Origin of the sequence: Pseudomonas citri (assembly GCF_025336485.1) — a bacterium.
Classification (GTDB): Bacteria; Pseudomonadota; Gammaproteobacteria; order Pseudomonadales; family Pseudomonadaceae; genus Aquipseudomonas; species Aquipseudomonas citri.
This window is the reverse complement of sequence record NZ_JAODAB010000009.1, coordinates 56,445-171,787: the sequence shown is the minus strand read 5'-3', so window position 1 is coordinate 171,787 and position 115,343 is coordinate 56,445. Positions and strand designations below refer to the sequence as shown.

Here is a 115,343-nt window from a genome sequence, read left to right as displayed (position 1 = left end):
AAGAAGCACTCGACGCAACTTGGGCAATGCCTACGAACAACGCCCAAGGACGCGGAAAAAATTCATCAGGGCCCGTTTCTGGGGCCTCGTCAGCGGCGAAGTTCGCTTGAACAAACTGCACGAGGAAACCGATTGGCTCGACGTCAAGAACCCACTCACAGACAAGATCATCGCCACGTTCCATCGCAAGGAAACCGGCGAATGGGTGCCCCATGCGAACGCTGAGATTTCCCTGGCCATTCCGACCCTGGCCACCAGCGTCACGAAGGGTCGGGCCCTGGTCAACGGCCTGGCCGCGTTCAAGACACAGCTCGAACAATACATGAACAATCCGAACCGATCGCCCGCCGGCATCGGGATCATCCTCAACGCCCATGCAGCCAGGATGGAGAAGGTCGGCGCTGCGATCAAAAAGGCGCTGGACAATCTTTCAAATGAAACGGTGAGCGTTCCCTTAGCCGAACAGCGTCTGGCCGAATCCACCCGCCTGGAACTCAAGAAGGCTTCCAAAGCCCTCTACGAAGAAGGGTTCGAAACGGTACTGAAAGTCATCAAGCAACGTCCTCCGACCATGAGCGGCGTTATCTGGCTTAAAAGCCGAAACCTGATTTCCATCACCCGGCAGAAACAACGGCAACGTATCAAGCGCCCGATCCACGCCTACCTGGACCGATACGAGATCAGAGACCGGATAGAGAACAAGACACTCTGGTTTGCCGATTTTCAGTACTCCACCGATTGGGTCCCCGCCCATGCCTATCTGTCCGCACGCTTGAAAACACCGGAGCAGGCCAACACGATCACGGCCAATAACTCCCTGCAGGAGCTCAGTGAGCTACAACTGATCAACTATTACCGCAGCGAAATTGCCATGGACCAGGCCAAGGAAGTGTTCTTCACAAAACGCTCTTCGTGAGGACGCTTGCCCGGGCATCACCTGATATCGAGCGTCATATCGTCATCCTTGCCAGGCCTTCACCAGCTTCACCAGCGCGGCGCCAATCGCCGCTGGCGGGACGGCTGCGAACCCCAGCACCAACCCGGCGCGCACTTGCGCCGGGTGGGTGCCGGGCAACGAATAGTCACTCAAGCCATTGATTTCGACACCGGCAGCGGTCGCTTGGGCGATCAATTCACGCTCACGTTCAAGGCTGTCCACCGGCACCGTGACATGTAGCCCGGCCACAACCGCAGGCATCGCGCCAACCCCCGCGACTGCCTTCGGCCAGCCCGCGAGCAATGCGTCACGCCGCACCAGTGCAGCCCGGCGCATACGGCGAATGTGCCGCTGGAAATGCCCGACGGCCATGAACTCGGCCATCACCGCCTGGCTACTGGCTTCCGAATGGCGAACATCCACCGCGCGGCGTCGGGCGAAGGCGTCCACCAGACCGGGCGGCAGCACCAGATAACCCAGGCGCAAGGCCGGGAACGCAACCTTGCCGAACGTCCCGACGTAAAGCACGCGCCCCTGGCGATCCAGTGCAGCCAACGGCGCCAGCGGCGCGCCGCTGTAGCGATATTCGCCGTCATAGTCGTCCTCGACGATCCAACCGTCGTTGCGCTCGGCCCAGGCCAGCAGTTCCAGCCGTCGCGCAAGGCTCATGACCACGCCCATGGGGTATTGATGGGAGGGCGTCACATAGGCCAGTCGACAGTTGTCCAACGCCCCGAGGGCCGCACAATCCAGGCCATCGCCGTCCACCGCTACACCGCGCACATCGGCACCGGCGACGGCAAACGCGTGGCCGGCGGCACGATAACCGGGGTTTTCCACCGCGACGATATCACCCGGATCCACCAGTAGCTGTGCACAAAGGCTGATGCCTTGCTGGGCGCCGCTGGTGATCACAATTTGTTCAGCCGTGCACTGCAGGCCGCGAGAACTGCGCAGATACGCCGCAATCAGGCCGCGCAAGCGTGCGTCACCTTGAGCATCGCCATAGCACAGTTGCTGCAAATCCGGCTTGCGCCAGAAAGCCGCATTCAGCTTGGCCCAGACGTCGAAGGGAAACAGATCGAACGCCGGAATACCCACCCGAAACGCCTTGGGCGGGCCGCTGGGCGGCTGGGCCAAATGGTGTTTTTTGACTCGTTCCAAGGCGCCGCTGTGGATAACTTTACTGGACGAAACCACAGGTACATCTAGCCAATCTGTGGATAAACCTGGGGATAAGCTTGTTGAAAACCCTGTGGATAGATTTGTGGATATGTTTTTGAGCGGCAATGCCGACGAAGACAGTTTGGCCACGTAGGTGCCGTCGCCCACCCGTCCTTCAATGAAACCCTCGGCGTAGAGCTGGTCGTAGGCGCGTACCACGCTGTTGCGGGAAATCGACAACGCCGCGGCGAGGTCACGCGTAGCCGGCAGGCGCGTGCCGCTGGCGAGCCGCCCATCCAGCACCCGGGCACGCAAGGCTTGGTAAAGCTGGCGACTGAGGCCCTGACGGCGATCCAGCTCGATTCCGGCGGGGTTGAACGACAGCGGTGGCAGGACGTTGTTCATGGCAGCGCTCGCAAATGGACCTATCAAATTGATCGCAAGTGGCTCTTACAACAGACCAATAGCCTGCCTAGGATGCTCGCATTCGCCAAGGAAAATCGCCATGTACAACCCGAAAGCCTTTGCCGCCTACGACCTTCCTCAACTCCAGCAGATGATGAATGACTGCCGCCTGGCCGTGTTGATCACCCAGGGTGAGCGCGGCTTGCAGGCCAGCCACCTGCCGCTGCTGCTGGACACCCAGCAAGGCCCCAATGGCAGCCTTTACGGGCACATGGCCCGAAGCAATCCTCAATGGCAGGACCTGGAAGCCGGTGCCGAAGCATTGGTGGTGTTCGCCGGGGCCGACGCCTACATCAGCCCGGACTTCTACCCGAGCAAGGCCGAGCACGGCAAAGTCGTGCCGACCTGGAACTACTTGGCCGTGCACGCTTACGGCAGCGCCGAAGTCTTCAGCGATGCCCATCGCCTGCGCAACCTGGTGAGCGCTCTCACCGATCGCCACGAAGCCGGCCGCGCCCAGCCCTGGAAAGTCGACGACGCACCGCCTGAGTACATCGACAGCATGCTCAAGGCCATCGTCGGTTTCGCCCTGCCGATCCGACGCCTGGAAGGCAAACGCAAGCTCAGCCAGAACCGCAGCCCCGCCGACGTCGCCGGGGTACGCAGCGGACTGGCCGCCAGCCTCGATCCGCAAGATCAACGCCTGGCGCGCCTGATGCCTGCCCCATCGAGCCCTGCCCCATCCAACAAGGAGTGAACATGAAACCTGTAGCGATCCGTCTTGTCAGCGCCGACGACCACGCCGCCTGGCTGCCGCTGTGGCAAGCCTACCTGCGGTTCTACAACACACAATTGCCGGACACGGTGAGTCATAGCACCTGGCAGCGCTTGCTCGACGACCGCGAGCCGACCCACGGTGCACTCGCCTGGGACGGCGACATTGCGGTAGGCCTGGTGCATTTCATCTATCACCGTTCGAACTGGAGCATCGAGAACTCCTGCTACCTGCAAGACCTGCTGGTGGCCGAACAGACCCGTGGCACAGGCGTGGGTCGCCAGTTGATCGAGTTCGTCTATACCACCGCCAAGGCCGATGGTTGCTGCAAGGTGCACTGGCTGACCCACGAAACCAACGCGACCGCCATCCGGCTCTATGAGCGCATTGCAGAACGTCCAGGTTTCATCCAATTTCGCAAAGCCCTGTAAGGAGCGCAGCATGTCCACCTCACTCGCCGATTGGAAAGGTGTCCCGGCGCCTTCTGCCCAGTTGATCGAAGGACGTTTCATTCGCCTGGAAAAACTCGACCCGGCGCGTCACGCCGACGGCCTGTGGCAAGCACTCGAAGGCCCCGGCGCAGACCCGAAACTCTGGGATTACTTACCCTATGGGCCGTTCACGGATCGCGGCGCGTTCGATGCCTGGCTGAACAATCACGCAGCCAACGCCGACCCGTATTTCTTCAGCGTGATCGACCGCGCCAGCGGCGACGTACAAGGCATCCTCAGCCTGATGTCCATCGTGCCGGCCCAGGGTCGCATCGAGATCGGCCACGTGACCTTCGGCGCACCGATGCAGCGTTCGCCGAAAAGCACCGAGGCGGTCTACCTCCTGGCAAAGGAAGCTTTCGCCTTGGGCTATCGGCGCCTGGAATGGAAGTGCAACAACGGCAACGCCCGTTCCAAATATGCCGCCGAACGGCTGGGGTTCACCTTCGAAGGGGTGTTCCGCCAGCACATGGTGGTCAAGGGGCAGAACCGCGACACCGCGTGGTACTCGATGATCGACTCCGAATGGCCGGCGATCCGGGCGGGATTCGAGCGGTGGTTGAGCGAGGACAACCAACGCGAGGGTGGGCAGGTGCGAGGGCTGGTGGAGTGTCGGTCATAGATGACAGAGGCCGACGGTCCGCCATCGCGAACTTGCTCGCGATGGCGGCGGCACAGTCGACATCACCCGGCGGCCATCACTCCGGTCTGGGCTTCACCTCACCAATCTTCTTGAGCGATTGCGGGGTGACGCCACGCCTGGCGTACTGCCAGGCCCAGTCCGGAATGCTCAAGTGGCTTTCCACGTACAGGGCAAAATCCAGCCGGCGATGGCCCAGGCGATCGGTCGGGAAATCAAAGTTGTAGAGGTATTGTTGAGCCCGCCGCTGACCGATGGAAAGCAGGCGCTGTATGGTCAGGTTCGCGCGAAGCTCCTCTGGTGCAAGGCTGTTTCTCAAGGCGAGGGCAAGGTGCATCTCCGAACTCAACGCCCCTGGCCAGGCAAGTGCCTGTCGGATCGTAGCGTCGCTGAAATACGGTCCGATCAGGTCGGCCCAGACCTGGTCGGCATACTCCTTTCGAAGCTTGCGTAGGGCCGTCCACAGATTCGGCGTATTGAATAACACCGCGACCCTGCTGTTGGACGGAAGCTGCCCCGGAGCGCTGAACAACTTCGCGACAGCCGGTATGTCGTTGTCCATGATGTTTCCCCACGCCCCTCCCAGGAACTCCAGGAAGTCGCCCAACGCTTCTTGATGCAGGACGATATTTCGCAGGTTCCGATCGTCAAACACCTGCATCCAATCGATATCGATGTTTCGCGTGCGCTGCAATTCGCTATGACGGGTGCTGGCATACTCGGCAACGATCTGGAATCGCACGTCGGACAATGCGGGGTTACGAATCCATCTGGCCACTTCACTCACGCGCAACAGGCCGCCCAGGTTATGAGCAATGATCGGCGACCTGAGAAGCAGATTCGCCCGCCTCAGCAGGTCGGGAAAACGCCTGAGCGCAGTCCTGAACAGGTCGACGGTTCTTTCGGCCGTGTCTGTGTAAATGAAATGATCGAACAGCTCCGACGTATCATCGACGTACCTGCCGGCATCGCTCACCAATAGATCCTTGGCATCGTCCAGGTCGTCGCTGTTGACCAGATAGGCGCCATCGAGCAGCGCTTCCATCTGGTCCTCGTCCAGATGACCGTGCAGCGCTTCGTCATACAGGACATACGCTGAACTGTTGTGGGGATGGTGGTCGAGCAGTTGCCTTGCCGTGACCCCATATTCGAGCAGGATATGGACCACGTCGTTGGAAACCAGGAGGAACTGGTTGTCGAGCAAATCCTCGACCAGCTCGTTCTCGACGGGGCCCACCAGGAGGTCTTCGAACATCTGCTTCATGGATTGCCTCTGCTCCCCCGAAAACGGCGCGTTGACGCTGGGCGTCAATCTGGCCGGGGGTCGCGGTGACAACAAGCGTCCGACGTGCTGGAGAATTTCTGGCGGCAATCGCGAGGATGGACCGGCAGTGATCGCCATTCGCACAGTGCTGTTTGCATGCAGGTCCAGATAGCGCAAGGTCGGCTGGAACAGGCGATTCGGGTTGGGCGCGCCATAAACGATGCGGGTCAGATCGAGCACTGCCGCCTGGCCCAACAGGTTGTGCAGCGAAGACGCATTCTCGAAGAGCGCCTGTTGTGTCCGGGTTGGAAGCGGTGCCACGTACTGCCCGAGCTGCGGATGCTGGTCGATGTAATTCGCCACTTCGTTTCTCCAGCCTTGCATCGAGAGCGCTTGCTCGGCTTGCCCCTCGTTCAGCCCGCGATTGACGGCCTCGAAGAAACAATCGCCGCCACCCGGTATTTCCACGACTTCCCCCCCAAGCTCCACGCTGTAATGGTCCTGGGCCAGGCGAATCAGAACGACGTCTGTGTCGGCCCTACCCGGATGGATTTCCATCGGATAGATGGTTTGCTCCTGCCCCGGGGTGAAGCGCACTGACCAGACGTGTTCAGGAGCCTGTCGATCAATGATCAGCAGGCTCCGGTTTTGCGGCCAATTGGCCAGGCGCGTCATGATTGATGGGACCAGGTCCATCCGCACGGAAAGGGCGGATGCCGCAGTGGCCACCGTCTTGGGTTTCGAAGGCCCTGGCTGCGGATCCGGATTCCCTGGCCGCTTTCCGCCTCCACGGCCAAAGCCCACGGCACGCCACTCCCCGTCGGGCATCCGCGCCACGGTGCTGCGCATCACCCCACTGGCGCGGATGCCCAGCCCCGTCATCGGGTTGACCAGGGTGGCTTCGGTGGCATCGAGCTTCGTATGGTCATGGACACGGAACACCGTGCCGTCGGGTTGGCGCACGTACACGGGGCGATCCATCACACGGCCGGTGGCCGCATGGCTGATCGTGGCGCGATAGAAGCCGCGTGTGTCTGCGCTCAGCCCACGGATCACCGAGGCATCCGTGACGGCATAGGGACCATAGATCGCCATGTCCAACGGCAGCCCGGTCATGGCTTCATCCCGGCCCTGACGAGCCGTCACCGCCCGGAAAAACGATTGGCCCCGGGTGGACACTGCCGCGCTTCGGGTAAGACGCCATCCGCCATGGTTCGCCACGGCGTGCACAAAGGCCAGGGTCTTCAGATTCAGTGGGATAGCGCCCGTCCGGTACACCAGCAAGCCGGTCTTGATGGCGCTCTTGAGCATCTGGAAACCTGGGGCCAGGAACAGACCGGCCAACTCCATGACGATCTCGATCATCATCTGCCCGAGCCTGCCATAGGTCTGGTGACGGACATTGCGGTTGCTGTTGGAGCGGTGATCGGCATGGGCGCTGTGAAAATTGACGTGGGCCCGATGGAGGGCTTCAAGCAGATCGCCGGTGATCAACGCTCCTCGGATCAACGGGCGACCGCCCTGCTGCCCCAGGGTGCGTTTTATCTGCGACGGGTCGTTGGTGGAAATGCGTGAACGGAAATATTCCTGCCAGTCTTCCCGTGGCAACAGCTCGGCAACACCATCGCTCAAATCGGCAAACTCATGAAAATCCTCGCCCTGGGGACTATCAGGAAAATAGACCCCCACGGTGCCCTTGATCTGCGGCCCCTCCTGGTCGGAGAACACCAGCGCACCGTTGATGCTGATCGCATTGCCCATGTGGCCGTGCGGGTCTGTGGCAGCCATGCTTCCGCCCAGTACCAAAGCGTAGACATGCACCCGGCGCCCCATGACCGGTGTGCGCTGCTCTGCCGATGACGAGCGCAGGACAGCGTCCAGCCAAAGGGTGAGCTTCTTTGTCGGCTTCGGTGGGTTGAAAGCCTTGTCGACAAGCGTGGCCTTGAACGCCGCGTCGCCCTTGAGCGAGGCCTCATACCCCTTGAATTTCAGATTGGCCCGATACGCGGTCTGCCAGGCCTGCTTGTAGGCCGGTTTGTTCATTTGCTCCCTGAGCATGGCTTCATAACTGCCACCGGCATCGATGCTCGTCACCATCCGGGCCAGTTCGCGCCCGGTCAGCGTGACGAAATAACCGTTGGCCGGGTTGCGGACACGCTCGCCGTCCGGGTCGACGAGGTAGGCGCTCAGCACTTCCCTCATGGCGTTCGGGTGCTGGGATGGTCGCAGATTATCCAGGAGCAACTGGGTCAGGCTGGTAACGCGGGACTGCCTCGGGTTGGCCTTTTCCCCATAGAAAAACGTGACCTGGGTCTGGTCCGGATCGGGGTCGATGTCCGGGTGTACGGTTTCTTGCAGGTATTGCTTGATCTTCTGCCGAGTGAACTGCAACAACGTCTTGATATCGCTGCCCGCCAAGGCATAGGCGGCGTCCAATACCGAAAGCTCCAGATTGCAGTAATGGGACTTCTGCGCAGAGGTCGCCGTCTTGAAGAAATCGGGGCGATTGTCTTCAACCAGGGCGTGTTGGCGGACCGCCAACGGCCCGGCGAGGGACAACATGGGCAGATCAAGCGCGTCGTCGACACCCAGGGCAAAGGCCGGCAAGGCGAGCGTCTCGTTTGCCGGCGCATCCAGAAACGCTTGCAGCGCAGCGCTTTGGAACTGCAACAGGTCATCCGCGGCGGTTTCAAAGACATGCCCGGTCAGTTCAGTGGAAATATCCCGGATCGTGCGTTTTTGCCCCGCGTAGACAGGGCTGGCGGTATTAACCAGGTCCTGGAAGGAACGGAATTTCTGTATCCCGCCTTCCAGCGAATACAGGAACAACGCCGGCTGGTCGGCGCGTTTGATGACCATTGCCGCGGGCCATTTGCGCGGCGCTGCGCTACCCATGTCGAGCATCACGGCATAGACATGGGGAATGGGCGCCCGCAACAGGCGGTTTCTGTCCGCCAGGCGAGGATGGCTGGTGATGAGGTCCAGCAGGCGGTCCTCATCGTGTTGCTGGGCTCGTTCACTCGGGGTCAATTGCGAGGCCGGATCCCGATCCACCTTGTACAGATCCAACAGCGACATGAAACGTCGGGCCAGCAGATGAGCCAGCGCCGCTTCTGCTGTGCCCGGGTTTGGCGCATCGAGCGCAGCCCCTACGCTTTTGCTCTGGCGAAACGTGACAAGGTCCTCAAGGAACTGACCCTTGAGGCTTTCGTTGGTCACCGGTTGAGCGATGTAGAAAACCGATTCCAGGGTGGCGACAGTCTTGCGATCCAGTGGGCTGGCAAACAGGCTGTCCGCCTCTTGCACCGTATCCGGACGGGTGAAGAACCCCACCCCATCGGTCGTGTAGGTGGGCGGCGTATCCGTTGCCAGACTGCTCGACATGACGTCGGTAAAACGCTGCGAAGACGTCAACGAGCGCTTGCCCAACGCATCGACGGTGAAGTGGTTCACGTAGCAGTGATCCGGGTCCATGTGCTCAGGAACCAATGCACGGAATTTCCCTGCGGAAATCCTGGCCTTGAGCCGGCTGACCAGCAGGCTCTTGAGCACCGTGTCGAACGTCGGAAGCGCGGCGAACAGGCGGGCCAGCTTCACCTGATTGGCGTCCAGGAGGTCCAATTGCTTCAGTTGCTCTTTTTCACGGGCGCCGAGCAGATTGCCCTGGGCATCCACCTCGGTAATGACGGGTTGTCCGACGCCCTGATAGCCGGGCGCAATGCCCGCCTGCAGTTGCCGCAGGACATCGGGCGAGAGGGCCTTGCCGTGGGCCCGCAGTGAGGAGAAGTCCAGGGACAGGTGGCTTCGGTGGGGGTATACCCAACCCTCGCGCGGGGACAAAGCCGAGGAGGAAGCCCTGCTTTGATGAGCGGCCAGGAAGCCTTGGGTGACGGCGGCGCGCAAGGGAACCGATGCGGTCTTGCGTTCAGCGGCCGAGTCGACCGTCACGACCTCTTGGTAAGTGGCCTGGACCTGCGCGTCACCGGTCAGGCCCCATTGACCGAGCCATTGATCGGCGAATTCATGCGGTTGAAAGCGAATACCGTTGGGTAACAAGCTGATGGGTTTCAAGGATAGGTCCCGGTTGTTGTTGTTAAGGAACCGGGAACCTATCGCCTCATCCGATCAGCGATGACATACATATGTATGGCGGGGGCGGGAATGTGTAAGCCGTCATGTCGGCTTCAAGGGGCTCAGGCCAGTTTCTGCGCCAACACCGCAATGTGCTCCGGCCCGATGCCGCAGCAACCACCCAGGTGGCTGGCGCCGCGCTGGCGCCAGTCGGCGGCCCACTGAAGGTAACCGGGCGGATCGAGGTCTTCGCGCAACGGGTCCAGCCCGTCGTTGGCGGTCGCTTCCTTCGGTTGCGGCGGGAAGGCGTTGGCGTAGGCACCGATGTGGATCTTCACGCCCAGGCGTTCAAACGTCTCCCGCGCCGCGTCGATGGCCGCACCGATCACTTCCGGCTGGCTGCAGTTGAACAGCAGCGTCTCGACACCCAGCTCGGCGGCGACCGCCGCGGCGTCCGCCACCGGTTCACCGGAGCGCAGGCGCGGCACTTCATCGGTGTCTTCGTCTTTCAAGGTAAACGACAGCCAGAACGGCTTGCCGTCCTTCGGCAGCCCGGCGTGGATCGCTCGTGCCTCGATCGTCGAGCTTTGGGTTTCGGCCAGCCACAAGTCGACATGAGGCGCCAGGCCGGTCACCAACGGCGCGAGCAATTCGCTGGCGCGGGAGGCGTCGAACAGGTCGGGGCGATAGGAACCGAACAAGGGCGGCAGCGACCCGGCAACCTTCACCGATTTACCCGACGCCTGCACCGCCCGCCGCGCCAGCTCCCCCGCCAGCGCCGCCAGTGCCTGGCCCTCTTCGGCAAAGCGCTGCTCGCCAATGTGAAACGGCACCACCGCGTAGCTGTTGCTGGTGATTACGCTGGCACCGCTGGCGATGTAAGCTGCGTGCACATCCACCACCGCCTGGGGCGCTTCGCTCAACGCCAGCGCCGACCACTCGGGCTGTCGGAACGGCGCGCCACGGCGTTGCAGTTCGCGGCCCATGCCGCCATCGAGAATGACTGTCGTTGCTGCGTCCATATGCGATTCACTCATAAGCTTATGAAAATAACTCACTACCGGAGTTGTTCTTATAACTATTTAATACGCACTCTTCGGTTAACCACAACCTGTATTTTCAGCCAGGGCCTTATATGAAACTTCAACCATTGATGGCCTTGGGCCTGACTCTGTTGGCCGCCTCTTCGCAAGCATTCGCTGGCGCCACGCTGGAGCGCATCGAGCAGAAAAAAGAGCTGGTGGGCGTGCTGATGGAAAGCTATCCACCCTTCTCGTTCCTCAATGAACAGAACCAGCTCGACGGTTTCGACGTGGACGTGGCCAAGGCCGTCGCCGAAAAACTCGGCGTGAAGCTGCGCCTGGAAACCCCTTCCTGGGACGTGATCGCGGCCGGTCATTGGAGCGGTCGCTATGACATCTGCATCTGCTCGATGACCCCGAGCAAGGCCCGCGCCGAGGTGTTCGATTTCCCCGTGCAGTACTATGCCTCGCCGGCGGTGATCGTGGTCAACGCCAAGGACGACAGCATCCACGGCGCCAAGGACCTGAGCGGCAAGAAAGTCGGCCTCACCAGCGCCTCCAGCTATGAAAGCTACCTGAACAAGAACCTGGTGATCGAAGGCGCCGAAGACACCCGCCTGAGCTACCCCTTCGACAATGTACAGATCGCCCCGTACGACACCGACAACGTCGCCTTCCAGGACCTGGGCCTGGGCGCCGGCGTGCGACTGGACGCGGTGCTGACCAACCTGGTGACCGCGCAACCCCGCCTGACCGAGGACAAGCGCTTCAAGCTGGCCGGCCAGCCGCTGTACGCCGAACCGAACTCGGTGGCCATCGAAAAAGGCGACGCACAGTGGGACGCCAAGGTACGTGACGTCTTCGCGCAGTTGAAACAGGACGGCACCTTGAGCAAACTCTCGCAAAAATGGATCGGCGCCGACATCACCCAATGACCTCTTTTCCGTCCCCTTCTCAGCCACCGCAACCGGTGGCTGAGTCGCGTCTGCAAAAAATCTTCGGTTTTCGCACCCGGTTGTACCTGACCTGGGCGGCCATGCTGGTGTTGTTCGCGAGCTTTTTCCTGAGCTTTGACCTGAAGTTCTCCATCATCCTCGACAAACTGCCGAACCTGGTGGGTGTGCACCTGGCGCCCAACGGTTTTCTGCAAGGCGCAGTGCTGACGTTGTTCCTGTGCCTGTGCTCGATCGTTGCATCGTCGGTGCTGGGCTTCGTCACCGCCCTGGCGCGGTTGTCCAAAAGCGCCGTGGCGTTCGGCATCGCCAGTTTCTACGCGTCGTTCTTCCGCGGTACGCCGTTGCTGATCCAGATCCTGCTGATCTACCTGGGTCTGCCGCAACTGGGCGTGGTCCCAGGGGCGGTCACCGCCGGGATCATCGCCTTGTCCTTGAACTACGGCGCCTACCTGAGCGAAATCTTCCGCGCCGGCATCCTCGGCGTCCCTCCCGGCCAACGCGAAGCCTCCCTCGCCCTGGGCCTGAGCGAAACCGTGATGTTCTGGCGCGTCACCCTGCCCCAGGCCATGCGCACCATCATCCCGCCGACCACCAACCAGTTCATCTCCATGCTCAAGGACTCCTCCCTGATCTCGGTGATGGGCGTCTGGGAAGTGATGTTCCTGGCCCAATCCTATGGGCGTTCCAGCTATCGCTACATCGAAATGCTGACGACGGCGGCGATCATTTACTGGCTGATGTCCATTGCGCTGGAGCTGATCCAGGCGCGGATGGAGGGGCATTATGGGAAGGCGTATCGGAACAATCGTTGAGCGCGCTTCCATCCGTGCCTCGATCAACGCAGATGAAACGCCGGCCCCGGCACCACTTCGCTGAACTGCAGGTGATGGTCTGCCCCCCGCCAATGATTACGCGCATCGCGCTTGAAGACGTCGCTGAGGAAACTGCTCATCTTTTCCCGGCTGTCCGCCTGGACCACGCCAAACAGCGGGTCGAAGAAGTGCAGGTGGTTGTTTCTGTCCTGATGCAGGGCCATGGCGTGGCTTTCGCTCAATAACAGGAAGGTCTGGTCCGTACCGGGTTTCAGTACGCCCTTCAGCTGTTGATCGATAGCCTCGGGCTTCAACCGATAGTGAGCATCCTGTGCGCCGTCCGGTGTCTTGCCCAGCATCATGCCCAGCTTGGGCAGCGTGTCCCGGAGCATCGGGCCGGCGTTTTCGATCTTGTCGGTGTAGGGCTGTTGCTCAAGGTGCTGGAACCCCAGCACGCGCGGCAGCAGCGCGTCTTCGCGGGGGTTCGCCAGTTTGTCGAAGAAGGCCTCGTCCGATTGGCCCTTGGCTCGACTCTGGCACCAGTTGGTCGACAGACCGAAGCAGGCGTGGCCGCTACCTCCTGCGCGACTGTAGTCAGCCGCGAACGCCCTGTCATCGATGGTCTTGTCGAAGAGAAACTTGCTCTGGTGGAACGGCTGGACAAGCTGGCAGCCGTGCTCCTCGGCTATCTGCCGTTTCGCCTCGATATTCGCCGTGCCTCCCATACCGCTGTCGGCCATCTCCTTGACCTTGGTCTTGATGTATTGCGTAGCGTCATCACGCAACGAGGCCAGGGACGTCATCAGCTCCGGCAGCATGGTCCGCAGCGAACGATGCTGGGCCTGGACCTCTTCATGGCTGGGCTGGGTGACGGCGTCGACCGGCGGGAATGACGCGTGCGCGTCGAAGAACACGTCCTCGCCGCTGTCCAGGGGAACCAGCGGCCCGCTCGCGCGAGGCTGAAGATGAGTGAACGTCTCGGGCGAGCCCGGTCGGATTCCGGCGGGTGAAGACGTTTGGCCCGCTTCTGTCCCAGTGACCTCTGCCGCGGCGCTGGAATGCTGGATATGCATGCTGTATCGCTCCTTAATTTGCGCTGAACCGACGCGCTCCCAAATGAAACGCCGGTGATGGCGCAGGCCCTTTCTGCGCGCGGCGGCCAGCGGCTTGCTGGTGTCGATAGCCTTCGATGTAGCGCTTCAGCGACCCGGCCAACGTGCCCAGCTGCGTAATGACACGATCGAGGCCAGGCTCATCCAGACTGCTCATGGGGTGCATGCTGCGCAGCATCAACTGCCTGGAGACTGGGTTGTAGCCCAGGGATCCACCGTGGGTCCGGCTCGGCTCCAGGTTCAGCGCCATGGACAGGGCCAGGATGTCGTTGTCCTGGGGCATAGTCAGTTCCGTGACCACGACGAAGATAAACAGTGTGGTGTCTTGCAGGGGCAGCCAGAGCAGGCAATCCATCCCGTTGGCGGTGCGCACGGCCTGACGCTCACGCTGGCCCTCCAGCGCATCCGCGATGCCTCGTGTGCGCAGCCACTGGCCCAGTTGTTCTCTTGCCTCGATAGGCCGCATGGAAATGTCCTGAGTTTTTTGCGTTGGTTTCTCTCTGTGGCGGCAAACGGGAAAGGGTTCCCTGTCGACAAGCTCCGCGGACGCTGTAGGGCAAGACAGCAGCTCATGAGAGCCACCGGGACAATGTGTCTATCACAACAGAAGCAGCCTACAGATGACGTCGCCGTGTCTCGCTGGAAGCCAGGAGATGGCCGGCATCGCGTTCCAAGTTGAATTTTTAAAGTGCGGGCTCACTCCACGAGAGGCCTCACGCCGATGTCTATCCGATATTTGTATCCACCCCAACGCCTGGCCCTGGCAATTACCCTGGTACTCGGTTGCGCCGATGTTTCGATAGCCCAGCCATCGACCGATGACGCTACAGTTCCCCCCTCCGAAACAACCACCCAGGAGCAAGCCCAACCCAATCATTCGACCAAGGCATCCAGCAGGCCACCCAAGTTCACAACATTGGAGGGCGAATCCTCGCGCACCCTCCGCTTCAATAAAGGCCTGGTAGAAGCGGATGCCCAATTTCGCAATCTCGGCAAGATCGGTGGAGAGGTACACGTTGCCGGCAAATTTCATAACGAGGGGGACGTGGGCAAGTCTGTCTTTGTGAACGAGACAGGCAGTTTCAGCGGCAAGGGCACAATCAACGCGCTGAACGTGAAGGGCTTGTTGGAAGTCGACCCTGCGAACGGGGGCCCTACGATCAAAGGGAATCTTGAATTTTCGCAAAGCGCAACGCTGCTCTATGGCATCTATCCAGACAGCGGCAGTGCCATGATCAAAGTCGGCGGCACCGCGAAGCTAGGCAACGCGACGCTGAAGATTAGCTCGTTGCCAGGCGAGTCCATCGGTGCGGGCAAGCACATCGTGATCGAAGCGAAAAAGATCGATGGGAAATTCGGGGATGTCGTCAACGAGCTCGCCTTAGTGACCGCGACACCTGACTACACCACCGAGACAGAAGTCGGCTTGATTCTCGCGCCCAAAGCGGTTCCGCCCGAGAAAATCACGGCCAATGAGAACGGACAAAATGCTTTACGCAGTATTCAGAAATCAGAACGGGCCAAACCATCGCAATCGGAATCCGTCGTCACTTCACCGATTCCCCCCTCTCCTGTCGTCGAGCCACAAGCCGATCGCCCAGCGTCAAAGCCCACCGAACCAAAAATCGTTGCCAATGCCCAGCCCAACAAGCCAATCCCCAAACCCAACGCCGCCATAAACGCCTTGCTCGGCACCAATATGACTACCGTAGCCGACGCCATCGACCAACTGGGCGGCTACAACACCGCCGACCTGGGCAGCGCCACCCTGAGCACTGTCGCGCCGATCAGCACCGGAATGCTCTCGGCCTTGGACTCGACCCAACCCGCAAACGCACGGGGTGACGGCCAGGTTTGGGTCCAGGCCATCGGCAACAGCGGCAGCCTCGCCAAGTACCTGGGCAATCATGCCCTCAAGCATTCGACAAAAGGCCTGATGCTGGGAACCGACTGGGCTGTCAGCCCCGACTGGCGCCTGGGCATCGTCGGCGGCAAAACCCAGACACAGCTGGACAGTTATCAGTTCGAAGGAGCGCTCGACAGTTGGCTGGTGGGCGCGTACGCCTTGTTTCAGGATGGGCCTTTGGCGCTGCACCTGGGCGCTGTCCATGGTCATCACGATGGCAGCACCAAGCGCCACGTAGCCTTCAACGGATTCAAGGATCATCTGAAAGGCCGTTACGATGCCAACACGCAACAGGTCTTCGGCCAGCTCGGCTACAACCTGGACGTCGGTCATTTCGATATCGAACCCTATGCCCAAGTCGGCTACCAACGCTACCAACGAAATGCCTATACCGAAAAAGGCGGGGACGCCGCGTTGCAGTACCGCAAGCAGACCCAGGACCACTACAGCAGCGACCTCGGCCTGCGCCTCGCCCGCCCCTTCCTGTTTGACCAAGGCATGCGGCTGACGCCGCGGCTGAATGTCGGCTGGAAGCACCTGTACGGTGATGTCAGGGGCCGTTCCCGACAACGCCTGGTGACCGGCGGCCATACGTACACCGTCGAGGGTGTCGAACTGGACCGCGACAGTCTGCTCGTGGAGACCGGACTGGACCTGACCGTTTCACCCCGGCACACCCTCGGTCTGAGCTATCGCGGCGAAACGGGGCAGGACAATCGCAACAATGCGCTGATGGGCCAATGGCGCATGATGTTCTGACAATTTCGCGGACAAAAAAAGGGGAGCACATGCCCCCCCGAGGTTAAAGCGTTGTATCGAGGCTGTTCGATCAGCCTTCGATCTCGATCAGGATTTCACCCGGGTTGACCCGGTCGCCCTTGGCCACATGAATGGCGGTGACCTTGCCGGCGATGGCCGCCTGCACTTCGGTTTCCATCTTCATGGCTTCGGTGATCAGGACTGCCTGGCCGGCCTTGACCACATCGCCCTCCTTGACCAGGACATCGACGATGTTGCCCGGCATGGTGGTGCTGATATGGCCCGGCGCGGTGGCTTGCTTGCGCTTGCTGCCGCCGCCGCCGACAAACTCGTTGAGCGGTTCGAACACGACCTCTTCCGGCATGCCGTCGATGGACAGGTAGAAGTGACGCTTGCCTTCGGCCTTGACGCCCACCCCGGTGATGTCGACGCGGTAGGTTTCGCCGTGGACGTCGATGACGAACTCGGTCGGCACACCTTCGCCGCCCGCAGAGCTCACGCTGCCCGCTTCAGGGATCGGCAGCAGCACTTCCGGGGTCAGGGTGCCGGCTTCACGCTCTTCGAGGAACTTGCGCCCGATGTCCGGGAACATGGCGAAGGTCAGCACGTCCTCTTCGGACTTGGCCAGTGCACCGATTTCGCCGCGCAGCTTGGTCATTTCCGGCTTGAGCAGGTCGGCCGGGCGCACGTCGATCACGTCTTCGCTGCCGATGGCCTGGCGCCGCAGTTTTTCATTCACCTCACCCGGCGCCTTGCCGTAGCCGCCTTGCAGGTAAAGCTTCACTTCGTTGGTGATGGTCTTGTAGCGCTCACCGGCCAACACGTTGAAGAACGCCTGGGTGCCGACGATCTGCGAAGTCGGGGTCACCAGCGGTGGGAAGCCGAGGTCTTCGCGCACTCGCGGGATCTCCGCCAGTACTTCGTTCATGCGGTTCAGCGCGCCCTGCTCTTTCAACTGGTTGGCCAGGTTGGAAATCATCCCGCCCGGTACCTGGTTGACTTGGACACGGGTGTCCACCGCGGTGAATTCGCTTTCGAACTGGTGGTACTTCTTGCGCACGGCGTAGAAGTACAGGCCGATTTCCTGCAACAACTCCAGGTCCAGGCCAGTGTCGAACTCGCTGCCTTTAAGGGCCGCGACCATCGATTCGGTACCCGGGTGGCTGGTGCCCCAGGCGAAGCTGGAGATGGCAGTGTCGATATGGTCGGCACCGTTTTCCACCGCCTTGAGCTGGCACATCGCGGCCAGGCCGGCGGTGTCATGGGAGTGGATGAACACCGGCAACGATTGCTCGGCCTTCAGTGCTTTCACCAATTCGCCAGTGGCGTAGGGGGTCAGCAGACCGGCCATGTCCTTGATCGCCACCGAGTCGCACCCCATGGCTTCCATTTGCTTGGCCTGGGCCACGAAGGCCTCGATGGTGTGCACCGGGCTGGTGGTGTAGGCGATGGTGCCTTGGGCGTGCTTGCCGGCGGCTTTCACCGCTTCGATGGCCACCCGCAGGTTACGCACGTCGTTCATCGCATCGAAAATACGGAACACATCGATGCCGTTGACCGCAGCCTTGGCCACGAACGCCTTGACCACGTCGTCGCTGTAGTGGCGGTAGCCCAGCAGGTTCTGGCCACGCAGCAACATTTGCAGGCGGGTGTTGGGCAATGCGGCGCGCAGCTGGCGCAGGCGCTCCCACGGGTCTTCCTTGAGGAAGCGCACGCAGGCGTCGAAGGTGGCGCCGCCCCAGACTTCCAGCGACCAATAGCCGACTTTGTCGAGCTTGTCGCAGATTGGCAGCATGTCTTCGGTGCGCATGCGGGTGGCAAGCAGCGATTGGTGGGCGTCGCGCAGGATTGTGTCGGTAACGTGGATCTTCTTGGACATTGTCATGATTCCTTACAGGCCTGCGTGGGCGGCAATGGCGGCGGCGATGGCCAGGGCCAGCTCTTCGGGTTTGCGCTTGATCGAGTAGTTGGTCAGTTCAGGGTGGCTTTCAACGAAGCTGGTATTGAACTGGCCGCTACGGAATTCCGGGTTGCGCAGGATTTCCTGGTAATACGCGGCAGTGGTCTTGACCCCCTGCAAGCGCATGTCATCCAGGGCGCGCAGACCACGGTCCATGGCTTCTTCCCAGGTCAACGCCCAGACCACCAGTTTCAGGCACATCGAGTCGTAGAACGGCGGGATGGTGTAGCCGGTGTAGATCGCCGTGTCGGTGCGCACACCCGGTCCGCCGGGGGCGTAGTAACGGGTGATCTTGCCGAAGCTGGGCAGGAAGTTGTTTTTCGGGTCCTCGGCGTTGATGCGGAACTGCAACGCAAAACCACGGTGCTGGATGTCTTCCTGCTTGACCGACAACGGCAACCCAGAGGCGATGCGGATCTGTTCGCGAACGATGTCGATACCGGTGATTTCTTCGGTGATGGTGTGTTCCACCTGCACCCGGGTGTTCATCTCCATGAAGTACACCTCGCCTTCGGCGAGCAGGAACTCCACGGTACCAGCGTTCTCGTAACCCACCGCCTTGGCGGCGCGCACCGACAGGTCGCCGATGTAGGCGCGCTGTTCGGGGGTGAGCTGCGGGCTCGGGGCGATTTCGATCAGTTTCTGGTTGCGGCGCTGGATCGAGCAGTCACGCTCGAACAGGTGCACGACGTTGCCGAAACTGTCGCCCAGGATCTGTGCTTCGATGTGCTTGGGATTGACGATGCATTTTTCCAGGAACACTTCCGCCGAACCGAACGCCTTGGTGGCTTCGGAGATCACCCGCGGGAAAGCCTGTTCGAGCTCTTCGCGGCTGTTGCAACGACGGATGCCGCGGCCACCACCACCGGACGTGGCCTTGAGCATGACCGGGTAACCGATGCGGTCGCCTTCGCTCAGGGCTTCTTCGATCCCCGATACGTTGCCCTCGGTGCCCGGCGTGACCGGCACGCCGGCCTTGATCATGCTGCGGCGCGCTTCGGTCTTGTCGCCCATGCGACGAATGACTTCCGCCGCCGGGCCTATGAATTTGATCCCACGTTCGGCGCAGATGTCCGCCAATTCGGCGTTTTCCGACAAAAAGCCATAACCAGGGTGCAAGGCATCACAGCCGGTTTCCACGGCCAGGTTCACCAGCTTGCGTGGGTTGAGATAGCCGGCCAGCGGATCGGCACCGATGCTGTGGGCCTCATCCGCGCGCTTGACATGCAAGGCATGCCGGTCCGCGTCGGAATAGACCGCGACCGAGCGAATGCCCATCTCGGCGCAAGCGCGCACGATTCGTACGGCAATCTCACCACGGTTGGCGATCAGGATCTTTTTTATCAATTGGAGGTTCCCTTGAGCCGGTGATCCCACGGCCTGGAGTCAGGCCGATACGTGACCGGATGTAACAACCGGTCGCAACTCCACACTAGTCCCACGTGTTGATTAACAAAAATGAATAATTATTGGGATGTGCATAAATAAAAACTTATAGTCATCCTGTCTGTCTCGGCCGAGGATGTACAAAAAATGCGTAAGTCATTGATGCGTATGACATTGCGTCAATTGCAGATTTTCAACGAGGTGTGCGACCTCCGGTCCTACAGTCGTGCAGCCGACGAAATGTCTCTCACACAACCGGCCGTGAGCCTACAGATTCGATCCTTGGAAGAGCTGATCGGCCAGCCGCTGTTCGAGTATGTCGGCAAGAAACTCTACATGACCGAGGCCGCCGAAGCCCTGCAACGGGCCAGCCGGGATATCTTCGGACGCCTGGAAAACCTCGACATGCAGCTCTCGGACATGCAGGGTTCGCTGCAAGGTCAACTGAAACTGGCAGTGGAATCCAGCGCCAAGTATTTCGTGCCACACCTGTTCGCCGCGTTCAAACGCCAGCATCCGGAGGTCAACCTGAGCCTCACGGTGGTCAACCGCAGCCAGGTCATTCGCCGGCTCTCGGACAACCGGGATGACCTGGTGATCATGTCCATGGTGCCCCAGGAGATGGGCCTGGAATTCCTGCCGTTCCTGAACAATCCGATCGTCGCCGTGGCGCCACCGGATCATCCGCTGTGTCACATGGGCCCGTTGCGCTTGCAGGACCTGGAACCCTACACGCTGCTGCTGCGCGAACCGGGCTCGGGTACGCGACTGGCTTGTGAGGAATACTTCAAGGAGAAACGGGTGCATTTCACCCAGACGCTGGAAGTGGCATCGGCGGAGGCTCAGCGCGAGTGCGTGGTCGCCGGATTGGGCGTGGCGCTGTTGACGCGCCACGCCGTGAGCCGGGAATTGTCGTCTGGCGCACTCGTCGAGTTGCCAGTGGAAGAGCTGCCGCTGTACCGCAGTTGGTGCCTGGTGCAAGCCAGGGCGAAACGCTTGTCACCGGTGGCTCACGCCTTCCTGACGTTCGTGCGCGGCGAACGCGCCCAGATCAGTGGCCTGGTTGAGCGTTTCGACGGGAAACCAGTGGCGATACCTGCCAGTAATTGAATTCTGCGGCGTCAGGAAAATCGCTGATTTCGACCATGAGCTGGCGCTGCTCACAACGGTCTTCGATCGCACGACGAAACGCCATGCGGCGCTGATCTTCCTGCTGACGACGGGTTTTGACGGCGCTACGCTCTTCGTAGGACTGGGTCATGTCGAGACTCCCAAGACGTATACGGGAGTTTCACGATGACGGTGCGCGATGACGGTTTGGCGGCGTGTGCATTACAGAACGGTGAATGTTGCTAGGCTCTGTACGAAAAGCCTTGATACTCGTTCATGCTGCGTTGAAAACAGCCTCGCAATGCTCATGTACTCCAGTACACTGCGCTTGCTCGGCTGTTTTCGCCTTGCCTGACCTTCGTCTCAAGACTTTTCGTACAGAGCCTAGCTTCAATCATCCAACGCCTTCACCGACTTGGGCGACAGTCGCAAACTGCGCAGGCTGCGCTTCACGCTCTTGAGGTGGTTGACCAGGCTCGGCCCGCGCGCCATCGCAACCCCCATCGCCAGCACATCGATCACCACCAGATGGGCGATACGCGAGGTCAGCGGGGTGTAGATCTCGGTGTCCTCGTGCACGTCGATGGCCAGGTTCACGGTCGAGAGTTCGGCCAGCGGGGTCTGGCTCGGGCACAAGGTGATCAACGAGGCGCCACTTTCGCGCACCAGGTTGGCAGTGATCAGCAGATCCTTGGAACGTCCTGACTGGGAGATGCAGATCGCCACATCGGTGGGTTTCAGCGTGACCGCCGACATTGCCTGCATATGTGGGTCGGAATAAGCCGCCGCCGTGAGCAGCAAGCGAAAGAACTTATGCTGCGCATCGGCGGCCACCGCGCCCGAGGCACCAAAGCCGTAGAACTCGACCCGCTGCGCCTGGGACATCGCCGTGACAGCTTTTTGCAACGCCACCGGGTCCAGTTTCTCGCGAACTTCCATCAGGGTGTGCAGGGTGGTGTCGAAGATCTTCAGGCTGTAGTCCGCGACCGAGTCGTCCTCATGGATCGCGAACTGGCCGAAACTTGCCCCGGCCGCCAGGCTTTGCGCCAACTTGAGTTTCAGGTCCTGGAAGCCCGAGCAACCGATGGCCCGGCAGAAACGCACGATGGTCGGTTCGCTGATGCCGACGCTGTGGGCAAGATCGGCCATGGAACTGTGCATCACGGCCGCGGGATCAAGCAGGACGTGATCGGCGACTTTCAGCTCCGACTTGCGCAGCAGGTGGCGTGACTGGGCGATGTGTTGCAACAGGTTCAAGGCGCTGGACTCTTGTTATGGGCAGGTGCCGGGATGTAGCAGTCTTGTAGTTATACTACAAGAATTGGCTTTTTGCCTGCCCAATACGTAACTGAATGGACCCGCTACGCCTTGTTTTGGCGGGGAACACGCCATGTAGCCACTTGGGAAGCCATGACGCGAGAGCCGAAACCCATGGTTCCAGGGCACCCGCAACATACCCGCCTCCGTACGGACAGCTCCTACTCATGCAAGGAACATCGATCGTGACGAAATATTTAATCCATGCAAGATCAGCCAGGATTAAAAGTCATCGCGCTTGAAGTGGGCTGCTTTCTATTGCACGAACACTTGTCAAATACAATATGAAGTTGCAGCGCCCCTATTAACCCGACCAAACGAAAAACACACAATCGCTTTCAAATCCCCACACTTGAACCCTTTCCTAAAAAACTTCACCTACTTATATTAGCCACGCAGGACGCAATTCAATTTCAACTACAGGAGTTATCCAACATGACCATCAAGACCAGGGATTGGACCGCACAAATCGACCGGATGCCCGGTGCAGCGTCTTTCCGCACCCACGGAACAGTAGAAGTATCGAACAGCGGCATCACGCCAAAGTTGGTTCTTAGTGCCAAGCAGGACAAATCTTTCGACTTGCGCCTGGATCTCGTTCTCGAACAAAGTGACGAAGTCGCACTGCAAGTTATTACGCAAAAACATGTCGAATACAAAGTACTCGGCGAGTCAAATGTTACAGGCGTCAGCATCTTCTTCGATGATGAGCTTATTCACCATATCGATGAAGTTCTGATTACGCATTAATCCAGACACACCTTGCGTCGGTACCAGAGGGTGTGGCCACCGACGCAAGGCTCATTCCAGGCACTGCCCGCGCAGCAGGCTGGCCAGTCCTTCGGCCTCCAGCGGCCGGCTGATGAGGTAGCCCTGGACTTCGTCGCAATGTTCAACGGTCAGAAACTCAAGCTGCTCCTGGCGCTCGACACCTTCGGCGACCACCTTGAGTGACAACCCATGGGCCATCGCAATGATTGCCCGGGTAATCGCCGCATCCTCACCCCCTTCCTCCAACCCACGTATGAACGCCTGGTCGATCTTCACGTAGTCCACCGGGATACGCTTGAGGTAGCTCAAGGACGAATAACCAGTGCCAAAGTCATCGATCGCCAGTTTCACCCCGAGACCACGCAACTGTTGGAAAGTGACAATGATGTGCTCGACGCTGTCGAGCAACTGACTCTCGGTCAGTTCCAGCTCCAGGTATTGAGGCGCCAGGCCGGTTTCTTCCAACACTTGCCGCACCAGGCTGACCAGCTTGCCCTGGCGCAACTGGTGCACCGACAGGTTGACCGACACCCGGATGGGCGCCAGTCCCCGGCGCTGCCACTCGCAGGCCTGCCAACACGCCTGGCGCAATACGAACTCGCCAATCGACCCGATCAACCCGGTCTCTTCGGCCAGACCGATGAAATCCCCCGGTGGAACCTGGCCCATGACCGGATGATCCCAACGCACCAGCGCCTCGGCGGCGTTCAGACGCCCGGTCGCCAGACACAACTTGGGCTGGTAGAAAACCTTCAGCTGTTGCTCTTCGAGAGCCTTGCGCAGTTGATTCTCCAACTGCAGGCGTTCCAGAGTACTGGCCTGGAGGCTGTCGGTATAAAACTGGAAATTGTTGCCCCCCAGGTGCTTGGCATGTTGCATGGCCATGTTCGCCTGGCTGACCAGTGTGGACACTTCCCGTGTGTTGTCCGGCAACAGGCTGATGCCGATCGAGGCGCTCACCACCAGCTCATGGCCCTCGATGGTCAACGGCACGCGCAGCTTGGCCGCAAGCCGGGTCGCCACCCGTGCCAGGCTCGACAGGTTGCCGTAGGCATCGAACAGCACCCCGAACTCATCGCCGGACAACCGCGCAATGGTGTTGGCCTCGGGCAACGCGTTGATCAGGCGGCGGGCGACCTTTTGCAACAATTGGTCGGCGATGTCATGACCAAGGCTCTCGTTCAGCAGCTTGAAGCGATCCAGGTCGATGTGCAGCAGCGCCAGGCTGCGTCGGCCACCCTGGCGCACCCGCTGGTAGGCCTCGTGCAACCGTTCGCGGAACAACGCGCGGTTCGCCAGCCCGGTCAGTTCGTCGTAATGGGAGAGGTAGCGCATTCGCTCTTCGGATTCACGACGAGCCGAAAGATCGGCGAAGAAGCCCACCACATGGCTGACATTACCTCGCAAATCGCGAACAACGTTCAATTGCAGCCACTGCGGATACAGTTCGCCATTGGCGCGGGCTTCCACCAATTCGCCTTGCCAGGTGCCGTGCTCCTTGAGCGCCTGGCGGATGATCGGGTAATGCCGGCGCGCATCGCGACTGCACGGCAAGTCGACGACGTTGCGCCCCAGCATGTCGTCGATATTGAAACCGGTGATGCGGGTGAAGGCCTGGTTGGCGGCGAGCAACGCGTAGTTGGGGTCGAAAATCACGATCCCTTCGCTGGCCGCCTCGAATACCGTGGCCGCCAACTGTCGTTGCTGCTGGAGTTCTTTACTGGCGCTGATGTCCCGCCGGGTGCCAACCATGCGCAGCACCCGACCGCTGGGACTGCGCTCCACCGCCCGCCCACGGTCCTCGATCCAGACCCAGTGGCCATCACCGTGACGCAAGCGGTACTCGATCTGGTAATCCTCGCTGCGCCCCTTGAGGTGTTCGACGAGGGCACGCTTGAGGGCGGGCAGGTCCTGGGGATGCAGCCGCGGCGTGAGATGGCTGAGCATCGCCGTGACGTACTCGGGCTCCAGGCCGAACAATTCCTTGAGATGCGTGTGGTGGACTTCGTCGGTTTGCAGGTTCCAGTCCCATAAACCCAGCTCGCTGGCCTTGAGGGCCAGGGCCAGGCGCGCTTCGCTTTTGCCCAGGGCCTGACTGGCCGCTTCCAGCTCCAGGTTGCGCTGTGCGACGCGGGCCTCCAGGCCAATCTGGGCGGCGCGCAGTTGCTCCTCGACATGACGACGTTGTTCGACTTCGCGAGCCAACGCCTCGTTGAGTTGCGCACTGTGGGTTTGTGTCCGCTGCAAATGCTCGATCAGCGCCTGGTTCTGGAACCGTCGCAGCAAGCCATTTTGTATCAATCGATTGACCTGCCAGGCCACGACACTCAACGAAACCAACACCACCAGGCCCAGCCAGCCCCACCCGCGCAGTTGTTCATCCCCGCCCCACAGCAAGTACCCAATGGCCGGCAACAGACAGGGCAAGGTAAAGGACAGGAACGCCGGCAGGCTCACGGCATAAGCCACACTGGCCGACAACGTGGCCGCACCGATCAGCCCGAAGACCCAGGCCTGTTGCTCGAAACTGTCGGCCGGCACCAAGGCGATGCCCGCCCCGGCCAGCGTCAGGCCGGTCATGGCCGAGCCGAGCAGAAACATGCGCCGCCAGACAGGATGCGCCTGGCGGCTGGGGATCGCCGAATCGAAGGCGGCCACCTGGATCACTCGCAACGCCACCAGGGACAGCAGCCAAACCAGCCAGACACTGACCACGAAATAGCGCGACGGCCCCCACAGCAGCGCAGCGCAGACCAAGCCGTTGACCAGCATGAAGAGTGTGGGCAGCAGCGAGCCCTGATACAGAAGCCTTGTGCGTTCGACCGCCATTTCCGTGGCGTACTGCTTGTAGATGATCCGTGGCTCCACACAGGGGCCCGCCAGATCGGAATTGATGGTCATAGGCGCTGTTCTTGTTTTTATTCAGGGGGAACATAGAGAACCCGAAACGTGCACGAGCATACACAAGCCGCGAGCCATCCCACACTGTCGTAGCTCATAAAAATGTGGAAAACATCGCTATTTCATTGGGTCACAAGTCCCATAGGCGCCCGTCACCAATGCTTGCAGCCTATGACCCGCCGGTCATCCCGGCCCGGTCTTTTATCGATTGGCGCAAAGCTTGGTTTGCCCGGTGTGGCGCCGCACCCTAGAATGCCCCAATGCGCGATGATCTCTCCCTTCTGCTGAATTCCCTCAACGATGCCCAACGCCAGGCCGTAGCCGCCTCCGTGGGGCGTCAGTTGGTCCTGGCCGGCGCCGGTTCCGGTAAAACCCGAGTGCTTGTGCACCGTATCGCCTGGTTGATCCAGGTCGAGAACGCCTCGCCGCACTCGATCCTGTCGGTGACCTTCACCAACAAGGCCGCTGCAGAGATGCGCCATCGCATCGAACAGCTGATGGGGATCAACCCGGCCGGCATGTGGGTGGGGACATTCCACGGCCTGGCCCACCGTTTATTACGGGCCCACTGGCAGGAAGCCGGCCTGAGCCAGACGTTCCAGATCCTCGACAGCGACGACCAGCAGCGCCTGGTCAAGCGGGTGATCCGCGAGCTGGGCCTGGACGAACAGCGCTGGCCGGCCCGCCAGGCGCAATGGTTCATCAACGGCCAGAAAGACGAAGGCCTGCGCCCGCAGCACATCCAGGCCAGCGGCGATCTGTTCCTGGCGACCATGCGCAGCATCTATGAAGCCTATGAAGCAGCCTGCCAGCGTGCCGGGGTCATCGACTTTTCCGAGCTGTTATTGCGTGCACTGGACCTGTGGCGCGACCACCCCGGCCTGTTGGAGCATTATCAGAGGCGCTTCCGGCACGTGTTGGTAGACGAATTCCAGGACACCAACGCCGTGCAATATGCCTGGCTGCGCCTGCTGGCCAAGGGCGGCGACAGCCTGATGGTGGTGGGCGACGACGACCAGTCGATCTACGGCTGGCGCGGCGCCAAGATCGAGAACATCCATCAGTACTCGGCAGATTTCCCAGACGCCGAGGTCATTCGCCTGGAGCAGAACTATCGCTCCACCGCCGGCATCCTCAAGGCCGCCAACGCCCTGATCGCGCATAACACCGGGCGCCTGGGCAAAGAGCTATGGACTGACGGCAACGAAGGCGAAGCGATCAACCTTTATGCCGCGTTCAACGAACACGACGAAGCCCGCTACGTGGTGGAAACCATCGAGAATGCGCTGAAAACCGGCCTGGCTCGCAGCGACATCGCCATCCTGTACCGCTCCAACGCCCAGTCGCGGGTGTTGGAAGAAGCGTTGCTGCGCGAACGTATCCCCTATCGCATCTATGGCGGCCAGCGCTTCTTCGAACGGGCTGAAATCAAGAACGCCATGGCGTACCTGCGCCTGATTGAAGGACGCGGCAACGATGCCGCCCTGGAGCGGGTGATCAACGTTCCGACGCGGGGCATCGGCGAAAAAACCGTCGAGGCGATTCGCGATCACGCCCGCCACAGCCATGTCTCCATGTGGGAAGCCATGCGTCAGTTGGTCGTCAACAAAGGCGTGACCGGGCGCGCTGGCGGTGCCCTGAAGGCCTTCATGGACCTGATTGAAGACCTGGCGACCAAGTGCGCGGACATGCCGCTGCACTTGATGACCCAAACAGTCATCGAGCAGTCCGGCCTGATCGCCTACCACGAGGCGGAAAAAGGCGAGAAAGGCCAGGCCCGGGTGGAAAACCTCGAGGAACTGGTCAGCGCCGCGCGTAACTTCGAACGCACGGAAGAAGACGCCGAGCTGTCCCCCTTGTCGGCCTTCCTCGGCCACGCCTCCCTGGAAGCCGGCGATACCCAGGCCGACGAACACGAAGACAGCATCCAGCTAATGACGCTCCACAGCGCCAAAGGCCTGGAATTCCCCTATGTGTTCCTCGTTGGCATGGAAGAAGGCCTGTTCCCCCACAAGATGAGCCTGGAAGAGCCGGGGCGTCTGGAAGAAGAACGGCGCCTGGCCTACGTCGGCATCACCCGTGCCATGCAGAACCTGGTGCTGACCTACGCCGAAACCCGACGCCTGTATGGCAGCGAGACCTACAACAAAGTCTCACGCTTCGTACGCGAAGTGCCGAAGGGCCTGATCCAGGAAGTGCGGCTGTCCAACAGCGTCAGCCGCCCCTTCGGTGGTGGCCAGGCGCAGAGCACCAGCAGCCTGTTCGGCGGCAGCGACATCCCGGACACCGGCTTCAGCCTGGGCCAGGCCGTGCGGCATTCGGTATTCGGCGACGGGGTGATCCTCAACTTCGAAGGCGCGGGAGCGCAGGCCAGGGTCCAGGTGAACTTCAGCGAAGGCAGCAAGTGGTTGATGCTGGGGTATGCCAAGCTCGAGGCAATCTAGACATTTCGCAAGCACAGCTTGTTGTGGGAGCATGGCTTGCCCGCGCGACGATGGCACATTCGGCATAGATGCGTCAGACCGATCGCTGTCGCGGGCAAGCCTTGCTCCCACAGGTATCGCTCCCCACCCACACTAGTTTCCGACCGAACTTAATTCCTTTTCCTACAACCCAAGGCGAACAAGCCTCCTTGCGTTGCCAAGCTGAACCTAAGCTGTCGCGCAAAAGCCCGAAACACTCTCACGCTAGCCAGCATCCATTCCGCTGTGCAACATGGCGCGCGTGCTATCCACAAATGGGAATGCCTTTATATGAAACGTTTTCTTAGCATCGCCATGGCCCTGTGCATCGGCCTGACGATGGCCATCGACGCCAATGCCGCCAAGCGCTTTGGCGGTGGTAAAAGCTCGGGCGCAGCCCCGACTCACCAGACCAGCCAGATGGCGCCGTCCTCGGCTGCCGGCTCCACGGCGGCAACCGCGGGCGCAGCCGGCGCTGCTGGCGCCGCCACCAAGGCCAGCGGTGCTTCGCGCTGGCTCGGCCCTCTGGCCGGCATCGCCGCCGGTGGCTTGCTCGCCTCCATGTTCATGGGCGATGGCTTCCAGGGTATGCAGTTCTTCGACATCCTGATCATGGCGGTCATCGCCTTCCTGGCCTTCCGCTTCTTTGCCGCCCGTCGTCGCAAGCAGCAGGAGCAGTTCGCTCCGGCCGGCGCGCCGATGCAACGTGAAGTGTTCAACCAGCAGCCCGCCAGCGGTTCGATCTTCGGTGGCTCGGCAGCGCCTGTGGCGTCCCGTCCGGTCATCAATGCGCCGGCCTGGTTCAACGAGCAACGCTTCATCGAAGCCGCACGCAACCACTTCATGTCCTTGCAGCAACATTGGGACGCGAACGAAATGGACAAGATCGCCGAATTCGTGACCCCGCAATTGCTGGAGTTCCTCAAGCGCGAACGAGCCGACCTGGGTGATGGCTTCCAATCCACCTACATCGACAATCTGCACGTGCAACTGGACGGCGTCGACGATCGTGCCGACAAGACCGTCGCCACCCTGACCTTCAGCGGTGTGTCGAAGGACTCTCGCTTCGACAAGGGCGAAGCGTTCAGCGAAAGCTGGAACATGGAACGCGCCCAGGGCAACGACCAGCCTTGGCTGGTGGCCGGTATCCGTCAGAACGGCTGAACCTTTGCCCGTTTTACAGGTTGAAATAAGAGAACCCCGGCCCCGGCCGGGGTTTTCTATTTTTCGCGGTTGCATCTATGGCGAGCTACTGTATAAACCGCTCCATGTAAAACCGCGCCATCGAGAAAGAGAGGATCCCCGGACGTGGAAGAAATCATCGAACAATTGCGTGAAGCCAACGAACCCGTACCGGTTCCACTGGAATTGCCCGACGAAGATTTGCTGGTAGAGATCGAAGAACAGCTGTTCATCGACATTCCGTTCGTGTTCCGGGAGTTCTTGCTGACCGTCAGCGATGTCGTCTATGGCAGCCTGGAACCGGTGACCGTCACCGATCCGCAGTCTCACACCTACCTGCCGGACGTGGCCGCCAATGCCTGGGATGCCGGTGTCGATCGCAGCCTGATCCCGATCTGCCAGGACGGCGACGATTACTATTGCGTCGAAGAAGACGGCACCGTGGTGCTGTGGCAAGCCGAAGACGAACTGATCGCCGAAGAAACCTGGGAATCCGTCTGGCATTGGGCTCGGGACGTCTGGCTGGAAAGCTGATTCGTTGACGCCGTTGCAGGTCAATGTCCTGAGGATTCCTTGTGGTTGTCCAGGGTTTCGAGCAGGGCCACCTGCATCCGCGTATGCAGGCGGACAAACCAGCGCCAGAGCAACGCCGCGACGGTGGTCGCGACCAGGGCAATCAACACCAACAACTTGTTGGTCGGCAAGATACTGGCCGACAAGGCTGCCAACAGCAGGAAAATCACCAGCAGCGACAAGATCGGGATCACTTCGGCAATGATCCGACGCACGCGCTGAGTGTGCCGGCCCGCCATTTCCGGCTTCACGCCCATCTCCGCCAGCAGCATCGACAGCGCCTTGAGCTTGCGATAGGCGGCAATCAGGAACGGTAGAGACAGCAACAGCGCAGCGCCCCAAATCAACGCTTTCTGCCAGCTCGGGTCGCTGATCCACACCTGCAGGTAAGCCGACATCCGCTCGGCGAAGAAACCGCCCGAGACAAAAATGGCCACGACCAGGGCCAGGTTTACCCCCACCTGCAACAAGATCCGCCTGATCATTGAAGCCAGCAACGCCCCTTCGCCTTGGGGCTGGATGTTGCGCAACCATTCACCATACATCCCCAGCACCCGTGCCAGCCGCTGTGGCATCACAGCCGCCAACTTGACGGACAAGGGGTCGGCGGCCCGAATCAGGTAGGGCGTCAGCAAGGTGGTCAACACCGAGACTGCGACCGCCACCGGATAGAGGAAATCACTGGTGACCTGCAAGGTCATCCCCAACGCCGCGATGATGAAAGAGAATTCGCCAATCTGCGAAAGCCCCATCCCAACGCGTAGCGAGGTGCGTCCGTCATTGCCGGCGATAAAGGCGCCGAGCCCGCAGGACAACATCTTGCCGAGCACGACCGCGGCAGTGATCACGGCAATCGGCCAAGCGTATTGCAGCAATATGGCCGGATCCAGCATCAGGCCGATCGCCACGAAGAAAATCGCGCTGAACAAGTCACGCACCGGCTCCACCAGCCGCTCGATGCGCAGCAGCTGCCGCGACTCAGCCATGATTGCGCCGATCAGGAAGGCCCCCAGGACCATGCTGTATTCCAGCTTCACCACCAACAGGCAAAAACCGAAGCACAGGCCCAGCACGGTAATCAGCAACATCTCGTTGCTTTCGAATTTCGCCACGTAAGCCAGCAACCTCGGCACCAGCAAAATGCCAATGACCAGGGCGACAATCATGAACAGAGACAACTTGCCCACGGTGGAAAAGACTTCGCCGGAGCTCACCGTGCCGCTGACGGCAATGCTCGACAGCAAGGCGATGATGCCGATGCCCAGGATGTCCTCGACGATCAATACACCGAAAATCAGCTGCGCAAAGCGCTCGTTCTTCATCTTCAGGTCATTGAGCGCCTTGACGATGATGGTGGTCGACGAGATGGCCAGGATGGCACCGAGGAAGAGCGAATCCATGGTGCTCCAGTCGAACCAGCGACCGATTTCGTAGCCGATCCAGATCATCAGCACGATTTCGAGGAAAGCCGCGATGAAGGCAGTGGCACCGACCTTGAACAACTTGCGTAGGCTGAACTCCAGGCCCAGGCAGAACATCAGGAAAATCACCCCGAGCTCGGCGAGGGTCTTGATCGTGTCCTCGTCGTGAATGAAACCGAACGGCGGCGTATGCGGGCCGATCAGGAAGCCGGCGACGATATAACCCAGCACCACGGGTTGCTTGAGGCGATGAAAGAGTATGGTCACCAGCCCCGCCGCCATCATGATGATCGCCAGGTCCTGAATGAAACTGATGGCATGCATGAGGAGGCTCCCGTTTCAAAGGACTCATACCGGAGTGGATAAGTCGGTTTTCCTTGTAGGAAATGCCCTCACAGCGGGCCTTTGAAGGGTAACACCGCGACTTCCGACAAAAAGACGGTGCAATATATGGAAACAGATCCAGCGAAGCGTGACGGCAGCCACAGGCGCAGCGTCCCGATATCGGTGGTTTGTAAAACCTTGCCAGCGCCCGCAGAGGCGAACTCCTTCAACCATTGCCTTGAATCGTGAGTACGTTATGGAACCCGGAAACGCCCAGCTGTCGATGACGGTGTTGATGACCCCTGATATGGCCAACTTCTCTGGCAATGTCCATGGCGGCACCCTGCTCAAGTACCTCGACGAAGTCGCCTACGCCTGTGCCAGCCGATATGCAGGGCGCTACGTGGTAACCCTGTCGGTTGACCAGGTGATTTTCCGTGAGCCTGTTCACGTGGGCGAATTGGTGACCTTCCTGGCCTCGGTGAACTACACCGGCAACACGTCGATGGAAGTGGGCATCAAAGTCGTGACCGAAAACATTCGCGAGCGCTCGGTACGCCACACAAACAGCTGCTTTTTCACCATGGTCGCGGTGGACGACCAGCGCAAACCCGCGGCCGTCCCGCCGTTGCAACCGCAGAACAGCGAAGCGAAGCGCCGCTACGAACAAGCCCAGCAGCGTCGGCAGATTCGTCAGGAACTGGAAAAGCGTTACCAGGAAATCAAGGCGGACGGGCCTTGATCAAAAGTTGATCGGCACCGCCTCGAACCGCACCCGCGGATGAGCGATACGGTCTTGGGCGCGAACCAGTTCGAGCTCATAGCTGGCACAGGCCTGGGTTTCCAGCAGCACTTCGTGTACTGCCGAGGCGGTGAATTCCATGGCCGCCACCAGGCTATCCCCCAGCAGTATCCGCGCCAGGAACAAGCCCGACGTGAGGTCACCCACGCCTACCGGCTGACGAGGAAACGCCAGCAGCGGACGGCGCAGGTGCCAGTTGCCATCGGCGGTTACCAACAGCATTTCGAAGCTGTCTTCAGGCTTGCCCGGATACACCAGGTGCTTGACCAGTACCGCCTTCGGCCCGCGAGCCAATAGCCCACGGGCCATCGCCAGGCAGTCGAACAGCGACTGCGCCTTGCGTCCAGCGAAACTGTCCAGTTCCAGCTGGTTCGGGCACAGCAGGTCCGCTACCGCGGCGGCTTCTTCCAGCAGGAAATCGCTCACTTCGGGCGCCACGATGCAGCCCTTTTCCGGATGCCCCATGACCGGGTCACACAAATACAACGCCTTGGGGTTGGCGGCCTTGATCCGCGCCACGCCCGTCAGGATCGCCCGGCCCTGGGCCGCGCTGCCCAGGTAACCGGACAGCACGGCATCGCAGTTACCCAACTCGCCGATCGCCGCGATCCCCTCGACCAAGGCCGGTATCTGCTGCGGCGCGAACACCTCGCCGGCCCATTGGCCATACTGGGTGTGATTGGAATACTGCACGGTATTGAGCGGCCAGACGTTCACCCCGGCCCGCTGCATCGCAAACACGGCGGCGCTGTTGCCAGCATGGCCGAACACCACGTGAGACTGGATGGCAAGCAGATGAGGCGTACGTTTCATGCTGGCAGTTTCCATAAAGCCATTGAAATTCAAGCCACGCAGTATGCGACTAAACACAGCCTGTACGACAGACCGGCGAGGCAGTTAAGCTGGCAGCAACTTGTTGGAGCATTGCGTTCATGCTGACCCTTGGAAATATTTTCGTGCTGATGCTGCTGGCTACTGGCGGCGCCTGGCTGTGGCACAATCATGGCTTGCGCGAACGAGCGCTGGCGAGGGTCATGCAGCATTGCGCCAATCTCAAGATCGAGTTGCTGGATGGCAATGTGGCGCTGAAAAGAATCGGTTTCGTAAGAGACGCCAGTGGACGACGACGTCTGGCACGTATCTACAATTTCGAGTTCACCGTCACGGGGGAGACCCGCCACAGCGGCACCATCACCCAGTTCGGTGCCCACAGCGCACAGATAGAACTGGCGCCCTACCCGATGCCGTTCGAAGAAACGCCACCCACACCGATCGAACCGGTCCCGGGCAGACATCGGGCGGAGGTCATCGAACTGAGCCAATGGCGCCAGGAACACAACAAATGGAAGCCTTGAAACAAGCCTGATCTACACGCACCGGCAACTCATCAGGCCGGTTCGCAAGGCCTCGACATCTTGCGGTTCATCGAAGATCAATTCGATCCGCGAGTCCTGTCGCCATTCGCTGGCCTGCCATTGCAAGGCCTCGCCCTCCAGCGCATTGGCGGACATCCAGCCATCGGCGCCGTGGATAACCATCTTGGCCCGTTTCCAATCGCTACCTCCTAGCCATCGAGCCAACGCCGCCAGTGCGAACTGCTGGCTCGGGTGCCAGCGCCAGCCGATACTCCAGCCACCTTCCAGTTGCTGGTACAGGCAGATTGGCGACGTCGGGTCGGTCCACATGGCCGGTATCTGACCCACCACCGTGGGTTCAAGCAGGTTATCCACAACGCCACGCCCCTGGGCGGCAAAGCCCGGCAATCGCTCGATCGGCAGCGCAGCGCGGTCCGTCCAATACAGCACCGACCCCGGCAGTTGCGCCGCCACCCGTTCCCGATCGGCGGCCGTGAGGTTCTTGGATTTGTTCAATATCAGTAAGCCGGCGTGAGCGAGGGCGAGGCGTTGCGTATCGGGCAATGATTTGCCGCCTGCCAGCGCCTGGGCATCCAACACCATCACGCACGGTTGTACCGTCAATACGCCAAGCCACGGAGCCTCGTTCAACTGCCGCAGTAACTGCACCGGATGGCCCAGGCCGGAAGGCTCGATAAACAGCCGGTCCGGGCGCGCCTTGCGCAACAAACGCCCCAAGCCGATCTGAAAGGGCGCACCGTTGACGCAACACAAACAGCCCCCGGCCACTTCGCCCAGTGCGATACCATCGGCGGCCTGGGTCAATAAGGCGGCATCCAGGCCGATCTGGCCAAACTCGTTGATCAGTACCGCCCAGCGCTCGTTGACTGGACGCTGGGCCAGCAGATGCTTGATCAGGCTGGTCTTGCCGGCGCCCAAAGGACCGGCGATCACATGGGTGGGGATGTCTTGCAACATAGCGACGACTTCGATGGAGGTGAACATGCGGATGATTGGCTGTCTGTTACTGGCGCTGGCTTCGAGCCAGGTATTGGCCCAGGCCTGCGTGGTGCATAGCCAGGCAGAACGGCTCGATGTAAAAGTCTGCCAGCAGAACCGCAACATTCCGCCAAAATTGTTCGCCGACGGCTTCTGCCAACCCAGCCTTGCCGGGCAGAAGGTCGAGGTGCAATACGTTGACCAATGCCCTGGCGGCGCGTTCGGCATTTGCAGTAATGCCCAAGTCGCCAATATGCCTTACCGCCAGGACATTCACTACTACGGCGTGGCGACCGACGCCGCTTACCTGCAACCCTTCTGCGAAGGGCAAAGCCAGGGGACCTGGCTCAAGCCTTAGGGTTTGCACTTTTCGTACAAAGCCTAGGCCAGCCAATCGAGCGTGAGGATCAGTCGACGTTCCCCCGGAGCCAATGCCGGCGAGCGGTGAATCAGGCCGAAACCTTCGTTGCCGTGCCACTTCTCACCCTTGAGCAAGCCCACGTCGGCCTGACGCAACTGCTGGATCATTCGCGGCTCATCGGGCTGCGCCTCGGCACTGGCCAGGCATCGACGGTCCATGGCGCCCTCCTCCAGCCACTCACTGCCGGGGCCCGCATAGGTCGTCAGCAGTCGCACCGGTACATGATCGACATGAAAGCGCGGGCACATTGCCCGGTCCAGCGTGCGCAGGCGCAAGCCGACACGTCGGGCCCCCAGCAGACAGGCAAATGCGCCGACCAGCCAGGCAACATCGGCGACGAAACCTTCGTAACCTTGTAGATCGCCGAAACCCGCGGCAAGCCCTTGCAAGTTCGGCAGCGCATCGTCCGACGGCAGATTCACTACCTGCGATTCGGCAAAAGATTGCTCCATCGAAAGCACCATCGTTGCAAAATCGCTGATGTGTGCAGGCAATTGCCGCTGCCAGACAGCCAGGTTGGTGCCGTCTTCCAGAATCTGCGTGAGCACCTGTGGCGTATCGCCCTGGACCTGGCGAACCGGCACCGCTTGTCCCAGACAAGGCGCCAGCATCACACCGCGACCTCGTGATGCCACGCGCCGAATGGATCAGCCAACCGTCGCCACGCTTCGACACCCAGGGCCATTTCTGCGTCGGTGAGCAGGCACGCATCCAACTCGGCAGCAAGCTTGGCGAAATCCAGGTTCTGGCCGATGAAAACCAGCTCCTGGCGGCAATCGCCCGTGGCGGGCAGCCAGTTCTTCATGATGGCCGCGGTGTCTTGCTCATCCTGCGGCCATTGGTTTTTCGGCACGAAGCGCCACCAGCGGCCGGCATACCCGTGCCTCATCAAGCCGCCGGCCTGGGACCAACTGCCCGCCTCTTCCGGTTTGCTGGCCAGCCAGAAGAAGCCCTTCGAACGCAGGAGCCGACCCTGGCTCCACGGCCGGTCGATGAAATCGAAGAAGCGTTGCGGATGGAAAGGTCGACGTGCCCGATAGGCGGTCGACGCGATGCCATATTCTTCGGTTTCAGGCACGTGTTCGCCGCGCAATTCTTGCAGCCAACCGGGCGCTTGAGCGGCGCGTTCAAAATCAAACAGACCGGTGTCGAGTATTTTCCCCAGCGGCACCTGCCCCATGCTCATGGGGAGGATCTGCGCGCGAGTGTTAAGCCGCCGCACAATCGCAACCAACTCCTCCCGTTCGGCACGACTGATCAGGTCAATCTTGCTGATTAGAATCACGTCGGCGAACTCGATCTGCTCGATCAGCAAGTCGGTGATCGAGCGTTCATCGTCTTCACCCAGGGTTTCACCCCGCGATGCGAGGCTTTCGGCCGCCTGATAATCCACCAGGAAATTCACGCCATCGACCACCGTCACCATCGTGTCGAGTCGTGCAATGTCCGCCAGGCTGCGGCCCTCTTCATCGCGAAACGTGAAGGTTTCCGCCACCGGCAACGGCTCGGAAATGCCGGTGGACTCGATGAGCAGATAGTCGAAGCGGCCTTCCCTGGCGAGCTGGCTGACTTCTTCCAGCAAGTCCTCGCGCAGGGTGCAGCAGATGCATCCGTTGCTCATCTCCACCAACCTTTCTTCTGAACGGCTCAGGCTGACATCTCGCTGGACTTCGCTGCCATCGATGTTGATTTCGCTCATATCGTTGACGATCACGGCGACACGCAGATGATCGCGATTGCGCAAGACGTAATTGAGCAACGTGCTTTTACCGGCACCGAGAAAGCCGGAAAGCACGGTGACAGGAAGACGATTGGGCATGGGGTATATCCTCATCAGACGGCGTAGATGTCCGCGCTTTGGTTCGGGTCAGGGTCAGCGTTTTTTATGTTATAGTATAACAGTTGTATCCAACCAGACCCTTTTTCTCCAAAGGTTTGAGATCCATTCAATGCACCGTCTTTTGAAAGTCCTATTCGCAACCCTGGGGCTGTTAGCGGCAACCGATGTTTCAGCGCAAAACGCGTCCATGGCGAATTGCACTCGCAGCGCCAATTTCCTTGCTTGCACCGACGAACAAGGCAACGCCTACAGCGTCGTGACGGCTGGAAGCGTCATTTACTTGCGAGGATTTGAAGCGGCCCATCGACGCTCCTGGGCACAAACCACCAGTCGCTATGGTCAGCTGACGTTCTTTACCGGCGTGGCTTCCAACGGCGAAGTTTGGGTGGGATACAGCCGCCGAGTCGGCTGGACGACACTCAATCGTTTTTCCAGCTCAGGAGGAAGCGCTGGAAATTTTGTCTGTGGACGCCTGAATGGCTGCCAACTTTCTCGCTGATGTTTCACGTGGAACGAAAGCTGAGAGGATGAAATTCAATTCATGAAACAGATGCGGTCCGTTTTATTGTTATAGTATAACATGTAGACACTTTCCGACGGATCTTGATCATGAATGCGTTAACCCTGCCGGACGTTGCCGCACAAGCAGCTCGGCAAGCCTTGCCTCTCGACTGGGTAGGCATGCACGGAATCGCGATACCGGTATTCATTGATGGCCAACGCCTGACCGCTTTGGCCGATGCCGGCGTCAGTCTCGACGACGGCGAAGCACGCGGTATTCACATGTCACGCTTGTACCTCGCATTGGAGGCGCTGGATAACGTGGCGCTTACGCCGGGATTGTTGCGGTGTGTCCTGGAGCAATTCCTGGAGAGTCATGAAGGTCTGTCTCGTTCGGCTTCCCTGCACATCCATACCGAACTGTTGTTGAAGCGTCCGGCGCTGATCAGTCCATTGGCCGGTTGGAAACGCTATCCAGTGAGCATCAAAGCGAACCTGAACAACACAGTGTTCCACGTGGAACTCCAGATCCAGATTGCTTATTCCTCCACATGTCCTTGTTCAGCGGCCCTCTCCCGGCAGCTAATCCAGCAACAGTTCGTGGACGATTTCGCTAACAAGCCGCTCGAGCACGCCGAAATCCTCGCTTGGCTGGGTTCTTCAAAAGGCATCGTCGCCACGCCCCATAGCCAACGCAGCACTGCCGACCTGAAGGTGCGATTGAACGCCAAGGTCGACGAATTGCCCCTGCTGTCGCTCATCAATGAAGCGGAAGCCGCCCTGGGCACCGCCGTCCAGACCGCGGTCAAACGCGCCGATGAACAAGCGTTCGCCCTCGCCAATGGGCAAAACCTGATGTTCTGTGAAGACGCCGCTCGGCGATTGAACATTGCCTTGAAGCGCTCAGCCGACATCGCCGCTTTTGAGATACACGTGGTTCACGCCGAAAGCCTGCATGCCCACGATGCCGTGGCGCACAGCCGCTGGAACCGGGAGGCATCATGATCAGTTGCCAGGCCCTACGTTGGGGTGCACCCGGACAGCCACTCACTCCGCCCCTGAATATGGAGCGACCAGCAGGCAGCCTGACGGCGATCGTCGGCGCCAACGGCGCGGGCAAAAGCAGTTTGTTGAAGGTGCTCGCCGGGCTGCAAAACCCCTTGTCCGGCAAAGTCGTGCTAGATGTTCCACGTCGTGGCGGCGTCTCATTCCTACCGCAACAGCAACATCTGGATCGGCAATTCCCCATCAACCTGCAAGAGCTGGTGGCAGCCGGCGCTTGGGGCAAGGCCCAAACACCTGCCCAGCGCAGTGCACGACTCCAAGCCGTGCTGGAGGACTGGGCCCTTGGCGGCCTGGAACATCGACCGCTGATGGCTCTCTCCGGTGGCGAACTGCAGCGCGCCTTGCTCGCTCGCCTGAGTCTGGCCCAGGCCCCGCTGTTGTTGCTCGACGAGCCCCACGCGGCCCTCGACGAACAGGGCCAGGCACTGTTGTGGAAACACATTCACACTTGGCATGCCGAAGGCCGGACGCTGGTAGTGGTGTGTCACGACCTGGCCGCGGTGCGCCAACACATTCCCCACACCTTGCTGATTCGTCCTACCGGCTGCGTACTGAACCGCAGTGTCGAGCTGATTACCCAGCAACCTCACGCACAGGTGGCCTGATGCTCACCGCCGCCCATCTCTGGCTGCCTTTTCACGAATTCGCCTTCATGCGTAGGGCCCTGCTCGGTGGCTTGGTGTTGGCGTGCAGTACCGCCCCGCTGGGGGTGTTTCTGATCTTGCGGCGCATGAGCCTGATCGGCGACGCCGTGGCCCATGGCATCCTGCCCGGTGCCGCACTGGGGTTCTGGCTTGCCGGGTTGAGTCTTCCCGCCCTGACTCTCGGCGGCTTGGGCGCAGGCTTGAGCATGGCCGGGTTGGCGGCCTGGATCACCCGGCGCACCGGCCTGCGGGAAGATGCCAGCCTCGCTGCGATCTACCCCATTTCGCTGGCGGCCGGCGTGCTGATCCTGGGCATCGCCGGCAAACGCCTGGACCTGCTGCACTTGTTGTTTGGTTCCGCATTGGCGGTGGACGGCCCGACGCTCATCGGTATGCTCTGGGTCTCAGCCGGCAGCCTGATTGCCTTGGCGTTGATCTACAGGCCACTGCTGCTCGACACCCTGGATCCGCTGTTCCTGCAAACCGTCAGTCGACTGGGGCCGATCGCCCACGGGGTGTTCCTGACCCTGGTGGTATTGAACCTGGTGATCGGCTTTCAAGCCATCGGTGCGCTGATGGTGGTCGGCCTGATGATGCTACCGGCGGCCGCTTCACGATTCTGGAGTCGACGCCTACCGGTTTTGATGGCAGTCGCGGCGCTGTTCGGTTGCGTCTCGGTATGGCTCGGCCTGTTGTTGTCTTTCTATTTCTCAGTGCCCAGCGGGCCGGCCATCGTACTGGTGGCGGGTGCGTTGTACCTGTCGTCCGTGGTGTGCGGTCCAGTGCACGGCTTGCTGCGCCGCCCGCCTTTGCTCACATCCTCTTGAGGTGTTTCCCGATGCGCGTTTTGCTCGTGCTGTTCAGTCTGCTGCTGTCCATGTCCTTGTCCGCGGCCGAGAAGCTCCAGGTGGTGACCAGCTTCAGTATCCTCGCCGACATGACCCGGCAGATCGGCGGCGACCATATTCAGATCACCAACATGGTCGGACCAGACGCCGACGCCCACACCTACGAACCGACGCCGGACGACGCCAAGGCGCTGCTACGGGCGAAACTGATCATCAAGAATGGGTTGGGTTTCGAGCCGTGGCTGGATCGCCTCGTCACCAGCACCGAGACCCACGCCACCGTGATCAGTGCCAGCCATGGCGTGATCCCTCGCTCGCTGGAAGAGGATGGCCAAGCCGTTCCCGATCCACACGCCTGGCACAACCTGGCGAATGCCGAGCTGTATGTCAGCAACATCACCAAGGCCCTGGTGGCCGCCGATCCGGCCAACAAAACCGACTACGAACGTCATAGCCAGGCGTACCTGAAAAAGATCTATGGCTTGCTCGCCGAAGCCAAGGCCAAGTTCAGCGCGTTGCCGGCAGGGAACCGAAAGATCGTGACGTCCCATGATGCGTTCGGTTACCTGGGCCAGGCCTACGGTATCGACTTCATGGCGCCCCAGGGTTTATCCACCGAGCGTGAACCGTCGGCCGCCGAAGTCGCCGCGCTGATTACCCAGATCCGGCAGGAGAAGGTCAAAGCGGTGTTCATGGAGAACATCAAGGACGCGCGCCTGCTCAAGCAGATCGCCGACGAAAGCGGCGCGCGCATTGGCGGTACGTTGTACTCCGACGCCCTCGCCGCCAGTGGACCTGCCAGCACTTTTACCGGCCTGTTCGAGTACAACCTCAACACGCTGTACGAGGCGCTGGGCCGGCCTTGATCGAGCTTACTCGTGATGACGGCGGTTCAGGTCGCTGCCATCGCGAGCAAGCTTTGCTCCCATAACACCCAAGCCACGCCCCCCAAAAGAGGCTCAAGCCCGCGGCTTGACCGTTCCACAATCCTGCCCCAACCACACGGCGCGGGTATCCAGGCTGCCGTTCTGCTGGATACCGGTGGCATTGAACGTGCCGTTGACCTTGGTGGTGAACTCACGATCACTCTGGAAGGTAGCGACGCCATTACCCTGGGCTTTAGGGCAGCTGAAGCGAAACTTCCATTGATTGCCGGTACGCTCGGTGATCTGCTGTTTGCAACCCGATTGCGGGTCTTGCAGCGGGATGTCATTGGTTTGCACCTGCGCAGGGGTCAGGCACACCCGAATACCCTTGCCACCCATGGTGATCCCCTGTTTTTCGAGCATCGCTCGTTGTTCCGGGGTCATCTGGGTTTGCAACTGGCCGAGGATCAGCTGCAGATCCGGCAAGTTCTGGTTGTCGACTTTCATGTTGCTGGTAGTCAACTCCCACAAGCCCGGTTGAAGCATTTGCGCCTGGGCAGCTCCAGAAGCCGACAAACCAACCGCCAAGGCCAAACCCAGCAGACGAACATTCATTGCAAACACTCCAGAGGACAAGTGGCCGTTAGACGCCGCCTGCGGGCTTCGGTTCAGGGCTACGATGAGTGAATTATGTGGCGACATTCGCCATGGAACATGGTCTGTTAAGCATTGAAATTTCAGGAGCAAAAGTGCCCCATGGATTATTTCGGCCCCCATGTCTTCGGTTACCTGATCGCGCTGCTCCACAGTCTCGGTTCAATCGCCGCCATCCACGCGGTGCTGACGGTGCGAACTGCCCAAGGTTCGATCGCCTGGGCCCTGTCGCTGGTGTTCATTCCCTACCTGACCCTGATTCCCTACCTGGTTTTTGGCCGCAGCACCTTTGATGGCTACATCAAGGCACGCCGCGAGGCCAACGAAGAAATGCGCAAGGCCATCTCCGATCTCAACTGGCGCCCCTGGGTCGAAGAGGCTCTCGCGGCCCGCGCCTCACAGGCCTACGCCTCGTTACGGGCCATGCCCAAACTGGGACGTGCGCCGTGCCTGGCGAACAATCAGGTCCGGCTGCTGGTGAATGGCCAGGCCACGTTCGAGGCGATTTTCCAGGCCATCGACCAGGCACGGGACGCGGTGCTGGTCCAGTTTTTCATCATCCACGAAGACCGCATCGGCCAGCGTCTGCAAACACTGTTGCTGAAAAAAGCCGCGCAAGGATTGTCGGTCTATTTACTCTACGACCGCATCGGCAGCCATTCCCTGCCCCACCGCTACGTCCAGGCATTGCGCGACGGTGGCGTCCACGTCAAAGCCTTCGCCACTCGCAGCGGCTGGCTCAACCGCTTCCAGGTCAACTTTCGCAACCATCGCAAGATCGTGGTGGTGGACGGCGTGCTGGGGTTCGTCGGTGGGCACAATGTCGGCGACGAGTACATGGGCGAGCGACCGCCCTTGGCCCCCTGGCGCGACACCCATGTGCAAGTACGCGGGCCTGTGGTGGCGAGCATGCAGGAGTCGTTTGCCGAGGACTGGTTCTGGGCGGCCCGTTCCCTGCCGCCGCTGATCCTGCCCGACCGCTACCCGGACGACGGCGTGCTCTGCCAGTTGCTGGCCAGCGGGCCGGCCGATGCCTACGAGACCTGCTCGTTGTTTTTTGTCGAAGCGATTCACGCCGCCACTGAACGCATCTGGATCACCACGCCGTATTTCATTCCCGACGAAGCGGTATTCGCCGCATTACGCCTGGCGGTGCTGCGCGGTGTGGACGTGCGCATCCTGTTGCCCTCGCGGCCGGATCACAAGGTCGTCTACGCGGCGTCCAGCCTGTATGCGTTCGAGGCGGTGCGGGCCGGTGTGAGGGTGTTTCGTTATGAGCCGGGGTTCTTGCATCAGAAAGTAGTACTGATCGACCGGGAAATCAGCGCCATCGGCAGCGCCAACCTGGACAACCGCTCGTTCCGCCTGAACTTCGAAGTGATGCTGCTGGCCGTGGACATCGCGTTCGCCAGCGAAGTTGAGCAGATGCTGGAGAACGACTTCGACCAGGCCCACGAAATCGCCCAACAGGAAAGCCGGGAAACCCACCGCCTGCAAAAAGTCGGCATGCGGATTGCCCGGCTGATTTCACCGATTCTCTAGTACCGATGCGAGCCTAGGCTTTTCGTACAGAGCCTAAGATACGTAGATATCCTCACGGGTCCAGGGCAACTCATGGCTACCGTCGGCATGGGCCTTCACCGCCAGGATCTGGTGCAAGTTGATCCAGCCCTTGGCGAACGCATAGGCGCAACCGGCCAGGTACAAGCGCCAGATCCGCAGGGCTTGCTCCGGCACTTGCTTGGCGGCCGCCTCGAGGTTGTCCTCCAAGCGCTCGCTCCAATGATCCAAGGTGCGCGCGTAATGCAGGCGCAGGCTTTCGACATCGACAATCTCCAGGCCCGCTTCACTGATGTGCGCGCTGATCATCGACAGGTGCGGTAGTTCACCGTGGGGAAATACATACTTCTCGATGAACTCGCCGGCACCGCGTCCCACCGGGCGACCGTCGGTGTGCTTGGCGGTAATGCCATGGTTCATCACCAACCCACCCGCGCGAACGGCGCCAAACAGGGTTTTGCAGTACTGCGCCAGATTGGCGTGACCCACGTGCTCGAACATGCCAACGCTGACCACCTTGTCGAAACGACCGTCCTGGGGCAGGTCCCTGTAGTCGAGCAATTGCAACTCGATCTGCCCCTCCAGGCCTTGCGCCTTGACGCGTTCGCGCCCCAGCGTCAGTTGCTCCTGGCTCAGGGTAATGCCGAACACCCTGGCACCGAATTCCCGCGCGGCGTAACGCGCCAGGCCGCCCCAGCCACAGCCCACATCCAGCAGATAGTCACCGGGCTGCAGGCGCAGCTTGCGGCACAGATGACGAAACTTGGCTTGTTGGGCCTGTTCAAGGCTTTCGCTACCGGTCTCGAAATAGGCGCAGGAGTAAGCCATGTCGCTGTCGAGCCACAGTTGGTAGAAAGCGTTCGACAGATCGTAGTGATAGGAAATCGCCTTGGCGTCGGTTTCCTTATCGTGGACCGAGCGCACCGGCGAGACATCGTCTTCGTCATTCAGTAGCGCCTGGCTCCATTCGTCGCAGACGCGTATGACTTCGTGGATCGGACCTTCGAGTTCCAGTTTGCCTTCGACGAACGCCGCCCCGAGCGCATCCAGGCTGGGACGGGTGAATTGCGCGACCATTTGTGGGTCCTTGACCACGATCGTAACGCTGGGGTCGGTCCCCAGCATGAATTCATGGCCGTCCCAGAGTCTTAGGCGAAGCGGTAGATGCAGATTCTGTAAGGCCGGTGGAAGTTGCGCGAGCATGGAATACCCCCGTTGTTTCAGACGTCTGAAATGAGGGTAGACCATGGTAGAAAAATAGCCGGCTATCGAATTTACAGCCTTTCTCTATCGCTCTCCCATAACACTCCATGCAACGGGTAAAACTGCGGTGGTAACCCCTCTCCAATAGCAGACTGCAAGTGCGGCGCACAGTTCGCCAGAGCTATCCAGCGGCTTCGGGTCCCTGGATTTTCAGCAGTGGCTCGTGGAAGCGTAGCAATCGTCCGGCATTACCCAATACTAGCAGCGTGCTCAAGTTGTGCAGCAAGGCCGCAATCATCGCCCCCGCCGCGCCGAGCCAGCCGAACGCCGCGAACGCGACGATCGCCAGGGTCCAGCCCAGGCCAATGATCACGTTGAACTGCAACGTACGCCGACACTGGCGACTGAGCCGCACGCAGGTGCCCAGACGCCTCAAGTCGCTGCCGATCAGTACGATGTCCGCCGACGCCAGGGCGATATCCGCGCCTCCCGCGCCCATGGCGACGCCCACTACCCCGGCCTTCAGCGCGAGGGAGTCGTTGATACCGTCGCCGACGACCATTGGCCGGAAGCCATGGTCGATCTCGTTCATGACCCGCTTGAGCTTATCTTCCGGCAGGGCCTGGGCCTGGACGTCGCTGATGCCAACCTCCCGGGCCAACGTGCTGGCCACGCTTTGGCGGTCCCCCGTCAACAGCAACTGCCGCCCCAGACCCAGTTCGCGCAATTGCGCCATGGCCGTCCGCGCTTCCGGCTTGATGCTGTCGGCCAGCAGCAGCCAGGCGAGAAACTGTCCACCCAAGGCCAATCCGGCAATCGGGCCGTCGTGTTCGGGGATCGCCGCCGTGGCGATGCCCAGTTGGACGAACAGCTCTGGCCGACCGAGTGCGGCTTCGCCCTGTTCGGTCATCGCCACGATACCCAGGCCCTGGCGTTCGCGAATGTTCAGCAGCGGCCAGTGTTGCCCTTGCTCCACCAGCCCAGCCAAGGCTCGGCTGACCGGATGACTGCTGGCCGAACCGAGGCTGGCGGCCAGCGGCAGCAAGGAGGAATGATCATCGCGGGCGCTTTCGATGGATTGCAGGCGCAGAGTCCCGAAGGTCAGGGTGCCCGTCTTGTCGACCACCAGGGAAGTCAGATCCGCCAGCTCTTCGAGGAACGCCGAGCTGCGAATCAGGATGCCATGGCGCGCGGCCACGGCGATCCCGGCGATGGCCGTAGCCGGCGCCGACAGCACCAGCGCGCAAGGACACGCCGCCACCAACACCGCCAGCATCGCCTGGGCATCGTGGGTCACAAACCAGGTCACGGCCGCCAGCAGCAACACCAACACCAGGTAGCTACCGGCGTAACGCTCCAACAATCGGGTGATGGGCGGCTTCGAACGCTCTGCGCTTTGCATCAGGGCGATGACCTTGCCCAGTGTCGATTCACCGCCGGTGCGAGTCACTTCCAGGCGCAGCAACCCATCGAGATTGATGGCCCCCCCGAAGACTTCGGTACCCACCACGGTCTCCAGCGGCACCGATTCGCCGGTGATCGGCGCGGTGTCGAGGCTGGCCTGGCCGGACAATACCCGGCCGTCAGCCGGAACCCGGTCACCGGCACGTACCTCCACCACATCGCCCGGCCTGAGCGTACCGTTGTCCACGTCGACGATCGTCCCGTCGGCCTGTACCTTGCGACCTTGACTGCGAGTCAATTGGCCAAGGGCGTGGATCGCCTCCTGGGAGCCGATGACACTGCGCTCCTCCAGCACATGGCCGAAAATCATGATGATCGGCAGCAACGCGGCGGTCAGCAGGTCGCCGGTCGCCCAGGCGCCCAGCATCGCCAGGGCGATCAGTTGGTCGGTGAGCCCGTGCAAGCTCGGGTAACGCAAGCTGTACCAGGCCGAGCGCATCACCGGCACGGCCACCAGCAGCGAAGCGAATCCCAGCAACAGTTGACTCACGCCGGCCTGTTCCGGTGACCAGCCACGCCAGGCCAGGCCCAAGGCGAGCAGGCCGAGCGCGAGCATCGCCAGGGTCAGTTGCCGAGCGGCAGCGCGTTGCTCGGCGCCTGACAGCATGGGGGCGGCGACGGTTTGAGCGGTCATTGCTCAGCTCCTTGGAGAATCAGGCGGGCATCGTCTTTCGGATCGACCGTGGTCACTGAACCGGCCTGGTGAAGGATCGCAGGCATGCGTTCGCGGTAAAGGCGTAGCAACATTTGCGGGTCGCTGCCTTGGGTTTTCGCCAGCCCCAGCACCGTGGCGGTGTCGGTGGAGGCTTTGGCCAGGCGCTCACTGGCCTGGGCATGGGCCACTTGCAGGGCCCGGTCGGCATCCTGGCGCGCGGTCTGGGTCAATTTTTCGGCTTCGGTGCGCGCGTTGGCGATGGCTTTGTCGGCCTGCTGGCTGGCGGTCAGCACCGCATTGAACGCACTCACCGCCGGCCCTGGCAGGCTCGACTGCACATCGACCCGCATCACTTCGATGCCCAACCCCTGCCCTGTCGCCGCCAGTTCGGCCAAGCGGCGGTTGACCCCCTGCACCAGGTCACCGCGCAAGCGTTCGCGGCGTTCCGCGGCCTGGTTGTCGCTGCCCATCAGTTCGGGCCGGGCGACCAGAATGGTGTCCAGATCCCTGGCCGCGGTCAGCGCCAGCGCACTGCGGGTCGCCAAGCGATCCAACGCCGGCAGCACGTGCTCGCCCTGCAAGACATACGCATAAGGTTCGGTGACCTTGTAGAACAGCCGAACATCCAGCTGCACCACGCCCGCATCGCCGGTCAATAAATAACCCGAGCCGGCCAAGGCATCGTTGACCGGCGTGGCGAAACTGGCGACACGGTCAGCCTGCAAGGCGGCATCCGAGCGCAGCAGACTCTCGACCCGCCGCTCCAGTACCCGATCCGCCGCGGGTAACAGAATCACTTGTTCCACCGGTGACGGCCAGGCCAATAACAGGCCGGCATTCTGGATGCGGTCCAGCACACCAAAGTGCAACACCACCGCCCGATCCTGCGGATCGATCTGCCTCACATTGGAAAAAACCCAGGCCAGCGCCGCCAGAACCGTGACGGCGTAAAGCGCCACGAAAGCCAGGCGCCCGGCCTGGACCCATGGACTGGACAACTCGTTTGTTCCACGTGGAACTTCATTCATGGTTGTGTTCCAGCCTTGGGTTCCACGGAAGGCGGACCGTCCACCAAGACGCGAAACGGCGCCGAGTCAGTGCGCAAGACCAGCTTGGTGCTCGGGCTGACAATCGTGCCAAGGGTGTCCAATGAGCGCAGCAGGTTGTAGAGCTGCGGCGAGCCGGCGTAGGCCCGGCCATAGATCTGCGCCGCTTCGACCCGCGATTGCGCTTCGATATCGGCGGCTTTCACCGTGGCGTCAGCTTGCAGGATTCGCGCATCACGCTCGGCGGCGGAACGGATCTGCGCCGCCTCCCGTTTGCCGATGGCGGTGCGCTCGGTGGCGATGGTTTCACGCTCGGCGCGCATGCGGTCAACCGTCGCGGTCAGCGTCACCGAAGGCAAGGTCAGGCGCTCGATGCCGACTTGCAGCACCCGCACACCATAAGTGGTGAGCAGTTGCTGCTCGATCTGCTGGCGCAATTGCGCTTCGAAATCGGCGATGCGCACTTGGCTGGCATCGGTATTGACCAGATTCGCCAGGTCGAAACTGGCCGCAGTGGTTTCCAGCGCCGAGCCGACAAACGTACGGATCTGCCGCGCCGCTTCATCCGGCTGGTTCTGTACCGCCCGCATGAAACGCTGCACGTTGTCCGGGTCACCTTGTACCTGCCAGGCCACGTACGCCTGAACGATAATCCGCAACCCGTCCCGCGTACCGACATCCTGTAGCCCGCTGGAGGTGGTGCGTAATCGCAGGTCCACGGGGATCGCCGCCTCGAACGGCGCCGGCCAACGCCAGCCCAGGCCGGGCTGCAACAATACCCGTACCGGGTTGCCAAACCGGGTGATGACCGTCGCCTCCCCCGAACGTACCTGGACCAGGCTGGCCGCCGCGACAGCAAACGCCACCAGCAACGCCGCCCAACCCATCCGCCGCCAGGGGAACGGGCCGGCTTGTTCTGGCCCGCCGTGATGGTGGTGATGATGCCCATGGTGATGGCCGGCATGGCCGTGATCGTGGCCGGCGTGCTCGTGACCGACGTGGCTATGATCGTGTAACGAAGACTGGCTCAATGGGCAGCTCCTGGCTGGACAGGGTTACGCGGCGACGCGGGGTCTGCCGGCAGCGGGAAGGTCCGCAGGTCGATGGTCGGCGCGTTGCCGCTGCCACCCAACCGATGATCAAGAATCAGCAGCCGGGCATTACCCAGGCCGTGACTCAGTTGACGGAGGTACTGCTCCAACACAAAAGCGTGACCGGCCGTTGCGTAGGCTTTGCGTTCGGCGTTGAAGCGCAAGTCGGCGGCCTCGGCACTCGCATTGATCTCCCGGGCCGAGGCTTGGGCCTGGTCATGGGCGACGCTGGCTTGCAACTGCGCCTGGTTAGTCTGCTCCGCCGCCGCGCCACGCTCGCGGGCGATCAGCGCCTGGGCGCCGATTTGCGCCGCTTGTACGCCGTGGTAGGCATTGGCCGCGCCCGCTGGCGGATGAATCGCTTCGACCACCGTGGCCAGGATCTCCACTCCACTGTCCAATGCCTGCAAATCAGCCTGCACCGCACGGCCGATTTCATCGGCGAGGCTGACACGGTCGGCGCCCAACAAACCGTCCAACGTGCGCGAAGCGAATTCATGTACCAGGATCCGGCTGGCGGTGCTGCGGATCAGCAGCGGCACGTCCGCGCTGTTGTAGGTCGCCGCCAGCGCCGCCGCGTCAGTCAGGCCGATGCGATAGACGAAACGCACATCCATGTTGACGATCTGGAAGCTCTGCTGGTCGGCATGGCGACTGGCGATGACCTGGGATTTATCGTTGACATGGCTGGCGTCCCACAACCGATTGGCGACTGCCGGCGCCGGCCCCTCGGCCGGGTCAGCCTCCAGGGCTGCCGGCTTGTCGCCGACACTGGTGGCCAGTTCATGGACGACGCCGTTCTCGACGTTCAACACCCTGCCCCATGGCCAAGGCATCCCGACGTGCAGGCCTGGGCCGAACACCTGCACCGGCTTACCGAAGCGCTCATAAATCCCGCGCCCTTGCAGCGGTACTTCATGCACGCCGGTCAACAACCAGCCCACCAACGACACCAGCACCAGCACCGGCAGGAACGCACGACGCATGTAGCTAAAGGCCCAGATCTGGCGCAGGTCGATGCCGAAACGGTTATGCAGCTCGTGTTGCAGGGCCTGCAGCGGTTGCGGCGGCCAGCGCAGCAGACCGGCGATCACACTGCGCCCCAGCAGTGTCGGCTCCAACGAGTCCCGGCGCGCGGTGAACAACGACAACACGGCGCGCAGCAACAACTCCACCGCCACCAGCCCCGGCAAGAGGCCCATCAACACCGCCAGGCGCGCCGGCCACTCGGCCCCTTGCCTGGCGAACAGCAAACCCAAGGCACCGAGCACCAGCACGATGATCGCTACCCGCGTCAGTTGCGCCAGCTGCGACGCCTCCGGCCATTGCGCCGGGGTTTGCTGGGCCATCTGACGCTCGAACACCAACAACCCGAACGCCAACAACAACGAGCCCACCGCGCCCACACTGGCCGACACGCCGAGGCTGGCCGCCGGTAAGGTCAGGTCCCAAGTGTGCTGCAAGCTCAGCAGCACCAACAGCGCCCAGCCGGCCAGCCACAAAACCGGCGTACCGATTTGCTCCAGCAGGCCGACCCAACGGGCACCGATACGCTCAAGCAATCGTTCATACCAGCCCAAGTGCTCAACCGGCTCCTCCGCCGCCACAGCGATATCCACGGCCGGCGACAGAATCCTGGTGCGCCATTGGGTGATCCACCAGGCCGATTGCAGGCCCGCGACCAGGACCCACAGTCCGGCACTCTGGCTGACCAGCACGGCCGGCCAAAGCGACTGCGGCGAAAACAATCCGATAAAGAACGCCAGCACCCACCCCAGGCTCGCCACACCGGCCAACGCGCAGGCGATCCAGCGCAGGCGCCGCCCGTGGAACGGCGCCTGTTGAAAGCGTGGCCACTCGGCCAGTTGTGCCCCCTCGACATCACGATCGACTTGCATACCACCCCAGCTTGTGACGAGCAAAATCAGCGCCCGTGGCTAGGACTTTGTACGAAAAGTGCCTGCGCGACGATCATGCTGCGTTGAAAACAGGCTCGGAATGCTCATTGACAACCAGTCAAGTCGGGCGCGACCCCGGCCGTTCCTCGCCTGTTTTCGCCTTGCCTGATCGCCGCTCGGCGACTTTCGTACAAAGCCTAATCGCCACCGCTGCTCAAGTCGTTACCTTATAACGATTTCTGTGAAATTTCTGTTTTGAATTCTTCATGACAGGCCCCATCCCTGCGCCTTGACTTAAGCCTTGACCGAAATCTGCGGGAGCGCTCATATTACGAGCATAATTTTTCGACCCAACGAGGAAACGGTAATGAGTCATTACGATGTGATCATTCTGGGTGGCGGTCCTGGTGGCTATAACGCGGCCATCCGCGCCGGACAACTGGGGTTGAAGGCAGCCTGCGTCGAGGGCCGTGCCACCCTCGGGGGCACGTGCCTGAACGTCGGCTGCATGCCTTCCAAAGCCCTGCTCCATGCCTCGGAACTCTACGAAGCGGCCACCGGCGCGGAGTTTGCCAACCTGGGCATCGACGTCAGCCCCACCCTCAACCTCGCGCAAATGATGAAACAGAAGGACGAAAGCGTCACCGGGCTGACCAAGGGTATCGAGTTTCTGTTTCGCAAGAACAAGGTCGACTGGATCAAAGGCTGGGGCCACATCGACGGACCGGGCAAGGTGACGGTCACCCGCGACGACGGCGACAAGACAGAACTCAGCGCCAAGGACATCGTCATCGCCACCGGCTCGCAGCCCATGCCGCTGCCCGGCGTGGAGATCGATAACCAGCGCATCCTCGATTCCACCGGCGCGTTGTCCTTGAGCGAAGTGCCTCGCCACCTGGTCGTGATCGGCGCGGGCGTCATCGGCCTCGAACTGGGTTCAGTCTGGCGGCGCCTGGGCGCCCGGGTGACGGTGGTGGAATACCTTGATCGCATCTGCCCTGGCGTAGACGCCGAGGCCGGCAAGACCCTGCAACGGGCCTTGGGCAAGCAGGGCATCGAGTTCAAACTCAGCGCCAAGGTCACTGGCGCCGTGTCCTCGGCAAGCGGCGTGCAGTTGCAGGTCGAACCGGCCGCGGGCGGCGAGGCGCAGCAACTGGACGCCGATTACGTGCTGGTCGCCATCGGTCGGCGGCCCTACACCCAAGGGCTGGGGCTGGAGAACGTCGGGCTGAGCCCGGACAAGCGCGGCATGCTCACCAACCAGCAGCACCGCACGCAAGCGCCGGGCGTCTGGGTGATTGGCGATGTCACGTCCGGACCGATGCTGGCCCACAAGGCCGAGGACGAAGCCATGGCCTGTATCGAACAGATCGCCGGCAAAGCGGCCGAGGTCAACTATGCGCTGATCCCCAGCGTCATCTATACCCGCCCGGAACTGGCCAGCGTCGGCAAGACCGAGGAACAGCTCAAAGCCGAAGGTCGTGCCTACAAAGTCGGGAAATTTCCGTTCACGGCCAACAGCCGGGCGAAGATCAACCACGAGACAGAAGGATTCGCCAAGGTCCTGGCGGACGAGCGTACCGATGAGATCCTCGGTGTGCACCTGGTTGGCCCAAGTGTCAGCGAGATGATCGGCGAATACTGCGTGGCCATGGAGTTCAGCGCCTCGGCCGAAGACATCGCCCTGACCTGCCACCCTCATCCGACGCGCTCGGAGGCGTTGCGCCAGGCAGCGATGGACGTGGAGGGGATGGCGACGCAGATGTAGGCGCCTGCCCCCTTTGTGGGGGCGGGCTCGCTCGTGAAAACGGTGGATCAACTTGTATCCGTGTCGATCGTGCCGCCGCCTTCGCGAGCAAGCTTTGCTCCCACAAGGAATCTTGCGCTTATTGGGCCGACATCCGCGCCTTGCGCCGGCGCCGACTGATCCACCCCAACGCCACCGCCACTACCAGCACGGTACCACCCGCTTCCAGCCACGCCTTGTAAGGCCGCAGCGCTGAGCGAACCGGCTCCACGGCCTGGGTGACGTAGCGTTTGTCCGCCTTGCGGAAATCCGGCTCCTGGCATTGATGACCAAAGTCTCCGGCCCACTCCACATAAGGGCCCTCCTTGACGTAACGCTGATACAACGCGCTTTGCTCCTCCAGGCTGGAGTTGTAGCTCACCGCCTTGCACAGCACCGCCGCGAAGGCCTGGCTGGTGTGGGGCAACAGGTCCGCCGCCTGGCTCGCCAGCGCCGTGGCGACAAAGCGATAGTGATAGCGCACGTCCGGTTGTGCCGCACTGGCCTGTTGGCGTTGCACCTCGCCTTCAGCCACCAGCGGCCCGACCTTCAGCTCAACCGGTTCCAGGCTATAACTGCCGCCCAAGCTGGCGTAGTCCGGCGCCATCTCGTAGCCGAGCAGTTCCATGCCCCATTTGCGGGCCAGTGTGGACGCATTGAAGTACGCCTCGGCCCGGCTGCTCGGCCACCACTTGGATTCGGCTTCCTGGCGCAGCTGCGCATAGGCCTTGGCCTTGTTTTGCAGGTCCGGGTTGTCGAAATAGGCCGGCGCCTCATCGTAATGCCCTTCGCGCAACAAGCGCCGGCCCAAAAGATCGCGCAGGCTCGCCGCCACGGGCAACGGCACGTAGTTGTCGCGGTCCTGCTGGCTCAAGGCCGGCGGCGCCGGGACTTGCGCGTCGACATACTGCTTGAGTTCCGCGAGCGTGAGCACCCGTTCGGCCACCATCGCGGCGTCGTACCAATAGAGGCTCTGGGCGCGATAAAGCTGATCGAACGCTTGCAAGTAGTCCCCGCGCTGCAAGGCCAGGATCGCGCTTTCGCCCTCGACCCGACACTTGGGCTGCACCACCTCGTAATCCCAATTGGCGTTGCGTCGACCACCCCAGCTCTCTTCCTTGGGGAAGGCCTGGGAGGCCTTGGCGTACGCCGCCGCAGCAGCCACCTTGTCACCGTCGCGCAGGGCCAGTTTGGCGCGTACCCACCAGGCCAAACCGCTGTCGGCGGCCTTGTCTACAAAAGCCTTGGCGCTGTCGTAATCGGCATGCTGATAACTCACCGCCGCGAGACGCTCGGCGTTCTCCAGGCTGTTGCGGGTGCTGGCTTGCAGCAGCTCGACGAGGTGTTTATCGATCGAGGGTTCTTCGCCCCCCCACCAGCCCACGCGACTGAGCAGATACGCCGTGAGCAATTGCTGCACAGCCTTGTGTTCGAGCAACTGGCGCAAACGCTCATCCGACTGGGTGCTGAGGTCGCCCGCCAGTTGCAGCAACGAGCTGTAGCCGACCTGCGAACCTTGCAAGGACTGGGTCGCATACAGGTCAATGGCGCTGTTCCAATCGTCGACGGTATAAGCCACCCTCGCCTCTTCGCCGAGGCTGGCGATACCCAACTCCAACGGATCGCTGAAACCGGCAATGCTCAATTCCCGCGTCTGGCGGAACGCCGCGCGGGCCTGCTCGAGCAACACGGCCGGTTCACCGCGGCCCGCCTCGGCACTCAGGCTGAACAACGCCCGTCCCAGGGAATAGGCGGCCCAGGTGCTGCGCAATGGACGCTGATCGGCTGGCAACGCCAACAACTCCCGGAACGACTCGGCGGCACGTTGATAGTCGGCGGCACTGAACGCCGCCGCGCCGATCGCATACAGGCGCAGTTCGGCGGGCAGATTCGCTGCTTCGCTGGCGACCTGATCGACATCGTCCAGCGCGCGCAAGCGTTCCACCACCGCTTTTTGCGGCGGCGTGAGGCCCATCGGCTCGGCCTGGTTGCGGTGGGCAACGTAGGTCGGCAGATCGTCGTAGTTGTAGTCCGGATTGAACGTCTCTTCGCTGGCCGGCTTGAGCCCGGCAATCACATGACCGAGGCGACTGATTTCAAAGCGGAAGTTGCCTTCCGGCAAATCGGCCAGGGACTGGGCGCGGTCATCCAGCAGGCGTATCCCGAATTCCGGCCCGCAGGCCAACACCTGGCCCAGCGGCAGACTGAGGCTCAGGCAAAGCAGGCGACGGGGCCACTTACGGGTCAACATTGAAAGCTCCTTGTTCAATTTTTGTACAGCGCGCCCAGCCGATTGCCCGCTGTGCGCCAGCGGCCAGGCGGCCTTCCTGAATGCGGGTGAAGGTAAGCAGTCCGGGCGTTTGTTGCAACGTGTAACCCGCCAGGGCATCGACCCCGTCACACACGCCGACAGGCAGTGTCAGGCGCTGGGGCCAGGGGCTGTCGAGATTGCCCTGGTTCACCAGGCGAATGTCATACAAGCCGTCCCGTTCTTGCAGGTGCACGGCCAGGCGACTGGTCAGGCTGTCCCCCCGGGCGACCGCGCCGAGGGTGGTCAGGCTCCAGGCGCGCCGGTCGCCCGCCAGTGGCAGGCGAAACCAGATCAGCCCGGCCAGGTGTTCCAAGGGGTCGCTGCGCAAACTTGCCGCAAGCCCGGCCACTTGTTGCGGGTCTGCCAGCAACTCCTGACGCTCGCCGCCTCGATCGATCGGCACTTCACTTTCCACCACCGGCACGCCGCTTTCCGTCGCCAGCAACGCCATGCCGTAGGCCGGCAGCGCCAGGTAGAACGGTCGCTCAGTGACCCGGTCCCAGCGCTCGGCCCAGCGCCGGGCCAGTTTCGCATCGAACAGCCCCTGCCGCGGATCCCGCACCGCATGGACCTGCAACACGCTGCTGTCGACCGTCTCCAGCAACCCAGGCAATGCAGGGCTGTCGAGCCAGGCCGGTAACGCAGTGATGCTCAAACGCAGCGTGTCCGGCAAGGTCTTGCGCAGTTGGGCGAGGAACTTGCCGTAGGCCGGCAACCGCGCATTGCCGGCATCGTGGTCAATCTCCACGCCCACCGGGGCCAGGCCCTGGGCTTGCCAATCACTCAATACCTGCTGGATCTGTGCGATCACATCGTCCTGGTCCAGGGACTTGAGCTGACCGTCGAGGCGGATCACCGCGATCAGTGCCCGACCATCCGCCTTGAGCAATGCCGGATCGATTCGCGCCCGGCTCCAGCCGGCCCCGGGAAAAGCCTGCAACGCCAGCACACGCAAACTGGAAAAATCGTCATGGCTGCCGCGCAGCGCCAGCTCGTGGGCCGGTGTCCACTGGCGTTGCCAGATATACAGCTGCTGATCGAGGACCGGGGCCGGGGGTTTTTCGCAGCAGCTCAACAGCCACACCGTGAGGGCCAGCGACAGCCGCAAAAGAAAAGTCATGAAGCCTCACCCCAAAAAAACGGCAGATTAATACCTGCCAGACCGAAACGAAACGCTTCGAGGCGCCGCCGCGCTTTCAGTCGCCCAATGCCGGATGTTCGCGCAACGCACTGACGGTGAAGTCGACAAAACTGCGGACCCGCGCCGGCGCATTGCGCCCGCCTTGATACACCACGTGGATGGGCAGGGGCGGCAGTTCGAAATCCGCCAGGACGATCTCCAGTTCGCCAGCCGCCAGGTTGCCCGCGACCTGATAAGACAAGACGCGCGTCACCCCCAGTCCCTGGCAGGCCGCCGTGATCGCCGCCTGGTTGGCCGTCACCACCAAGCGCGGCACCGGCCGGACCGACAAGGTTTGACCGGCGTCGACAAACGCCCAGTTCCTGATCTGGCCAATGGCCGAGGACGCCACCACAGGCATGCGCTCCAGGTCTTCCGGATGCCGGGGTCGACCATGCTGCGCGAAGAAACCTGGGGCGCCACAGACCACCCGGCGCACTTCGCCGACACGGATGGCGTGCAGGTTGCTGTCCGGCAACTCGCCAATGCGCACAGCCACGTCGATACCTTCCTCGACCATGCTGACGGTGCGATCGAGCAGCAAGGCATTGATGCTGACCTCGGGAAAGCGTTGCAGGTAATCGACCAGCACCGGCGTGACGAACAATTGGCCGAACAATACCGGCGCGGTCACCACCAGTTGTCCACGGGGCTGGACGTGGCTGCCGGCCGCCGAATCCTCGGCTTCCTGTAGATCGGCGAGGATCCGCCGACAGTCCTCGAGAAAACGTTGACCCGCTTCACTCAGGTACACATTGCGGGTGGTGCGCACCAGCAACGGCGTACCAATGCGTTGTTCCAGCGCCGCCACAGCGCGGGTGACGCTGGCCGCCGACAACCCGACACGCCGCGCCGCCGCCGAAAAACCCGCCTCCTGGGCCACGGCGACAAAGACCTGCATTTCCTGGAACCTGTCCATCCATCCCCCCGACGAGAAATCCTGATACAAGTTTTTTGCACGCCTCAAAGCGGCGCCAAGCCGCCATTGTAGGGGCCTGGGCCAGTGAACCACAGCCAGGCGCAGCCGGACACTGGAGCTTGTTCCGGCCACGGGTGAGCGCCCTTGGTACCATCGCTTTCCATGACAATTTCATGACCGAAGGAAGCTCCTCCTGTGGAGAGGTGTCCGCTCAATGGATTGGCTTCAACCGAAAGGCCCATTTTTGTGAATATGATTTACCGCGCTGCAACCCATCCCCTCGCCTCCCTCATCGCCCTGACTGGCTGTGTGTTACTCGTCCCCATGGGCCTGCGCCTCGCCCTCGGCTGGTCTGATCCATTGGGCTACCTCTCGGACCTGGGCATCGGCGGGTTGCTGGTCGCCCTGCTTCAGCGTCGCGCCTGGTGGCTGACGCTGCCCGTGCTGCTGGCCTGGAGTGCGTTGACGCTGGCCACCGTCGAGCTGGTCAGCGCGGTGGGACGGATGCCCACTCCAGCGGACGCGCGTTATCTGATCGACCCGCAATTCGTCGAGAATTCCAGCGGCGGTGGCTTCGCCCATCCCTGGCTGGCCGCGCTCCAGCTGGCGGCGCTGGGGGTGTGGCTGATCGTCCAATGGGCCAGCCGCGCCCAACCGACGCCACGTTTGCCTCGCCATGCCTGGGCCTTATCCGTATTGCTCCTGCTGGCCCATGGTGCACTCCAATCCTGGCGCCCCACTGAAGCGGACCAGTGGAATGTGTTCAACCTGCCCCATCAACTCATCACCACCGGCATCGCCGCCGGACAGGACCAGGCCCGGCAATGGATCGAAGGCGATGCCGTGGAGCCGGCTCCGGCCATGGCAGGGCTGACCCGCCTGGACCTCGCTGGCGAACCGCTGCTGGCCGCGCCGGGGCGGGCGCGCAACGTCCTGGTCATTGCCCTGGAAGGCATTCCCGGCGCCTATGTCGAGGCCAATCGCAAGGCCCTGAACAGTCGCTACCAGGAAAACCTGATGCCAAATCTCAGCGCCTGGGCCGAACGCGGCATGAACACACCCGATTACGTCCTGCACAGCCACCAGACCATTCGCGGCCTGTACGCGATGCTGTGTGGCGACTACGACAAACTCGACGACGGCACGCCCAAGGGCGTCGAAATGCTCAACCAGACCCAGCGCAACCAGGCTTGCCTGCCGGCTCAACTGCGTCAGCAGGGGTTTTCCACCCATTTCCTCCAGGGCGCCGGCCTGCGGTTCATGGCCAAGGACCGGATCATGCCGCACATCGGCTTCGACACGACCCTGGGCATGGAATGGTTCACCCGGCCCAACTACCTGGAGTTCCCCTGGGGCAAGGACGACAAGGCGTTCTTCGAAGGCGCGCTGGAGTATGTCGGGCAACTGCAAAAGGCTGACAAGCCCTGGATGCTCACCTTGCTGACCGTGGGCACGCACCAGCCTTACTCGGCGCCGGATGAATATTTGCAGCGCTACGACACCGCCAAACAGGCGGCCGTGGGTTACCTGGACGACGCTCTGCAGAGCTTCCTGGCGGCCCTGGAGCGCCAAGGCATCCTGGAAAACACCCTGGTGGTCATCACCTCGGACGAGTCCCACGGCATCGACGATGTGCGCCTGGCCTCGTCCTGGGGATTCAACCTGACACTGGCGCCGGAACCCTTGCCCACCCTCAAGGCAGGCACCTACGGCCATGTGGACCTGACGGCCTCGATCCTCGATTACTTCGGCTTTGCGGTGCCCACTTCGTTGTCCGGTCGCTCGCTGTTCAGGGATTACCCGACAGGCCGAGAAATCATGTCGTTCACCAACGGCAAGCTGCGCTACCACGACGGCAAAGGCACGTTGACCGAGTGCGATTTCCTGCAGCATTGCCGCGATTACCGCAGCGAAGGCTTCCTTGCCGATCGTGCCGTCTACGCCGGGCAATACAGTGGCCATCGCGCCAGGCTGATCGACGCACGGGCCACAGCCCTCGGCCAGACGCTCCTAGGCACGCCCCAGAACCAGCATTATCAATTCGGCAGCACCGAAAAAATCCCGCTGGCGGCCCAAGCCACCAACGACTGGACCGACAACCTGATCGGTGCCCAATACCTGGAAATGCCCCAGGGTTCCCAGACCCGCGTCAGCCTGACCATCCGCGCCTTGGAGGCAACCCCTGCGGCCTACATTTCCCTCAAGGCCAAGGAGTTCGAACGGGAGGTGCCGATGGGCCTGCCCACGAACGTGGCGGTGACACCCGAACAACCGCTGGTGATGGACATCCGTTTCGACAACCCGCAACCGCGCAAGGCATTTTCCTTCCACTTGCTGGGCCATGGTTCGGGCGCCATCGAGATCAGCGACTTCAGCGTGGTGATCGAACTGCCGGAGCAGGCAGACCCGCCGCTCTACCTGGGTGAGGGAGAGGCAGGCCACGAGGTGCAGTCCAGTTGAACAAAGCATGCGCAGCCATTGAACAGAGCTGCGCATTTTTCGCTCAGTCGGGTGCGATCAAGGCGTGATCAATTGCATGATCTCAAAGGCGTTCAACGCCGCTCCCCGCAGCAACTGGTCACCACTGATGAACAGGTCCAGCCCGTGCTCGCCGTAGATCAGGTTATAGCGAATCCGCCCCACCTCCACCGCGTGCTTGTAAGTCGATGTCATCGGCATCGGATAAACACCCCGCGAAGGCTCATCCAGGACTTCGACACCCGGAGCCACGCGCAGCAACGTACGCACCTGCTCCAGTGACTGGATCGGCTTCTTGAACCGCAGGCTCAGGCTCTCAGCGTGGGAGCGCAAGGTCGGCACCCGGACCGCCGTAGTGCTGATGGCCAGGACCGGTTCGTCGAGAACCTTGCGCAACTCCCAGACCACCTTCATTTCTTCCCGGGTGTAGCCATTGGCTTCAAACGAATCGACTTGGGGAATCACGTTGAACGCCAGGTTATGGGCGAACTGCTCGCTGTCGTCATGATCGCCATAGTCGCTGAAGCTCCTGGCCTTCTCCCGCAGCTCCAGCATCGCCGGCTGCCCCGCCCCGCTGGCGGCCTGGTAAGTGGAAATGATCACGCTGTCCAAGCCGAAGGCTTGATGCAGCGGCCCCAGCACCATCAGCGCAATGGCCGAAGAACAGTTGGGGTTGGCGATCAGCTTTTCGCCCTTGTAACGCTGGCCGTTGATCGGCGGGACGAGTAACGGGATCTCCTGGTGATAACGGAACGCCGATGAGTTATCGATGACGTAGGCGTTTTCCGCCAGGCGCTCGCCATACTCCAGGGCAAAGGTGCCAGACACACACAAGAACACGATATCGCACGCGGCACAGCCTTCGACCGAAAAGGCTTCGATCAGGTAATCGCGGCTGCCGGCTTTCAGGCGCTTGCCCGCTGAACGCTCGGATGCCATGCAAACCACCTCATATTCGGTGTCTTCCAGCAGTTGCACCATGGTCATGCCCACAGCACCGGTGCAGCCCACCACCGCGACTTTCTTCATCTCGATTCCTTATCCACCCGTTGCAAGGCGCGACCGCCTCGGTTTTGCTGATAGCCTGCGGTCGATTGTAGGAAGGCGAGAGCGTCCGCTACAGTGCAGCGAATGACAATAAACGGTGGTTTTACGCCAAATGCACACACCTCCAGGAACAGTGGCCATCCTCGCCTACGAAGGCCTTTGCGTATTCGAATTCGGCATCGCCCTGGAGATATTCGGCCTGCCGCGTCCGGAACTGGACATTCCCTGGTACACCCACCGAATCGTGGCCGTCGACCCGGGGCCGATGCGTGCGTTCGGTGGGCTGCAGATTGGCGTCGACGCCGGGCTCGAGGCACTCGAAAGCGCACACACCATCATCGTCCCCGGTTGGCGCAGCCGTCACGAGCCACCTCCCGAGGCGCTGCTGCAAGCCTTGCGCGAAGCACATGCCCGCGGCGCGCGCTTGCTGTCGATCTGTTCGGGCGTATTCGTCCTCGCGGCCACCGGGCTGCTCGATGGTGAAACCGCGACCACCCATTGGCAGTTTGCCCAGGAGCTGGCCGAACGCTACCCACGCATCAACGTCGACGCGAATGTGCTGTATGTGGATGCCGGGCAATTGATCACTTCAGCCGGAAGCGCGGCGGGCATCGACGCCTGCCTGCATCTGATTGCCCGCGATTGCGGTACCCATGTCGCCAACTCGGTGGCCCGGCGCCTGGTCATGGCGCCGCAACGTACCGGCGGCCAGGCCCAATTCATCGTCGCCCCCGTGAGCAAGTCGCCACGCCATGAACTGAGCGGCGTTTTGCAGTGGATTCGCCAGAATCTGGATCAATCCCCGAGCGTGGGCGACATGGCCGCCCGTGTCGCCATGAGCGAGCGTACTTTCCTGCGGCGTTTCATCGAGACCACGGGGCTTGCACCCAAAGCCTGGCTGCAACAGGAACGGCTGAACCGGGCACGAGAGCTGCTGGAAAGCACCGACCAGCCCACGGTAAGCATCGCGCAGGCATGTGGGTATCGCTCGGTGGAAAGTTTCCGAGCGGCCTTCAGGAACGCTGTCGGCTTGCCGCCCTCCGCCTACCGAGAACGGTTTGGCAGACGTGAAGCCACCCCCCTGGCGGCGCTGAAGGCTAATCCAGCAACCGATGCAACTTGGCGTACTGCAACAGCATGATGGTCTTGCCATCGCAAATCTCACCGCGCTCGATCATGCCCAGGGCCTGATCGAGTGACATTTCCAGCACTTCGATCTCTTCACCCTCGGCTTCCAGGCCACCGCCTTCGTGCTGCTTGTCTTCGTCGAAGTACTCGCCAACGAAAAAATGCACCCGCTCGGTCACCGACCCCGGGCTCATGAAGGCTTCGAACACTTTGCGCACATCCTGGATGATGTAGCCCGTTTCCTCTTGGGTTTCCTTGCGGATACAGGTGTGCGGGTCGTCGTTGTCCAACAGGCCGGCGCAGGTTTCGATCAGCAGCTCGTCATAGCCATTGACGAAGGCCGGGAAACGGAACTGCCGGGTCAACACCACGGTTTGCTTGGCCTTGTTGTACAGCAGGATAGTGGCGCCATTGCCACGGTCGTAGGTCTCGCGCGTCAACTCACGCCATTTGCCATCGCGGCCGAGGTAGTCATAGGTGGTCTTGCGCAGCACGTACCAATTGTCCGAGAGGACTTCGACGTTCTTGATGCGTACGCGATCTTTGGTGCTGGTTGCCTGTGTCATCCGTCCACTCCACAAAAAAACTTACGACAGCCCATCGTATTTTCTCGTTCGACAAAATCTGCCCGCTCATTAAATCTCCATCCAACCCTGAGCCTGCGGGGACTCCACGAATAAGAAGAACCAGACGAGAATTGCTCATGGGCATCAATCTGAAATTCGGCCACAAGATTCTGCTGGGTGCCTGCGTCATCGTGATGGCGGCATTCCTGTCTTTTTCGTTGTTCAACGACCACCGCCAGCAAACCAGTACCCGCGAGGCCCTGCACAGCAACTTGCAAACCACGGGCAAGTTGCTTGGCGCGAACCTCGACAGTTGGCTGGCTGGTCGAATCCTGTTGCTCGAAGGCGCCGCCGAAACCGTCGCCGCCAATCCCACGCCGCCGACCATCGACAGCATTCTCTCCCAACAGATCATTTCACAGACCTTCATCGCCGGTTACGTGGGTCTTGAAGACAGTCGTTTTTTCATTCATCCCGCGCGGGTGATGCCTGACGGCTACGACGTCCGCCAGCGCGCCTGGTACAAAGAGGCGTCCAGCACCCTGGAGCCCGTGTTGACCGAACCCTACATCGGTGCGGGGATCGATTATCTGATCATGACCCAAGCGGCGCCGATCAAGGTCAATGGCAAAGCCGTTGGTGTGCTGGGTGCGAGCCTGAACCTGGAAGAACTCGCGAAAATCATCAATGCCGTGGACCTCAACGGCATCGGCTATGCCTTCCTGGTCAGCGACGACGGCAAAATCCTGGTTCACCCGGACAAGGAACGGGTGACCAAGACCCTCGCACAAGCGTTCCCCGAAGGCCCACCGGGTATCAACAGCGCCTTGAATGAAGTGCAGGAAAACGGGCGCACGCGGATCGTCACCTTTACGCCCATCAAGGGCCTGCCCTCGCTGCACTGGTCCATCGGACTGTCTGTGGATAAAGAAAAGGCCTACGCCGCACTCCATGAATTTCGCACCTCGGCGCTGGTCGCCACCGTGATTGCCCTGCTGGTCACGGTCGGTTTGCTGGGCCTGTTGATCAACGCCCTGATGCGACCGCTGCGCAGCATGGGCTCGGCCATGCAATCCATCGCCGATGGCGAAGGCGACCTGACCCAGCGTCTGCACAGCCTGTCCCGGGACGAGTTCGGCATGATGGCTGGAGGGTTCAACCGCTTCGTCGAACGCATTCAACAGTCAATTCGAGACGTCCTGGCGTCCAGTGTCCAGCTGACCCAATTGGCGGCCCGGGTTAGCCAGGCATCAAACGCCTCCCTGAAGAGCTCCGACACCCAAGCGGCGCTGACCCATAACGTCGCGACGGCGATCAACGAGCTGGGCGCCGCCGCCCAGGAAATCGCCCGGAGCGCCGCCCATGCGTCAAGCCGCGCCTCCGATACCCGGGACCAGACCCGGGAAGGTCAATCGGTGGTGCAGCGCAGCATCAGCGCCATGTCACAGCTCTCGTCGCAAGTGGTCCATACCCGCCAGGACATCGAAAGCCTGAACGAAAAAACCTTGAACATCGGCCGCATTCTCGACGTGATCAAAGGCATCTCCGACCAGACCAACCTGCTGGCGCTCAACGCGGCTATCGAGGCCGCCCGCGCCGGAGATGCCGGACGCGGCTTTGCGGTGGTCTCGGACGAAGTACGGACGCTCGCCCATCGCACCCAACAATCCGCCGAGGAAATCCACAGCATGATCGAAGCGCTACAAGCCGGCGCGGGCAGCGCCGTGAACGCCATGCTCGAAAGCCAGCGCCACAGCGACGACAGCGTCAATACCGCCAGGCTCGCAGGCGAACGACTCGATCGCGTGCTGCAGGGCATCGGCGAGATCGACGAGATCAACCTGTCCGTGGCCACCGCCACCGAGGAGCAAACCTCAGTGGTGGACAATCTGGATCGCGACATCAGCCACATCAATGAACTGAATCAGGCAATGGTCGGTAACCTGCAATCAACCTTGCAGGCCTGCACGGAACTGGAAAACCAGTCACGTCGCCTGCAACAGATGGTCAACACCTTCAAGATCTGAACCTCTGTCATGTCGGGACGCGTGGCAATGCACGTTTGTGCGCCGTCTTGAAGTAGGCGTTTTCGATGATCTGCCGCGCCTGGGGCGAGACCGCTTCGCCCATCAGGTACGCATCGATTTCATCGTAACGGCACCCATACGCCACCTCATCCAACTTACCGGGCGCGAGCTCTTCCAGATCAGCGGTGGGCGCCTTGCGCACCAGCTGCGCGGGTGCCCCCATCGCACCGGCCAACAACCGCACCTGGGTCTTCGTCAACCCGGACAGCGGTGCCAGGTCGCAGGCGCCGTCACCGAACTTGGTGAAGAAGCCCATCACTGCCTCCGCCCCATGATCGGTGCCCACCACCAACCCATGGCTGAAGTTGGCGATGGCGTACTGCGCCAGCATCCGCGCCCTGGCCTTGACGTTGCCTTTGGCGAAATCGGTGAGTTGCGCCGAAGGCTGCAAGCCATCGATGGCGATGTTGTCCATCAGTCCATCGACACACGCGGCGATGTTGGTCGTGGTAATCGAGTCCGGCCTGATGAAATCCAGGCTGGCCTGGGCGTCTTGCTCATCGGCCTGGGTTTTGTACGGCAATCGAACGGCGATAAAACGCGCCTGGTAGTCTTCGTCGCGCAGTTGCTCCACCGCCAACTGACACAGGCGACCGGCCGTGAGGGAGTCGACGCCGCCACTGATGCCGAGCACCAGGGACTTGCAACCTGACTCACGCAAAATCTGCTTGATGAATTCAACGCGACGGGCAATCTCCGTTGCTTCACCGCCCTGTTTGAGCTGGCGATCGATGCCCAGTTCCCGGGCAATGTTCTCTTGTACAAGCGCAGTCATATCAGGCTCCCAGCTGTGGATTGATCAGGCCGACGTTGAACACTTGGGCGGCGTAACGCAGAAACGAGACGTCTTCACATACGTTCTTGATCGGGTCGTCGGAGAACTTCACCACCGGCTCGCCGTGGACCCGCACCAGCTTCATCACGATGCTCAGCGGTTCGACACCTTCGACGTCGCAGGCCAGGCTGGTGCCCATGCCGAAACCGAACTTGGCCTTGCCGCGGACATGACGCAGGATCGGCAGGCATTTTTCGAAATTCAGGCCATCGGAAAACATCAGGTCCTTGGTGCGCGGATCGACGCCCAGTTCCTTGTAACGTCCCAGCACCTTGTCTGCCCAGGCGATAGGGTCACCAGAGTCCTGGCGCAGGCCGTCATAGAGCTTGGCGAAGTACAGGTCGAAATCCTTGAGGAAGAAGTCGGTGCTGATGCAGTCCGTCAGCGCGATACCGAGCCGGCCACGGTACTCACGCACCCAGTTTTCCAGCGCAGCGTTCTGGCTCTCGCGCAAGCGCCCGAGTTGCTGGTGCACCATCAGCCATTGGTGCGCCATGGTGCCAATCAGCGGGAGATCGAATTCGTAAGCCAAGTGAGCATTGCTGGTGCCGACAAAGACACCCGGGAAATCACTGCGCATCACATTCACCACTTCGCGCTGGGCCCTGAACGACAGCCGCCGGCGGGTGGAGAAGTCTGAGACACGGAACTCGGCGAGTTCTTCACGACTGGCATTTTTCTCCAGCCATTCGAACTTCTGGTACAGCCTGCGGGTTACATCGGCCAGCTCGACTTCCGGGTACTTCTCGCGGTTGCGCAATTCACTGACCATCGCCAACACCGGTTGCTCGAACATGATGCAGTGCAACATCGGACCACGGACGCGGATCTGCAATTGGCCGTCGACCTCCGTCACGTGGATGTAGCGCAGGTTGAAGCGAAACAGCCCCAGGAACTGTTCGAAGTCCGGTGTCAGGTACTCGCGAAAACGCTTGTTGAACAGAAACCGCTGCTCTCCCTCGCGCAACTGCAACCCCGCCAGTTTCTCCAGTTCAATACGAATCTGCGGGATCAGGTGACCGAGCCGCTCCTTGGAACGCACGATGAACTGGTACTCCACCTCGACATTCGGGTGCTGGTGCAAGACCGCCTGCATCATGGTGAAGGTGTAGTAGTCGGTGTCCAGGAGACTCTGGATGGTGCCGTTGCGGGTATCGAAAGCGCTGTCCATGGTTCTTTCCTCAGGCACTTGCCAGGCGAGTGGTTTCTTCGCGAGTCGCGGCAATCGCGATCCCCGCTTGTTGCATGTCTTGAATGGCTTGAACGGCGCCCTCCTCACTGATGGCCCGGCAGGCTGGGAGGTGAATGATCACCTTGAAGCCAGCGGCGGCCAGTTGCAGGGCGGTGGTCTTGACGCAGAAATCCAGTGCCAGCCCGCCGACAATGACCTGTTCCACGCCCTGGCCCTTGAGGTACTCGATCACCCCGGTGGACAGCTTGCCGTGCAGGTCGTGGTAACAGGCGCCGTACGGGTGCAGATCCGGCTCGACGCCCTTCCAGACGAAATAGTCGTAGTCGTAGGGGGTCGGCAATTCGTCCAGCAGGGTGAAACCTTCAGTACCCGGAACGCAGTGACTGACCCAGGTGACGTCGGCGTGCTCGAGCCCGGTCGGCACCAACATCTGCGCGTGATCGGCGACCACCCATGGGGCCTGGGGCGAATGGGCGTCCTTGCTACCGATGCGCAAGCTGGCCAGGGACGCGATGAAGTTCAACTCCTGACCAATCTGGTCACCGCCAGGTACAGGCAGCTCGTCAGGGCACAGCGGTGTGAAGCTCTTTTGCGCGTCGACATCGAAGGAAGCGGTGGTCTGGGTCAGGCTGTTCATGCTGGGTTTCTCCTCTGCATGCTCAAAAGAGTACATGTCATGTACTTATGTGACAAGCCGCCTCGACAAATTAATTTTCGACATCCATCTGCCTACTTATCTGAACAAGACAAGCTAAAAGCGACGTTCCACAGGAGAGGATTTAATGCTACGGTACGTGTCGTGTACCAATAGGATGACAAGCCATGTACGAAATTGCCCTTTACGGCGGCGCCTTCAATCCGCCTCATGCCGGTCACGCCCAGGTGATGATCGAGGCTTCTGCCCAGGCCAATCGCGTGCTGGTGGCCCCAAGCTTCCGGCATCCCTACGGCAAGCAAATGGTCGACTATGAAGTCCGCCTGAACTGGCTGGAATCGATCGTCGAGAAGGTCCAGCCGTTGTGCCACGCCCCAGTGCGGGCCAGCCGGGTGGAGCAGGTCGTGGCCCGCGGCGTGGACGGCGCCATCTACAGCTACACCCTGCTCGCCCACCTCGCCGACAGCCTGGCCCTGGACGGCAAGGAAATAGCGTTGGTGGTGGGTGAGGATGTCGCGGACCAGCTACCGACCTTCTATCGCGGCCAGGCATTGCTGGAGCGTTTTTCCATTTTGTGTGTGGAAGAAAAGATCCACGTGCGCAGCACGCTGGTTCGCGAACGACTGGCCTTGGGCGAGTCGCTGCCCATCCATTGGATAGCGCCCGGCATGAACCCGTTAAACTACGACCTTTACGCCGCCCATGGACACTGACATGCCGAATCCCACCACCCCCGCGCGCGACTATTTGCACACCATCGATCTCTGTGTGTTGCGCCTGTGCCGGAAAACCCAGGCAATCGAAATCCTCCTGAACCGCCGGGAAGCCGAGCCGTTCGCCGGCCATTGGGCGCTGCCAGGGATCGTGGTCAATGGAGGGGTTGAAGACCTGACGCTGAACGACGCCGTGGAGCGCCTGCGTCACTCAAGCAAAGTCGGCATGCCGCTGGCCTGGATCGAACAAGTCGGCACCGTCGGCGACGCGTTCCGCGATCCGCGCTGCTGGTCCTCGTCGACGTTCTACCTGGCCATCGTCAGCGATGCCGTCCAGCTCGCCGAGCACCAGGGATTTTTCCCCCTCAAAAGCGTGGCCGACGCCTCGATAAAACTCCCGTTCGACCACAACAGCCTGGTGGCGGCTGTACAGGAGCGGCTGTTATCCAAAGCGCTCTACAGCAGCCTGCCGCTGATGTTCCTTGGCCCAGAGTTCAGCGCGCCGGAAGCGGTGAGCATCTTCTCCCTGGTGCTCGACCGACCGGTCCTCAAGACCAGCATGCGCCAGCGTCTGCTGAAGATGACCGAGGCGGGTTACCTGCAAGAGACCGGCCGCAAGAAAAGCGGCGACGGCGGCCGGCCGCAGCGCACGCTGGAGAACCTCAAGCCGGGCAGTGTTTATCTTTTTGATCGGTGTTTTCTGGAGTGACGCTGTGCGTGGGGGCCAGTACTGAGTAGCGATTTATGCTTTTTCACCAGAATCGGTCGGAAGCAGCCCTCTCATACCTGCCATCGAAAAAATTCAACAGCTGCTTGACCGAGTAGAACGATCGTTCTACTCTGACCACATGGATAAGCCAATGACCGATACACGCGAAAAAATTCTGGCTACTGCCGAGAAGTTGATTTACGAAAATGGGATTCACGCCACTGGCATGGACCTCTTGGTAAAGACCTCGGGCGTAGCACGTAAAAGTATTTATCGCTATTTTGCGAACAAAGACGATGTAGCAGCAGCGGCACTAAATGCACGCGATATACGCTGGATGCAGTGGTTTAGAAGCGAATGCGAAAAAGCGCAAACGCCGCAAGAACGCATACTGAGCATTTTTGATGTGCTCAAAAGTTGGTTTGAGTCTGACGGTTTTCGGGGATGCGCGTTTATTAATACAGCCGGCGAGGTTGGCGACGCAGATGACCCTATTCGACAGATCGCAAAGTTGCATAAACAAAAACTTCTGGACTACACGTTAGAGCTAACCAGCCAGCTAGGTGTCGAAGAACCGGTAGTCTTGGCCAGACAACTTTTCGTGCTTATAGAGGGCACTATAACCGTGGCCCGCGTGATGGGTGACTTCACCGCTCTCGATAGTGCAAGAGAAGTAGCCAAGATATTGCTTAAAGAAGTACAGCGCGTAAGCGCCTGAAATCCCGGTAATACTAAATCAACTGAATCATCCAAAAGATTGGAGGCACTACCATGTCCAACGAACAAGCTCGTCCGCCACTTCCTCCTTTCACTCGCGAATCGGCGATTGAAAAAGTCCGACTCGCTGAAGACGGTTGGAATACCCGCAACCCTGAAAAAATTGCACTTGCCTATACGTTGGACACCAAATGGCGTAACCGAGCCGAGTTTGCAAACAATCGCGAAGAAGCTCAGAGCTTCCTCACTCGCAAATGGAAGAAAGAGCTGGACTACCGTCTGATCAAAGAGCTCTGGGCCTTCACCGACAACCGCATCGCCGTCCGTTACGCCTACGAGTGGCACGACGATTCGGGCAACTGGTTCCGCTCCTACGGTAATGAAAACTGGGAGTTTGAAGCCGATGGCTTGATGCACCGCCGCTTCGCCTGCATCAATGACATGCCCATCAAGGAAAGCGAGCGTAAGTTCCACTGGCCACTGGGTCGCCGTCCGGATGATCACCCAAGTCTGACTGAGCTGGGCCTGTAAGTCACGCTTAACCTGATCCTTTTCACTTAAAGGATCAGGTTTTTTTGTTTAGTAGACATCCATCATCCTATTCCTGGCGGGCATCGCGTTGCGCACACGCAACATGAAGTCGAACACAATCTCAATCCTCAAGATCGCTGGATACTTCTTTAGCCAGCTCAATGAAGACTCGCACCGCCGCGCTCAGAAAGGCTTCTTTTCGCCGTATCAGGACGGCCCTTCGCTGCAAGCGCTCCGGCTCCAGTGTGATGGCTACCAGATCGTCATGGGCCAACGCAATTTTGGCAGGCAATAAAGTCGAGAGACTCGTCCGGCGTACGATTTCGATCACTGCGCCAAGGGCATTGGCCTCCATCTGAACCTTGGGGCGAATCTCGTGTTTGCGGCAGTAGCGGTCGATTTGTTCGCGCGTGGCAAACTCTGTACTAAGCAGAACCAAAGACTCAGCGCTCAGGCCCTGCGATGTAATAGACCGTTCCTCGGCCAGGCGGTGTCTGCGGCTCACAACCAAAGCGAGTGTTTCGTTCAGCAAGGGAATAGCTTCAATGTCCGATGTATTTATTTCATCGAATGCGATCCCTACGTCCAATTCTCCTGCCAAGAGCAGTTCCTCGATGCGCTCCTGGGAAATCTCTTTCAGGTTGACTGTGATTTGGGGGTGCCTGGAATGAAATGCCTCGATCAGCGGCCCCACCAGATAGGTGGTGAACGTCGGCGTTACCGCCACGCGCAATGAGCCACGACTGAGGTCGCTCACGTCATGTATGGCGCTCCTAGCTTCCCGCAATTCCTGATACGCACGGCGCGCATACAGAAGATAGACATCCCCAGCGTCAGTCAAACGCGTTGTGCGTCCTGAGCGGTCGAACAACTGGGCTCCAAGACTTTCTTCCAACTGCCTTACTTGCTGCGAAAGGGCTGGCTGAGATACATGCAGCGCCGCTGCAGCCTTCGTGAAACTGAGGTGTTCCGCAACCGCAAGGAAATACTGGATGTGTCGAGCGAGCATGGTTTAACCCATAAGATAATCTGATTCACTTCATAATAAATGAGACTTTTACCTTATGTAATGCGTTGCTTAATCTTTGTTTCACACCCAGTGACGTTGAGAAGCAACCATGAAAGCGATCATCGACGGTTTTCTGAAATTCCAGCAAAACGCCTTTCCTGAGCGGGTCAAACTGTTCAAGGACCTGGCCAACCAGCAGGCCCCAAAGGCACTGTTCATCTCCTGCTCTGACAGCCGACTGGTACCTGAACTGGTCACCCAGCGCGAGCCAGGCGATCTGTTTGTAATCCGCAATGCCGGCAATATCGTGCCGTCGTATGGGCCAGAGCCGGGCGGCGTTTCGGCCTCTGTCGAATACGCGGTCGCCGGACTTAACGTTGCAGACATCGTGATCTGTGGTCACTCCGATTGCGGCGCAATGACCGCCATTGCCACCTGCAAGTGCCTGGATCACATGCCTGCCGTAGCCGGCTGGTTGCGGTACGCCGACTCGGCCAAGGTGGTCAACGAGGCCCGTCGGCACACGGATGAGCCGAGCAAAGTCGCCTCCATGGTGCGCGAAAACGTCGTCGCACAACTAGCCAACATCCAGACCCACCCATCCGTTCGCCTGGCTCTCGAAGAAGGCCGCGTGACCCTGCATGGCTGGATCTATGACATCGAAACCGGACGCATCGACGCCTTTGATGGCAGTACCGGGACCTTCGTGTCTCTCGCGGAAAACCCAGAAGTCCACGCCATTTCCCAAAAAGCCAGGCACGTTGCCTGACCTTTACTTACCTAGGAGATTCACCATGATCCAGACTCAAGCTACCCGCACCGCTCGCCAGGAACTGACCGAAAACATCATTCTGGCCAAGGCGCGCAAGGACCTCTCCTTCGCCGAGATCGTTGACGGCACCGGCCTGTCGGAAGCCTTCGTGACAGCAGCCCTGCTCGGCCAGCATCCGCTGCCTGAAAGCGCCGCGAAGGTCGTAGGCGAGAAGCTCGGCCTCGATACTGATCAAGTTGCTCTGCTGCAATCGATGCCAATCCGCGGCAGCTTCTTCGACGGCGTGCCGAGCGACCCTACCATCTACCGTTTCTACGAGATGATGTCGGTGTACGGCACCACCCTCAAAGCTCTGGTTCATGAGAAGTTTGGCGATGGCATCATCAGTGCCATCAACTTCAAGCTGGACATCAAGAAGGTCGAAGATCCGGACGGTGGCCACCGCGCGGTGATCACCCTGGACGGCAAGTACCTGCCTACCAAGCCTTTCTGATGTACTCAGCCCGGCGTCTGACGGCGCCGGCCCCAAAGCAGGGTTGCAGCCATCGCAACAGAAGGGAGGAAGCCCGTGCCGACGAAGGGAGCCTGGGACGGCTCCCTCTGCGGCAGTTTTTATTGTCTAGCGACAGTTTTTATTCTCAATCACCAGCGGAGGACACAGAACAGGCGTCAACCTCACTCCACCGTCACAGACTTCGCCAAATTCCGTGGCTGGTCCACGTCAGTGCCCTTGAGCACCGCAACGTAGTACGACAGCAACTGCAACGGGATGGTGTAGAGAATCGGCGACAGGATGTCGTGGATGTGCGGCATGTGCACCACGTGGGTGCCTTCGCCATTGGTCATGCCGGCCTTCTCGTCGGCGAAGACGATCAACTGGCCGCCACGGGCGCGCACTTCTTGCAGGTTGGATTTGAGCTTTTCCAGCAATTCGTTGTTCGGTGCCACGGTGACCACCGGCATGTCGTTATCCACAAGCGCCAGCGGGCCATGCTTGAGTTCACCGGCCGGGTAGGCTTCGGCGTGGATGTAGGAGATTTCCTTGAGCTTCAAGGCCCCTTCCATCGCCACCGGGAATTGCGCGCCACGGCCCAGGAACAGGGTGTGGTTCTTCTCGGCGAACAGCTCGGCGATTTTTTCTACGGTGCTGTCCATTGCCAGGGCCTCGCCCAGGCGGGTTGGCAGGCGACGCAGTTCTTCCACCAGCGTGGCCTCGACACCTGCGGCCAGGGTGCCGCGTACCTGGCCCAGGGACAAGGTCAGCAGCAGCAGGCCCACCAGTTGCGTGGTGAACGCCTTGGTCGACGCCACGCCGATCTCACGGCCGGCCTGGGTCAGCAGGGTCAGGTCGGACTCGCGCACCAGCGAACTGATGCCGACATTGCAGATCGCCAGGCTGGCGAGGAAACCCAGTTCCTTGGCATTGCGCAACGCCGCCAGGGTATCGGCGGTTTCGCCCGACTGGGAAATGGTCACGAACAGGGTGTCGGGCTGCACTACCACCTTGCGGTAACGGAATTCACTGGCGACTTCGACCTGGCACGGAATCCCGGCCAGTTCTTCCAACCAGTAACGAGCCACCATGCCGGCGTGATAACTGGTGCCGCAAGCCACGATCTGCACGTTGCGCACCTTGGCGAACAGTTCGGCCGCTTGTGGACCGAACGCCTGGACCAGCACCTGGTTCTGGCTCATGCGCCCTTCCAGGGTGCGTTGCACCACGGCCGGTTGTTCGTGGATCTCCTTGAGCATGAAGTGACGGAACTCGCCCTTGTCGGCGGCTTCGGCACCGTCACGGTACTGGACGGTTTCACGCTCGACGGCTTTGCCATCGAGGTCCCAGATCTGCACGCTGTCGCGACGAATGTCGGCGATATCGCCTTCTTCCAGGTACATGAAGCGGTCCGTGACCTGACGCAGCGCCAACTGGTCGGACGCCAGGAAGTTTTCCCCCAGGCCCAGGCCAATCACCAACGGACTACCGCTACGCGCCGCCACCAGGCGATCGGGCTGCTTGGCGCTGATCACCGCCAGGCCATAGGCGCCGTGCAGTTCCTTGACGGTCGCCTTGAGGGCCACGGTCAGGTCGGTCAGGTCCTTGAGCTTGTGGCTGAGCAGGTGGGCGATGACTTCGGTGTCGGTGTCCGAGGTGAACACATAACCGAGTGCCTTGAGCTGTTCACGCAGGGCTTCGTGGTTTTCGATGATGCCGTTGTGGACCACCGCCAGGTCGCCGGAAAAATGTGGGTGGGCGTTACGCTCGCACGGCGCGCCATGGGTGGCCCAACGTGTGTGGGCGATGCCCAGGCGACCAACGAGTGGCTCGGCCTCCAGTGCCTGCTCCAACTCGCTGACCTTGCCCGGACGACGCATACGCGCAAGCGTCCCGTCATTGGTAAACACCGCCACGCCGGCGCTGTCATAGCCGCGGTATTCGAGGCGCTTGAGGCCTTCGAGCAAGATTGCAGTGATGCTGCGTTCAGCAACGGCGCCAACAATGCCACACATGTTATTTCTCCTGGCTGACAGGCGCGCAGATCACGGTGACGCCGCGGGCCTGAATCTGGTCGCGGGCCTCGACGGGCATGCGATCATCGGTAATGAGGGTATGGACGCTGCTCCACGGCAGTTCCAGGTTGGGGATCTTGCGGCCGATCTTGTCGGCCTCCACCATCACGATCACTTCACGGGCAACCTCAGCCATCACACGGCTCAGGCCCAATAATTCGTTGAAGGTGGTGGTACCACGGACCAGGTCGATGCCGTCGGCGCCGATGAACAACTGGTCGAAATCGTAGGAGCGCAGGACCTGCTCGGCGACCTGCCCCTGGAAAGACTCGGAATGCGGGTCCCAGGTGCCGCCGGTCATCAACAGCACCGGTTCGTGCTCCAGCTCGCTCAAGGCATTGGCCACATGCAGGGAATTGGTCATCACCACCAGCCCCGGTTGCTGGCCGAGTTGCGGGATCATGGCCGCCGTGGTGCTGCCGCTGTCGATGATGATGCGCGCATGCTCGCGGATCCGCAGCACAGCGGCCCGGGCAATGGCTTGCTTGTATTTGGAGACGGTTTGCCCGTTATCGGCCACCAACTCCTGGGGCATGGGCACGGCACCACCGTAGCGGCGCAGCAGCAAGCCATTGGTTTCCAAAGCGGCGAGGTCTTTTCGGATCGTAACTTCCGACGTTTCGAAGTGCTTGGCCAGCTCGTCCACACTGACCTCGCCCTGCTCCTGGAGCAAGGCAAGGATGTTGTGACGGCGTTGCGGTGTGTTGCGCTTCGACATGATGAAGTAAGTTTCGATTCGAAAGATAACGTAACTAATCAAAACCTATTGAAGCGATATCGTCAAGGCGCCGGGAGAAAAATTCAGAAATCACCCAAAAACAAATGTGGGAGCAGCTTGCTCCCACATGGGTTGTCCTCAGGTATTCACAGCTCCTGGCCCACCCTAGATCCCTGCGGGAGCTGAGCTTGCTCGCGATAGCGGTGGGTCAGGTTGCATCAACGTTGAATGTGCCGCCCTCATCACTCCAACAAGGGGCTGTGGATAACGTCAAGGCTTCTTGATCTTTTCCGGCCGCTTCCAACCGTCAATGTTCCGTTGACGAGCACGCCCTACCGCCAATTGGCCGTTATCCACAGCCTGGGTGATGGTCGATCCGGCCGCTGTGGTCGCACCGTTGGAGATATCCACAGGCGCCACCAGGGAATTGTTCGAACCAATGAACACATCCTCGCCCAAGACGGTTTTCCACTTATTGGCGCCGTCGTAGTTGCAGGTGATGGTGCCGGCACCGATGTTGGTGCGGGCGCCGACCTCGGCATCCCCCAGGTAAGTCAGGTGACCAGCCTTGGCGCCCTCGCCCAAGTGGGCGTTCTTGAGCTCGACGAAGTTACCCACATGCGCCTTGGCCTCCAGGACTGTTCCCGGACGCAAGCGGGCGAACGGGCCAGCGTCGCTGCCTTCCCCCATCACCGCGCCTTCCAGGTGAGTGTTGGCCTTGATCACTGCGCCCTTGCGCAAGGTACTGTCCTTGATCACACAGTTCGGGCCGATGACCACGTCATCTTCGATCACGACCTTGCCCTCAAGGATGACGTTGATATCGATGACCACATCGCGGCCGACGCTGACTTCACCGCGCACGTCGAAACGCGCCGGGTCGCGCAGGGTCACGCCTTGGGCCATCAATCGGCGGGCGGCGCGCAGTTGATAGTGGCGCTCCAGCTCAGCCAGTTGCCGGCGATCGTTGGCACCCTGCACTTCCATGGCGTCCAGCGGTTGTTCGGTGGCCACCACCAACCCATCCGCCACGGCCATGGCAATCACGTCGGTCAGATAATACTCGCCCTGGGCATTGTTGTTGGACAGACGACTCATCCAGTCGCCCAGGCGTGCAGCCGGTACGGCCAGAATCCCGGTATTGCCTTCGGTGATGGCGCGCTGGGCTTCGTTGGCGTCCTTCTGCTCGACAATGGCAACCACCTGCCCTTCGGCATTGCGCACGATTCGGCCGTAACCGGTGGGGTCGTCCAGCTCGACGGTCAACAGGCCCAACTGTTGCGGCGCGGCTTGCTTGAGCAGGCGTTGCAGGGTGTCGACTTCGATCAACGGCACATCGCCGTAGAGAATCAGCACCGTCTCGGCCGTAATGAATGGCACGGCCTGGGCGACCGCATGACCGGTGCCAAGCTGTTTGTCCTGCAAGACAAAATTCAAGTCATCGGCCGCCAGGCGTTCGCGTACAGCTTCGGCACCGTGGCCAATCACCACATGGATGCGCTGTGGATCAAGTTGACGAGCGCTGTGGATAACATGCCCGAGCATGGAATTACCGGCGACCGGGTGAAGCACCTTGGGCAGCGCCGAACGCATGCGCGTGCCCTGACCGGCCGCGAGGATAACGATTTCAAGAGACATGACTGGCTACCAATCCTGGGTGGTCAGCGGCTGTGACCAAATGATGAGTGTCGGGGGAAAAAGAAAAAAGGGTAGCCGAGGCTACCCTTTTTAATCAATCGCACAGAAAGCAGACGGCTTAGCCGCCGAACTTCTTGCGGATCTGCTGGACGGTGCGCAGCTGGGCTGCAGCCTCGGCCAGACGTGCAGCAGCGGAACCGTAGTCGAACTCAGCGCCGCGCTCGTGCAAGGCCTTCTCAGCAGCCTTGACGGCTTCCTGAGCGGAGGCTTCGTCCAGGTCGGCAGCACGTTGCACGGTGTCGGCGAGAACCTTGACCATGTTCGGCTGAACCTCGAGGAAACCACCGGAGATGTAGAACACCTCCTTGTCGCCGCCCTGCTTGGTCAGAGTAATCGGACCTGGCTTCAAGCTGGTGATCAGCGGCGCGTGGCCCATGGTGATACCAAGATCACCCAGGTCACCGTGCGCAACCACAAACTCGACCAGACCGGAGAAGATCTCTCCTTCCGCACTGACGATATCGCAATGGACTGTCATAGCCATCTGATTGCCTCAACCTAAATTAGCGCCCGTTGCCGGGCGCCGGGATTACAGTTTCTTGGCTTTCTCGATCGCTTCTTCGATGCCGCCAACCATGTAGAACGCTTGTTCTGGCAGGTGGTCGTAGTCACCGTTGAGGATGCCTTTGAAGCCAGCAATGGTGTCTTTCAGGGAAACGTATTTACCCGAAGCACCGGTGAAGACTTCAGCCACGAAGAACGGCTGCGACAAGAAGCGCTGGATCTTACGAGCGCGGGCTACCAACTGCTTGTCGGTTTCCGACAGCTCGTCCATACCCAGGATCGCAATGATGTCCTTCAGCTCTTTGTAGCGCTGCAGCACGTACTGAACGCCGCGAGCGGTTTCGTAGTGCTCGTTGCCGATCACGTTCGGGTCCAGCTGACGGGAAGTCGAGTCCAGTGGGTCTACCGCTGGGTAGATACCCAGGGAAGCGATGTCACGGGACAGTACGACGGTGGCGTCCAAGTGGGCGAAGGTGGTCGCTGGCGACGGGTCGGTCAAGTCGTCCGCTGGTACGTATACCGCTTGGATCGAGGTGATCGAGCCTTGCTTGGTCGAAGTGATACGTTCTTGCAGAACGCCCATCTCTTCAGCCAGGGTCGGCTGGTAACCTACTGCCGAAGGCATACGGCCCAGCAGTGCGGATACTTCGGTACCGGCCAGGGTGTAACGGTAGATGTTGTCGACGAACAGCAGAACGTCGTTACCTTCGTCACGGAACTTCTCGGCCATGGTCAGGCCGGTCAGGGCTACGCGCAGACGGTTTCCCGGCGGCTCGTTCATCTGGCCGTAGACCAGTGCCACTTTGTCCAGAACGTTGGAATCCTTCATCTCGTGGTAGAAGTCGTTACCCTCACGAGTACGCTCACCCACACCGGCGAACACGGAATAACCGCTGTGCTCGATGGCGATGTTACGGATCAGTTCCATCATGTTTACGGTCTTGCCCACACCGGCACCACCGAACAGACCGACTTTACCGCCCTTGGCGAACGGGCAAACCAGGTCGATAACCTTGATGCCGGTTTCCAGGAGGTCGTTGCCACCGGCTTGTTCAGCGAAGGACGGCGCAGGACGGTGAATGCCCCAACGCTCTTCTTCGCCGATCGGGCCAGCTTCGTCGATCGGGTTGCCCAGTACGTCCATGATCCGGCCCAGGGTCGCTTTACCGACCGGTACGGAGATGGCTGCGCCAGTGTTGTTGACGTCCAGACCGCGCTTCAAGCCTTCGGTGGAGCCCATCGCAATGGTACGAACCACGCCGTCGCCCAGCTGCTGCTGAACTTCCAGGGTGGTTTCGGCGCCTTGAACCTTCAAGGCGTCGTAGATGCTCGGTACGCTCTCGCGTGGAAATTCCACGTCGATAACGGCGCCGATGATTTGAACGATACGTCCGCTACTCATAGCTGGATCCTCTGAATATTTGAACCGTTAAACCGCGGCAGCGCCGCCGACGATTTCCGAGATCTCTTGGGTGATCGCAGCCTGACGCGCCTTGTTGTAGATCAGCTGCAAATCGCTGATCAAATCACCGGCGTTGTCGGTAGCGTTCTTCATCGCGATCATCCGCGCGGCCTGTTCGGCTGCGTTGTTCTCGACCACCGCCTGGTAGACCTGCGACTCCACGTAGCGGACCATCAAGCCGTCGAGCAGCTCCTTGGCATCCGGTTCGTAGAGATAGTCCCAGTGGTGCTTGAGTTCCTGTTCCGGGGTCGCCACCAGTGGAATCAACTGCTCCACGGTCGGCTGTTGCGTCATGGTGTTGATGAACTTGTTGGATACCACGGACAGGCGGTCGATCCGGCCTTCCAGGTATGCATCCAACATCACCTTGACGCTGCCGATCAGATCATTGATCGACGGTTCTTCACCCAGGTGGCTGATAGCTGCGACGACGTTACCGCCGAAGTTGCGGAAGAAAGCCGCACCCTTGCTACCGACCACGCACAGATCGATCTCGACGCCTTGTTCGCGGTTTACCGCCATGTCCTTGACCAGGGCCTTGAACAGGTTGGTGTTCAAGCCGCCGCACAGACCACGGTCACTGCTCACCACAACGTAACCAACGCGCTTGACGGCGCGGTCGGTCATGAACGGGTGGCGATATTCCGGGTTGGCGTTGGCCAGATGACCAATCACCTGGCGGATGCGCTCCGCATAAGGACGGCTAGCAGCCATGCGCATTTGTGCCTTGCGCATTTTGCTGACCGCCACTTTTTCCATGGCGCTGGTAATTTTTTGCGTGCTTTTGATGCTCGCAATCTTACTGCGAATCTCTTTTGCGCCTGCCATGTAACACCTATCAGGTTAGCAAGCGGGAGCCTTGCGGCTCCCGCTGCGGCTTACCAGGTTTGGGTGGCCTTGAACTTCTCGATACCGGCTTTGAGGCCAGCGTCGATTTCGTCATTGAAGTCACCTTTCACGTTGATCTTGGCCATCAAATCGGCGTGATCGCGGTTGAAGAAAGCAATCAGCGCTTGTTCGAAGCTGCCGATCTTGGCGATTTCAATGTCAGTCAGGAACCCACGCTCAGCGGCATACAGCGACAGCGACATGTCGGCGATCGACATAGGCGCGTATTGCTTCTGCTTCATCAGCTCGGTAACGCGCTGACCATGCTCAAGTTGCTTACGGGTCGCTTCGTCCAGGTCAGAAGCGAACTGGGCGAATGCCGCCAGTTCACGGTACTGGGCCAGGGCGGTACGGATACCACCGGACAGCTTCTTGATGATCTTGGTCTGAGCGGCACCACCCACACGGGATACCGAAACACCGGCGTTCACAGCAGGACGGATGCCCGAGTTGAACATGGCCGATTCCAGGAAGATCTGACCGTCGGTGATGGAGATCACGTTGGTCGGAACGAACGCGGAAACGTCGCCAGCCTGGGTTTCGATGATCGGCAGGGCGGTCAGGGAACCGGTCTTGCCAGTCACTGCGCCGTTGGTGAACTTCTCTACGTATTCTTCCGAAACGCGGGATGCGCGCTCCAGCAGACGGGAGTGGAGATAGAACACGTCGCCTGGGTAGGCCTCACGTCCTGGCGGACGGCGCAGCAGCAGGGAAATCTGGCGGTAGGCCACTGCTTGCTTGGACAGATCGTCATAAACGATCAGCGCGTCTTCACCGCGGTCGCGGAAGTATTCGCCCATGGTGCAACCGGAGTACGGTGCCAGGAACTGCAGCGCAGCCGATTCGGAGGCGCTGGCGGCAACGATGATGGTGTTAGCCAGTGCACCGTTTTCTTCCAGCTTGCGAACCACGTTGGCGATGGTCGATTGCTTCTGACCGATTGCCACGTAGACGCAGAAGATGCCGCTGTCTTTCTGGTTGATGATCGCGTCGATCGCCAGAGCGGTCTTACCGATCTGACGGTCACCGATGATCAGCTCACGCTGGCCACGGCCGACTGGGATCATGGCATCGACAGCCTTGTAGCCAGTCTGTACAGGCTGGTCTACCGACTTACGCCAGATCACGCCTGGAGCAACTTTCTCGACCGCGTCGGTCTCGGTGTTGTTCAGCGGACCTTTGCCGTCAACAGGGTTACCCAGTGCGTCGACGACGCGACCCAGCAGTTCCTTACCAACCGGAACTTCGAGGATGCGGCCGGTGCACTTGGCGCTCATGCCTTCAGCCAGGGACGTGTATGCGCCCAGTACCACGGCACCTACGGAGTCCTGCTCCAGGTTGAGGGCCATACCGTAGACGCCGCCCGGAAACTCGATCATCTCGCCGTACATGACGTCGGCCAGACCGTGAATCCGCACGATACCGTCAGACACGCTGACGACAGTGCCTTCGTTACGGGCTTGGGAGGTCACATCGAGCTTTTCGATGCGGCCCTTGATAATTTCACTTATTTCGGAAGGATTGAGTTGCTGCATTGCTCTGCTGCCCCTTCAAACTCAAGATTTCAATGCTTCGGCAAGTTTCGCGATTTTGCCGCGAATCGAGCCATCGATAACCAGGTCGCCGGCGCGGATGACAACGCCCCCAATCAGGGACTTGTCTTCCTCGACTTGCAGGCGCACTTCCCGGTTGAGTCGTGCACTGAGAACCTTGGCGAGTTTGTCTTGCTGTTCTTGGTTCAATGCAAAAGCACTGGTGACTTCCACGTCTACCGACTTCTCTTGTTCGGCCTTGTACAGGTCGAAAAGCGCGGCAATCTCCGGCAAGAGCGGGAGACGGTCGTTTTCGGCAACGACGTGGATGAAATTCTGTGCCTTGGCATCGAACTTGTCGCCGCACACGTCAATGAACGTGGCGGCCTTTTGTGCGCTCGTCAGTCGCGGGGCCTTGAGCACGCGCTGCATGGTGTCGTCTTGCGACACCGCTGCTGCCAGGCCGAGCATGGCTGACCAATTGGCCAGTTGCTGGTGGGCCTGAGCGTGCTCGAAGGCCGCCTTAGCGTAAGGTCGGGCCAACGTGGTCAGTTCTGCCATGATCGCCCTCGCTTAGATTTCAGCAGCCAGTTGGTTAACCAGCTCTGCGTGCGCGTTTTGATCGATTGTGGCACCCAGGATCTTCGAAGCACCGCCAACGGCCAGGCTACCCACTTGGGCGCGCAGCGCATCTTTGACACTGTTGAGTTCCTGTTCGATCTCGGCTTGAGCCTGAGCCTTCACACGGTCAGCTTCGACGCGAGCCTGTTCACGGGCTTCGTCGACAATCTGGGTACCGCGTTTCTTGGCTTGCTCGATGATTTCAGCTGCCTGGGCTTTCGCTTCGCGCAGTTGCTGACCCACTTTCTCATGGGCCAACTCCAGGTCGCGAGCTGCACGGCTGGCAGCGTCCAGACCATCAGCGATCTTCTTTTGACGTTCGTGCAGTGCTGCAATGACCGGAGGCCATACGCACTTCATGCAGAACAGTACAAAAATCAGGAACGCAACGGACTGGCCAATCAGGGTCGCATTAATGTTCACGCCAACACCTCGCAGTTACGTTGTCCATCGAACCAATCTACTCGAGAGATCCGAGTAATCAGCCAGCGATTTGACCAACGAACGGGTTCGCAAAGGTGAAGAACAGAGCGATACCAACACCGATCATGGTTACGGCGTCGAGCAGACCGGCCACGATGAACATCTTCACTTGCAGCATTGGAACCATTTCTGGCTGACGCGCAGCGCCTTCCAGGAACTTGCCGCCCAGCAGGCCGAAACCAATTGCGGTACCCAGTGCGCCCAGGCCGATCAACAGTGCAACAGCGATAGCGGTTAGACCAACTACAGTTTCCATCTTTCCTCCCGACTTTTACGTCGTATGGTTTAGGTTTTTTTAATTTAAAGCGGTAAAACAAATCGTTTCATCATGGCCTGTTCGGGCCCCTTCCCGTTTGACCGGGAAGGACATCAGACTAGTCGAGACTGGTCTTAATGGTTTTCTTCGTGCGCCATCGACAGGTAGACGATGGTCAGCATCATGAAGATGAACGCCTGCAGGGTGATGATCAGGATGTGGAACACAGCCCACGCCCACTGCAGTGCAACGCCCAGGCCGCTGAGCCAGAGCAGGCCGCTGCCGAACATGACAGCGATGAGGATGAACACCAGCTCGCCGGCATACATGTTGCCGAACAAACGCAGGGCCAGAGAGATCGGTTTGGCGATCAGGGTCACGAATTCCAGCAGGAAGTTCACCGGGATCAGCAGGGCCTGAACCAGGATGTTCTTGCTGCCGAACGGGTGCAGGGTCAGTTCGCCGATGAAGCCGCCGATGCCCTTGACCTTGATGCTATAGAAAATGATCAGTGCGAAGACCGAGAACGCCATGCCCAGGGTCGCGTTCGGGTCGGTGGTCGACACGGCGCGGAATGGGATGTGATGGTCGCCAGAGATGAGGATGGCCAGTTGAGGAATCCAATCGACCGGTACCAGGTCGACGGCGTTCATCAGGAACACCCAGACGAAAATGGTCAGTGCCAGCGGTGCGATCACCGGGCTACGGCCGTGAAAACTGTCCTTCACGCTGCCATCGACGAACTCGACCAGGACTTCAACGAAGTTCTGCAGTGCGCCCGGCTGGCCGGAAGTGGCTTTCTTTGCCGCCATGCGGAAAAGAAACACGAAGATCAGGCCCAGAGCGATCGACCAGCCGAGGGTATCGACGTGGAAAGCCCAGAAGCCCATTTCCTTGGCTTCTGCAGCGGAGTGGGCAAAGCCCCAGCCGCCGTTGGGTAGCTGACCGAAGGTCAGGTTCTGCAAGTGGTGCTGGATATAGCCCGAAGCGGTTGTTTCTGCCATGGTTGCCTCAAACGCCCTAAGGTCTCGAAAGTCTTGTTCTCATTAGCAGGGGAGCGAACCAGCTGACCAGTTGGGTCAGCAAGAAGACGCCGAATACAGCCAGCGGCGCCAATGGCTTCACACCTGCGAACGTCAGTGCAAACAGCACTGCCGTCAAAATCAGTTTCCCCGCCTCGCCGGCATAAAAAGACCGGACGATGGCTTGGGCTGCTCGGGCGCCGGAAAACCGAAAGGCCCTGTGAGCAAAGTAAATATTGGGAAGCAAGGCTATCAGGCCTCCGCAAAGACCTGAGTATCCGGCGACGACTCCCTTCCATTGCCAGAGCGCCAATGTGGCGATCAGTACAACGACCAACTGGGCCATCAACACCGGGAAAACTGCCAGACGATGGAACGGCAAGCGGTTTGGCGTGCGGGTTTCCATCGCTTTTGCTCTCCAATAGCCGGCCGCCATAATTCAATAACTTGGCATAATTTGTGCCGACAAAATGCGCGCAGAGTATAGGGGCGGTTCTGCCCCTATTCAACTGCCGGGTAGTGATTTCCGACTGCGCGCTACAAGAGCAATTGTTTCAGCGAATGTGTGCAAGGACACCTTGCAGCTCATCGAGGGAGTTGTAGCCAATGACCAATTGCCCCTTGCCCTTCTTTCCATGGCGGATCTGCACCGCAGAGCCCAGGCGCTCGGCCAGGCGCTGTTCCAGGCGGGCGATATCCGGGTCGGGTTTGGGGGCTTCGACAGGTGCCGGTTTACCGTTGAGCCACTGACGAACCAGTGCCTCGGTCTGGCGCACGGTGAGGCCTCGTGCGACAACATGTCGCGCCCCTTCAACCTGTTGATTTTCCGGCAAACCCAGCAATGCCCGCGCATGTCCCATTTCCAGGTCGCCATGGGACAACATGGTCTTGATGACTTCAGGCAAGGCAATCAGCCGCAACAGGTTGGCCACAGTCACGCGGGACTTGCCCACCGCCTCGGCAACCTGTTGCTGGGTCAGCTGGAATTCCTGCTGCAGGCGTTGCAGGGCGACCGCTTCCTCGATCGGGTTGAGGTCTTCGCGCTGGATATTCTCGATCAACGCCATCGCGATGGCGGTTTCGTCCGGCACATCGCGAACCATCGCAGGAATGGTTTCCTGGCCGGCCTGCTGGCTGGCGCGCCAGCGACGTTCGCCAGCAATGATTTCGAAACGTCCACTGCCGATCGAACGCACCACGATCGGCTGCATGACGCCCTGGGTCTTGATCGACTGGGCCAGCTCTTCCAGCGCCTGGGGATCCATGTCCCGACGAGGCTGGTACTTGCCGCGCTGGATCAGGTCCAGGGGCAGATGTTGCAACTCGCGCTGATCGGCCTGCACGGCCGCCTCTTCCAGCGCGCTGACAGTAGGACCGCTGAGCAGCGCATCCAGTCCACGTCCGAGACCACGTTTCTTGACGGCCATGGGGTTTCCTTAAGTTGGCTGGGCGGCAGCGATGCGAGGATTACGGCGCTGACGACGAACCATCTCGCCCGCCAGGGCCAGGTAGGCCAGCGCACCACGGGATTGTTTATCGTAGGCCAGGGCCGGCATGCCGTAGCTCGGCGCCTCAGCCAGGCGGATGTTGCGCGGGATAACCGTGTCGTAGAGCTGCTCGCCAAAGTGTTCCTTGAGCTGCGCCGACACGTCGTTCATCAGACTCAGGCGCGGGTCGTACATGGTCCGCAACAGGCCTTCGACCTTCAGGTCCGGATTCAGCAATTCAGCGATGCGCTTGATGTTATCCACAAGGTCGCTCAACCCTTCCAGGGCGAAGTACTCGCACTGCATGGGGATAATCACCCCATCGGCGGCCACCAGGGCATTGAGGGTGAGCATCGACAACGACGGCGGGCAGTCGATCAGGATGTAATCGTAGTTCTCGCGGATCGGCGCCAACGCGCTGCGTAGGCGGCTTTCCTTCATCTGCATTTCCAGCAGCACCACTTCGGCTGCCGTCAAATCGCGGTTGGCCGGCAACAGTTGATAACCGCCATGCTCGGAAAAATGCATGGCCTGGGCCAGGTCGCATTCACCGATCAGCACATCGTAGATGGAGTTTTCCAGGCCATGTTTATCCACACCGCTACCCATGGTGGCGTTGCCCTGTGGATCAAGATCGATCAGCAGCACGCGTCGCTTGGTCGCGACCAGCGATGCTGCGAGGTTGATGCAGGTGGTGGTCTTGCCCACACCACCCTTCTGGTTCGCTATCGCGAATACCTTAGCCATTCTTGCTTGTGTTCCCAATCATGCCGTGCGGCGCAGTATCAGCAGATGGCGTTGGCCTTGGCAACCGGGTACGGCCAGGGCGTGTTCGCTATCGAGGTGGAAGTCTGCCGGCAATGCTACCAGCTCATCGGCCGGATGAACGCCCTTCATTGCCAGCCAGCGTGTATCGGCGTCGCCCAGGTGGCGAGTCCAGTTGCTGAAGTTTTCCATGCTGCTGAACGCCCGGGAAATAATCCCGTTGAACGGCTGCGCAGGCTGGAACGCTTCGACGCGACTGTGGATAACTTGCAGGTTATCCAGTTGGAGTTCGAGTTTGACCTGGGTCAGGAAGCGGGTTTTCTTGCCGTTGCTGTCCAGGCACGTCACTTGCGAGCCGGGAAACAGGATGGCCAGCGGAATGCCTGGCATGCCGCCGCCACTGCCGACGTCCAGCCAGCGACCGTCTTCGATGAAAGACATCACGCTGAGGCTGTCGAGCAAATGGCGGGAAACCATTTCATCCGGATCGCGCACCGCGGTCAGGTTGTAAGCCTTGTTCCACTTGATCAACAACGCCAGGTAGCCCAGCAACTGCGCGTGCTGGGCCTCGGTCAGGTTGACGCCGAGCTGACGGGCACCTGTGGATAACTCTTCGGCGTGCTGCGAGGTGACCATCGAACTCAAGCGCTTTGCTCCAACTGGCGGCCCGCGCCGCGTTTTTTCAAATGAATCATCAACAGGGAAATCGCCGCAGGGGTCACGCCGGGAATGCGTGAAGCCTGGCCCAACGTCTCCGGTCGCGTGGCACTGAGCTTGCTCTGGATCTCCTTCGACAGCCCGGAAATGGCTGCATAGTCGATATCCACAGGCAGTTTTGTGTCTTCGCTGGCGCGCAGACGGGCAATTTCGTCCTGTTGACGGTCAATGTAACCGGCGTACTTGGTCTTGATCTCCACCTGTTCGGCGACCTGTGGATCTTCTGCGCCCTGGCCGGTGACTTCCACCAGGCCGGCGTAATCGATTTCCGGGCGGCTCAACAGGTTCAGCAGGTTGTACTCGTGAGTCAGTGGCGTGCCGAACTTCGCCGCGATGGCATCGCCCTGCTCGGTGCCGGGGCGCACCCAAGTGGTTTTCAGGCGTTGCTCTTCCAGCTCGATATTCTCGCGCTTCTTGCAGAACGCGGCCCAGCGTGCGTCATCCACCAGACCCAGCTCACGACCTTTCTCGGTCAGGCGCAGGTCGGCGTTGTCTTCACGCAGGATCAGGCGATATTCGGCACGGGAGGTGAACATCCGATACGGTTCCTGGGTGCCCAGGGTAATCAGGTCATCCACAAGTACGCCGATGTAGGCCTCATCCCGACGCGGACACCAGCTGTCCTTGCCCTGGGCGCGCAGCGCGGCGTTGGCCCCGGCCAGCAAACCTTGGGCCCCGGCCTCTTCATAGCCGGTAGTGCCGTTGATCTGTCCGGCAAAGAACAGACCGCCGATGACTTTGGTTTCCAGGCTGTACTTCAGGTCCCGCGGGTCGAAATAGTCGTATTCGATGGCGTAGCCCGGGCGAACGATGTGGGCGTTTTCCATCCCGCGAATCGATTGCACGATCTGCAGTTGCACGTCGAACGGCAAGGATGTGGATATCCCGTTCGGATACAGCTCATGGGTCGTCAGACCTTCCGGCTCGATGAACACCTGATGGCTTTGCTTGTCGGCAAACCGATGGATCTTGTCTTCGATCGACGGGCAATAGCGCGGCCCGATGCCTTCGATCACACCGGAATACATCGGCGAACGATCCAGGTTGGCCGCGATGATCTCGTGGGTGCGGGCATTGGTGTGGGTAATCCAGCAGCTCACCTGTTTCGGGTGCAGCTCCTTGGAACCCATGAACGACATCACCGGAATCGGCGTATCGCCCGGTTGTTCGGCCATCACCGAGAAATCCACAGACCGGCCATCGATACGCGGTGGCGTGCCGGTTTTCAAGCGACCGACTCGCAATGGCAACTCACGCAGGCGCTGGGCCAGGGCGATCGACGGTGGATCGCCCGCGCGACCACCGGAATAGTTCTGCATGCCGATGTGGATAAGTCCGCCGAGGAAGGTGCCTGTGGTCAGTACCACGGAGTCGGCGAAGAAACGCAAACCCATTTGGGTCACGACACCGCGTACCTGGTCCTGTTCGACGATCAGATCGTCGGCAGCCTGCTGAAATATCCACAGGTTCGGCTGGTTTTCCAGGATTTCGCGGACAGCGGCCTTGTAGAGCACCCGATCGGCCTGGGCGCGCGTGGCGCGTACCGCCGGGCCTTTGCGGCTGTTCAATACGCGAAACTGAATACCGCCTTTATCGGTTGCCAAGGCCATCGCGCCGCCAAGGGCGTCGATTTCCTTGACCAGATGGCTTTTGCCGATCCCACCAATGGCAGGGTTGCAGCTCATGGCGCCGAGGGTTTCCACGTTATGCGTCAGCAACAGGGTTTTTGCCCCCATGCGCGCTGATGCAAGTGCTGCCTCGGTACCGGCATGACCGCCGCCGATGACGATCACTTCAAAACGGGAAGGGAAATCCACCACGCACCTCGTGCCTGCTTAATTCAGGTAATTCGGAAAATAGGTATTGAGTCTGGCCTGGGCGTTTTTCGAGCCAGGTCGGCAAGTATAGGGGCTTCCCCTTTTCTAAAGAACCCTTTGCACAAAATTTAACCAACTGTGGAAAACTCGCGGTCAAAAAAATTAAAAAGAAAGAAATTTATAAAATCTTTGTTTTTATGTTTATTCTTAGGCTACAACCTATCTGTGGATAACGTTCTACATGCCTTTATTTACATGATGTACAGAGATTTGAAACCCTGTGGTCATGTGGCAATGAGGGGCTTGGATAACCGGCGTAAGCCTGTGGATGAATGAGTCGCTTATCCACAGAGGCAGTTATCTTCAGTTTTGGAGGGGGTTTATCAACCGAGCACAATCGTAGTTATTCACAGAGCTTAATCCACAGCGGTGGCACCCACAGACAAGCCGCCATCCAGGGCAATCGTGCAAAAAAAGAAGGGAAGAACCGGATTTGCGTTGGGGTCGATAGGCAATCGAGGGCAAACCCGGTTGAGAGGTGGGGCTATTTACCGATGCAGAAGCTGGAAAAGATCCGCCCCAGCAGGTCATCGGAGCTGAAGGCGCCGGTGATTTCGCCAAGGGACTGTTGCGCCTGGCGCAGGTCTTCGGCCAATAACTCACCCGCCCCTGCCAAGGTCAGCTGTGCGCGGCCATGCTCCAGGGCAGCGCTGGCATGGCGCAAGGCCTCGAGATGCCGCCGACGGGCGCTGAAGCTGCTTTCCGAGGTCTGCTCATAGCCCATGCAGGCCTTGAGGTGCTCGCGCAGCAATTCCAGGCCTTCACCGGCCGATTTCGCACTTAGGCTGATCGTCACATGGCCGTCATCACTGACTTCCAGGACAATCGCCTCCCCGGTCAGGTCGGCCTTGTTGCGAATCAGCGTGACCTTTGCCGGGTCCGGACGGATTTCCAGGAATTCTGGCCACAACGCGAAGGGGTCATCCGCTTCCGGCGCCGTAGCGTCCACGACCAACAGCACCCGATCGGCCTCGCCAATGGCCTTCAACGCGCGCTCAACGCCGATTTTTTCCACATGGTCGTCGGTGTTACGCAAACCGGCCGTGTCCACTACATGCAACGGCATGCCATCGATGTGGATATGTTCGCGCAAGATATCCCGAGTGGTGCCGGCAATCTCCGTGACAATGGCAGCCTCGCGCCCAGCGAGCGCATTCAGCAGGCTGGATTTACCGGCATTTGGCCGTCCGGCGATCACGACCGTCATGCCGTCGCGTAGCAACGCGCCCTGCCCGGCCTCGCGGATGACAGTGGATAACTCATCCCGCACCTTGTCGAGCAGCCCCAGCACGTGGCCATCGGCGAGGAAGTCGATTTCCTCTTCAGGGAAATCAATGGCGGCCTCGACGTAAATGCGCAGGCCGATCAATTGCTCGGTGAGGTTATGCACACGTGTGGAAAATGCCCCCTGCAACGAACGCAACGCATTGCGTGCCGCCTGTGCAGAACTGGCTTCGATGAGGTCGGCGATGGCTTCCGCTTGGGCCAGGTCGAGCTTGTCGTTGAGGAAGGCCCGTTCGCTGAACTCCCCCGGTCGAGCCAGGCGGCAACCGAGTTCCAGGCACCGCTTGAGCAGCATGTCCAGCACGATGGGGCCACCATGCCCTTGCAGCTCCAGCACGTCTTCACCGGTGAACGAGTTCGGTCCCGGGAAATACAAGGCCAGGCCTTCGTCCAGCACTTGCTGGTCCTGATTGAAAAACGGTCCGTAGTGGGCAAATCGCGGCTTGAGTTCCCGGCCACTGATGGCCTTGGCTGCCACGCTGGCCAAAGGCCCCGAAATACGGACGATGCCGACACCGCCACGACCTTGGGCGGTGGCAATGGCGGCGATGGTTTCACGCGGAGCGCTCATAAACCGGTATCCAGACAAAAGTGGCAGATAGCAAAACGCCCCACGAGGGGGCGTTTTGTGTGGTTTTATCCACAGGGCAAGTTACGCCTCGGCTTTTTTCGTAGCCGCTTCGATCCTACGCGTGATGTACCACTGTTGGGTAATGGACAACACGTTGTTCACAACCCAGTACAGCACAAGACCCGCCGGGAACCACAGGAAGAAGAAGGTGAAGATGATTGGCATCATTTTCATGACCTTCGCCTGCATCGGGTCCGGAGGTGTCGGGTTCAGCTGCTGCTGGATGAACATGGTCGCGCCCATGATGATCGGCAGGATGAAGAACGGGTCCTTGATCGACAGGTCGGTAATCCACAGCATGAACGGCGCTTGACGCATCTCCACGCTTTCGAGCAGTACCCAGTAAAGCGACAGGAATACCGGCATCTGTACAAGAATCGGCAAGCAGCCACCCAGCGGGTTGATCTTCTCTTTCTTGTACAGCTCCATCATGGCCTGGGACATTTTCTGCCGGTCATCACCATGTTGCTCTTTCAGGGCGGCCAGTTTCGGAGCCACTGCGCGCATGCGAGCCATGGATTTGTAACTGGCGGCCGACAGAGGGAAGAAGATCCCCTTGATCAGCATGGTCAGGAAGATGATCGACCAGCCCCAGTTACCGACGATGCTGTGGATATGTTGCAGCAACCAGAAGATCGGCTGGGCAATGAACCACAGGAAACCGTAGTCCACGGTCAGTTCCAGACCTGGGGACAACTGTTTCAGGACGGCCTGGCTTTTCGGGCCTGCGTACAGAATCGCGCTGCTTTCGGCCTTGGCACCTGGTGCCGCGGTCAATGCCGGGCCGGTGTAGCCGATGATGTAGTTGCCCTTGCTGTCTTTACGCGTCTGGACGATGTTGCTCTCGCCCTTCGGCGGGATCCACGCGGTTACAAAATAGTGTTGCAACCAGGCAACCCAGCCACCTTGGACGGTTTCCTTGAGTTGCGCCTTGTCCATGTCCTTCATGGACACTTTTTTGTACGGTTCAGAACTTGTCCACAGGGCCGCGCCCAAGTAAGTCGCGGTACCGGTAGCGGTGCTCGAGGAAGGATCGGAGCTGGCATCACGCTTGAGTTGCGCGAACATCGCACCGGACCACGGCTGAGCACTCTGGTTGTCGACCAGATAGGAAACGGTTACGTCATACAAGCCGCGTTTCAAGGTGAAACGCTTGGTGTAATTGACGCCGTCCTTGCTGAACTTCAGGTCCACGACCAGTTGGTCCTGGCCATCAGCCAGTTGATAAGTCTTCTTCTCGGCGGAGTAAAGCGGGCGACCGGCCGGGCTCGCATCCGGACCGTTGGCACCGATCAGGCCGCTCTGGGCCAGGTACGTCCGCTCATTACCGTTGTCGAACAGCTGGAACGGGATCTCCGGGTGGTCCTGGCGGCGCGGATACAGCGGCAGCGTCAGTTGGGCAATATCGCCACCTTGTGGATCGATCGCCAGGTCGAGCACGTCCGTCTTGATCTGGATGAGATCCTTGCTTGCAGCCACTGGGGCTTCGGCTGGCGCACTGGTGTCGCTTGCCGCGCGCGGGATGTCGTCATTGCTGGCGGCGTTGCTGCCAGTGGCGGTATCCGGCAGGCCCGGTGCGGTATTGCTGGCTGCAACATTCTGAGTCGGCAGGGCAGCCTGGCCATAGTCCTGGTTCCATTTAAGGACCATGACGTAGGACACGATTGCCAGGGCGACGATCAGGATCGTGCGTTTGATATCCATGATTACTCGGCCATCGAAGAAGAACGGGAGGTAGGGATAGGTGGAACCGGGTCATAACCACCGGGATTCCACGGATGACAGCGACCTAAACGACGAAAGGTCAGCCAGCCACCGCGCAGAAAGCCATGTTTTTCGATGGCTTCGTACGCGTAGCAGGAACAACTGGGGTAGAAACGACAGTGACTGGCCATCAGGGGACTAATGGCGTAGCGATAAAACTGGATCGGAACGAGTGCCAGTTTACGCATCTGGACTGTCTACCCCTACAGTTTCGGTGACTGCTGGTGCTGGCTTGTTACGGGCCAGGCGTTTCCAGAGTTTGCCGAAATGCTGAATCAATTCGGGGTTCTCTACGTCACCCAAACCTTTGCGCGCGACGATAACAATGTCCCAGCCGACCAGTGAATCCTGGTTCAGACGAAACGATTCGCGCATCAGACGTTTGAGGCGATTGCGCTGAACGGAGAGCTTGACGCTCTTTTTCCCGATAACCAGCCCGAGACGGGGGTGATCGAGATCGTTGCTGCGCGCAAGGAGCAGGAGATTTTTCCCCGGAACCTTGCCGGTAGGGGAGTCGAAGACTGCCTTGAAATGCCGGGGTGTAAGCAGACGCTTTTCCCGACTGAAGTCCTGACTCACCTCCACTGCCGGATTATCAAACTGCCAGACGCGCACGACCTTTGGCGCGACGACGCGACAGGACGGCACGGCCGTTCTTGGTAGCCATGCGAGCACGGAAACCGTGGGTACGAGCGCGTTTGATAGTGCTTGGTTGGAAAGTACGTTTCATGTCGTGTTACCTGGTTCGTCCACAACGGGCCGGAATGGCCCCCGTTTTAAGAGATCGGCGATTCTAGAGAAAGCAAGCCTCTAGGTCAATTTCCAACCAGTGTTTCCTTTTAAGCAGCTATGCAGCCTTCGGGTGGGGGAGGACGCTGGGCCAGATATAAAAATAGAGAAGGGAATTATTTAAAGCTTTTCTGTAAAGCTTGTAAAAGCTAAGCAGCCATTCATCTGTGGATAACCAGTCAAAAGCCTTGTAACTCGCTATGTACAGAGAATGACAACTACAGGGGAAAACCGTGATCAGCCTGTGCTGGCGACGCGTATAAGCTGTGTGTGGAAAAGGCACTTATCCACAGATCGGTTATCCACGGGGTTACCCCGCCACTTGTGCAACGATCTCAGGCATGGTTATCCACAGAGCTTATCCACCGACCGCCTGTCGCCTTTTTGGCGCTTAAGGCGTTGATAAATCGTGGGCGAGAGTCAAGGTGCGTGTGGATAAGTGCTCGTCTGGTCGTTACAATGGCCGCTTGTTTTTGCCTCACCGGCTTTCAACTTAGGGGATATCCGTGTCAGTGGAACTTTGGCAGCAGTGCGTGGAGCTTTTGCGCGATGAGCTGCCGGCCCAACAATTCAACACTTGGATCCGTCCACTACAGGTCGAAGCCGAAGGCGACGAGTTGCGCGTCTATGCACCGAACCGTTTCGTCCTCGACTGGGTCAACGAAAAGTACCTGGGCCGGGTCATGGAATTGCTCGACGAGCATGGCAATGGCATGGCGCCTGCACTGTCCTTATTAATAGGCAGCAAACGCAGCTCCGCACCGCGCGCCGCGCCTAACGCACCGCTAGCGGCCGCTGCGTCCCAGGCCCAGGCTGCCGCCGCGCCGGTCAACCATGCCGCCGCTGCGGTCCCACCTGCTCCAACCAAGGCCAATGCGCAAAAAATGGCCGAGGTCAGTGAAGAACCTTCCCGGGACAGTTTCGATCCGATGGCCGGCGCCAGTGCCCAACAGGCGCCGGTGCGTGCCGAGCAGCGTACCGTCCAGGTCGAAGGCGCGCTCAAGCACACCAGCTACCTGAACCGCACCTTTACCTTCGAAAATTTCGTCGAAGGTAAATCCAACCAGTTGGCCCGCGCGGCCGCCTGGCAGGTCGCCGATAACCCTAAGCATGGCTATAACCCGCTCTTTCTCTATGGCGGTGTAGGTCTGGGTAAGACCCACTTGATGCACGCGGTAGGCAACCATCTATTGAAGAAGAACCCGAATGCCAAGGTCGTGTACCTGCATTCGGAGCGCTTCGTAGCCGATATGGTCAAGGCGTTGCAGCTGAACGCGATCAACGAGTTCAAGCGTTTCTACCGTTCGGTAGACGCCTTGCTGATCGACGACATTCAGTTCTTCGCCCGCAAGGAGCGTTCCCAGGAAGAGTTTTTCCACACCTTCAACGCGTTGCTCGAAGGTGGCCAGCAGGTCATCCTCACCAGCGACCGGTACCCGAAAGAAATCGAAGGCCTGGAAGAACGCCTCAAGTCCCGGTTTGGCTGGGGCCTGACGGTTGCCGTCGAGCCGCCGGAGCTGGAGACGCGGGTGGCGATCCTGATGAAGAAAGCCGACCAGGCCAAGGTCGAGCTGCCTCACGATGCGGCGTTCTTCATCGCCCAACGTATCCGTTCGAACGTGCGCGAACTCGAGGGCGCCCTCAAGCGGGTGATCGCTCACTCGCACTTCATGGGTCGGGATATCACCATCGAACTGATTCGCGAGTCGTTGAAGGATCTGCTCGCCCTTCAGGACAAGCTGGTATCTGTGGATAACATCCAGAGAACTGTTGCCGAATACTACAAGATCAAGATTTCCGACCTGCTGTCCAAGCGCCGTTCGCGCTCGGTGGCTCGTCCGCGCCAGGTGGCCATGGCCCTGTCCAAGGAACTGACCAACCACAGTTTGCCGGAAATCGGCGATGTGTTCGGCGGGCGCGATCACACCACCGTGCTGCACGCCTGCCGCAAGATCAACGAACTTAAGGAATCCGACGCGGACATCCGCGAGGACTACAAGAACCTGCTGCGTACATTGACCACTTGATGCAGCTTATTAAGGCAAGGGACTAGACCATGCATTTCACCATTCAACGCGAAGCCCTGTTGAAACCCCTGCAACTGGTCGCGGGCGTCGTCGAACGCCGCCAGACCTTGCCGGTACTTTCCAACGTGCTGCTGGTTGTCGAAGGCCAGCAACTGTCGCTGACCGGTACCGACCTGGAAGTCGAGCTGGTTGGTCGTGTGCAACTTGAAGAACCGGCCGATCCGGGTTCCATCACTGTGCCGGCGCGCAAGCTGATGGACATCTGCAAAAGCCTGCCGAACGATGCGCTGATCGACATCAAGGTCGATGAGCAGAAACTCGTGGTCAAGGCCGGTCGCAGCCGTTTCACCCTGTCGACCTTGCCGGCCAATGATTTCCCGACTGTGGAAGAAGGCCCTGGCTCGCTGACCTGCAGCCTGGAACAAAGCAAACTGCGTCGCCTGATCGAGCGCACCAGCTTCGCCATGGCCCAGCAAGACGTGCGTTACTACCTCAACGGCATGCTCCTGGAAGTGTCCGCCGGGGTGATCCGCGCCGTAGCCACCGACGGCCATCGCCTGGCCATGTGCTCGATGCAGGCCGACATCGGTCAGCCGGATCGCCATCAGGTGATCGTGCCGCGTAAAGGTATTCTGGAACTGGCCCGTCTGCTGACCGAGCCGGACGGTAACGTCAGTATTGTGCTGGGGCAGCACCACATCCGTGCCACGACCGGCGAGTTCACTTTCACCTCGAAACTGGTGGACGGCAAATTCCCTGACTACGAGCGCGTGCTGCCCAAGGGCGGTGACAAAGTGGTTCTGGGCGACCGTCAGGCGTTGCGTGAAGCGTTCAGCCGCACCGCGATCCTGTCCAACGAGAAGTACCGCGGCATTCGCCTGCAACTGGCCAATGGTCAGTTGAAGATCCAGGCGAACAACCCGGAACAAGAGGAAGCGGAAGAAGAAGTGGGTGTGGATTACAACGGTGGCTCCCTGGAAATCGGCTTCAACGTCAGCTACCTGCTGGACGTGCTGGGCGTGATGACCACTGAGCAAGTACGTCTGATCCTGTCCGACTCCAACAGCAGTGCGCTGTTGCAGGAGTCCGATAACGACGATTCGGCTTACGTTGTCATGCCGATGCGCCTGTAACCACACAGGCCCCTAGATGTCCTTAAGTCGCGTCTCGGTCACCGCGGTGCGCAATCTGCACCCGGTGACCATCTCTCCCTCCCCCCGCATCAATATCCTTTACGGCGCCAACGGCAGCGGCAAGACCAGTGTCCTGGAAGCCGTTCATTTGCTGGGACTCGCGCGGTCGTTTCGTAGCACGCGGCTTTCACCGGTCATCCAGTATGAGCAACCGGCGTGTACCGTGTTCGGGCAGGTTGAACTGGCCGAAGGTGGCCATAGCGCCTTGGGGATATCTCGCGATCGGCAAGGCGAGTTCCAGATCCGTATCGACGGACAGAACGCCCGTAGCGCTGCGCAGTTGGCAGAGATCCTGCCATTACAGCTGATTAACCCCGACAGTTTTCGCCTGCTGGAAGGCGCGCCGAAGATACGCCGGCAGTTTCTCGACTGGGGTGTGTTCCACGTGGAACCGCGTTTCATGGCTACCTGGCAGCGCTTGCAGAAGGCGCTGCGCCAGCGAAACTCTTGGCTGCGGCATGGTACACTTGACGCCGTTTCGCAAGCGGTTTGGGACAGGGAGCTGTGCCAGGCCAGCGCTGAAATCGATGAATACCGCCGCGCCTATATCAAAGCCTTGAAGCCGGTCTTTGAGCAGACCTTGAGCGAACTGGTTGAGCTTGAGGGCCTGACGCTCAGCTATTACCGAGGCTGGGACAAGGACCGAGAACTGAGTACCGTGCTGGCTGGCTCGCTGCAGCGAGACCAGCAGATGGGACATACCCAGGCTGGGCCACAACGTGCTGACTTGCGTCTTCGATTGGGCGCGCATAACGCCGCGGATATCTTGTCCCGGGGGCAGCAGAAGTTGGTGGTGTGTGCCTTGCGTATTGCCCAGGGGCACCTGGTCAGCCAGGCCCGTCGCGGGCAGTGTATTTATCTGGTGGATGACTTGCCGTCCGAGCTGGACGAAGCCCACCGTCGCGCGCTTTGCCGCTTGCTGGAAGACTTACGCTGCCAGGTCTTTATCACCTGTGTAGACCACGAATTATTGAGGGAAGGCTGGCAGACGGAAACGCCAGTCGCTCTGTTCCACGTGGAACAGGGCCGTATCACCCAGACCCACGACCATCGGGAGTGAAGGCATTGAGCGAAGAAAATACGTACGACTCAACGAGCATTAAAGTGCTGAAAGGCCTGGATGCCGTACGCAAACGTCCCGGTATGTACATTGGCGACACCGACGATGGCAGCGGCCTGCACCACATGGTGTTCGAGGTGGTCGACAACTCCATCGACGAAGCCCTCGCCGGCTATTGCGACGACATCAGCGTTACCATCCATCCGGATGAGTCCATCACCGTTCGCGACAACGGTCGTGGCATTCCGGTAGACGTGCACAAAGAGGAAGGCGTTTCCGCCGCCGAGGTCATCATGACCGTGCTGCACGCCGGCGGTAAGTTCGACGACAACTCCTACAAAGTATCCGGCGGCCTGCACGGTGTGGGTGTGTCTGTAGTGAACGCCCTGTCCGAAGAGCTGGTGCTGACCGTTCGCCGCAGCGGCAAGATCTGGGAACAGACCTATGTCCATGGCGTACCCCAGGCGCCGATGGCGATCGTGGGCGACAGCGAGACCACCGGTACCCAGATCCACTTCAAGGCTTCGAGCGAAACCTTCAAGAACATCCACTTCAGCTGGGACATCCTGGCCAAGCGGATTCGTGAACTGTCGTTCCTGAACTCCGGTGTCGGCATCGTCCTCAAGGACGAGCGCAGCGGCAAGGAAGAGCTGTTCAAATACGAAGGCGGCCTGCGGGCATTCGTCGAGTACCTGAACACCAACAAGACCGCGGTCAACCAGGTGTTCCACTTCAATATCCAGCGCGAAGATGGCATCGGCGTGGAAATCGCCCTGCAGTGGAACGACAGCTTCAACGAGAACCTGTTGTGCTTCACCAACAACATTCCGCAGCGCGACGGCGGCACTCACTTGGTGGGCTTCCGCTCGGCGTTGACCCGTAACCTGAACAACTACATCGAACAGGAAGGCCTGGCGAAGAAGCACAAAGTCGCCACCACCGGTGACGATGCCCGTGAAGGTCTGACGGCGATCATTTCGGTGAAGGTGCCGGATCCGAAGTTCAGCTCCCAGACCAAGGACAAGCTGGTCTCTTCCGAAGTGAAGACCGCTGTCGAACAGGAAATGGGCAAGTACTTCTCCGACTTCCTCCTGGAGAACCCGAACGAAGCCAAGCTGGTGGTCGGCAAGATGATTGACGCCGCCCGTGCCCGTGAAGCGGCGCGCAAGGCCCGTGAGATGACCCGCCGCAAAGGCGCGCTGGACATCGCCGGCCTGCCGGGCAAACTGGCTGACTGCCAGGAAAAAGACCCTGCCCTGTCCGAACTGTACCTCGTGGAAGGTGACTCCGCTGGCGGCTCCGCCAAGCAGGGCCGCAACCGCCGGACCCAGGCCATTCTGCCGCTCAAGGGTAAGATCCTCAACGTCGAGAAGGCACGCTTCGACAAGATGATTTCCTCGCAGGAAGTCGGCACCTTGATCACCGCGCTGGGCTGCGGCATCGGGCGCGAAGAGTACAACATCGACAAGCTGCGCTATCACAACATCATCATCATGACCGATGCTGACGTCGACGGTTCGCACATCCGTACCCTGCTGCTGACGTTCTTCTTCCGTCAGTTGCCTGAGCTGATCGAGCGCGGCTACATCTACATCGCCCAGCCACCGCTGTACAAGGTCAAGAAAGGCAAGCAAGAGCAATACATCAAAGACGACGACGCCATGGAAGAGTACATGACGCAGTCGGCCCTGGAAGACGCGAGCCTGCACCTGAACGAAGACGCCCCGGGTATTTCCGGTGAAGCCCTGGAGCGCCTGGTTAACGATTTCCGCCTGGTGATGAAAACCCTCAAGCGCCTGTCGCGCCTGTACCCACAGGAATTGACCGAGCACTTCATCTACCTGCCGGCCGTCAGCATGGAGCAACTGTCCGATTACGCAGCGATGCAAGATTGGCTGGCCCAGTACGAAGTCCGCCTGCGCACCGTCGAGAAGTCCGGCCTGGTCTACAAGGCCAGTCTGCGCGAAGACCGTGAGCGTAACGTCTGGCTGCCGGAGGTCGAACTGATTTCCCACGGCCTGTCGAACTATGTCACCTTCAACCGCGACTTCTTCAGCAGCAACGACTACAAGACCGTCGTGTCCCTCGGTGCGCAACTGAGCACGCTGCTGGACGAAGGCGCGTACATCCAGCGCGGCGAGCGCAGGAAAGCCGTGACCGAGTTCAAGGAAGCCCTTGAATGGCTGATGGCCGAAAGTACCAAGCGCCACACCATCCAGCGATACAAAGGTCTGGGTGAAATGAACCCTGATCAGCTGTGGGAAACCACCATGGACCCAGGCTCGCGCCGCATGCTGAAAGTGACCATCGAAGACGCCATTGGCGCAGACCAGATCTTCAACACCCTGATGGGTGATGCGGTCGAGCCACGTCGTGACTTCATCGAGAGTAATGCCTTGGCGGTGTCTAACCTGGATTTCTGATTTTCCAGCACCACCACACCCCAAAAAGCCAACGCCCACGCGTTGGCTTTTTTTTACGCCCCGCAAAAACGTTCCCTCCCTGCCCCACAATCGCACACTCGGGGTAGCGCGGTAACACTTTGGCACAAAGCCTTCGCCTTCAATACCTTGCGAGTCACCTGAGAGGCCCGGCCGGCGGGCGTATAGGTTTTCTGGCGCAGAACTTGCGTGTTAAATAAACAACACACCGTATTTTTAAATTTACAAGAAAACGGTGGTACGAGGCGTTACGTATAAATCCAAGACCAAGGGTGTCTCAATGAGCGGTACGCAAATTTCCAATAATCTGGAGCAAGGGCTCAAGCCTCGTCACGTGACGATGCTGTCCATCGCCGGCGTTATCGGCGCGGGTCTTTTCGTGGGCTCCGGCCACGCTATCGCAGCCGCCGGTCCGGCCGTGCTGTTGGCTTATGCCGCCGCCGGTGCGCTGGTGGTGTTCGTGATGCGGATGCTGGGTGAAATGGCGGTAGCTTCGCCGGATACCGGTTCTTTCTCGACGTATGCCGATCGCGCGATTGGTCGTTGGGCCGGTTTTACCATCGGCTGGCTTTACTGGTGGTTCTGGGTCCTGGTGATCCCGTTGGAAGCCAACGCTGCGGCGACGATCCTGCATGCCTGGTTTCCCAACATCGCCATCTGGAGCTTCACTCTGGTAATCACCTTGCTGCTGACGGCGACCAACCTGTTCAGTGTGAAGAACTATGGTGAATTCGAGTTCTGGTTCGCCCTGGTCAAGGTCGTGGCGATCGTTGGCTTCATCGGCCTGGGCATCCTGGCGGTGTTCGGTTTGTTGCCCAGCAGCCAGGTCAGCGGTGTTTCGCACCTGTTCGATACCCAAGGCTTCCTGCCCAACGGCATGGGCGCGGTGTTGGGCGCAATCCTGACCACCATGTTCTCGTTCATGGGCACTGAGATCGTGACCATCGCCGCTGCTGAGTCCAAGAACCCTGGCCAGCAGATTTCCAAGGCAACCAACTCGGTTATCTGGCGGATCGGCTTGTTCTACCTCGTGTCCATCTTCATCGTCGTGGCCCTGGTGCCATGGAACGACCCGATGCTGGCGAGCCTGGGTTCCTACCAGACCGTGCTGGAACGCATGGGTATCCCCAATGCCAAATTGATTGTCGATATCGTGGTCCTGGTGGCGGTAACCAGCTGCCTGAACTCGGCGCTCTACACGGCTTCGCGCATGATGTTCTCGCTGGGCAAGCGCGGTGACGCGCCGGCCGTTTCCCAGCGCACCAACAACAGTGGTACGCCTTACTGGGCGGTGATGCTGTCGACGGGCGCAGCGTTCCTGGCGGTGTTCGCCAACTACGTGGCACCGGCGGCGGTCTTCGATTTCCTGCTGGCCAGCTCGGGCGCCATCGCGTTGCTGGTGTACCTGGTGATCGCGGTTTCGCAGCTGCGTATGCGCAAGCAGCGTATGGCTCGCGGTGAAAAAATCGCCTTCAGCATGTGGCTGTTCCCTGGCCTGACCTACGCGGTGATCGTGTTCATCGTCGGGGCCCTGACCATCATGCTGTTCCAGGAAGCCCACCGCGTGGAAATCCTCGCAACCGGTCTGCTCAGTGTGCTGGTCGTTGCGTCCGGGCTGCTGGTGCAACGTCGGCGGATCGCGAAAGCAGGAAGCCTGGTACAGACAACCAGGTGACATCCAGTGTGGCGAGGGAGCATGCTCCCTCGCCACGGCTGCCCCCTAACCCGCCACCGCCGCTTCACTCCCCATCGTCACACTCTCCAACCGATACCCATACCCATAGATCGTCAGCAACTGCCAGCCTCGATCGGCCGTCAGCCCGAGCTTGTTGCGCAGGCGATAGATGTGGGTGTCGAGTGGGCGGGAGGAGGACATTTCCTCGTGGGTCCAGAAGCGCTCGTAGAAATATTCGCGGGACAAGGGGCGGCCCAGGTTGGCGAACAGGCAGCGGGCCAGGCGGTATTCCCGTTCGGTGAGGCTGATGGGGATGCCCGCGCGGGTGACGGTCAATTCGGCGTCGTCGAATTCCAGGTCATTGAACACCCGGACATCGCTGGCGGGCGCGCGTTGCAGGTTATGGCGACGCAATACGGCGGTGACCCTGGCCTTGAGCTCGTTGGGCCTGAAGGGCTTGCTCACATAGTCGTCGGCGCCGGCGTTGAGGGCCTGGACGATGTCGTGTTCGCCGTCGCGGCTGGTCAGCATGATGGCGGCCGGCGGTGAGTCCATGTGTTCACGGGTCCAACGCAGCAGCGCCAAGCCGCTGAGGTCGGGCAATTGCCAGTCGAGGATCAAGAGGTCGAAGGTTTCCCGGCGCAGTTGCCGCAACAGGTCCTCGCCTCGTTCAAAACTGTGCAGGGTCCAGGCCTGCTCAGTCCTGCCGCAAATCTGCTGCAGTGTCTGTTCCACCCGGCGCAGCTCGGCCGGTTCGTCATCCAGTATGGCGACACGCATGGGGCGCGATTCCTTGATCTCGAGAGTAACGGACATCTCAGGTGGCCTTGCAGCGCGATGGCCCCCTGTCGCTGGTTTGCGACAATACCGGCTCGCGGTACAGAGGGAAAGGCAGCAGCGCGCCAGCCTTCGAGTCCGCTATAGTCGTAGGCCTTTCAGCCTGTCGGTTTGACGCATGATCCCTGAAAAAATCCCTCGTCCTGACCTGCTTGTAGGCCACCCCCGTCGGCGTGAAAGCCGCGAACCGAGTCAGGTTCAACGATTGTTTCGGCAATTGATACGCGAATGGGCGTGGATCAGCCTGCTGCTCCTGCCGCTGACTGCCCTGCTGTCGTTTTTTAGCCAATCGACCCATGACGGCGCAGGCGCGGCGCTGTTGTCCATGTGCCTGGTGGGTTGCGCGCTGGGCTTGTTGCTGCTGCGTCCACATTTGGCGTTATGGACGACGGTGTTCGGCATGTGTCTGGCCCTGTTGATCAGCGCTGTGCTGGGCGCACGGGGGAGCGGATGGTCGCCGATGGCGAGTGTGCTGGGCATGTTGTTCGGTTACCTGATTTGGAACTGGCGACGCCTGAGCGTGGTGCTGGCGTACTTTGGTTGGGAGCTGGCACGACTGGACAAGGAACCCAAGGTGTTCCCGGAACGGCGGCGTGCGCCGTACACCGGCAGCGACCGTTTGCAAGGCCAGATCATGGCGTTGGAACAAGCCATGGGCCGGACCCGGGACACTCGGCGTTTTATCGCCGACGGCCTGGAATATCTGCCCGTGGCGACGATGATCAGCGACCCCCAAGGCAAACTGTTGCTCGGTAACCGCAAGGCGCGGGACCTCTTCGGCCATGACCTGGCCGGCGGCGAGGTACTGGAGCTGCTCGCGCAATTGGGTTACCCGGGGCTCGAGCAACGGTATTCCCAGCCGTTATCCACACTGCCGCTGCTGGAGTTTCGCGACATCCGCGAGCGCAGCTTGCGCCTGGAGCGTGCGGCGCTGTTGCCGGTGGACGGCGATGCCCCCATTGGCTGGCTGCTGAGCCTGACCGACCTGAGCGCCGAACGTGAGGCCGAAGAACAGCGCACCGTCATGCTGCGTTTCCTCTCTCATGACTTGCGCGCCCCCCATTCGGCGATCCTGGCGCTGCTCGATGTGCAGCGCCATCAGGCGGATGGGGATAACCCACTGTTCGACCAGATCGAACGCCAGGTGCGTCGCGCCCTGGACCTGACCGAGGGCTTCGTGCAATTGGCCAAGGCAGAATCCGAGGCGTATCAATTCCAGCCCACGCTGTTCGCCATGCTGGTGCTGGACGTGCTCGACCAGGCGCTGCCGATCGCCCAGGCCAAGCGCATTCAACTGGTGCATGAAATAGCCGATGAAGAGGCGATGTTGAGGGCGGACCAGTCATTACTGACCCGGGCGCTGTTCAACTTGCTGGAGAACGCCATCAAGTACAGCCCATCAGGTACCCGCATTGCCTTGCAGGTGAGTTGTGCACAGGGTTGGTTGATCTGTGACGTCACGGACCACGGCAAAGGCATCAGCGCGCAAGAACTGCCGGATCTGTTCAGCCAGTACCGACGGTTTTCCTCCGCCCATGGCGTGGATGGGATTGGCTTGGGGCTGTCGATGGTCAAGGCAGTGGTCGACCATCACGAAGGGCAAATCGAGTGCCGTAGCGTGGTCGGCGAAGGGACGACGTTCAGCTTGCGATTTCCGTTGCTGAAAGAATAGAAGCTCGCAGCCTTTGGTAGCTCCTACGGGATTGTAGGAGCTACCAAAGGCTGCGAGCTTTTTCGGTGCTAGAAAAAACTTATGCACCTAGGCGTGTGTTTTATGTGTTTAGGAAATATGTATTAAAAACAAGTAGTTACTAAACAAGAGCAACGTTTTTCGAAAAAACGGTACACAGGTTATCCACAGATCTCAAACAGCGACCTGGTCGGCTGCGGCCGGCGCGGCGGGGGCCGGAGGCAGGGAACCCATGTCCCGTTGTGCCTGTTCATTCCAGGCCTGGACGCGGTCGTTGAGGTCGGCAATGGCGCGAGGGCCAGTGCCTTCGGCGTACATCGGCGCACCGATCACCACTTGGATGACGCCTGGCGTTCTGACCCAGCCTGCCTTGGGCCAGAATTTGCCGGCATTGTGTGCAATCGGCAGTACCGGCAGCTCCGCGTTCACCGCCAAGGCAGAACCGCTACGGGAGAACTTACCCATGGTCCCGTAGGGAACACGCGTGCCCTCGGGGAAAATCAGTACCCAGGTATGGTCCTTGAGCAGTGCGTCACCCTTCTGCGCCACTTGCTTGAGTGCAACCTTGGGGTTGTCGCGATCGATGGCGATCGGGCGCAGCATTGCCATGGCCCAACCGAAGAACGGGACGAACAGCAGTTCACGCTTGAGAACCTGGCTCAACGGCTCGAAATAGGCCGAGAGAAAGAACGTCTCCCAGGTGCTCTGGTGGTTGGACTGGATCACACACGGGCGCTCGGGCACGTTCTCGGCGCCCTTCACTTCATAGCGAATGCCCAGGAACACCTTGCTCAGCCACAATGCGCAGCGGCACCAGTACACATTGATGAAGCGGTAGCGTGCCTTGAACGGCAAGAAAGGCGCGATAAAAAAACTCAAGGTGCACCACAACAACGAGCTGGTGCCCAGCAGCAGGTAAAAGAGAAAGGATCTGATGGCCTGCAATATCGACATAGCGGCGTTTACCGTTGCGGGCAATGCCCGTCTCGTTCAAGCGCTTCCCGAACAGTCCTTGATCAGGATGTCTTGGCGCTCTAATTGTGGATAAGTTCAGCGGCAATCGCCGCCAGGTCGTCAAAAACCAGGGTGCCTACCGGTAGGGTCTTGCCCAGAGTCTTTTCGCCTTTCCCGGTCTTTACCAAAACAGGCTGACAGTCGACGGCCTTGGCCGCCTCCAGGTCACCGAGGCTGTCGCCGACGAACCACACGCCGGTCAGCGCCACGTCGTAATGCGCGGCGATGGCTTTCAACATGCCCGGCTTGGGCTTGCGGCAATCGCAACCTTCGTCGGGCCCGTGCGGGCAATAGACGATCAGCCCGACTTCGCCACCCTGCTCCGCCACCAACGAACGCAAGCGCTCGTGCATGGCCTCGAGGACGGCGAGGTCGTAGTAACCGCGAGCGATGCCCGACTGGTTGGTGGCGACCGCCACCGTCCAGCCGGCCTTGCTCAACTGCGCGATGGCTTCGATCGAGCCGGGGAGCGGCAGCCACTCCTCCACCGATTTGATGTACGCGTCGGAGTCGTGGTTGATCACCCCGTCCCGATCGAGAATCAGCAGTTTCAACAGCAGCTCCTCAGCCCAGCATGGAAATGTCGGCAATGTTGAGGAACAACCCGCGCAGACGCGTCAGAAGTGCATAGCGGTTCTTGCGCACGTCGTCATTGTCCGCATTCACCATCACGGCGTCGAAGAACGCATCCACAGGCTCGCGCAATGCCGCCAGGCGCGCCAGTGCTTCGGCGTAATCGCGTTTTTCCATGAGCGGCTGCACGGAGGTGTAAGCCTGTTGAATCGCCGAGTTGAGCGAGAACTCCGCGGCGTTATCGAAGTAACGCGCTTCAGGGGCCTTGATTGAAGGCTCGGCCTTGCTCAACAGGTTCGACACACGCTTGTTCACCGCCGCCAGCGCTGCCGCTTCCGGCAATTTGCGGAAAGCTTGCACCGCTTGTACGCGCTGGTCGAAGTCCAGGGCCGAACCCGGTTTCAGGGCACGTACCGACAGGTAGGTCGCGACGTCGACGCCTTCGTCTTCATAACGCGCGCGCAGGCGGTCGAAGATGAATTCCAGCACCGCGTCGGCCAGGCCGGCGGCCTTGACCTTGCCGCCGAACGCGTTGACGGCGAAGGCCACCGCGTCGTTCAGGTCCAGGTCCAGTTGCTTGTCGATCAGGATGCGCAGCACGCCCAGCGCCGCACGGCGCAGGGCATACGGGTCTTTGCTGCCGGTGGGCAGCATGCCGATGCCGAAAATGCCCACCAGGGTGTCGAGCTTGTCGGCGATGGCCACGGCCGCACCGGTCAGGGTGGTCGGCAGTTCAGCGCCGGCACCGCGGGGCATGTACTGCTCGTTCAACGCCAGGGCCACGTCTTGCGGCTCGCCGTCGTTGAGGGCGTAGTAGTAACCGGCAATACCTTGCATCTCCGGGAACTCACCGACCATCTCGGTGGACAGGTCGCACTTGGACAAGATGCCGGCACGGGCTGCGCGCTGGGCGTCGCCGCCGATGCGCGGGGCGATGAATGCCGCCAGTTTCGATACGCGCTCGGCCTTGTCGTAGACGCTGCCGAGTTTTTCCTGGAACACCACGTTGCGCAGGCGCTCGTTGAAGCTTTCCAGCGGCTGCTTCTTGTCTTGCTTGAAGAAGAACTCGGCGTCGGTCAGGCGCGGGCGAACGACTTTTTCGTTACCGGCGATGATCTGTGCTGGGTCCTTGCTTTCGATGTTGGCCACGGTGATGAAGCGCGGCAGCAACTTGCCTTCGGCGTCCAGCAGGCAGAAATACTTCTGGTTGTCCTGCATGGTGGTGATCAGCGCTTCCTGCGGCACTTCAAGGAAACGTTCCTCGAACGAGCACACCAGCGGCACAGGCCATTCCACCAGGGCGGTCACTTCGTCCAGCAGGTCGGCCGGCACGATGGCGGTGCCTTCCTGGCGGGTCGCCAGTTCTTCGGTGCGTTTGCTGATCAGTTCGCGGCGCTCGTTGGCGTCGGCCAGCACGTAGGCGGCACGCAGGTCGGCCAGGTAGTTGGCCGGCGAGGTGATGCGCACGCTCTGCGGATGATGGAAACGGTGACCGCGGGAATCGCGACCGGCCTTCTGGGCCAGGATCGTGCAGTCGATGACCTGGTCGCCAAGCAGCATGACCAGCCATTGGGTCGGACGGACGAACTCTTCCTTGCGCGCGGCCCAACGCATGCGCTTGGGAATCGGCAAGTCGTTCAGGGAATCTTCGACGATGGTCGGCAACAGGCTGGCGGTCGGCTTGCCCTTGATGCTCTGGCTATAACGCAGCTTCGGACCGCTCTGGTCGATCTCGCTCAGGTCCACGCCACACTTCTTGGCGAAGCCCAGGGCGGCTTGGGTCGGGTTGCCATCGGCGTCGAACGCGGCCTGGCGTGGCGGGCCGTCGAGGTTGATGCTGCGGTCCGGCTGCTGGGTCGCCAGGGCGGTGATCAGCACGGCCAGACGGCGCGGCGCGGCAAAGACTTGCTTGGTTTCGAAGTTCAGGCCAGCGGCTTGCAGGCCTTTTTCGATACCGGCCAGGAACGCGTCGGCCAGGGTATTCAGGGCTTTGGGTGGCAGTTCTTCGGTGCCCAGTTCAACCAGAAAATCTTGAGCACTCATTGTGCAGCCTCCAGCTTAGCCAACACTTCATCACGCAGGTCCGGGGTCGCCATCGGGAAGCCCAGCTTGGCACGTGCCAGCAGGTAGGCTTGCGCAACGGAACGCGCCAGGGTGCGCACTCGCAGGATGTATTGCTGGCGTGCAGTCACGGAGATCGCCCGGCGCGCGTCCAGCAGGTTGAAGGTGTGGGACGCCTTCAACACCATTTCATAGCTCGGCAACGGCAGCGGCTGGTCCAATTCGATCAGGCGCTTGGCTTCGCTTTCATAGAAATCGAACAGTTCGAACAGCTTGTCGACGTTGGCGTGCTCGAAGTTGTAGGTCGATTGCTCCACTTCGTTCTGGTGGAACACATCGCCATAAGTCACTTTGCCGAACGGGCCGTCCGCCCAGACCAGGTCGTAGACCGAATCCACGCCTTGCAGGTACATGGCCAGGCGTTCCAGGCCGTAGGTGATTTCGCCGGTCACCGGGTAGCACTCGATGCCGCCCGCTTGCTGGAAGTAGGTGAACTGGGTCACTTCCATGCCATTGAGCCAGACTTCCCAGCCCAGGCCCCAGGCGCCCAGGGTCGGCGATTCCCAGTTGTCTTCGACGAAACGAATGTCGTGCACCAGCGGGTCGAGGCCCACGTGCTTGAGGGAGCCCAGGTACAGTTCCTGGAAGTTCTCCGGGTTCGGCTTCAGTACCACCTGGAACTGGTAGTAGTGCTGCAGACGGTTCGGGTTTTCGCCGTAGCGGCCGTCAGTCGGGCGACGGCTGGGCTGTACATAAGCGGCGTTCCAGGTTTCCGGGCCGATGGCGCGCAGGAACGTGGCGGTGTGGAAAGTGCCGGCGCCTACTTCCATATCGTAGGGCTGAAGTACCACGCAACCTTGCTCGGCCCAGTATTGCTGGAGGGCGAGGATCAAGTCTTGGAAGGTACGCACGGCTGGCGTAGGCTGGCTCACGAAATTCACCTGTTTCTTGGGCTGCGATTTAAAGAGCGGGAGTATACCCGATTCGTTCGTGCGCACGCCCCCTGGAGCCTTATGCCACGCTGCTTTTGGTGTACCGAAGATCCGCTGTACATGGCTTATCACGATCAGGAGTGGGGCACGCCGCTGCGCAATGCGCAGGGTTTGTTCGAGTTGCTTTTGCTCGAAGGGTTCCAGGCCGGGCTGTCCTGGATCACCGTTTTGCGCAAGCGCGAGCATTACCGCAAGGTGATGTTCGGCTTTGACGTACAACGCCTGGCGCAGATGAGCGACGCCGAAATCGACGAACTGATGCTCGACCCCGGCATCATCCGCAACCGCCTCAAGCTCAACGCCGCGCGGCGCAATGCCCAGGCCTGGCTGGCGCTGGAAGACCCGGTGGCGTTTCTCTGGTCGTTCGTCGACGACACACCGGTCATCAACCATTTCAAGGGCCGCAGCGAAGTGCCGGCCATCACGCCCCAGGCCGTGGCGATGAGCAAAGGCCTGAAAAAGGCCGGTTTCACCTTCGTTGGGCCGACGATTTGCTACGCCTTCATGCAGGCCTCGGGCATGGTCATGGACCACACTCAGGACTGCGACCGCTACGCCGAGTTGGCAAACGGCGGTTAGAATAACCGGCTCGCGACACGGCCATGAATTCAGGAGTCACCTGTGGATAAGTTGAAAGGCGCCTTGCTGGTCGGCGCTCTGCGGTTGTTTGCGCTGCTGCCCTGGCGGGCAGTGCAGGCGACGGGTTCGGCCATTGGCTGGCTGATGTGGAAATTGCCCAACCGCTCCCGCGACGTGGTGCGGATCAACCTCGCCAAGTGTTTTCCCGAGATGGACCCGGCCGAGCGTGAACGCCTGGTGGGCCAGAGTCTCAAGGACATCGGCAAATCCCTGACCGAAAGCGCCTGCGCCTGGATCTGGCCGGCCCAGCGTTCCATCGAGCTGGTGCGCGAAGTCGAAGGCCTCGACGTGCTGAAAGAGGCGCTGGCCTCCGGCAAAGGCGTGGTGGGCATCACCAGCCACCTGGGCAACTGGGAAGTGCTCAACCACTTCTATTGCAGCCAGTGCAAACCGATCATTTTCTACCGCCCGCCCAAGCTCAAGGCAGTGGATGAGCTGCTGCAAAAGCAGCGTGTGCAACTGGGCAACAAAGTCGCGGCGTCGACCAAAGAAGGCATCCTCAGCGTCATCAAGGAAGTGCGCAAGGGCGGCCAGGTGGGCATCCCCGCCGACCCGGAACCAGCCGAATCCGCTGGCGTCTTCGTGCCCTTCTTCGCCGTCAAGGCCCTGACCAGCAAGTTCGTCCCGAACATGCTCGCTGGTGGTAAAGCGGTCGGCGTCTTCCTCCACGCCCTGCGCCTGCCGGACGGTTCAGGCTACAAAGTCATCCTCGAAGCCGCCCCCGAGGCCATGTACAGCACCGACACCGAAACCGCCTGCGCGGCCATGAGCCAAGTGGTGGAACGCTACGTCCGCGCCTACCCGAGCCAATACATGTGGAGCATGAAACGCTTCAAGAAACGCCCGCCGGGCGAGGCGCGGTGGTACTGAAAGCAAGGCATCCACTGCGGCAAGGGCCGCGGGATTCGTCCCCGCTGGGCTGCGCAGCAACCCCAGAACCCCACCTACCCCCCAACCCGCCAAGGAGGCGCCAATGGGCATTCGAGGTAACGATCGCCAGATCGATAACATTGAGTTCAACGTCAACGACATCGCCCGAAGCAAAGCCTTCTATGGCAGCGTATTCGGCTGGAGCTTCGTCGACTACGGCCCGACCTATACCGAATTCAGCGACGGTCGCCTGACCGGTGGGTTCACGACCGGCGAACCCGTACGTCCCGGCGGTCCGTTGATCATCTTGTACGCCGATGACCTGGAGGCGACCCAACTCAGGCTCAAGGCCGAAGGGGCCACCATCAGCCGTGAAGTCTTCGCCTTCCCGGGAGGCCAACGCTTCCACTTTATCGATCCGGACGGCTATGAGCTGGCGGTGTGGTCGGCTGCCTGATCCCCATCGAAAGCAAACAATCTCCCTCGCCAAGTCAGGCCATTTCAGAATGCTGTGTCGCGATTGAGTGGCGAGGATTCCATTGTGGCGAGGGGATTCAGCGAAACGTCGCACCGCCCCGCTGGGCTGCGCAGCAGCCCTAACCGTTTCACTGTTATTCCCCATCTTCCAGGCACGGACGACTACCATGCGGATACGCAAACTGACCCACGACGACCTGCCCCGCGCCAGTGCCCTTTGCCTGGATGCTTTCATGCAGGCGGTTGCGCCCTCCCTGTCCGCGCAGGGTGTGGAAACCTTCGCCAAGGTGGCAGCGGTGCAGGCGTTTGCCGACCGTATGGAGGGCGACAACCTGATGCTGGTCTGTGAAGTGGATGGAGTGATAACGGGGCTGGTCGAGTTCAAGGAAGGGCGCCACGTGGCGATGCTATTCGTCGCGCCGAGCTGGCAGCGTCGGGGTATCGGCATGCGCCTGATAAAGGCGGCGTTGGAGCAGGCAAGGGGTGAGATCGTGACAGTCAGGGCATCGTTGTCTTCGGTGGCATCTTACGAAAGCTACGGATTCGTCCTGGCAGGGGATGTGGGCAACTTCGCTGGGCTGGTCTATCAGCCGATGGAGAAGCGGCTGCCTTGAGTCTCGAAAGTGCTGTTCGGCGCAGAAAAGCCAACACCGACGGATGATGCAAAGCGCAAACCTACTGCGCCACAGCCACCTGATTGCGCCCCTGCGCCTTCGCCCGATACAACGCCTTATCCGCATTGTTCATCAAACTATGAAGGTCTTTATACCCCGTCTCCGTCGACGCCACCCCAAGGCTGGCAGTGATGCGGTTAACCGGTTCGATCATCAAGCCATCAATCGTCTGAATCAGCTCTTCCGCAATCTGCAGGGCGACGTCGATGGACGTGTCCGGCAGCAGCACCGCGAATTCCTCACCGCCGAGCCGGCCCTGGACATCCGTTGGCCGAAAGGACGAGCTGATCACCGCGCCCATCTGGCGCAACACCTGATCCCCTACCTGATGGCCGTAGGTATCGTTGATGTGCTTGAAGTGGTCCATGTCCAACATCACGGCGCACACCCCCCGCCGGTTGGCTTTGCACTCGTCGTAAAGCTGCTGGGCATGTTCGAAAAACGCCCGTCGACTCTTCAGCCCGGTCAGTTCATCGGTTTGTGCGGCCCGGGTCGAAACGCTGTTCGCCTGCTCCATTTCGCGGGTGAGTCGAAACGCGGTTTCCAGTGCCTGGGACATTTTGGTGGTCGCGCGGGCCGCAAAGGCTGCGAACACCAGGATCGAAAGCCCCATGCCGACTTGAATCGAAGACGGTTGAAACAGCAGCCACACAGTGCAGGGAAACAGCACCAGGCCAATGGAAACCAGCGTCATGTCGCGGTAGGCCGAGTAACACGACACCGCACTGACGGACATTCCCACCGTGAAAAGCATGACTAAAGCCTGCGACAGCAGATCGTCCGCTGGCATCACCACGAGCGCGCCGCCGCCCCAGATGCTGGCGGACAACACCAGCGTGACCCAGTACTTACGCTCCCAGCGTTGAGGCGTGCGCTCGCTTTCATCGCTGCGCAAATAGGCCACGAACATCGCGATGCGCAGCAGTGTCGAGCCGGTCAGTACGGCCAGCCACCCAAAAATCGCGCTGTGCTCAAAACGATCCCAACACAGCCAACTGAGCATGATCGCCGCGAGATAACTGCCGAACACCGCCGAAACGGATTGACGGAAAAGTTGCTGCAACCGATCAGTTCGCACCTGCTTGGCGATGAAAAGATCTGGGGCGTTCCGAGATCTCGGAAAATCCATGTAATCCACCTGATCATGAAGCAACCAAAAACGCGATTGTGGCACCCTGCTACTAACGCAAACAACCGAATACACACACTACCGCCCGCAGCCCCCAAAGAATCGTCTCCGCCTCTTTCAATAGCAAGACGATTACAAGTCACAACCCTCAACCCGTGGCGAGGGAGCTTGCTCCCGCTGGGCTACGTAGCAGCCCCAGTCAATACCGGTCAGTCGACGCCGTGATCAGCCTAGTTCCCCCCATAAAAAACCCGACACCTTAAATGTCGGGTTTTCATGGAGTACGACTTTTCGCTTGTCCTATCGCTTCTTACTAGCGATAGATGTCAGAGGCCCTTGGCAGCTTATTCCGGCCCGCGAATGATTCACGGGTTACTCGACTTGCGACAGCTTGGCGTCGTCACAACCGGCAGCACGGCACTCGCGCTCGACAGCCTTGAGTATGACGATACGCGCTTCGGTCTTCTCGTTGGCACAGTCCAGGTAGAGCAGGCCATCGTTGGAACAGGCGCTGTCGCGATTCTTGATCCACTGGATTTGAGCGGCCTTCACCTTTTTTTTCTGATCCGGGTTCAGCGCACTCATCGTCTTCTTGTATTGATCATTGATTTCCTGATCCGACTGAACCATTTTCAGCGACGCGCAATAGGTTCTGTCATAGGCGTTTCTAGGGTTATCGCAACTCATCGCAAATGCCGATGCCGATGCCATTAGCAGCGATGCCCCAACCAACAAAGACTTGATCATTCACTTCTCTCCCTGAATGCCCCCTATTCATTAGAGGTCGCGGCGGGGAATCTATCATGAGGGTTGCCCCGAATTACAGGTAATAAACGCCACCTGTTTATCCCCCCACTCCAACCCTTCCAGCAGGCTACCCAACCTTGCGCCTTTGCCTACAACTACGCCAGAATCCGCCCGCTTGTGCGCCTTGCCCTCGGGTTCTATCGTTTCCCTGCCACTGCCCATCAGTGGTCGGGTTTAGTAGCCCGAGGTATTTAGTAAGGTGCAAGGCTCCTGTCAGTCAGGTATTTCCATGCCTGTATTTGATGGCGGCTGTGCGCAGGGCGCCCTCGGGCGCGCCGGCTTTGCTGAGTCCCCGGTCTACTAACCTGCGTACAGCTGCCCCCCTTCTGTTTAGTAGCTAAAGGGTTGCGGCATCACCTACAGGACTTAGCTCATGTTCAAACCTACTCCGAACCCGCCAGAAATAGGCAATTCGTCCTCGCAAACCAAATCCAACGCCAAAAAGCACGACGAAGCCACCAAGCGTGCCTTGGATTTCTACCTCCTCCCGAAACCAACCAACCCCGAAGACGAGAAACCGGGCCGACTATTCACCGTCGTAAGCGACATCGACAACGAATCCCTACTCGCCAACCTCACCGAAACCCTGGCCTCGGCCGACGCGATGGTCAGCGACCTGGCTTTTGACCTGGAAGGCTCACGACGACACGTTGCCCTTGGTATCCAGCAATTGATTGAGTTGAGTTCGTTGTTGGCGGGGCGGGCGTTGGATAACGTTGATCTGCGGTAGCAAGTAAATAGCCGTCAACGAAAACCCGACGCTATGCGTCGGGTTTGCTTTGGTTGAGGCCCTCATCCTTGCGCCTTTGCCTACAACTACGTCGGAATCCGCCGGCTTGTGCGTCGTGCCTATGGTTCCTATTGTGTACCTGTATTTAATAGTGGTTTGAATGCTGGATCGCTGGCCTCTGTTAAGTCTTTTTAATTAAGTACACGCGGTAGTGAATCTGTTGAAGTTAAAAATGGACAGTTTTTATGCAAATTGAATACGCCATGGCTGCATTGGGGTTTTTTGCTTTTTTCGGGGGGATGATTGATGCCGCTGTGGGCGGAGGAGGCTTGGTGCAAGTACCCGCCCTTCTCCATGCATTGCCTCAACATTCATTGAGTACGGTTTTTGGAACTAATAAGCTGGCTGTTCTTGTCGGAAATATTTCTTCTATATTTAGTTACGTCAAAAGAATAAAAATCGTTTGGAAACTCATGTTTCCGACGATGGTTTCCGCTTTTATATTTTCGTTTCTTGGCGCATTTTCCATTTCGCTCGTTCCGAAAGAGGTAATGGAGTATGTTGTCTTTTTCGTACTGATAGCGATGGCTATCTATACATTTGCAAAAAAAGATTTAGGGCGAGTTCACTCGGCCGCCCAATGCGGATCCAGAGAGATTTTACTGGGGATTTTTTTTGGTGGTTTGGTTGGGTTTTATGACGGTGTTTTTGGCCCTGGCAGCGGCAGTCTTCTGTTATTCATATTTGTTAAGTATTTTGGCTATGATTTTTTAAATGCATCTGCTTCAGCAAAACTGGTTAACTTGGGAACGTTTAGCGCGGCGCTATTGTTTTTCATACCTTCAGGTCATGTGCTATGGGTAATCGGTGGGTTGGTCGCGGTGTGTAATATGGCGGGCGCCCTGACGGGCACTTTTTTGGCCTTGCGGTATGGGAGTGGCTTAATTCGTATATTATTTCTTTTCTTGTTGATGTTTCTTATCGGTCGGATGGGACTATCCATATTGGTATGACTGATTTTCGCGTAACGCCATCAACATTCCGAAAAAATGGGGCTGCATTTACATGCAGCCCCGTTTTTTCTATCGCGAATCAGATCAGAACGCCGGCAACACCGCGCCTTTGTACTTCTCAAGAATAAAAGCCTTCACTTCCGGCGTATGCAGCGCCGCCACCAGCTTCTTCATCGCCTCACTGTCTTTATCATCCTCACGAGCCACCAGAATGTTCACGTAAGGCGAGTCGCTGCCTTCGATCACCAGCGCATCCTTGGACGGATCCAGCTTGGCTTCCAGCGCGTAGTTGGTGTTGATCAGCGCCAGGTCGACCTGGGTCAACACGCGTGGAATGGTCGCCGCTTCCAGCTCACGGAATTTCAGGTCCTTCGGGTTTTCAACGATGTCCTTGGTGGTGGACAGGATGTTGCCCGAGTCCTTCAGCTTGATCACGCCAGCCTTGGCCAGCAGCAACAGCGCACGGCCGCCGTTGGTGGCGTCGTTCGGGATCACCACATTGGCGCCGCCGGGCAGTTCGTCGAGTTTCTTGTACTTGCTGGAGTACGCGCCCAACGGTTCCAGGTGCACGCCGGCGACGCTTACCAGGTGGGTGCCCTTGGCTTTGTTGAATTCATCCAGGTACGGCTGGTGCTGGAAGAAGTTGGCGTCCAGGCGTTTTTCGGCGACTTGGACGTTGGGTTGGATGTAGTCGGTGAAGACTTTGACCTTGAGGTCCACGCCTTCCTTGGCCAATGCCGGTTTGACGAACTCGAGGATTTCCGCGTGCGGGACCGGTGTGGCTGCGACAGTCAGGGTGTCAGCGGCATGGGCGGAAAACGCTGCGGCGGCAGCGAAGGCGACCAGTAGTTTTTTCATTCAGCAAAACTCCTTGTGGGGTGCCTGCTCTTGGCACCTGCCGGCGGATGGCCGGCTCATGGTTTATTGGCGCGAGGCCTTATTTTCTAGAGAAATGCACAACCAGTTTGTCGCCCACGGTCTGCAACACCTGGACCAGGACCAACAGCAACACCACGGTGACCACCATCACATCGGTCTGGAAACGCTGGTAACCGAAACGGATCGCCAGGTCGCCCAAGCCACCGGCACCGACCACACCGGCCATGG

103 protein-coding genes and 1 pseudogene (2 of these 104 cut by a window edge) are annotated in these 115,343 nt (G+C 60.2%); 44 read left to right on the top strand and 60 right to left on the bottom strand.

Annotation, left to right across the window (positions count from 1 at the left end):
• Nucleotides 1-916, top strand: partial view of a dermonecrotic toxin domain-containing protein gene (locus N4Q37_RS13165; protein WP_260958430.1) — the 3' end only. 3,710 nt of this gene lie to the left of the window's left edge; only the last 916 of its 4,626 coding nucleotides appear in the window; its start codon lies off the left edge, out of view; its stop codon occupies nt 914-916.
• Nucleotides 917-958: 42 nt separating this feature from the next.
• On the opposite strand, the gene pdxR is transcribed toward N4Q37_RS13165, so the two are convergent.
• On the bottom strand, nt 959-2,506 hold the full coding sequence (gene pdxR / locus N4Q37_RS13160; RefSeq protein ID WP_260958429.1) for a MocR-like pyridoxine biosynthesis transcription factor PdxR: 1,548 nt from the start codon (nt 2,504-2,506) through the stop codon (nt 959-961).
• A gap of 100 nt (nt 2,507-2,606) precedes the next feature.
• Between pdxR and N4Q37_RS13155 the strand changes: the two genes are divergently transcribed.
• The 3 genes from N4Q37_RS13155 to N4Q37_RS13145 are packed head-to-tail and all read left to right on the top strand — an operon-like array spanning nt 2,607 to nt 4,394.
• A complete protein-coding gene (locus N4Q37_RS13155; protein WP_260958428.1) occupies nt 2,607-3,263 on the top strand; it encodes an FMN-binding negative transcriptional regulator in 657 nt (218 codons plus the stop codon).
• 2 nt (nt 3,264-3,265) lie between these two features.
• Nucleotides 3,266-3,712, top strand: coding sequence for a GNAT family N-acetyltransferase (locus N4Q37_RS13150; protein ID WP_260958427.1), 447 nt, complete (start codon nt 3,266-3,268; stop codon nt 3,710-3,712).
• Nucleotides 3,713-3,722: 10 nt separating this feature from the next.
• Nucleotides 3,723-4,394, top strand: coding sequence for a GNAT family N-acetyltransferase (locus tag N4Q37_RS13145; protein WP_260958426.1), 672 nt, complete (start codon nt 3,723-3,725; stop codon nt 4,392-4,394).
• 76 nt (nt 4,395-4,470) lie between these two features.
• Here the strand turns inward: N4Q37_RS13145 and N4Q37_RS13140 are convergent, their stop codons facing one another.
• Nucleotides 4,471-9,747 (bottom strand): OTU domain-containing protein, encoded by a 5,277-nt coding sequence (locus tag N4Q37_RS13140; RefSeq protein WP_260958425.1) that lies wholly within the window; start codon nt 9,745-9,747, stop codon nt 4,471-4,473.
• A gap of 122 nt (nt 9,748-9,869) precedes the next feature.
• Nucleotides 9,870-10,769, bottom strand: coding sequence for a homocysteine S-methyltransferase family protein (locus tag N4Q37_RS13135; RefSeq protein WP_260958424.1), 900 nt, complete (start codon nt 10,767-10,769; stop codon nt 9,870-9,872).
• 113 nt (nt 10,770-10,882) lie between these two features.
• On the opposite strand from N4Q37_RS13135, the gene N4Q37_RS13130 reads away from it, so the two are divergent.
• Together N4Q37_RS13130 and N4Q37_RS13125 are read left to right on the top strand one after the other, a co-directional pair.
• Complete coding sequence (locus tag N4Q37_RS13130; protein WP_260958423.1) at nt 10,883-11,704, top strand: ABC transporter substrate-binding protein; 822 nt, start codon at nt 10,883-10,885, stop codon at nt 11,702-11,704.
• The gene (locus N4Q37_RS13125) at nt 11,701-12,537 is read left to right on the top strand and encodes an amino acid ABC transporter permease (RefSeq protein WP_260958422.1); all 837 of its coding nucleotides are present in this window, start codon (nt 11,701-11,703) and stop codon (nt 12,535-12,537) included. Before N4Q37_RS13130 ends, N4Q37_RS13125 begins: the two co-directional genes overlap by 4 nt.
• A 23-nt stretch (nt 12,538-12,560) precedes the next feature.
• Here the strand turns inward: N4Q37_RS13125 and N4Q37_RS13120 are convergent, their stop codons facing one another.
• Together N4Q37_RS13120 and N4Q37_RS13115 are read right to left on the bottom strand one after the other, a co-directional pair.
• Nucleotides 12,561-13,610: a YopT-type cysteine protease domain-containing protein gene (locus N4Q37_RS13120; RefSeq protein ID WP_260958421.1), complete on the bottom strand. Its 1,050-nt coding sequence runs from the start codon at nt 13,608-13,610 to the stop codon at nt 12,561-12,563.
• 13 nt (nt 13,611-13,623) lie between these two features.
• Entirely contained in the window at nt 13,624-14,115 is a 492-nt protein-coding gene (locus N4Q37_RS13115; RefSeq protein WP_260958420.1) for a CesT family type III secretion system chaperone, read from the bottom strand.
• Between the two features lie 450 nt (nt 14,116-14,565).
• Between N4Q37_RS13115 and N4Q37_RS13110 the strand changes: the two genes are divergently transcribed.
• On the top strand, nt 14,566-16,314 hold the full coding sequence (locus N4Q37_RS13110) for an autotransporter outer membrane beta-barrel domain-containing protein (protein ID WP_260958419.1): 1,749 nt from the start codon (nt 14,566-14,568) through the stop codon (nt 16,312-16,314).
• A 70-nt stretch (nt 16,315-16,384) separates the two neighbouring features.
• Here N4Q37_RS13110 and oadA read toward each other — a convergent pair whose 3' ends face one another.
• Together oadA and N4Q37_RS13100 are read right to left on the bottom strand one after the other, a co-directional pair.
• On the bottom strand, nt 16,385-18,193 hold the full coding sequence (gene oadA, locus N4Q37_RS13105) for a sodium-extruding oxaloacetate decarboxylase subunit alpha (protein WP_260958418.1): 1,809 nt from the start codon (nt 18,191-18,193) through the stop codon (nt 16,385-16,387).
• 12 nt (nt 18,194-18,205) lie between these two features.
• A complete protein-coding gene (locus N4Q37_RS13100; RefSeq protein WP_260958417.1) occupies nt 18,206-19,621 on the bottom strand; it encodes an acetyl-CoA carboxylase biotin carboxylase subunit in 1,416 nt (471 codons plus the stop codon).
• A 186-nt stretch (nt 19,622-19,807) separates the two neighbouring features.
• Here N4Q37_RS13100 and N4Q37_RS13095 point away from each other — a divergent pair, with 186 nt between their 5' ends.
• A complete protein-coding gene (locus N4Q37_RS13095; RefSeq protein ID WP_313958323.1) occupies nt 19,808-20,770 on the top strand; it encodes a LysR family transcriptional regulator in 963 nt (320 codons plus the stop codon).
• Here N4Q37_RS13095 and N4Q37_RS13090 read toward each other — a convergent pair.
• Entirely contained in the window at nt 20,712-20,921 is a 210-nt protein-coding gene (locus N4Q37_RS13090; RefSeq protein WP_260958416.1) for a PA3496 family putative envelope integrity protein, read from the bottom strand. The genes N4Q37_RS13095 and N4Q37_RS13090 overlap by 59 nt on opposite strands.
• A 239-nt stretch (nt 20,922-21,160) precedes the next feature.
• The gene (gene hexR / locus N4Q37_RS13085) at nt 21,161-22,027 is read right to left on the bottom strand and encodes a transcriptional regulator HexR (RefSeq protein WP_003187110.1); all 867 of its coding nucleotides are present in this window, start codon (nt 22,025-22,027) and stop codon (nt 21,161-21,163) included.
• A 495-nt stretch (nt 22,028-22,522) separates the two neighbouring features.
• On the opposite strand from hexR, the gene N4Q37_RS13080 reads away from it, so the two are divergent.
• On the top strand, nt 22,523-22,837 hold the full coding sequence (locus tag N4Q37_RS13080; protein ID WP_260958415.1) for a hypothetical protein: 315 nt from the start codon (nt 22,523-22,525) through the stop codon (nt 22,835-22,837).
• A 51-nt stretch (nt 22,838-22,888) separates the two neighbouring features.
• On the opposite strand, the gene N4Q37_RS13075 is transcribed toward N4Q37_RS13080, so the two are convergent.
• Nucleotides 22,889-25,759 carry an EAL domain-containing protein gene (locus N4Q37_RS13075; protein ID WP_260958414.1) on the bottom strand — a complete coding sequence of 957 codons (2,871 nt, stop codon included), beginning with the start codon at nt 25,757-25,759 and terminating at the stop codon, nt 22,889-22,891.
• A 260-nt stretch (nt 25,760-26,019) separates the two neighbouring features.
• Between N4Q37_RS13075 and uvrD the strand changes: the two genes are divergently transcribed.
• The 3 genes from uvrD (at nt 26,020) to N4Q37_RS13060 (ending at nt 29,937) form a co-directional block, all read left to right on the top strand.
• Nucleotides 26,020-28,203: a DNA helicase II gene (uvrD, locus tag N4Q37_RS13070; RefSeq protein ID WP_260958413.1), complete on the top strand. Its 2,184-nt coding sequence runs from the start codon at nt 26,020-26,022 to the stop codon at nt 28,201-28,203.
• Nucleotides 28,204-28,512: 309 nt separating this feature from the next.
• Nucleotides 28,513-29,385, top strand: coding sequence for a Tim44 domain-containing protein (locus tag N4Q37_RS13065; RefSeq protein ID WP_260958412.1), 873 nt, complete (start codon nt 28,513-28,515; stop codon nt 29,383-29,385).
• A 144-nt stretch (nt 29,386-29,529) separates the two neighbouring features.
• On the top strand, nt 29,530-29,937 hold the full coding sequence (locus N4Q37_RS13060) for an SMI1/KNR4 family protein (RefSeq protein ID WP_260958411.1): 408 nt from the start codon (nt 29,530-29,532) through the stop codon (nt 29,935-29,937).
• Nucleotides 29,938-29,957: 20 nt separating this feature from the next.
• On the opposite strand, the gene N4Q37_RS13055 is transcribed toward N4Q37_RS13060, so the two are convergent.
• Nucleotides 29,958-31,721: a cation:proton antiporter gene (locus N4Q37_RS13055; protein WP_260958410.1), complete on the bottom strand. Its 1,764-nt coding sequence runs from the start codon at nt 31,719-31,721 to the stop codon at nt 29,958-29,960.
• Between the two features lie 256 nt (nt 31,722-31,977).
• Between N4Q37_RS13055 and N4Q37_RS13050 the strand changes: the two genes are divergently transcribed.
• A complete protein-coding gene (locus tag N4Q37_RS13050) occupies nt 31,978-32,463 on the top strand; it encodes an acyl-CoA thioesterase (protein WP_260958409.1) in 486 nt (161 codons plus the stop codon).
• Here the strand turns inward: N4Q37_RS13050 and pdxY are convergent, their stop codons facing one another.
• Nucleotides 32,464-33,336 carry a pyridoxal kinase PdxY gene (pdxY, locus tag N4Q37_RS13045; protein ID WP_260958408.1) on the bottom strand — a complete coding sequence of 291 codons (873 nt, stop codon included), beginning with the start codon at nt 33,334-33,336 and terminating at the stop codon, nt 32,464-32,466.
• Nucleotides 33,337-33,455: 119 nt separating this feature from the next.
• On the opposite strand from pdxY, the gene N4Q37_RS13040 reads away from it, so the two are divergent.
• The gene (locus N4Q37_RS13040; protein WP_260958407.1) at nt 33,456-33,878 is read left to right on the top strand and encodes a DUF3301 domain-containing protein; all 423 of its coding nucleotides are present in this window, start codon (nt 33,456-33,458) and stop codon (nt 33,876-33,878) included.
• A 12-nt stretch (nt 33,879-33,890) separates the two neighbouring features.
• Here N4Q37_RS13040 and N4Q37_RS13035 read toward each other — a convergent pair whose 3' ends face one another.
• A complete protein-coding gene (locus N4Q37_RS13035) occupies nt 33,891-34,856 on the bottom strand; it encodes a CobW family GTP-binding protein (RefSeq protein WP_260958468.1) in 966 nt (321 codons plus the stop codon).
• A gap of 25 nt (nt 34,857-34,881) precedes the next feature.
• On the opposite strand from N4Q37_RS13035, the gene N4Q37_RS13030 reads away from it, so the two are divergent.
• Nucleotides 34,882-35,235 carry an NADH:ubiquinone oxidoreductase gene (locus N4Q37_RS13030; protein ID WP_260958406.1) on the top strand — a complete coding sequence of 118 codons (354 nt, stop codon included), beginning with the start codon at nt 34,882-34,884 and terminating at the stop codon, nt 35,233-35,235.
• A gap of 23 nt (nt 35,236-35,258) precedes the next feature.
• Here N4Q37_RS13030 and N4Q37_RS13025 read toward each other — a convergent pair whose 3' ends face one another.
• Both N4Q37_RS13025 and zigA read right to left on the bottom strand, forming a co-directional pair.
• Complete coding sequence (locus N4Q37_RS13025; protein WP_260958405.1) at nt 35,259-35,909, bottom strand: DUF1826 domain-containing protein; 651 nt, start codon at nt 35,907-35,909, stop codon at nt 35,259-35,261.
• Entirely contained in the window at nt 35,909-37,117 is a 1,209-nt protein-coding gene (gene zigA, locus N4Q37_RS13020; RefSeq protein ID WP_260958404.1) for a zinc metallochaperone GTPase ZigA, read from the bottom strand. The genes N4Q37_RS13025 and zigA overlap by 1 nt, the downstream gene beginning before the upstream one ends.
• Before the next feature lie 130 nt (nt 37,118-37,247).
• On the opposite strand from zigA, the gene N4Q37_RS13015 reads away from it, so the two are divergent.
• The 5 genes from N4Q37_RS13015 (at nt 37,248) to N4Q37_RS12995 (ending at nt 41,062) form a co-directional block, all read left to right on the top strand.
• Nucleotides 37,248-37,637 (top strand): glutamine synthetase, encoded by a 390-nt coding sequence (locus N4Q37_RS13015; RefSeq protein ID WP_260958403.1) that lies wholly within the window; start codon nt 37,248-37,250, stop codon nt 37,635-37,637.
• A gap of 110 nt (nt 37,638-37,747) precedes the next feature.
• Complete coding sequence (folE2, locus tag N4Q37_RS13010; protein ID WP_260958402.1) at nt 37,748-38,644, top strand: GTP cyclohydrolase FolE2; 897 nt, start codon at nt 37,748-37,750, stop codon at nt 38,642-38,644.
• Complete coding sequence (locus N4Q37_RS13005; RefSeq protein WP_260958401.1) at nt 38,641-39,309, top strand: metal ABC transporter ATP-binding protein; 669 nt, start codon at nt 38,641-38,643, stop codon at nt 39,307-39,309. The genes folE2 and N4Q37_RS13005 overlap by 4 nt, the downstream gene beginning before the upstream one ends.
• Nucleotides 39,309-40,175: a metal ABC transporter permease gene (locus N4Q37_RS13000; RefSeq protein ID WP_260958400.1), complete on the top strand. Its 867-nt coding sequence runs from the start codon at nt 39,309-39,311 to the stop codon at nt 40,173-40,175. Before N4Q37_RS13005 ends, N4Q37_RS13000 begins: the two co-directional genes overlap by 1 nt.
• A gap of 11 nt (nt 40,176-40,186) precedes the next feature.
• Entirely contained in the window at nt 40,187-41,062 is an 876-nt protein-coding gene (locus N4Q37_RS12995; RefSeq protein WP_260958399.1) for a metal ABC transporter substrate-binding protein, read from the top strand.
• A 93-nt stretch (nt 41,063-41,155) separates the two neighbouring features.
• Here the strand turns inward: N4Q37_RS12995 and N4Q37_RS12990 are convergent, their stop codons facing one another.
• Nucleotides 41,156-41,677 (bottom strand): DUF3617 domain-containing protein, encoded by a 522-nt coding sequence (locus N4Q37_RS12990; RefSeq protein WP_260958398.1) that lies wholly within the window; start codon nt 41,675-41,677, stop codon nt 41,156-41,158.
• Between the two features lie 141 nt (nt 41,678-41,818).
• On the opposite strand from N4Q37_RS12990, the gene cls reads away from it, so the two are divergent.
• Nucleotides 41,819-43,258, top strand: a complete 1,440-nt coding sequence (cls, locus tag N4Q37_RS12985; RefSeq protein WP_260958397.1) for a cardiolipin synthase — start codon at nt 41,819-41,821, stop codon at nt 43,256-43,258.
• Nucleotides 43,259-43,291: 33 nt separating this feature from the next.
• On the opposite strand, the gene cfaB is transcribed toward cls, so the two are convergent.
• From cfaB to hflK (N4Q37_RS12960), 5 genes are all read right to left on the bottom strand, one after another.
• Entirely contained in the window at nt 43,292-44,479 is a 1,188-nt protein-coding gene (gene cfaB / locus N4Q37_RS12980; protein ID WP_260958396.1) for a C17 cyclopropane fatty acid synthase CfaB, read from the bottom strand.
• 181 nt (nt 44,480-44,660) lie between these two features.
• Nucleotides 44,661-46,577 (bottom strand): cation-translocating P-type ATPase, encoded by a 1,917-nt coding sequence (locus N4Q37_RS12975; RefSeq protein WP_260958395.1) that lies wholly within the window; start codon nt 46,575-46,577, stop codon nt 44,661-44,663.
• Entirely contained in the window at nt 46,574-47,626 is a 1,053-nt protein-coding gene (hflK, locus tag N4Q37_RS12970) for a protease modulator HflK (protein ID WP_260958394.1), read from the bottom strand. The genes N4Q37_RS12975 and hflK (N4Q37_RS12970) overlap by 4 nt, the downstream gene beginning before the upstream one ends.
• Entirely contained in the window at nt 47,623-48,675 is a 1,053-nt protein-coding gene (hflC, locus tag N4Q37_RS12965) for a protease modulator HflC (RefSeq protein ID WP_260958393.1), read from the bottom strand. The genes hflK (N4Q37_RS12970) and hflC overlap by 4 nt, the downstream gene beginning before the upstream one ends.
• Entirely contained in the window at nt 48,672-50,633 is a 1,962-nt protein-coding gene (hflK, locus tag N4Q37_RS12960; RefSeq protein ID WP_260958392.1) for a protease modulator HflK, read from the bottom strand. Before hflK (N4Q37_RS12960) ends, hflC begins: the two co-directional genes overlap by 4 nt.
• A 367-nt stretch (nt 50,634-51,000) precedes the next feature.
• Here hflK (N4Q37_RS12960) and lpdA point away from each other — a divergent pair, with 367 nt between their 5' ends.
• Nucleotides 51,001-52,401 carry a dihydrolipoyl dehydrogenase gene (gene lpdA, locus N4Q37_RS12955; RefSeq protein WP_260958391.1) on the top strand — a complete coding sequence of 467 codons (1,401 nt, stop codon included), beginning with the start codon at nt 51,001-51,003 and terminating at the stop codon, nt 52,399-52,401.
• 118 nt (nt 52,402-52,519) lie between these two features.
• Here the strand turns inward: lpdA and N4Q37_RS12950 are convergent, their stop codons facing one another.
• The 3 genes from N4Q37_RS12950 to N4Q37_RS12940 form a co-directional block, all read right to left on the bottom strand.
• Nucleotides 52,520-54,670, bottom strand: a complete 2,151-nt coding sequence (locus N4Q37_RS12950) for a hypothetical protein (RefSeq protein WP_260958390.1) — start codon at nt 54,668-54,670, stop codon at nt 52,520-52,522.
• Nucleotides 54,657-55,850 (bottom strand): DUF3142 domain-containing protein, encoded by a 1,194-nt coding sequence (locus N4Q37_RS12945; protein WP_260958389.1) that lies wholly within the window; start codon nt 55,848-55,850, stop codon nt 54,657-54,659. The genes N4Q37_RS12950 and N4Q37_RS12945 overlap by 14 nt, the downstream gene beginning before the upstream one ends.
• Before the next feature lie 76 nt (nt 55,851-55,926).
• Nucleotides 55,927-56,829: a LysR family transcriptional regulator gene (locus N4Q37_RS12940; protein ID WP_260958388.1), complete on the bottom strand. Its 903-nt coding sequence runs from the start codon at nt 56,827-56,829 to the stop codon at nt 55,927-55,929.
• A gap of 246 nt (nt 56,830-57,075) precedes the next feature.
• Here N4Q37_RS12940 and N4Q37_RS12935 point away from each other — a divergent pair, with 246 nt between their 5' ends.
• Complete coding sequence (locus N4Q37_RS12935; RefSeq protein WP_260958387.1) at nt 57,076-59,289, top strand: LTA synthase family protein; 2,214 nt, start codon at nt 57,076-57,078, stop codon at nt 59,287-59,289.
• Between the two features lie 57 nt (nt 59,290-59,346).
• On the opposite strand, the gene N4Q37_RS12930 is transcribed toward N4Q37_RS12935, so the two are convergent.
• Nucleotides 59,347-60,336: an aspartate-semialdehyde dehydrogenase gene (locus tag N4Q37_RS12930; protein WP_260958386.1), complete on the bottom strand. Its 990-nt coding sequence runs from the start codon at nt 60,334-60,336 to the stop codon at nt 59,347-59,349.
• A 130-nt stretch (nt 60,337-60,466) separates the two neighbouring features.
• Here N4Q37_RS12930 and ftrA point away from each other — a divergent pair, with 130 nt between their 5' ends.
• Nucleotides 60,467-61,495: a transcriptional regulator FtrA gene (gene ftrA, locus N4Q37_RS12925; protein WP_260958385.1), complete on the top strand. Its 1,029-nt coding sequence runs from the start codon at nt 60,467-60,469 to the stop codon at nt 61,493-61,495.
• Here ftrA and nudK read toward each other — a convergent pair.
• A complete protein-coding gene (gene nudK / locus N4Q37_RS12920) occupies nt 61,452-62,048 on the bottom strand; it encodes a GDP-mannose pyrophosphatase NudK (RefSeq protein ID WP_260958384.1) in 597 nt (198 codons plus the stop codon). The genes ftrA and nudK overlap by 44 nt on opposite strands.
• Before the next feature lie 137 nt (nt 62,049-62,185).
• On the opposite strand from nudK, the pseudogene N4Q37_RS27865 reads away from it, so the two are divergent.
• Nucleotides 62,186-63,220, top strand: a pseudogene (locus tag N4Q37_RS27865) (HAMP domain-containing protein); the annotation flags it as partial.
• A gap of 243 nt (nt 63,221-63,463) precedes the next feature.
• The gene (locus N4Q37_RS27860; protein WP_390897923.1) at nt 63,464-64,075 is read left to right on the top strand and encodes a methyl-accepting chemotaxis protein; all 612 of its coding nucleotides are present in this window, start codon (nt 63,464-63,466) and stop codon (nt 64,073-64,075) included.
• Nucleotides 64,076-64,082: 7 nt separating this feature from the next.
• On the opposite strand, the gene nadE is transcribed toward N4Q37_RS27860, so the two are convergent.
• Genes nadE through N4Q37_RS12900 form a run of 3 tightly spaced genes read right to left on the bottom strand, consistent with a single transcriptional unit; the run spans nt 64,083 to nt 66,799 of the window.
• Nucleotides 64,083-64,910, bottom strand: coding sequence for an ammonia-dependent NAD(+) synthetase (gene nadE, locus N4Q37_RS12910; protein ID WP_260958382.1), 828 nt, complete (start codon nt 64,908-64,910; stop codon nt 64,083-64,085).
• Nucleotide 64,911: 1 nt separating this feature from the next.
• Complete coding sequence (gene pncB, locus N4Q37_RS12905; protein ID WP_260958381.1) at nt 64,912-66,141, bottom strand: nicotinate phosphoribosyltransferase; 1,230 nt, start codon at nt 66,139-66,141, stop codon at nt 64,912-64,914.
• A 10-nt stretch (nt 66,142-66,151) separates the two neighbouring features.
• Nucleotides 66,152-66,799 (bottom strand): nicotinamidase, encoded by a 648-nt coding sequence (locus N4Q37_RS12900; RefSeq protein ID WP_260958380.1) that lies wholly within the window; start codon nt 66,797-66,799, stop codon nt 66,152-66,154.
• A gap of 185 nt (nt 66,800-66,984) precedes the next feature.
• On the opposite strand from N4Q37_RS12900, the gene N4Q37_RS12895 reads away from it, so the two are divergent.
• From N4Q37_RS12895 to N4Q37_RS12880, 4 genes are all read left to right on the top strand, one after another.
• The gene (locus N4Q37_RS12895) at nt 66,985-67,530 is read left to right on the top strand and encodes an adenylyltransferase/cytidyltransferase family protein (protein ID WP_260958379.1); all 546 of its coding nucleotides are present in this window, start codon (nt 66,985-66,987) and stop codon (nt 67,528-67,530) included.
• 1 nt (nt 67,531) lies between these two features.
• The gene (locus tag N4Q37_RS12890; protein WP_260958378.1) at nt 67,532-68,239 is read left to right on the top strand and encodes an NUDIX hydrolase; all 708 of its coding nucleotides are present in this window, start codon (nt 67,532-67,534) and stop codon (nt 68,237-68,239) included.
• 139 nt (nt 68,240-68,378) lie between these two features.
• On the top strand, nt 68,379-68,957 hold the full coding sequence (locus tag N4Q37_RS12885) for a TetR/AcrR family transcriptional regulator (protein ID WP_449301163.1): 579 nt from the start codon (nt 68,379-68,381) through the stop codon (nt 68,955-68,957).
• A 53-nt stretch (nt 68,958-69,010) separates the two neighbouring features.
• Nucleotides 69,011-69,487 (top strand): nuclear transport factor 2 family protein, encoded by a 477-nt coding sequence (locus N4Q37_RS12880; protein WP_260958376.1) that lies wholly within the window; start codon nt 69,011-69,013, stop codon nt 69,485-69,487.
• A 121-nt stretch (nt 69,488-69,608) separates the two neighbouring features.
• Here the strand turns inward: N4Q37_RS12880 and cynR are convergent, their stop codons facing one another.
• On the bottom strand, nt 69,609-70,496 hold the full coding sequence (gene cynR / locus N4Q37_RS12875) for a transcriptional regulator CynR (RefSeq protein ID WP_260958375.1): 888 nt from the start codon (nt 70,494-70,496) through the stop codon (nt 69,609-69,611).
• A gap of 109 nt (nt 70,497-70,605) precedes the next feature.
• On the opposite strand from cynR, the gene N4Q37_RS12870 reads away from it, so the two are divergent.
• Entirely contained in the window at nt 70,606-71,265 is a 660-nt protein-coding gene (locus N4Q37_RS12870; RefSeq protein ID WP_260958374.1) for a carbonic anhydrase, read from the top strand.
• Between the two features lie 25 nt (nt 71,266-71,290).
• Nucleotides 71,291-71,761 (top strand): cyanase, encoded by a 471-nt coding sequence (gene cynS / locus N4Q37_RS12865; RefSeq protein WP_260958373.1) that lies wholly within the window; start codon nt 71,291-71,293, stop codon nt 71,759-71,761.
• A gap of 182 nt (nt 71,762-71,943) precedes the next feature.
• On the opposite strand, the gene glmS is transcribed toward cynS, so the two are convergent.
• The 21 genes from glmS to rpmH form a co-directional block, all read right to left on the bottom strand.
• On the bottom strand, nt 71,944-73,776 hold the full coding sequence (gene glmS / locus N4Q37_RS12860; protein ID WP_260958372.1) for a glutamine--fructose-6-phosphate transaminase (isomerizing): 1,833 nt from the start codon (nt 73,774-73,776) through the stop codon (nt 71,944-71,946).
• Between the two features lies 1 nt (nt 73,777).
• On the bottom strand, nt 73,778-74,557 hold the full coding sequence (locus tag N4Q37_RS12855) for a DeoR/GlpR family DNA-binding transcription regulator (protein ID WP_260958467.1): 780 nt from the start codon (nt 74,555-74,557) through the stop codon (nt 73,778-73,780).
• Nucleotides 74,558-74,824: 267 nt separating this feature from the next.
• Nucleotides 74,825-76,192, bottom strand: a complete 1,368-nt coding sequence (glmU, locus tag N4Q37_RS12850; RefSeq protein ID WP_260958371.1) for a bifunctional UDP-N-acetylglucosamine diphosphorylase/glucosamine-1-phosphate N-acetyltransferase GlmU — start codon at nt 76,190-76,192, stop codon at nt 74,825-74,827.
• Between the two features lie 118 nt (nt 76,193-76,310).
• Complete coding sequence (locus tag N4Q37_RS12845; RefSeq protein WP_260958370.1) at nt 76,311-76,736, bottom strand: F0F1 ATP synthase subunit epsilon; 426 nt, start codon at nt 76,734-76,736, stop codon at nt 76,311-76,313.
• Nucleotides 76,737-76,781: 45 nt separating this feature from the next.
• Entirely contained in the window at nt 76,782-78,158 is a 1,377-nt protein-coding gene (gene atpD / locus N4Q37_RS12840) for a F0F1 ATP synthase subunit beta (RefSeq protein WP_260958369.1), read from the bottom strand.
• A gap of 27 nt (nt 78,159-78,185) precedes the next feature.
• Nucleotides 78,186-79,046: a F0F1 ATP synthase subunit gamma gene (gene atpG / locus N4Q37_RS12835; RefSeq protein ID WP_260958368.1), complete on the bottom strand. Its 861-nt coding sequence runs from the start codon at nt 79,044-79,046 to the stop codon at nt 78,186-78,188.
• Nucleotides 79,047-79,096: 50 nt separating this feature from the next.
• Nucleotides 79,097-80,641 carry a F0F1 ATP synthase subunit alpha gene (gene atpA / locus N4Q37_RS12830; protein WP_260958367.1) on the bottom strand — a complete coding sequence of 515 codons (1,545 nt, stop codon included), beginning with the start codon at nt 80,639-80,641 and terminating at the stop codon, nt 79,097-79,099.
• 21 nt (nt 80,642-80,662) lie between these two features.
• A complete protein-coding gene (locus tag N4Q37_RS12825; RefSeq protein ID WP_144930042.1) occupies nt 80,663-81,199 on the bottom strand; it encodes a F0F1 ATP synthase subunit delta in 537 nt (178 codons plus the stop codon).
• A gap of 12 nt (nt 81,200-81,211) precedes the next feature.
• A complete protein-coding gene (locus tag N4Q37_RS12820; RefSeq protein WP_260958366.1) occupies nt 81,212-81,682 on the bottom strand; it encodes a F0F1 ATP synthase subunit B in 471 nt (156 codons plus the stop codon).
• 58 nt (nt 81,683-81,740) lie between these two features.
• Complete coding sequence (gene atpE / locus N4Q37_RS12815; RefSeq protein WP_003097235.1) at nt 81,741-81,998, bottom strand: F0F1 ATP synthase subunit C; 258 nt, start codon at nt 81,996-81,998, stop codon at nt 81,741-81,743.
• A 134-nt stretch (nt 81,999-82,132) separates the two neighbouring features.
• Nucleotides 82,133-83,002, bottom strand: a complete 870-nt coding sequence (gene atpB / locus N4Q37_RS12810; RefSeq protein ID WP_260958365.1) for a F0F1 ATP synthase subunit A — start codon at nt 83,000-83,002, stop codon at nt 82,133-82,135.
• Between the two features lie 16 nt (nt 83,003-83,018).
• Nucleotides 83,019-83,426 carry a F0F1 ATP synthase subunit I gene (locus N4Q37_RS12805; protein ID WP_260958364.1) on the bottom strand — a complete coding sequence of 136 codons (408 nt, stop codon included), beginning with the start codon at nt 83,424-83,426 and terminating at the stop codon, nt 83,019-83,021.
• A gap of 148 nt (nt 83,427-83,574) precedes the next feature.
• On the bottom strand, nt 83,575-84,447 hold the full coding sequence (locus N4Q37_RS12800; protein WP_260958363.1) for a ParB/RepB/Spo0J family partition protein: 873 nt from the start codon (nt 84,445-84,447) through the stop codon (nt 83,575-83,577).
• Between the two features lie 9 nt (nt 84,448-84,456).
• Nucleotides 84,457-85,254, bottom strand: a complete 798-nt coding sequence (locus tag N4Q37_RS12795) for a ParA family protein (protein ID WP_260958362.1) — start codon at nt 85,252-85,254, stop codon at nt 84,457-84,459.
• Nucleotides 85,255-85,272: 18 nt separating this feature from the next.
• Nucleotides 85,273-85,908 carry a 16S rRNA (guanine(527)-N(7))-methyltransferase RsmG gene (rsmG, locus tag N4Q37_RS12790; protein WP_260958466.1) on the bottom strand — a complete coding sequence of 212 codons (636 nt, stop codon included), beginning with the start codon at nt 85,906-85,908 and terminating at the stop codon, nt 85,273-85,275.
• A 5-nt stretch (nt 85,909-85,913) separates the two neighbouring features.
• Complete coding sequence (mnmG, locus tag N4Q37_RS12785) at nt 85,914-87,806, bottom strand: tRNA uridine-5-carboxymethylaminomethyl(34) synthesis enzyme MnmG (protein WP_260958361.1); 1,893 nt, start codon at nt 87,804-87,806, stop codon at nt 85,914-85,916.
• Between the two features lie 544 nt (nt 87,807-88,350).
• A complete protein-coding gene (mnmE, locus tag N4Q37_RS12780) occupies nt 88,351-89,721 on the bottom strand; it encodes a tRNA uridine-5-carboxymethylaminomethyl(34) synthesis GTPase MnmE (protein ID WP_260958360.1) in 1,371 nt (456 codons plus the stop codon).
• A gap of 81 nt (nt 89,722-89,802) precedes the next feature.
• Complete coding sequence (gene yidC, locus N4Q37_RS12775) at nt 89,803-91,485, bottom strand: membrane protein insertase YidC (RefSeq protein ID WP_260958359.1); 1,683 nt, start codon at nt 91,483-91,485, stop codon at nt 89,803-89,805.
• Between the two features lie 2 nt (nt 91,486-91,487).
• The gene (gene yidD, locus N4Q37_RS12770; RefSeq protein ID WP_260958358.1) at nt 91,488-91,733 is read right to left on the bottom strand and encodes a membrane protein insertion efficiency factor YidD; all 246 of its coding nucleotides are present in this window, start codon (nt 91,731-91,733) and stop codon (nt 91,488-91,490) included.
• Nucleotides 91,726-92,124: a ribonuclease P protein component gene (gene rnpA / locus N4Q37_RS12765; RefSeq protein ID WP_260958465.1), complete on the bottom strand. Its 399-nt coding sequence runs from the start codon at nt 92,122-92,124 to the stop codon at nt 91,726-91,728. Before rnpA ends, yidD begins: the two co-directional genes overlap by 8 nt.
• A gap of 16 nt (nt 92,125-92,140) precedes the next feature.
• Nucleotides 92,141-92,275, bottom strand: coding sequence for a 50S ribosomal protein L34 (gene rpmH, locus N4Q37_RS12760; protein WP_003213577.1), 135 nt, complete (start codon nt 92,273-92,275; stop codon nt 92,141-92,143).
• 565 nt (nt 92,276-92,840) lie between these two features.
• Between rpmH and dnaA the strand changes: the two genes are divergently transcribed.
• From dnaA to gabP, 5 genes are all read left to right on the top strand, one after another.
• Complete coding sequence (dnaA, locus tag N4Q37_RS12755; protein ID WP_260958357.1) at nt 92,841-94,361, top strand: chromosomal replication initiator protein DnaA; 1,521 nt, start codon at nt 92,841-92,843, stop codon at nt 94,359-94,361.
• Nucleotides 94,362-94,390: 29 nt separating this feature from the next.
• Nucleotides 94,391-95,494, top strand: coding sequence for a DNA polymerase III subunit beta (gene dnaN, locus N4Q37_RS12750; RefSeq protein ID WP_260958356.1), 1,104 nt, complete (start codon nt 94,391-94,393; stop codon nt 95,492-95,494).
• Between the two features lie 16 nt (nt 95,495-95,510).
• Entirely contained in the window at nt 95,511-96,614 is a 1,104-nt protein-coding gene (gene recF, locus N4Q37_RS12745; protein WP_260958355.1) for a DNA replication/repair protein RecF, read from the top strand.
• A gap of 5 nt (nt 96,615-96,619) precedes the next feature.
• The gene (gyrB, locus tag N4Q37_RS12740; protein ID WP_260958354.1) at nt 96,620-99,037 is read left to right on the top strand and encodes a DNA topoisomerase (ATP-hydrolyzing) subunit B; all 2,418 of its coding nucleotides are present in this window, start codon (nt 96,620-96,622) and stop codon (nt 99,035-99,037) included.
• A gap of 298 nt (nt 99,038-99,335) precedes the next feature.
• Nucleotides 99,336-100,730, top strand: coding sequence for a GABA permease (gene gabP, locus N4Q37_RS12735; protein WP_260958353.1), 1,395 nt, complete (start codon nt 99,336-99,338; stop codon nt 100,728-100,730).
• 45 nt (nt 100,731-100,775) lie between these two features.
• Here the strand turns inward: gabP and N4Q37_RS12730 are convergent, their stop codons facing one another.
• Nucleotides 100,776-101,510, bottom strand: a complete 735-nt coding sequence (locus N4Q37_RS12730; RefSeq protein ID WP_260958352.1) for a response regulator transcription factor — start codon at nt 101,508-101,510, stop codon at nt 100,776-100,778.
• Between the two features lie 175 nt (nt 101,511-101,685).
• Here N4Q37_RS12730 and N4Q37_RS12725 point away from each other — a divergent pair, with 175 nt between their 5' ends.
• Entirely contained in the window at nt 101,686-103,239 is a 1,554-nt protein-coding gene (locus N4Q37_RS12725; RefSeq protein WP_260958351.1) for a sensor histidine kinase, read from the top strand.
• 192 nt (nt 103,240-103,431) lie between these two features.
• Here the strand turns inward: N4Q37_RS12725 and N4Q37_RS12720 are convergent, their stop codons facing one another.
• From N4Q37_RS12720 to glyQ, 4 genes are all read right to left on the bottom strand, one after another.
• Nucleotides 103,432-104,211 carry a lysophospholipid acyltransferase family protein gene (locus N4Q37_RS12720; protein ID WP_260958350.1) on the bottom strand — a complete coding sequence of 260 codons (780 nt, stop codon included), beginning with the start codon at nt 104,209-104,211 and terminating at the stop codon, nt 103,432-103,434.
• An 80-nt stretch (nt 104,212-104,291) separates the two neighbouring features.
• Complete coding sequence (gene gmhB, locus N4Q37_RS12715) at nt 104,292-104,831, bottom strand: D-glycero-beta-D-manno-heptose 1,7-bisphosphate 7-phosphatase (protein WP_260958464.1); 540 nt, start codon at nt 104,829-104,831, stop codon at nt 104,292-104,294.
• A 4-nt stretch (nt 104,832-104,835) separates the two neighbouring features.
• Complete coding sequence (glyS, locus tag N4Q37_RS12710) at nt 104,836-106,887, bottom strand: glycine--tRNA ligase subunit beta (RefSeq protein ID WP_260958349.1); 2,052 nt, start codon at nt 106,885-106,887, stop codon at nt 104,836-104,838.
• Complete coding sequence (gene glyQ, locus N4Q37_RS12705; RefSeq protein ID WP_022641565.1) at nt 106,884-107,837, bottom strand: glycine--tRNA ligase subunit alpha; 954 nt, start codon at nt 107,835-107,837, stop codon at nt 106,884-106,886. The genes glyS and glyQ overlap by 4 nt, the downstream gene beginning before the upstream one ends.
• An 81-nt stretch (nt 107,838-107,918) precedes the next feature.
• Between glyQ and tag the strand changes: the two genes are divergently transcribed.
• From tag to N4Q37_RS12685, 4 genes are all read left to right on the top strand, one after another.
• A complete protein-coding gene (gene tag / locus N4Q37_RS12700) occupies nt 107,919-108,476 on the top strand; it encodes a DNA-3-methyladenine glycosylase I (RefSeq protein ID WP_260958348.1) in 558 nt (185 codons plus the stop codon).
• Between the two features lie 42 nt (nt 108,477-108,518).
• Nucleotides 108,519-109,406 carry a lysophospholipid acyltransferase gene (locus tag N4Q37_RS12695; protein ID WP_260958347.1) on the top strand — a complete coding sequence of 296 codons (888 nt, stop codon included), beginning with the start codon at nt 108,519-108,521 and terminating at the stop codon, nt 109,404-109,406.
• A 103-nt stretch (nt 109,407-109,509) separates the two neighbouring features.
• Nucleotides 109,510-109,863: a VOC family protein gene (locus N4Q37_RS12690; protein WP_260958346.1), complete on the top strand. Its 354-nt coding sequence runs from the start codon at nt 109,510-109,512 to the stop codon at nt 109,861-109,863.
• A 187-nt stretch (nt 109,864-110,050) separates the two neighbouring features.
• The gene (locus tag N4Q37_RS12685) at nt 110,051-110,497 is read left to right on the top strand and encodes a GNAT family N-acetyltransferase (protein ID WP_260958345.1); all 447 of its coding nucleotides are present in this window, start codon (nt 110,051-110,053) and stop codon (nt 110,495-110,497) included.
• Nucleotides 110,498-110,558: 61 nt separating this feature from the next.
• Here the strand turns inward: N4Q37_RS12685 and N4Q37_RS12680 are convergent, their stop codons facing one another.
• Nucleotides 110,559-111,686, bottom strand: a complete 1,128-nt coding sequence (locus tag N4Q37_RS12680) for a GGDEF domain-containing protein (RefSeq protein WP_260958344.1) — start codon at nt 111,684-111,686, stop codon at nt 110,559-110,561.
• Between the two features lie 372 nt (nt 111,687-112,058).
• Nucleotides 112,059-112,433 (bottom strand): lysozyme inhibitor LprI family protein, encoded by a 375-nt coding sequence (locus tag N4Q37_RS12675; RefSeq protein WP_260958343.1) that lies wholly within the window; start codon nt 112,431-112,433, stop codon nt 112,059-112,061.
• A 433-nt stretch (nt 112,434-112,866) separates the two neighbouring features.
• On the opposite strand from N4Q37_RS12675, the gene N4Q37_RS12670 reads away from it, so the two are divergent.
• Entirely contained in the window at nt 112,867-113,223 is a 357-nt protein-coding gene (locus N4Q37_RS12670) for a DUF6124 family protein (RefSeq protein ID WP_260958342.1), read from the top strand.
• A 245-nt stretch (nt 113,224-113,468) separates the two neighbouring features.
• Complete coding sequence (locus N4Q37_RS12665; RefSeq protein WP_260958341.1) at nt 113,469-114,236, top strand: sulfite exporter TauE/SafE family protein; 768 nt, start codon at nt 113,469-113,471, stop codon at nt 114,234-114,236.
• An 84-nt stretch (nt 114,237-114,320) separates the two neighbouring features.
• On the opposite strand, the gene N4Q37_RS12660 is transcribed toward N4Q37_RS12665, so the two are convergent.
• Nucleotides 114,321-115,094 (bottom strand): MetQ/NlpA family ABC transporter substrate-binding protein, encoded by a 774-nt coding sequence (locus tag N4Q37_RS12660; RefSeq protein ID WP_260958340.1) that lies wholly within the window; start codon nt 115,092-115,094, stop codon nt 114,321-114,323.
• 79 nt (nt 115,095-115,173) lie between these two features.
• Nucleotides 115,174-115,343 carry the 3' portion of a methionine ABC transporter permease gene (locus N4Q37_RS12655; protein ID WP_053149304.1) on the bottom strand. 493 nt of this gene lie beyond the right edge of the window, so only the last 170 of its 663 coding nucleotides appear in the window; its start codon lies off the right edge, out of view; the stop codon is at nt 115,174-115,176.

Excerpts from the sequence above, each read along its gene's own strand:
- pdxR (WP_260958429.1), bottom strand. The coding sequence starts at position 2,506 with ATGAACAACGTCCTGCCACCGCTGTCGTTCAACCCCGCCGGAATCGAG.
- N4Q37_RS13155 (WP_260958428.1), top strand. The coding sequence starts at position 2,607 with ATGTACAACCCGAAAGCCTTTGCCGCCTACGACCTTCCTCAACTCCAG.
- N4Q37_RS13150 (WP_260958427.1), top strand. The coding sequence starts at position 3,266 with ATGAAACCTGTAGCGATCCGTCTTGTCAGCGCCGACGACCACGCCGCC.
- N4Q37_RS13145 (WP_260958426.1), top strand. The coding sequence starts at position 3,723 with ATGTCCACCTCACTCGCCGATTGGAAAGGTGTCCCGGCGCCTTCTGCC.
- N4Q37_RS13135 (WP_260958424.1), bottom strand. The coding sequence starts at position 10,769 with ATGGACGCAGCAACGACAGTCATTCTCGATGGCGGCATGGGCCGCGAA.
- N4Q37_RS13130 (WP_260958423.1), top strand. The coding sequence starts at position 10,883 with ATGAAACTTCAACCATTGATGGCCTTGGGCCTGACTCTGTTGGCCGCC.
- N4Q37_RS13125 (WP_260958422.1), top strand. The coding sequence starts at position 11,701 with ATGACCTCTTTTCCGTCCCCTTCTCAGCCACCGCAACCGGTGGCTGAG.
- N4Q37_RS13120 (WP_260958421.1), bottom strand. The coding sequence starts at position 13,610 with ATGCATATCCAGCATTCCAGCGCCGCGGCAGAGGTCACTGGGACAGAA.
- N4Q37_RS13115 (WP_260958420.1), bottom strand. The coding sequence starts at position 14,115 with ATGCGGCCTATCGAGGCAAGAGAACAACTGGGCCAGTGGCTGCGCACA.
- oadA (WP_260958418.1), bottom strand. The coding sequence starts at position 18,193 with ATGTCCAAGAAGATCCACGTTACCGACACAATCCTGCGCGACGCCCAC.
- N4Q37_RS13095 (WP_313958323.1), top strand. The coding sequence starts at position 19,808 with ATGCGTAAGTCATTGATGCGTATGACATTGCGTCAATTGCAGATTTTC.
- N4Q37_RS13090 (WP_260958416.1), bottom strand. The coding sequence starts at position 20,921 with ATGACCCAGTCCTACGAAGAGCGTAGCGCCGTCAAAACCCGTCGTCAG.
- N4Q37_RS13080 (WP_260958415.1), top strand. The coding sequence starts at position 22,523 with ATGACCATCAAGACCAGGGATTGGACCGCACAAATCGACCGGATGCCC.
- N4Q37_RS13075 (WP_260958414.1), bottom strand. The coding sequence starts at position 25,759 with ATGACCATCAATTCCGATCTGGCGGGCCCCTGTGTGGAGCCACGGATC.
- uvrD (WP_260958413.1), top strand. The coding sequence starts at position 26,020 with ATGCGCGATGATCTCTCCCTTCTGCTGAATTCCCTCAACGATGCCCAA.
- N4Q37_RS13065 (WP_260958412.1), top strand. The coding sequence starts at position 28,513 with ATGAAACGTTTTCTTAGCATCGCCATGGCCCTGTGCATCGGCCTGACG.
- N4Q37_RS13055 (WP_260958410.1), bottom strand. The coding sequence starts at position 31,721 with ATGCATGCCATCAGTTTCATTCAGGACCTGGCGATCATCATGATGGCG.
- N4Q37_RS13050 (WP_260958409.1), top strand. The coding sequence starts at position 31,978 with ATGGAACCCGGAAACGCCCAGCTGTCGATGACGGTGTTGATGACCCCT.
- pdxY (WP_260958408.1), bottom strand. The coding sequence starts at position 33,336 with ATGAAACGTACGCCTCATCTGCTTGCCATCCAGTCTCACGTGGTGTTC.
- N4Q37_RS13040 (WP_260958407.1), top strand. The coding sequence starts at position 33,456 with ATGCTGACCCTTGGAAATATTTTCGTGCTGATGCTGCTGGCTACTGGC.
- N4Q37_RS13035 (WP_260958468.1), bottom strand. The coding sequence starts at position 34,856 with ATGTTGCAAGACATCCCCACCCATGTGATCGCCGGTCCTTTGGGCGCC.
- N4Q37_RS13030 (WP_260958406.1), top strand. The coding sequence starts at position 34,882 with ATGCGGATGATTGGCTGTCTGTTACTGGCGCTGGCTTCGAGCCAGGTA.
- N4Q37_RS13025 (WP_260958405.1), bottom strand. The coding sequence starts at position 35,909 with ATGCTGGCGCCTTGTCTGGGACAAGCGGTGCCGGTTCGCCAGGTCCAG.
- zigA (WP_260958404.1), bottom strand. The coding sequence starts at position 37,117 with ATGCCCAATCGTCTTCCTGTCACCGTGCTTTCCGGCTTTCTCGGTGCC.
- N4Q37_RS13015 (WP_260958403.1), top strand. The coding sequence starts at position 37,248 with ATGCACCGTCTTTTGAAAGTCCTATTCGCAACCCTGGGGCTGTTAGCG.
- folE2 (WP_260958402.1), top strand. The coding sequence starts at position 37,748 with ATGAATGCGTTAACCCTGCCGGACGTTGCCGCACAAGCAGCTCGGCAA.
- N4Q37_RS13005 (WP_260958401.1), top strand. The coding sequence starts at position 38,641 with ATGATCAGTTGCCAGGCCCTACGTTGGGGTGCACCCGGACAGCCACTC.
- N4Q37_RS13000 (WP_260958400.1), top strand. The coding sequence starts at position 39,309 with ATGCTCACCGCCGCCCATCTCTGGCTGCCTTTTCACGAATTCGCCTTC.
- N4Q37_RS12995 (WP_260958399.1), top strand. The coding sequence starts at position 40,187 with ATGCGCGTTTTGCTCGTGCTGTTCAGTCTGCTGCTGTCCATGTCCTTG.
- N4Q37_RS12990 (WP_260958398.1), bottom strand. The coding sequence starts at position 41,677 with ATGAATGTTCGTCTGCTGGGTTTGGCCTTGGCGGTTGGTTTGTCGGCT.
- cls (WP_260958397.1), top strand. The coding sequence starts at position 41,819 with ATGGATTATTTCGGCCCCCATGTCTTCGGTTACCTGATCGCGCTGCTC.
- cfaB (WP_260958396.1), bottom strand. The coding sequence starts at position 44,479 with ATGCTCGCGCAACTTCCACCGGCCTTACAGAATCTGCATCTACCGCTT.
- N4Q37_RS12975 (WP_260958395.1), bottom strand. The coding sequence starts at position 46,577 with ATGACCGCTCAAACCGTCGCCGCCCCCATGCTGTCAGGCGCCGAGCAA.
- hflK (WP_260958394.1), bottom strand. The coding sequence starts at position 47,626 with ATGAATGAAGTTCCACGTGGAACAAACGAGTTGTCCAGTCCATGGGTC.
- hflK (WP_260958392.1), bottom strand. The coding sequence starts at position 50,633 with ATGCAAGTCGATCGTGATGTCGAGGGGGCACAACTGGCCGAGTGGCCA.
- lpdA (WP_260958391.1), top strand. The coding sequence starts at position 51,001 with ATGAGTCATTACGATGTGATCATTCTGGGTGGCGGTCCTGGTGGCTAT.
- N4Q37_RS12950 (WP_260958390.1), bottom strand. The coding sequence starts at position 54,670 with ATGTTGACCCGTAAGTGGCCCCGTCGCCTGCTTTGCCTGAGCCTCAGT.
- N4Q37_RS12945 (WP_260958389.1), bottom strand. The coding sequence starts at position 55,850 with ATGACTTTTCTTTTGCGGCTGTCGCTGGCCCTCACGGTGTGGCTGTTG.
- N4Q37_RS12940 (WP_260958388.1), bottom strand. The coding sequence starts at position 56,829 with ATGGACAGGTTCCAGGAAATGCAGGTCTTTGTCGCCGTGGCCCAGGAG.
- N4Q37_RS12930 (WP_260958386.1), bottom strand. The coding sequence starts at position 60,336 with ATGAAGAAAGTCGCGGTGGTGGGCTGCACCGGTGCTGTGGGCATGACC.
- ftrA (WP_260958385.1), top strand. The coding sequence starts at position 60,467 with ATGCACACACCTCCAGGAACAGTGGCCATCCTCGCCTACGAAGGCCTT.
- nudK (WP_260958384.1), bottom strand. The coding sequence starts at position 62,048 with ATGACACAGGCAACCAGCACCAAAGATCGCGTACGCATCAAGAACGTC.
- nadE (WP_260958382.1), bottom strand. The coding sequence starts at position 64,910 with ATGACTGCGCTTGTACAAGAGAACATTGCCCGGGAACTGGGCATCGAT.
- pncB (WP_260958381.1), bottom strand. The coding sequence starts at position 66,141 with ATGGACAGCGCTTTCGATACCCGCAACGGCACCATCCAGAGTCTCCTG.
- N4Q37_RS12900 (WP_260958380.1), bottom strand. The coding sequence starts at position 66,799 with ATGAACAGCCTGACCCAGACCACCGCTTCCTTCGATGTCGACGCGCAA.
- N4Q37_RS12895 (WP_260958379.1), top strand. The coding sequence starts at position 66,985 with ATGTACGAAATTGCCCTTTACGGCGGCGCCTTCAATCCGCCTCATGCC.
- N4Q37_RS12890 (WP_260958378.1), top strand. The coding sequence starts at position 67,532 with ATGCCGAATCCCACCACCCCCGCGCGCGACTATTTGCACACCATCGAT.
- N4Q37_RS12885 (WP_449301163.1), top strand. The coding sequence starts at position 68,379 with ATGGATAAGCCAATGACCGATACACGCGAAAAAATTCTGGCTACTGCC.
- N4Q37_RS12880 (WP_260958376.1), top strand. The coding sequence starts at position 69,011 with ATGTCCAACGAACAAGCTCGTCCGCCACTTCCTCCTTTCACTCGCGAA.
- cynR (WP_260958375.1), bottom strand. The coding sequence starts at position 70,496 with ATGCTCGCTCGACACATCCAGTATTTCCTTGCGGTTGCGGAACACCTC.
- N4Q37_RS12870 (WP_260958374.1), top strand. The coding sequence starts at position 70,606 with ATGAAAGCGATCATCGACGGTTTTCTGAAATTCCAGCAAAACGCCTTT.
- cynS (WP_260958373.1), top strand. The coding sequence starts at position 71,291 with ATGATCCAGACTCAAGCTACCCGCACCGCTCGCCAGGAACTGACCGAA.
- glmS (WP_260958372.1), bottom strand. The coding sequence starts at position 73,776 with ATGTGTGGCATTGTTGGCGCCGTTGCTGAACGCAGCATCACTGCAATC.
- glmU (WP_260958371.1), bottom strand. The coding sequence starts at position 76,192 with ATGTCTCTTGAAATCGTTATCCTCGCGGCCGGTCAGGGCACGCGCATG.
- N4Q37_RS12845 (WP_260958370.1), bottom strand. The coding sequence starts at position 76,736 with ATGGCTATGACAGTCCATTGCGATATCGTCAGTGCGGAAGGAGAGATC.
- atpD (WP_260958369.1), bottom strand. The coding sequence starts at position 78,158 with ATGAGTAGCGGACGTATCGTTCAAATCATCGGCGCCGTTATCGACGTG.
- atpG (WP_260958368.1), bottom strand. The coding sequence starts at position 79,046 with ATGGCAGGCGCAAAAGAGATTCGCAGTAAGATTGCGAGCATCAAAAGC.
- atpA (WP_260958367.1), bottom strand. The coding sequence starts at position 80,641 with ATGCAGCAACTCAATCCTTCCGAAATAAGTGAAATTATCAAGGGCCGC.
- N4Q37_RS12825 (WP_144930042.1), bottom strand. The coding sequence starts at position 81,199 with ATGGCAGAACTGACCACGTTGGCCCGACCTTACGCTAAGGCGGCCTTC.
- atpE (WP_003097235.1), bottom strand. The coding sequence starts at position 81,998 with ATGGAAACTGTAGTTGGTCTAACCGCTATCGCTGTTGCACTGTTGATC.
- atpB (WP_260958365.1), bottom strand. The coding sequence starts at position 83,002 with ATGGCAGAAACAACCGCTTCGGGCTATATCCAGCACCACTTGCAGAAC.
- N4Q37_RS12805 (WP_260958364.1), bottom strand. The coding sequence starts at position 83,426 with ATGGAAACCCGCACGCCAAACCGCTTGCCGTTCCATCGTCTGGCAGTT.
- N4Q37_RS12800 (WP_260958363.1), bottom strand. The coding sequence starts at position 84,447 with ATGGCCGTCAAGAAACGTGGTCTCGGACGTGGACTGGATGCGCTGCTC.
- N4Q37_RS12795 (WP_260958362.1), bottom strand. The coding sequence starts at position 85,254 with ATGGCTAAGGTATTCGCGATAGCGAACCAGAAGGGTGGTGTGGGCAAG.
- rsmG (WP_260958466.1), bottom strand. The coding sequence starts at position 85,908 with ATGGTCACCTCGCAGCACGCCGAAGAGTTATCCACAGGTGCCCGTCAG.
- mnmE (WP_260958360.1), bottom strand. The coding sequence starts at position 89,721 with ATGAGCGCTCCGCGTGAAACCATCGCCGCCATTGCCACCGCCCAAGGT.
- yidC (WP_260958359.1), bottom strand. The coding sequence starts at position 91,485 with ATGGATATCAAACGCACGATCCTGATCGTCGCCCTGGCAATCGTGTCC.
- yidD (WP_260958358.1), bottom strand. The coding sequence starts at position 91,733 with ATGCGTAAACTGGCACTCGTTCCGATCCAGTTTTATCGCTACGCCATT.
- rpmH (WP_003213577.1), bottom strand. The coding sequence starts at position 92,275 with ATGAAACGTACTTTCCAACCAAGCACTATCAAACGCGCTCGTACCCAC.
- dnaN (WP_260958356.1), top strand. The coding sequence starts at position 94,391 with ATGCATTTCACCATTCAACGCGAAGCCCTGTTGAAACCCCTGCAACTG.
- recF (WP_260958355.1), top strand. The coding sequence starts at position 95,511 with ATGTCCTTAAGTCGCGTCTCGGTCACCGCGGTGCGCAATCTGCACCCG.
- gabP (WP_260958353.1), top strand. The coding sequence starts at position 99,336 with ATGAGCGGTACGCAAATTTCCAATAATCTGGAGCAAGGGCTCAAGCCT.
- N4Q37_RS12730 (WP_260958352.1), bottom strand. The coding sequence starts at position 101,510 with ATGCGTGTCGCCATACTGGATGACGAACCGGCCGAGCTGCGCCGGGTG.
- N4Q37_RS12725 (WP_260958351.1), top strand. The coding sequence starts at position 101,686 with ATGATCCCTGAAAAAATCCCTCGTCCTGACCTGCTTGTAGGCCACCCC.
- N4Q37_RS12720 (WP_260958350.1), bottom strand. The coding sequence starts at position 104,211 with ATGTCGATATTGCAGGCCATCAGATCCTTTCTCTTTTACCTGCTGCTG.
- glyS (WP_260958349.1), bottom strand. The coding sequence starts at position 106,887 with ATGAGTGCTCAAGATTTTCTGGTTGAACTGGGCACCGAAGAACTGCCA.
- tag (WP_260958348.1), top strand. The coding sequence starts at position 107,919 with ATGCCACGCTGCTTTTGGTGTACCGAAGATCCGCTGTACATGGCTTAT.
- N4Q37_RS12690 (WP_260958346.1), top strand. The coding sequence starts at position 109,510 with ATGGGCATTCGAGGTAACGATCGCCAGATCGATAACATTGAGTTCAAC.
- N4Q37_RS12685 (WP_260958345.1), top strand. The coding sequence starts at position 110,051 with ATGCGGATACGCAAACTGACCCACGACGACCTGCCCCGCGCCAGTGCC.
- N4Q37_RS12680 (WP_260958344.1), bottom strand. The coding sequence starts at position 111,686 with ATGGATTTTCCGAGATCTCGGAACGCCCCAGATCTTTTCATCGCCAAG.
- N4Q37_RS12675 (WP_260958343.1), bottom strand. The coding sequence starts at position 112,433 with ATGATCAAGTCTTTGTTGGTTGGGGCATCGCTGCTAATGGCATCGGCA.
- N4Q37_RS12670 (WP_260958342.1), top strand. The coding sequence starts at position 112,867 with ATGTTCAAACCTACTCCGAACCCGCCAGAAATAGGCAATTCGTCCTCG.
- N4Q37_RS12665 (WP_260958341.1), top strand. The coding sequence starts at position 113,469 with ATGCAAATTGAATACGCCATGGCTGCATTGGGGTTTTTTGCTTTTTTC.
- N4Q37_RS12660 (WP_260958340.1), bottom strand. The coding sequence starts at position 115,094 with ATGAAAAAACTACTGGTCGCCTTCGCTGCCGCCGCAGCGTTTTCCGCC.